The 106618-nt window shown below is 69.2% G+C and carries 90 protein-coding genes and 5 pseudogenes; 63 read left to right on the top strand and 32 right to left on the bottom strand.

Annotated features, from left to right (window positions below):
- Positions 1-92: 92 nt before the first annotated feature.
- The 3 pseudogenes from AC07F3_RS32505 to AC07F3_RS32495 all read right to left on the bottom strand — a co-directional run.
- Positions 93-470 (bottom strand): annotated as a pseudogene (locus AC07F3_RS32505) (transposase); the annotation flags it as partial.
- A gap of 50 nt (positions 471-520) precedes the next feature.
- Positions 521-797 (bottom strand): annotated as a pseudogene (locus tag AC07F3_RS32500) (helix-turn-helix domain-containing protein); the annotation flags it as partial.
- A pseudogene (locus tag AC07F3_RS32495) lies at positions 791-2947 on the bottom strand (ATP-dependent Clp protease ATP-binding subunit); the annotation flags it as partial. The pseudogenes AC07F3_RS32500 and AC07F3_RS32495, both read right to left, overlap by 7 nt.
- A 444-nt stretch (positions 2948-3391) precedes the next feature.
- Between AC07F3_RS32495 and AC07F3_RS32490 the strand changes: the two are divergent.
- The 17 genes from AC07F3_RS32490 (at position 3392) to AC07F3_RS32410 (ending at position 23963) form a co-directional block, all read left to right on the top strand.
- Positions 3392-5005 carry a phage tail sheath family protein gene (locus AC07F3_RS32490; RefSeq protein ID WP_479118074.1) on the top strand — a complete coding sequence of 538 codons (1614 nt, stop codon included), beginning with the start codon at positions 3392-3394 and terminating at the stop codon, positions 5003-5005.
- A gap of 61 nt (positions 5006-5066) precedes the next feature.
- The gene (locus AC07F3_RS32485; protein WP_479118072.1) at positions 5067-5525 is read left to right on the top strand and encodes a phage tail protein; all 459 of its coding nucleotides are present in this window, start codon (positions 5067-5069) and stop codon (positions 5523-5525) included.
- On the top strand, positions 5522-5998 hold the full coding sequence (locus AC07F3_RS32480; RefSeq protein ID WP_479118070.1) for a hypothetical protein: 477 nt from the start codon (positions 5522-5524) through the stop codon (positions 5996-5998). Before AC07F3_RS32485 ends, AC07F3_RS32480 begins: the two co-directional genes overlap by 4 nt.
- Positions 5995-6156: a DUF6760 family protein gene (locus AC07F3_RS32475; RefSeq protein WP_479118068.1), complete on the top strand. Its 162-nt coding sequence runs from the start codon at positions 5995-5997 to the stop codon at positions 6154-6156. Before AC07F3_RS32480 ends, AC07F3_RS32475 begins: the two co-directional genes overlap by 4 nt.
- A gap of 4015 nt (positions 6157-10171) precedes the next feature.
- Positions 10172-11092 (top strand): phage tail protein, encoded by a 921-nt coding sequence (locus AC07F3_RS32470; RefSeq protein ID WP_479118067.1) that lies wholly within the window; start codon positions 10172-10174, stop codon positions 11090-11092.
- Between the two features lie 39 nt (positions 11093-11131).
- The gene (locus tag AC07F3_RS32465; protein ID WP_479118066.1) at positions 11132-11614 is read left to right on the top strand and encodes a CIS tube protein; all 483 of its coding nucleotides are present in this window, start codon (positions 11132-11134) and stop codon (positions 11612-11614) included.
- Complete coding sequence (locus AC07F3_RS32460) at positions 11611-11823, top strand: LysM peptidoglycan-binding domain-containing protein (protein ID WP_479118064.1); 213 nt, start codon at positions 11611-11613, stop codon at positions 11821-11823. Before AC07F3_RS32465 ends, AC07F3_RS32460 begins: the two co-directional genes overlap by 4 nt.
- Positions 11824-11872: 49 nt before the next feature.
- Positions 11873-13651: a VgrG-related protein gene (locus AC07F3_RS32455; RefSeq protein WP_479118063.1), complete on the top strand. Its 1779-nt coding sequence runs from the start codon at positions 11873-11875 to the stop codon at positions 13649-13651.
- A 48-nt stretch (positions 13652-13699) separates the two neighbouring features.
- Positions 13700-13993 carry a PAAR domain-containing protein gene (locus tag AC07F3_RS32450; RefSeq protein WP_479118061.1) on the top strand — a complete coding sequence of 98 codons (294 nt, stop codon included), beginning with the start codon at positions 13700-13702 and terminating at the stop codon, positions 13991-13993.
- 93 nt (positions 13994-14086) lie between these two features.
- On the top strand, positions 14087-14533 hold the full coding sequence (locus AC07F3_RS32445; protein WP_479118059.1) for a GPW/gp25 family protein: 447 nt from the start codon (positions 14087-14089) through the stop codon (positions 14531-14533).
- Entirely contained in the window at positions 14520-16478 is a 1959-nt protein-coding gene (locus AC07F3_RS32440) for a putative baseplate assembly protein (protein ID WP_479118058.1), read from the top strand. The genes AC07F3_RS32445 and AC07F3_RS32440 overlap by 14 nt, the downstream gene beginning before the upstream one ends.
- 25 nt (positions 16479-16503) lie before the next feature.
- Positions 16504-17148, top strand: coding sequence for a hypothetical protein (locus AC07F3_RS32435; RefSeq protein WP_479118057.1), 645 nt, complete (start codon positions 16504-16506; stop codon positions 17146-17148).
- Positions 17149-17183: 35 nt separating this feature from the next.
- Positions 17184-18815 (top strand): NADase-type glycan-binding domain-containing protein, encoded by a 1632-nt coding sequence (locus AC07F3_RS32430; protein ID WP_479118056.1) that lies wholly within the window; start codon positions 17184-17186, stop codon positions 18813-18815.
- The gene (locus tag AC07F3_RS32425) at positions 18812-20161 is read left to right on the top strand and encodes a COG1470 family protein (RefSeq protein WP_479118054.1); all 1350 of its coding nucleotides are present in this window, start codon (positions 18812-18814) and stop codon (positions 20159-20161) included. Before AC07F3_RS32430 ends, AC07F3_RS32425 begins: the two co-directional genes overlap by 4 nt.
- Positions 20162-20165: 4 nt before the next feature.
- Entirely contained in the window at positions 20166-20816 is a 651-nt protein-coding gene (locus AC07F3_RS32420) for a Pvc16 family protein (protein ID WP_479118053.1), read from the top strand.
- A gap of 715 nt (positions 20817-21531) precedes the next feature.
- The gene (locus AC07F3_RS32415; RefSeq protein ID WP_479118052.1) at positions 21532-21864 is read left to right on the top strand and encodes a hypothetical protein; all 333 of its coding nucleotides are present in this window, start codon (positions 21532-21534) and stop codon (positions 21862-21864) included.
- Positions 21865-22229: 365 nt separating this feature from the next.
- Entirely contained in the window at positions 22230-23963 is a 1734-nt protein-coding gene (locus AC07F3_RS32410; RefSeq protein WP_479118051.1) for a hypothetical protein, read from the top strand.
- Positions 23964-23992: 29 nt separating this feature from the next.
- On the opposite strand, the pseudogene AC07F3_RS32405 reads toward AC07F3_RS32410, so the two are convergent.
- A pseudogene (locus AC07F3_RS32405) lies at positions 23993-24798 on the bottom strand (transposase family protein).
- Between the two features lie 284 nt (positions 24799-25082).
- On the opposite strand from AC07F3_RS32405, the gene AC07F3_RS32400 reads away from it, so the two are divergent.
- Both AC07F3_RS32400 and AC07F3_RS32395 read left to right on the top strand, forming a co-directional pair.
- Positions 25083-25205 (top strand): hypothetical protein, encoded by a 123-nt coding sequence (locus AC07F3_RS32400; RefSeq protein ID WP_479118050.1) that lies wholly within the window; start codon positions 25083-25085, stop codon positions 25203-25205.
- A 542-nt stretch (positions 25206-25747) separates the two neighbouring features.
- Positions 25748-25945 carry a hypothetical protein gene (locus tag AC07F3_RS32395; protein WP_479118048.1) on the top strand — a complete coding sequence of 66 codons (198 nt, stop codon included), beginning with the start codon at positions 25748-25750 and terminating at the stop codon, positions 25943-25945.
- Positions 25946-26240: 295 nt separating this feature from the next.
- Here the strand turns inward: AC07F3_RS32395 and AC07F3_RS32390 are convergent, their stop codons facing one another.
- Together AC07F3_RS32390 and AC07F3_RS32385 are read right to left on the bottom strand one after the other, a co-directional pair.
- On the bottom strand, positions 26241-28136 hold the full coding sequence (locus AC07F3_RS32390) for an ATP-binding protein (RefSeq protein ID WP_479118046.1): 1896 nt from the start codon (positions 28134-28136) through the stop codon (positions 26241-26243).
- A 207-nt stretch (positions 28137-28343) separates the two neighbouring features.
- Positions 28344-29627, bottom strand: a complete 1284-nt coding sequence (locus AC07F3_RS32385) for a choice-of-anchor A family protein (protein ID WP_479118045.1) — start codon at positions 29625-29627, stop codon at positions 28344-28346.
- 436 nt (positions 29628-30063) lie between these two features.
- Here AC07F3_RS32385 and AC07F3_RS32380 point away from each other — a divergent pair, with 436 nt between their 5' ends.
- Positions 30064-30798: a response regulator gene (locus AC07F3_RS32380; RefSeq protein ID WP_479118044.1), complete on the top strand. Its 735-nt coding sequence runs from the start codon at positions 30064-30066 to the stop codon at positions 30796-30798.
- Here the strand turns inward: AC07F3_RS32380 and AC07F3_RS32375 are convergent.
- Both AC07F3_RS32375 and AC07F3_RS32370 read right to left on the bottom strand, forming a co-directional pair.
- Positions 30795-31685: a carbohydrate-binding protein gene (locus tag AC07F3_RS32375; RefSeq protein WP_479118042.1), complete on the bottom strand. Its 891-nt coding sequence runs from the start codon at positions 31683-31685 to the stop codon at positions 30795-30797. The genes AC07F3_RS32380 and AC07F3_RS32375 overlap by 4 nt on opposite strands.
- 46 nt (positions 31686-31731) lie before the next feature.
- Positions 31732-32451 (bottom strand): response regulator transcription factor, encoded by a 720-nt coding sequence (locus AC07F3_RS32370; RefSeq protein ID WP_479118040.1) that lies wholly within the window; start codon positions 32449-32451, stop codon positions 31732-31734.
- A 198-nt stretch (positions 32452-32649) separates the two neighbouring features.
- On the opposite strand from AC07F3_RS32370, the gene AC07F3_RS32365 reads away from it, so the two are divergent.
- From AC07F3_RS32365 to AC07F3_RS32355, 3 genes are all read left to right on the top strand, one after another.
- On the top strand, positions 32650-32844 hold the full coding sequence (locus tag AC07F3_RS32365) for a hypothetical protein (RefSeq protein ID WP_479118039.1): 195 nt from the start codon (positions 32650-32652) through the stop codon (positions 32842-32844).
- Between the two features lie 105 nt (positions 32845-32949).
- Positions 32950-34098 carry a sensor histidine kinase gene (locus AC07F3_RS32360; RefSeq protein WP_479118038.1) on the top strand — a complete coding sequence of 383 codons (1149 nt, stop codon included), beginning with the start codon at positions 32950-32952 and terminating at the stop codon, positions 34096-34098.
- 82 nt (positions 34099-34180) lie between these two features.
- Complete coding sequence (locus AC07F3_RS32355; protein ID WP_479118037.1) at positions 34181-34741, top strand: sigma-70 family RNA polymerase sigma factor; 561 nt, start codon at positions 34181-34183, stop codon at positions 34739-34741.
- On the opposite strand, the gene AC07F3_RS32350 is transcribed toward AC07F3_RS32355, so the two are convergent.
- Positions 34699-35346 (bottom strand): response regulator, encoded by a 648-nt coding sequence (locus AC07F3_RS32350; protein WP_479118036.1) that lies wholly within the window; start codon positions 35344-35346, stop codon positions 34699-34701. The two genes, AC07F3_RS32355 and AC07F3_RS32350, sit on opposite strands and share 43 nt — an antisense overlap.
- A 108-nt stretch (positions 35347-35454) precedes the next feature.
- Here AC07F3_RS32350 and AC07F3_RS32345 point away from each other — a divergent pair, with 108 nt between their 5' ends.
- The 9 genes from AC07F3_RS32345 to AC07F3_RS32305 all read left to right on the top strand — a co-directional run bounded on the left by AC07F3_RS32345 (position 35455) and on the right by AC07F3_RS32305 (position 44395).
- Positions 35455-36105 carry a response regulator transcription factor gene (locus AC07F3_RS32345; RefSeq protein ID WP_479118035.1) on the top strand — a complete coding sequence of 217 codons (651 nt, stop codon included), beginning with the start codon at positions 35455-35457 and terminating at the stop codon, positions 36103-36105.
- 213 nt (positions 36106-36318) lie between these two features.
- Positions 36319-38757, top strand: a complete 2439-nt coding sequence (locus AC07F3_RS32340; protein WP_479118034.1) for a sensor histidine kinase — start codon at positions 36319-36321, stop codon at positions 38755-38757.
- Positions 38744-39208 carry a roadblock/LC7 domain-containing protein gene (locus tag AC07F3_RS32335; protein ID WP_479118033.1) on the top strand — a complete coding sequence of 155 codons (465 nt, stop codon included), beginning with the start codon at positions 38744-38746 and terminating at the stop codon, positions 39206-39208. Before AC07F3_RS32340 ends, AC07F3_RS32335 begins: the two co-directional genes overlap by 14 nt.
- Positions 39189-39548, top strand: coding sequence for a DUF742 domain-containing protein (locus AC07F3_RS32330; protein WP_479118031.1), 360 nt, complete (start codon positions 39189-39191; stop codon positions 39546-39548). Before AC07F3_RS32335 ends, AC07F3_RS32330 begins: the two co-directional genes overlap by 20 nt.
- Positions 39529-40149: a GTP-binding protein gene (locus tag AC07F3_RS32325; protein ID WP_479118030.1), complete on the top strand. Its 621-nt coding sequence runs from the start codon at positions 39529-39531 to the stop codon at positions 40147-40149. Before AC07F3_RS32330 ends, AC07F3_RS32325 begins: the two co-directional genes overlap by 20 nt.
- 14 nt (positions 40150-40163) lie before the next feature.
- Positions 40164-40592: a roadblock/LC7 domain-containing protein gene (locus AC07F3_RS32320; protein WP_479118029.1), complete on the top strand. Its 429-nt coding sequence runs from the start codon at positions 40164-40166 to the stop codon at positions 40590-40592.
- Positions 40593-40628: 36 nt separating this feature from the next.
- The gene (locus tag AC07F3_RS32315) at positions 40629-42494 is read left to right on the top strand and encodes a sensor histidine kinase (protein WP_479118028.1); all 1866 of its coding nucleotides are present in this window, start codon (positions 40629-40631) and stop codon (positions 42492-42494) included.
- Between the two features lie 3 nt (positions 42495-42497).
- Complete coding sequence (locus tag AC07F3_RS32310) at positions 42498-43703, top strand: sensor histidine kinase (protein ID WP_479118027.1); 1206 nt, start codon at positions 42498-42500, stop codon at positions 43701-43703.
- Entirely contained in the window at positions 43700-44395 is a 696-nt protein-coding gene (locus AC07F3_RS32305; RefSeq protein WP_479118026.1) for a response regulator, read from the top strand. Before AC07F3_RS32310 ends, AC07F3_RS32305 begins: the two co-directional genes overlap by 4 nt.
- Here AC07F3_RS32305 and AC07F3_RS32300 read toward each other — a convergent pair.
- Both AC07F3_RS32300 and AC07F3_RS32295 read right to left on the bottom strand, forming a co-directional pair.
- Entirely contained in the window at positions 44392-45843 is a 1452-nt protein-coding gene (locus AC07F3_RS32300; RefSeq protein WP_479118025.1) for a sensor histidine kinase, read from the bottom strand. The two genes, AC07F3_RS32305 and AC07F3_RS32300, sit on opposite strands and share 4 nt — an antisense overlap.
- Positions 45840-46571 (bottom strand): response regulator transcription factor, encoded by a 732-nt coding sequence (locus AC07F3_RS32295; RefSeq protein WP_479118023.1) that lies wholly within the window; start codon positions 46569-46571, stop codon positions 45840-45842. The genes AC07F3_RS32300 and AC07F3_RS32295 overlap by 4 nt, the downstream gene beginning before the upstream one ends.
- A gap of 513 nt (positions 46572-47084) precedes the next feature.
- Here AC07F3_RS32295 and AC07F3_RS32290 point away from each other — a divergent pair.
- Positions 47085-47285 carry a hypothetical protein gene (locus tag AC07F3_RS32290; protein WP_479118022.1) on the top strand — a complete coding sequence of 67 codons (201 nt, stop codon included), beginning with the start codon at positions 47085-47087 and terminating at the stop codon, positions 47283-47285.
- 33 nt (positions 47286-47318) lie between these two features.
- Here the strand turns inward: AC07F3_RS32290 and AC07F3_RS32285 are convergent, their stop codons facing one another.
- The 5 genes from AC07F3_RS32285 to AC07F3_RS32265 form a co-directional block, all read right to left on the bottom strand.
- A complete protein-coding gene (locus tag AC07F3_RS32285) occupies positions 47319-47885 on the bottom strand; it encodes a DciA family protein (RefSeq protein WP_479118020.1) in 567 nt (188 codons plus the stop codon).
- Positions 47882-49219 (bottom strand): helix-turn-helix domain-containing protein, encoded by a 1338-nt coding sequence (locus tag AC07F3_RS32280; protein ID WP_479118018.1) that lies wholly within the window; start codon positions 49217-49219, stop codon positions 47882-47884. The genes AC07F3_RS32285 and AC07F3_RS32280 overlap by 4 nt, the downstream gene beginning before the upstream one ends.
- Positions 49220-49595: 376 nt before the next feature.
- Positions 49596-50054, bottom strand: coding sequence for a hypothetical protein (locus AC07F3_RS32275; protein ID WP_479118016.1), 459 nt, complete (start codon positions 50052-50054; stop codon positions 49596-49598).
- 66 nt (positions 50055-50120) lie between these two features.
- Positions 50121-50852: a hypothetical protein gene (locus tag AC07F3_RS32270; RefSeq protein WP_479118014.1), complete on the bottom strand. Its 732-nt coding sequence runs from the start codon at positions 50850-50852 to the stop codon at positions 50121-50123.
- Between the two features lie 220 nt (positions 50853-51072).
- Positions 51073-51963 carry a ParA family protein gene (locus AC07F3_RS32265; protein WP_479118012.1) on the bottom strand — a complete coding sequence of 297 codons (891 nt, stop codon included), beginning with the start codon at positions 51961-51963 and terminating at the stop codon, positions 51073-51075.
- A 484-nt stretch (positions 51964-52447) separates the two neighbouring features.
- Between AC07F3_RS32265 and AC07F3_RS32260 the strand changes: the two genes are divergently transcribed.
- Positions 52448-52912 (top strand): hypothetical protein, encoded by a 465-nt coding sequence (locus AC07F3_RS32260; RefSeq protein WP_479118011.1) that lies wholly within the window; start codon positions 52448-52450, stop codon positions 52910-52912.
- A 456-nt stretch (positions 52913-53368) separates the two neighbouring features.
- Here the strand turns inward: AC07F3_RS32260 and AC07F3_RS32255 are convergent, their stop codons facing one another.
- The gene (locus tag AC07F3_RS32255) at positions 53369-53716 is read right to left on the bottom strand and encodes a hypothetical protein (RefSeq protein ID WP_479118010.1); all 348 of its coding nucleotides are present in this window, start codon (positions 53714-53716) and stop codon (positions 53369-53371) included.
- 423 nt (positions 53717-54139) lie between these two features.
- Between AC07F3_RS32255 and AC07F3_RS32250 the strand changes: the two genes are divergently transcribed.
- The 5 genes from AC07F3_RS32250 to AC07F3_RS32230 all read left to right on the top strand — a co-directional run bounded on the left by AC07F3_RS32250 (position 54140) and on the right by AC07F3_RS32230 (position 59535).
- On the top strand, positions 54140-54841 hold the full coding sequence (locus tag AC07F3_RS32250; protein WP_479118008.1) for a hypothetical protein: 702 nt from the start codon (positions 54140-54142) through the stop codon (positions 54839-54841).
- 586 nt (positions 54842-55427) lie between these two features.
- Positions 55428-55664 (top strand): FeoA family protein, encoded by a 237-nt coding sequence (locus AC07F3_RS32245; protein ID WP_479118007.1) that lies wholly within the window; start codon positions 55428-55430, stop codon positions 55662-55664.
- On the top strand, positions 55657-57630 hold the full coding sequence (feoB, locus tag AC07F3_RS32240) for a ferrous iron transport protein B (RefSeq protein WP_479118005.1): 1974 nt from the start codon (positions 55657-55659) through the stop codon (positions 57628-57630). Before AC07F3_RS32245 ends, feoB begins: the two co-directional genes overlap by 8 nt.
- 104 nt (positions 57631-57734) lie before the next feature.
- Positions 57735-58007 (top strand): FeoC-like transcriptional regulator, encoded by a 273-nt coding sequence (locus tag AC07F3_RS32235; protein WP_479118004.1) that lies wholly within the window; start codon positions 57735-57737, stop codon positions 58005-58007.
- Positions 58008-58245: 238 nt separating this feature from the next.
- The gene (locus AC07F3_RS32230; protein WP_479118002.1) at positions 58246-59535 is read left to right on the top strand and encodes a GNAT family N-acetyltransferase; all 1290 of its coding nucleotides are present in this window, start codon (positions 58246-58248) and stop codon (positions 59533-59535) included.
- Between the two features lie 54 nt (positions 59536-59589).
- Here AC07F3_RS32230 and AC07F3_RS32225 read toward each other — a convergent pair whose 3' ends face one another.
- Both AC07F3_RS32225 and AC07F3_RS32220 read right to left on the bottom strand, forming a co-directional pair.
- A complete protein-coding gene (locus AC07F3_RS32225) occupies positions 59590-61023 on the bottom strand; it encodes a nitronate monooxygenase (RefSeq protein ID WP_479118001.1) in 1434 nt (477 codons plus the stop codon).
- A 237-nt stretch (positions 61024-61260) separates the two neighbouring features.
- Entirely contained in the window at positions 61261-61836 is a 576-nt protein-coding gene (locus AC07F3_RS32220) for a LuxR C-terminal-related transcriptional regulator (RefSeq protein ID WP_479118000.1), read from the bottom strand.
- 490 nt (positions 61837-62326) lie between these two features.
- Here AC07F3_RS32220 and AC07F3_RS32215 point away from each other — a divergent pair, with 490 nt between their 5' ends.
- The 12 genes from AC07F3_RS32215 (at position 62327) to AC07F3_RS32160 (ending at position 75574) form a co-directional block, all read left to right on the top strand.
- On the top strand, positions 62327-62605 hold the full coding sequence (locus AC07F3_RS32215) for an uberolysin/carnocyclin family circular bacteriocin (protein ID WP_479117998.1): 279 nt from the start codon (positions 62327-62329) through the stop codon (positions 62603-62605).
- A gap of 16 nt (positions 62606-62621) precedes the next feature.
- Positions 62622-63209, top strand: coding sequence for a stage II sporulation protein M (locus AC07F3_RS32210; protein WP_479117997.1), 588 nt, complete (start codon positions 62622-62624; stop codon positions 63207-63209).
- Positions 63210-63285: 76 nt separating this feature from the next.
- The gene (locus tag AC07F3_RS32205) at positions 63286-63885 is read left to right on the top strand and encodes a hypothetical protein (RefSeq protein ID WP_479117996.1); all 600 of its coding nucleotides are present in this window, start codon (positions 63286-63288) and stop codon (positions 63883-63885) included.
- A gap of 98 nt (positions 63886-63983) precedes the next feature.
- Entirely contained in the window at positions 63984-64391 is a 408-nt protein-coding gene (locus AC07F3_RS32200) for a hypothetical protein (RefSeq protein ID WP_479117995.1), read from the top strand.
- A gap of 88 nt (positions 64392-64479) precedes the next feature.
- The gene (locus AC07F3_RS32195) at positions 64480-65916 is read left to right on the top strand and encodes a hypothetical protein (RefSeq protein ID WP_479117994.1); all 1437 of its coding nucleotides are present in this window, start codon (positions 64480-64482) and stop codon (positions 65914-65916) included.
- On the top strand, positions 65913-66515 hold the full coding sequence (locus tag AC07F3_RS32190) for an ABC transporter ATP-binding protein (RefSeq protein WP_479117992.1): 603 nt from the start codon (positions 65913-65915) through the stop codon (positions 66513-66515). Before AC07F3_RS32195 ends, AC07F3_RS32190 begins: the two co-directional genes overlap by 4 nt.
- A gap of 124 nt (positions 66516-66639) precedes the next feature.
- Positions 66640-67578 carry an ATP-binding cassette domain-containing protein gene (locus AC07F3_RS32185; RefSeq protein WP_479117990.1) on the top strand — a complete coding sequence of 313 codons (939 nt, stop codon included), beginning with the start codon at positions 66640-66642 and terminating at the stop codon, positions 67576-67578.
- On the top strand, positions 67575-68384 hold the full coding sequence (locus AC07F3_RS32180; protein WP_479117989.1) for an ABC transporter permease: 810 nt from the start codon (positions 67575-67577) through the stop codon (positions 68382-68384). The genes AC07F3_RS32185 and AC07F3_RS32180 overlap by 4 nt, the downstream gene beginning before the upstream one ends.
- 1227 nt (positions 68385-69611) lie before the next feature.
- Positions 69612-71300 (top strand): sensor histidine kinase, encoded by a 1689-nt coding sequence (locus tag AC07F3_RS32175; RefSeq protein ID WP_479117988.1) that lies wholly within the window; start codon positions 69612-69614, stop codon positions 71298-71300.
- Positions 71297-71974, top strand: a complete 678-nt coding sequence (locus tag AC07F3_RS32170) for a response regulator (RefSeq protein WP_479117986.1) — start codon at positions 71297-71299, stop codon at positions 71972-71974. Before AC07F3_RS32175 ends, AC07F3_RS32170 begins: the two co-directional genes overlap by 4 nt.
- 213 nt (positions 71975-72187) lie before the next feature.
- Positions 72188-72979, top strand: coding sequence for an ABC transporter ATP-binding protein (locus AC07F3_RS32165; RefSeq protein ID WP_479117984.1), 792 nt, complete (start codon positions 72188-72190; stop codon positions 72977-72979).
- 33 nt (positions 72980-73012) lie between these two features.
- The gene (locus tag AC07F3_RS32160) at positions 73013-75574 is read left to right on the top strand and encodes an ABC transporter permease (RefSeq protein WP_479117983.1); all 2562 of its coding nucleotides are present in this window, start codon (positions 73013-73015) and stop codon (positions 75572-75574) included.
- 835 nt (positions 75575-76409) lie between these two features.
- On the opposite strand, the gene AC07F3_RS32155 is transcribed toward AC07F3_RS32160, so the two are convergent.
- The 3 genes from AC07F3_RS32155 to AC07F3_RS32145 all read right to left on the bottom strand — a co-directional run bounded on the left by AC07F3_RS32155 (position 76410) and on the right by AC07F3_RS32145 (position 78285).
- Complete coding sequence (locus AC07F3_RS32155; protein ID WP_479117981.1) at positions 76410-76811, bottom strand: nuclear transport factor 2 family protein; 402 nt, start codon at positions 76809-76811, stop codon at positions 76410-76412.
- Between the two features lie 22 nt (positions 76812-76833).
- Positions 76834-77688, bottom strand: a complete 855-nt coding sequence (locus AC07F3_RS32150) for an alpha/beta fold hydrolase (protein WP_479117980.1) — start codon at positions 77686-77688, stop codon at positions 76834-76836.
- A gap of 120 nt (positions 77689-77808) precedes the next feature.
- Positions 77809-78285, bottom strand: coding sequence for a winged helix-turn-helix transcriptional regulator (locus AC07F3_RS32145; RefSeq protein WP_479117979.1), 477 nt, complete (start codon positions 78283-78285; stop codon positions 77809-77811).
- Between the two features lie 143 nt (positions 78286-78428).
- Between AC07F3_RS32145 and AC07F3_RS32140 the strand changes: the two are divergent.
- A pseudogene (locus tag AC07F3_RS32140) lies at positions 78429-78844 on the top strand (transposase); the annotation flags it as partial.
- A 312-nt stretch (positions 78845-79156) separates the two neighbouring features.
- Here the strand turns inward: AC07F3_RS32140 and AC07F3_RS32135 are convergent.
- Entirely contained in the window at positions 79157-79498 is a 342-nt protein-coding gene (locus AC07F3_RS32135) for a MerR family transcriptional regulator (RefSeq protein ID WP_479117978.1), read from the bottom strand.
- 1222 nt (positions 79499-80720) lie between these two features.
- Between AC07F3_RS32135 and AC07F3_RS32130 the strand changes: the two genes are divergently transcribed.
- Together AC07F3_RS32130 and AC07F3_RS32125 are read left to right on the top strand one after the other, a co-directional pair.
- Complete coding sequence (locus AC07F3_RS32130; protein WP_479117976.1) at positions 80721-81302, top strand: hypothetical protein; 582 nt, start codon at positions 80721-80723, stop codon at positions 81300-81302.
- Between the two features lie 362 nt (positions 81303-81664).
- Positions 81665-82318, top strand: a complete 654-nt coding sequence (locus AC07F3_RS32125; protein ID WP_479117975.1) for a DUF7691 family protein — start codon at positions 81665-81667, stop codon at positions 82316-82318.
- A gap of 123 nt (positions 82319-82441) precedes the next feature.
- On the opposite strand, the gene AC07F3_RS32120 is transcribed toward AC07F3_RS32125, so the two are convergent.
- A complete protein-coding gene (locus AC07F3_RS32120) occupies positions 82442-83113 on the bottom strand; it encodes a response regulator (RefSeq protein WP_479117974.1) in 672 nt (223 codons plus the stop codon).
- Positions 83110-84333, bottom strand: a complete 1224-nt coding sequence (locus AC07F3_RS32115; protein ID WP_479117973.1) for a sensor histidine kinase — start codon at positions 84331-84333, stop codon at positions 83110-83112. Before AC07F3_RS32115 ends, AC07F3_RS32120 begins: the two co-directional genes overlap by 4 nt.
- 322 nt (positions 84334-84655) lie before the next feature.
- Here AC07F3_RS32115 and AC07F3_RS32110 point away from each other — a divergent pair, with 322 nt between their 5' ends.
- The 5 genes from AC07F3_RS32110 to AC07F3_RS32090 all read left to right on the top strand — a co-directional run bounded on the left by AC07F3_RS32110 (position 84656) and on the right by AC07F3_RS32090 (position 88661).
- Positions 84656-85453 (top strand): CPBP family glutamic-type intramembrane protease, encoded by a 798-nt coding sequence (locus AC07F3_RS32110; RefSeq protein WP_479117971.1) that lies wholly within the window; start codon positions 84656-84658, stop codon positions 85451-85453.
- Between the two features lie 94 nt (positions 85454-85547).
- Positions 85548-85997, top strand: coding sequence for a hypothetical protein (locus AC07F3_RS32105; RefSeq protein WP_479117970.1), 450 nt, complete (start codon positions 85548-85550; stop codon positions 85995-85997).
- A gap of 248 nt (positions 85998-86245) precedes the next feature.
- Positions 86246-87196, top strand: a complete 951-nt coding sequence (locus AC07F3_RS32100) for an expansin EXLX1 family cellulose-binding protein (protein ID WP_479117968.1) — start codon at positions 86246-86248, stop codon at positions 87194-87196.
- Positions 87197-87324: 128 nt separating this feature from the next.
- Positions 87325-87849: a SigE family RNA polymerase sigma factor gene (locus AC07F3_RS32095; RefSeq protein ID WP_469498833.1), complete on the top strand. Its 525-nt coding sequence runs from the start codon at positions 87325-87327 to the stop codon at positions 87847-87849.
- Positions 87846-88661: a hypothetical protein gene (locus tag AC07F3_RS32090; RefSeq protein WP_479117967.1), complete on the top strand. Its 816-nt coding sequence runs from the start codon at positions 87846-87848 to the stop codon at positions 88659-88661. The genes AC07F3_RS32095 and AC07F3_RS32090 overlap by 4 nt, the downstream gene beginning before the upstream one ends.
- Positions 88662-89008: 347 nt before the next feature.
- Here the strand turns inward: AC07F3_RS32090 and AC07F3_RS32085 are convergent, their stop codons facing one another.
- Positions 89009-91654 (bottom strand): RICIN domain-containing protein, encoded by a 2646-nt coding sequence (locus AC07F3_RS32085; protein ID WP_479117966.1) that lies wholly within the window; start codon positions 91652-91654, stop codon positions 89009-89011.
- Positions 91655-91911: 257 nt separating this feature from the next.
- Between AC07F3_RS32085 and AC07F3_RS32080 the strand changes: the two genes are divergently transcribed.
- The gene (locus AC07F3_RS32080) at positions 91912-94356 is read left to right on the top strand and encodes a non-reducing end alpha-L-arabinofuranosidase family hydrolase (RefSeq protein ID WP_479117965.1); all 2445 of its coding nucleotides are present in this window, start codon (positions 91912-91914) and stop codon (positions 94354-94356) included.
- 370 nt (positions 94357-94726) lie between these two features.
- Here the strand turns inward: AC07F3_RS32080 and AC07F3_RS32075 are convergent, their stop codons facing one another.
- From AC07F3_RS32075 to AC07F3_RS32050, 6 genes are all read right to left on the bottom strand, one after another.
- Positions 94727-95113, bottom strand: coding sequence for a peptidase inhibitor family I36 protein (locus AC07F3_RS32075; RefSeq protein ID WP_479117964.1), 387 nt, complete (start codon positions 95111-95113; stop codon positions 94727-94729).
- 566 nt (positions 95114-95679) lie between these two features.
- Positions 95680-96210 carry a VOC family protein gene (locus AC07F3_RS32070; RefSeq protein ID WP_479117963.1) on the bottom strand — a complete coding sequence of 177 codons (531 nt, stop codon included), beginning with the start codon at positions 96208-96210 and terminating at the stop codon, positions 95680-95682.
- Between the two features lie 611 nt (positions 96211-96821).
- Positions 96822-97598: a MerR family transcriptional regulator gene (locus tag AC07F3_RS32065; RefSeq protein WP_479117962.1), complete on the bottom strand. Its 777-nt coding sequence runs from the start codon at positions 97596-97598 to the stop codon at positions 96822-96824.
- On the bottom strand, positions 97598-98692 hold the full coding sequence (locus tag AC07F3_RS32060) for a serine hydrolase domain-containing protein (protein ID WP_479117960.1): 1095 nt from the start codon (positions 98690-98692) through the stop codon (positions 97598-97600). The genes AC07F3_RS32065 and AC07F3_RS32060 overlap by 1 nt, the downstream gene beginning before the upstream one ends.
- A gap of 557 nt (positions 98693-99249) precedes the next feature.
- Positions 99250-100419 (bottom strand): ParB/RepB/Spo0J family partition protein, encoded by a 1170-nt coding sequence (locus AC07F3_RS32055; RefSeq protein ID WP_479117959.1) that lies wholly within the window; start codon positions 100417-100419, stop codon positions 99250-99252.
- Entirely contained in the window at positions 100419-101078 is a 660-nt protein-coding gene (locus AC07F3_RS32050) for a nucleotide-binding protein (RefSeq protein ID WP_479117958.1), read from the bottom strand. Before AC07F3_RS32050 ends, AC07F3_RS32055 begins: the two co-directional genes overlap by 1 nt.
- Positions 101079-101661: 583 nt before the next feature.
- Here AC07F3_RS32050 and AC07F3_RS32045 point away from each other — a divergent pair.
- The 3 genes from AC07F3_RS32045 to AC07F3_RS32035 all read left to right on the top strand — a co-directional run bounded on the left by AC07F3_RS32045 (position 101662) and on the right by AC07F3_RS32035 (position 106433).
- On the top strand, positions 101662-102585 hold the full coding sequence (locus AC07F3_RS32045; RefSeq protein WP_479117956.1) for an inositol monophosphatase family protein: 924 nt from the start codon (positions 101662-101664) through the stop codon (positions 102583-102585).
- Positions 102586-104449: 1864 nt separating this feature from the next.
- On the top strand, positions 104450-105334 hold the full coding sequence (locus AC07F3_RS32040) for a ParA family protein (protein WP_479117955.1): 885 nt from the start codon (positions 104450-104452) through the stop codon (positions 105332-105334).
- Positions 105327-106433 (top strand): hypothetical protein, encoded by a 1107-nt coding sequence (locus AC07F3_RS32035; RefSeq protein WP_479117954.1) that lies wholly within the window; start codon positions 105327-105329, stop codon positions 106431-106433. The genes AC07F3_RS32040 and AC07F3_RS32035 overlap by 8 nt, the downstream gene beginning before the upstream one ends.
- Positions 106434-106618 lie beyond the last annotated feature (185 nt).

Here is a 106618-nt window from a genome sequence, read left to right as displayed (position 1 = left end):
AAGCCACAACCGAGGCCCGAGCCGACGTATCCGCAGTCACACCTCATTATCGCGCCAACGCCCCAGCAGCGAGCAGTAATTGAAATTCAGGCCCCCGCCGTTCCGGAGTACTGCCGCTGGACACCGGCCGAGCGCACACCCTTCTTCAGGAAGCCGGTGTCGTCCCCGATCAGAACACCGTCCCTGTCCCCGATCGTCTCGACCACGTAGTCGCGCACGTCGTCACGGACCTTGTCTGCGTCCCAGTCCGCCTCGCCCAGCAGACGTTGCATCCCGATCGGCAACCGGTCACCGGCCCGCTCCGCCAGCGTCCAGCCGTTCTTACGCTCCAACGGAGCGATCAGCCCCCGCATATACGCAAGCGCCCGCCCCCGCGGCTCCGACCTCACGAAACGCGACGCGAACCGGGCGTGCAACCCCGCCAGCAACCCGTCCCACTCCTCAACCAGCCCCACCCCGAGCTCAGCCATACACCAACTCAACCACACGCAACTGTGATTGCAGTACTAGGAGGCGAGGACACCCCGATCGTTTCGTTGACGTACCGCCACGCGATCGCCTCCGATACCCCGAACCCGGCGCCGACCTGGGCAAAAATCTCGTTCCTGCGCAGATGGGCCAGGGCGAGGACGGCCTGCCTGAAATAGCTCAACTTTCGCCACGGCGAGCGTAGTTCACGCCTTCGCATGCAGATGAGGCGCGAGACGTGTTCGACCAGCGCGTGCGGGACGTCGAGCGTTGGCAACATACGGAACCAACAGAGGCCCCGGCGTCGATGTGATGAGTGTAATCACCACACCCGCCGGATGAGGAGGCTGTCGCCCTCGGCGTGGAGGTTCACGGTGTCGCCGTCGGTCACTTCGCCCGCCAGGATCTCCTTCGCCAGCCGGTCGCCGATGGCGGTCTGGATCAGGCGGCGCAGCGGGCGCGCTCCGTAGGCGGGGTCGTTGCCCTCGTCGGCCAGCCACTCCAGGGCCTCGGGAGTGACGTCCAACGTGATGCGCCGGTCCGCAAGGCGGCGGGCAAGACCGGCGATCTGGAGCTCGGCGATGTGCGAGAGCTGGTCCCTCGTCAGCGCGGAGAAGACCACGAGGTCGTCGAGGCGGTTGAGGAACTCCGGTTTGAAGGAGGCCCGCACCACTTCCAGCACCTGCTGCTTCTTCTCGTCCGCGCTGGTCAGCGGCTCGACGAGGTACTGGCTGCCCAGGTTGGAGGTGAGGATCAGGATGGTGTTGCGGAAGTCGACCGTGCGACCCTGGCCGTCGGTGAGGCGGCCGTCGTCGAGGACCTGGAGCAGGATGTCGAAGACCTCGGGGTGCGCCTTCTCCACCTCGTCCAGGAGCACGACGCTGTACGGGCGGCGGCGGACGGCCTCGGTGAGCTGGCCGCCCTCCTCGTAGCCGACGTAGCCGGGCGGCGCGCCGACCAGCCGGGCCACGGAGTGCTTCTCGCTGTACTCCGACATGTCGATGCGGACCATGGCCCGCTCGTCGTCGAAGAGGAAGTCGGCGAGCGCCTTGGCGAGCTCGGTCTTGCCGACGCCCGTCGGGCCGAGGAAGAGGAACGAGCCGGTCGGCCGGTCGGGGTCGGCGATGCCGGCCCGCGTGCGGCGCACCGCGTCCGAGACCGCCTGCACCGCCTCCGACTGGCCGATCAGGCGCTTGCCCAGCTCGCCCTCCATGCGGAGCAGCTTCTGCGTCTCGCCTTCGAGGAGCCGCCCGGCGGGGATGCCTGTCCAGGCACCGACCACGTCCGCGATGTCGTCCGGACCCACCTCCTCCTTGACCATCTGCTCGTCGGGGTCGAGGGAGCGGGAGGCTTCTCGTTCGGCCTCGGCTGCCTCCTCCAGTTCCTCCTCAAGGGCGGGGATTTCGCCGTACAGGAGCTTGGAGGCGGTGTCGAAGTCGCCGTCACGCTGGGCGCGTTCGGCCTGGCCACGCAGGTCGTCGAGCCGCTCCTTCAGCTCACCGACCCGGTTGAGGCCCTGCTTCTCCTTCTCCCAGCGCGCGGTGAGACCGCGCAGCTCCTCCTCCTTGTCGGCGAGATCCTTACGAATTCGCCGCAGGCGCTCACGGGTGGACGGATCGGATTCGTTCTTGAGCGCCAGCTCCTCCATGCGCAACCGGTCGACGGCGCGCTGGAGTTCGTCGATCTCGACGGGGGAGGAATCGATCTCCATACGGAGCCTGGATGCCGCCTCGTCGACGAGGTCGATGGCCTTGTCGGGCAGGAAGCGGGAGGTGATGTACCGATCCGAAAGCGTCGCTGCCGCGACCAGCGCGCCGTCCGCGATCTGCACCTTGTGATGCGCCTCGTAACGCCCCTTCAAGCCGCGCAGGATCGCGATCGAGTCCTCCACCGAAGGTTCGGGGACGAGGACCTGCTGAAAGCGGCGCTCAAGAGCGGGGTCCTTCTCGATGCGCTCGCGGTACTCGTCCAGCGTCGTCGCGCCGACCATACGGAGCTCACCGCGCGCCAGCATGGGCTTGAGCATGTTGCCCGCATCCATCGCCGAATCCCCGATGGCGCCGGCCCCGACCACCGTGTGCAATTCGTCGATGAAGGTGACGACTTCGCCGTCGCTCTCCTTGATCTCGGCCAGAACCGCCTTCAACCGCTCCTCGAACTCGCCCCGGAATTTCGCACCCGCCACCATCGCGCCCAGATCCAGCGACACCAGCCGCTTGTTCTTCAGCGACTCCGGGACGTCACCCTTGACTATGCGCTGTGCGAGCCCTTCGACCACCGCCGTCTTGCCGACGCCGGGCTCGCCGATCAGCACCGGATTGTTCTTCGTACGCCGTGAAAGCACCTGCACCACCCGGCGGATCTCCTGGTCCCGGCCGATCACCGGGTCCAGCTTCCCGTCACGCGCGGCCGCCGTGAAGTCCGTACCGAACTTCTCCAACGCCCCGCGCTGGCCGTCCGCTTCGGAAGTGGTCACCCGGTGTCTCCTCGTCTCGTTCCAGCCGCAGGGCGTCGCCCGCGTGCGCACGCGTACACGTCGGATCTCAGTCTGAGGGGCGTGCTCCGCGCGGAACCGTGAAGAAAGTTGACTCCTGTACTCAGAGGTTGATCGTCTACGATTCAACCGAATTCCACGGTGAGTAACAGCCCGTCGTAGGCCAAAGGTTGATCTGTGCAGGACCACGGAAGACAAATGCCAGCCAGGCTTCCAGAATGCCCGATCCCGTTTGACACGGCATCGAATCCACGACGATGCTCATGGACAGAATCCACGGTCCGAAGCTGGCAAATGAGCCAGTCGCGCGGCAAGAGAACCGTCTCCAGCCCCGGCGCGTGGACAGCAGGTTCCTTTCCCCTGTCGGTGGAAAGCGCTGCCCGCGAACTGGATTCACTCTCGTGAAAACTCATCAAGAAGGAGTGCTGGATGGCAACCTACCTGTCCCCCGGTGTTTTTGTGGAAGAGCGTGCAGGCGGTTCTCGCCCGGTCGAGGGCGTCGGTACCGCAGTGGCCGCGTTCGTCGGTTTCGCCGAACAGGGTCCGCTCAACGAGCCGGTACGCCTCACCAATTGGGGTCAGTTCACCAATACGTTCGGCGATTTCGTCGAAGGGTCGTATCTCGCGCACTCCGTCTACGGATACTTCGCCAACGGCGGCGGCACCTGTTACGTCGTCCGCGTCGGCGGGCAGTCGGCCAACGGCGACGCCGTCGAAGGCGCCCAGTCCGTCGGCACCGCCCCGGCGCAGGTGCTCGGCGGCTTCCGGGTGGCGGCCCTTCCGGCCGCGACGGGCCGCGACATCTCGGTCGATGTGCAGAAGAAGCCCGCCGACCCGAAGGCCAAGCGCGCCACCGGCTCCACCGCCGACAAGACGAAGGCCGCCGACGGCGGTTCGGACGACATCTTCACCTTCACCGTCAAGGTTGACGGTTCGGCCACCGAGACGTTCGACGTCTCCGCCGACAAGGCCTCGGCCGCGTACGTGGTGACGCAGGTCAAGGAGCGCTCCAAGTTCGTGATGGTGGAGGAGGCGCCCACCGCCGGCGCCGCGCTCGCGCTGCCCGACTCCTCCTCGCTGGCGCTCCCCGCCGCCCCCAAGGGTGACGCCGCGACCGGCCAGGTCGTGGCCAAGGACGTCGTCGGCAAGTACGTCGGCAAGGTCAACGACCGCTCCGGCCTGTCCGGCCTGGAGGCCATCGACGACATCACCATGGTGATGGCTCCGGACCTGATGGCCGCCTACCAGGCGGGCAACGTCAGCCGCGAGCAGGTCAAGGCCATCCAGATGGCCATGATCAACCACTGCGAGAACATGGCCAACCGCATGGCCATCCTCGACCCGCTGCCCGACATGGGCCCCACCGAGGTCCACGAGTGGCGGCAGAACGAGGCGGGCTTCGACTCCCAGTACGCCACCCTGTATTACCCGTGGATCCAGGTCGCCGACCCGTCCTCGGGCAAGGGTTTCCTGATGCCGCCGTCCGGACACGTCGCCGGCCTGTGGGCCCGCAACGACGAAGCCCGCGGTGTGCACAAGGCCCCGGCCAACGAGGTCCTGCGCGGCGCTCTCGACCTCGGCATCCAGGTCACCAAGGGTGAGCAGGAGCAGCTCAACCCGGCGGGCATCAACTGCATCCGCAGCTTCCCCGGCCGCGGCATCCGCGTCTGGGGTGCCCGCACCCTCTCCAGCGACCCGGCCTGGCGCTACCTGAACGTCCGACGCCTCTTCAACTACCTGGAGGAGTCGATCTACCTGGGCTCGCAGTGGGCAGTCTTCGAGCCCAACAACGAGCGGCTGTGGTCCGCGATCAGCCGCAACATCGCCGCGTTCCTCACCAGGGAATGGCGCAGCGGCGCCCTCTTCGGCAGCACGCCGGATGAGGCCTTCTACGTCCGGTGCGACGCGACCACCAATCCGCCCGAGGTGATCGATGCGGGCCAGGTCGTTTGCGAGATCGGCGTTGCTCCGGTGAAGCCGGCCGAGTTCGTCGTCTTCCGGATCGCCCAGGATTCCATGTCGGGCGACGGAGCGGGCGAGTAAACACTGAGGGCCCTCTCTCCGGCTCCTCAGAGTAAATATCACTCCTAGCAAAGGAACTTTCATGGCAGCTGAACTCAAGGCAGTCACCACCGACAAGTACAGTTTCGACTTGGGCGGTACCGCTGTTGCCGGGCTGACCAAGGTCGGCGAGCCTTCAATCGACAAGAAGGAGACAGTCCGGGCCGACTTCCGCAAGCCTGATGGCATCGATGACCATGTGATCGACTCCCCTGACATCAAGGCGAAGAACAGCGGCACGATCTCCTTGACCATGCTTACCCAGCAGGGTTGCCCGTTCCTCAAGTGGGTGACGGCCTACCACGATGGGAAGGAAAAGCCGAAGGAGATGACCATCTCGCTGCTGGGGAGCGACGACAAGCCGGTCCGCAAGCACACGCTGACCGGATGCATCCCCAAGAGCAAGTTCCCCAGCTCTGGTGGCTACGACGCCAGTAGCCCGAGCGTGGCCACCGAGACCTGGGAAATCCAGTTCGACGATTACAAGTACGAGTCCGCATGAGGCGAGGGCGCGTATCCGAGAAGGCTTTTGCAGCTTCTACTGCAACTCCGTCGGCTAACGTGCCTTCCCCCTCTCGTGAGAGCGCAGGCCCGCTGAGCGGGCCTGCGCCCCTCCGCACCGAGTTCCCCTTCACGCTGCCACGCGGCTACGTGGACCCACAGGGAAACGTGCATCGAGAGGGTGTGATGCGCCTCGCCACCGCGCGCGATGAACTCTCGCCACTGAGCGATGCACGAGTTCGGGAGAACCCTGCATACCTATCCGTCGTACTGCTCGGGCACCTCATCACGAAGCTCGGCAGTCTGACGAAGGTCAGTCCCGACATCGTGGAGGATTTCTTCGCCGTAGACCTCGCTTTCCTTCAGAAGTTCTACGAGAAAATAAACCTGGACGGCACGGCGCTCGCATCGACCGTGTGCCCCGACTGTCACCACGAATTCGATGTGGACATGGGGAGCCGCCTGGGGGAATGAAGGTGTACGCGACCGCGAACCTGCGCTCGGAGATCGCGTACATCGCCTACCACTTCCATTGGTCGCACGATGAACTCCTCGACCTGGACCACATCCAGCGCCGTGCGTACATCAAGCAGATCAACCAGATCAACCAGCGTCTTGGCTACGGGACTTAGGGACTCAGTGCATGGACCGGACCAGCGAGGTCGGCAGCGTCGAGGCGCGTGCCGCAACAGATCCGGTCGACCGTGTCCCCGTGGCTCTGCCGGAGACGGTCCGGGCGATCGCAGCCGGAGTGCGCCCGGTCACGGACGCGCGCCGGGTGACCAGTCGGCTCCCCTCGTTCCAGGACCCGCGACTGTCCAGGGAGCTCACGCCCGTGCTCAACGACAAGCCGCTCAGAGTATTCCGGGTCGGTACGACGGCATGGGCAGGCGGGCGACCGGCCAACCATGTGCCCGTGCACCTGTACTGGCGTCCCGTCGCCCCCCGAAACACCGCACCCCACCTCCATGTGGAGGCCTCGTCTGAGATCCGTCCCGCTGGTGAAGAGCACGGCACCGTCGAGGCACCGGAGGGCACCGCCCACTTGGAGCCGGCGCGAGTGGCAGCGCCGCTCCGACGCTGGGGTCTTGAGCGGGGCACCCGGTCCAAGGGTGCGACGCCCAGCCGGTTCTCCCACCTTTTTCGGCGGCGCAGGCCGAGCACGCCCCCCGCGTCGACCAGTTCACCGGCCGCGTATACGCAGGCCACCCCTGAGAGCTTGGGCTTGCCGCACGAGCAGGGATCCGCTGTCACCACACCGGTTCCGCAGGAACGCAGCTGTGAGACGACTGCGGCAACTCTGGACGACGCAGGGCGGGCATCCGCAGCCTCTTCGGTATCAACGCCAGCAGGACCGCGCGGTGGGACACCTTTGCCGACCGGTGGTAGGACGCAGATCGAGGCTGAATCGGAGTCTGGAAACAAAGCCGACACCAGGGCATGGGTTGACACAGAAGTCGACACAGAAACCGAAGGGAAGTCCACGCCGGAAGCATGCGCCAAGCCTGGGCCGCCCTCGTCGGACGCCGAGGCGCGGACTGGGGCCGATCCAGTCGCGGTGAGGCTCTCGCATCCGCGCGTCGGACCTGGCTCCACGCCGGAGCTCGCCAAGCCCGTTGCCACAGGCCGCTTGGCGCGGTGGACTGCGGCTTTGAGGACCACGGTCCAACGCCGTTCGGCGAGCGCTCCACACGTCGATGAAGACCAGAACGCTTCCAGCTCCAACAACGAACGGAATCCTGCAGCTTCCGCACCGTCCGGTGCACGCATAGCGAGCAACGCTGGCCAGAGCACCAGGCCGGGCGACCCTATTTCTGAGGCAGCAGACCAAGTACCACCGCACCCGGCCCCCGAACCGGATTCGACGGCGGTAGTACGTACGGATCCGATGACGGCGGTACGGACAGGGCTCGCGCCGACGACTGTCACTACCGCGCTGCTCGTGGACGAGGCCACTCACCTCACGACGCACCCTGCGCGCAACTTCCCGAGCCCCATATCCGCATCGCGCGAGGCTGCCTCGGTCGAAGACGCCGACGGTGTCGAGGCCACACCTGCCCTGAGGACGGATGTCCCAGCTGTCTCAGGTCAGACCTCGGCCAGTGCCACGCCGCCTTCCACGGCGCCCCAGCATGAAGGACCTCGTCAGGCGGAACATGCCACCAGCCACAGCGCGGGAACACCTCAGGAGGGGACCCGGCACGACCGTCGCGCCGCTGAGAAGGACTGCAGCGCGGTTACAGGACAAGGACAGGAATCCGTCACACACCAGCCCCCGCCGAACCCCAACGCTGACTCTTCCTCCAGGGCGGCAAACACGTCCGACTCTGGAACCCCGGCCGACAGTACGTCGGCGTTGCCGTTCGCTACCCCGGAGCACGGCATCTCTTCCGCCCGGCCGAGCAACGCCCGGAATGATGGCGTCCTCCCTGGTGGGGTAGCTGATCAAGGCGCCGGAGCCCATAGGCCGAGTGAGACGGCTCCGGTGGACCAGGCGTTCAGCTCGCCTCAGCAACACGCCTCGTGGAAGGCCGCCGCTGCGGAGATCGACAGGCGACTCGCACCGGAACGAGTAACGCCTGATCTCCCACACCGCGGCACGGGACACGCCCCACAGAACCTGACGGGCCACCTCGCCGAGTCCGCCTGCGGCGCAGCGGATTCCCCGGCGGACCATCCCGTCCAGGACCTGGGCTCAGGCGTAACCGGCTCCCCCCAGGCACAGGCGCAGCCTGACGAGACCATGCACAGCAAGGGCGACGCTGTCGGCCCCCGTGTCGAGCAGATGTCGGAGATGGAGGCTCCGGTCGTTCAGAAGACGGCATCGGACAGGTACCCGTCCTCCGACCAACTGGTGCCCTCGGTGACTCCTCCAACTCCGCACGCTCACAACCCTGTTCGCGATGACGTATCGGCAGGCAGCGCCGAGTCCGCGCCGAAGTCCCCGCTTGAGAGCTTCAAGCCCCGTCGACTCCAGCCGGACGCCACTCGTCCGACCGTCTCTCCCGTAGCCCTGCCCCGGCTCGGCAAGCCCACGCCTCCGGCCCCCCGGGCCACGCCTCGTATGAATCAAGGTGACCGCCCCAGCGAGCAGGAGCGGCACCCGAGCCCCCAGCCCCAGAGCATTTCCGCGCCTACGGCCCAAGGCTCAACGCCGGAGTTGGAGAATGCGGTGGCTTCGGTGACGCCCCAGCATGTCCAGAAACGGGGCACGATCACCCAGCCCGCACCGTCAGCGACGCGGACGGCCCCCGAGTTCCAGCATCGGCCCGGCGCCAACACATCCGGTTCTCCCGCTGGGGGCGCTGCCGGATCCGAACACGTCGTGCCCTCGGACGAGTTGGGCGGTAGCGAGTCTCCCGGACAAGAGTCCGCCGGCGACGATGCCCGGGGCGTTACCGGCGCGCCGCATTCCCACCCCGACGCTCCGCAGAACCGGCCCGAGGAACACACCTCCCCGGAAGCCCCGGCCGGCCGTCCCCGCCTCCGTAGCTCCCGCCGCCCCGTGCAAGACGGCGCCCACCAGTCCGTACGCCAGACTCACGACCGTGCGGCGCCCTCAGCTCCCCAGCCCCAAGCGCAGCCCGACGAAGCGACCCAGCCCTCTCGCCACACGGACACAAGCACTCCCACGGGCAACCGGGCCCACGCACCCCGGGCAGAGACAGCCGACACGCAGCAACCTGTCACCGGACCCACGCCCGCGCCCGCATCCGCATCACCCCATCGCGCAGAGCCAGTTCGTGACGTCGCCCTGACGGCAGTCGCCCCGGCACACGAGCAGGCGCCCCGGACGCCTCAGAGCACGCCGAGCCACGAACAGTTCCAGGAGGGGCCCCACGCCGCCGGCCACGCCGCCTCCCTCCAACTCGGTGAGCCGGACCTCGTGTCCATGGCGCCCGCCCGCACAGCGCCGCGCCCCACTCGACGGCAGGAACAGCCGGGGGAGGGTGTCCCGCAAGGAGCGGGATCCCGTGCCACCACTTCCGCACAGCCCGATGGTGACGTCCGTGGGTCCACAGCTCGCGAGCACCACGTCCTGTCCGCAGGCCGAGTCCTCACCTCACGGCAGGCACGGGTCTCCAACTCCGCCAAGGACGACGACACCTCTGCGAAGTCCACCCAGCCGAACGTCGCTCCGTCCTCCGCACGGCATCAGACAAGCCGTACCGTCGATCTGCGTCCCACCTCTCCCGACGTCACCTCCTCTCATCCGGCCCTTCCCTCGACGGTCGCTGCTTCCACCGCACCGTCTCCCGAACGGACCGCATACCGGAGCGACGAACAAGCCGTACAAGGCACACAGGACAACGGCACCCGCCAGGTCGCTTCCCTGCGTCCCATCGGCAGGGCGGCGGACGAAACTCCCGTAGCAGGCCTCCCGCTCCGCCAGCAGAGGCGCCCCCACCTCGCTGCGGTCGAGGCAGCCTCCAACACCTTCCCTCGGCAAGCCCTGGACCAGCCCGTCACGACACGCGCGGGCCGGGCTGCCGCTCCCCCCGCCAAGGCCGCGGTGCATCAAGCTGATGATCTGGGCCACCCAGCCGCAGTACCAGCGACGGTTCTGCATGCGGTCGTTGAGCACCTCGCAGCCGGCGGATCCGGGGCGAGGCCGGGGTCTCCTCCTGGCCTGAGGGAATCCCAAGCGTGGGCAATCGAAGCGCCCCATGGCCGGCCCGGGGACCATTGGGTCCGATACGGAAGTGCCCCCGTCCCTCAGACCGAGTTCACAGCGCAGCACTCGGCCCCAGTCGGCGCCCGGCCCACCTGGGCCTCGGAGGTTGCCAGGAGCTCACAGCGAGTTGCTCCAGGCCCAACGCTCAGCACCTCATCGCCGCATGGGCGTGCCAAGGCGGCATCGGCTGTCGCGAGGCCCGCTGCGCTTCCCTGCTCCTGTTCCCTCACGCCGTTCGCCCCGGATGCCCACAGCATGGGGTACGGAGCGCCGGTTCCGGCCGCGTTCTCCAACGGGCATCCGGTTCTCTACCGGATCGCCATGCGGGAACCACAGGAACGGCTGCCCGACGCGGACGGCACGACACCCCGCGTGGCACGTCGAACCACGGACGAGAGCGGCCCAGCCCCAGAGTGGGGAATTCCCGTAGGAATTATTTCCTCTCAAACGAAGGAACAGCCTTGCCAGTAGATCATGGCCTGTTGGTCACGAATCGGTTCAGGATTTCCATCGACGGAGCGCCACGCGGACGATTCGCCCTGTGCAAGGGGCTCGCCATGTCGATGGGAGTCGAAGAGTTCATCGAGGGAGGGAATAATGATTCCCCCGTCTATCTCAACACCTTCATCAGATATTCCCCCTTGACTCTGACGCGGCTCGTCTCGGAGGGGTCGGTAGACAGATGCAAATGGGTCCAGGAGAGCTTGGCCAATCCCGACCCCAAGACGGGAGAGATCGCCCTGATGGACTCAAACCACAACGACGTCGCCACGTGGAAGCTCCTCGACCTGCGACCGATCGCCTGGCGAGGCCCGATCCTGGACGCGTCGACCGGCGACGCGGCCCTTGAGGAGATCGACTTCGCCCACAGCGGTTTCTACTTCGATAACTAACCCGACGCCAAGAGCCAGGAGAAAGGAGGCGAGGAGACAATGGAAAAAGTAGAGAAGGCGGTTCTTGAGATCTACAAGCCGCCGATCGGCGGCCAGAAGCCGCCCGGTGCGCTGGAGAAAGAGGTGCCGTTTCAGTTCAATCCGGCACAGCTCTCCCTGGTCAAGGAGACCTCATGGGCTCGGCACACCACGCGCCTTGCTCCGTACGCGGCCGTCCCCGAGTTCGTGGGAAGCCAGCCCACGATACTCACCATGACCATCGTTCTGGACGCGACCAAGCCGAATGACGAAACCGTCGACAATCGGGTGCGCACGCTTCTGGAATGCTGCCGGCCGGAGGACAAGAGCGTCACCAACAACCAGGCGTCCCCGCCCTGGGTCATGCTCCGCTGGGGGCACTGCAAGGCGGCCAACTTCCATTCGGTGGTGCGGCGGCTCTCCGTCCAGTTCACCCGCTTCTCCAGCAACGGCTATCCACTGCGCGCCGTGTGCGAGCTGACCCTGGAGGAGGTGGGCACATGAGCGCACAGAGCGCGGGACACGGGTCGGGATCACCTTCGTCGCGCCAGTTCAGCGTGGTGGTGCGAGGGGATTCCCTCCAGTCGATCGCGGTGCGCAGCACGGGCCGCGCGGCCGACTGGCGGCTGATCGCCGAGCTGAACGACATCGACGACCCGTCGAAGGTGCCGCCGGGCACCGTGCTGGTCCTGCCCAACGCCACGGACCGCTGACCCCCACCACCGCCAACCACCCACCCCACGCAAGGACAAGGACACCGACATGACAGGGCGTCATACCGCCGGGCTGATCGTCGTGGCCGGGGGCCATCGGATGCCCTCGGCCTGCAACACCGCCTTGGCATGGGCCACCGTGCAGGAGAACGGCCACACCTCGGCCACCGCAGAGGTCGGCATCCGGGACCCGCACAACGCGTCGCTGCTGGCCAAGTGGGGTGTCACTCTGGGCAGCGCGCTCAAGCTGGTCTCGGTCACCGCCGACGGCGAGTACCCCCTCTTCGAAGGCGAGGTCACCGACTGCGAGGCCAGGGCCAGTTCGGACGGCAGTGGCACGCACGGGTTCGGCGGTGTGCTCACCGTCATCCGCGCCCGGGACCGTTCCCACCGGCTGCGCCGGGGCCACCGGGTCGCGTCCTACCCGAAGATGACGGCCGGGGACATCGTTCGCAAGGTGGCCAATGAGGCCGGCGTGCAGACCGGAACCGTCGACGACGCCGCGTCGACGTACGACTTCCTCACTCAGCCCGCCATGTCGGACTGGGACTTCCTGAGCCACCTGGCCCGCGAGAACGGGCGTGACCTGTTCTTCCGTGACGGCAAACTGCACTTCTGCGAGCCCGCCCGGGCCTCCAGCGCCCCCGCGAAGGGCACGTCCGCCCAGGGCAGCCCGTTCGCCCTGCAGTTCGGCGCCAACCTGCTGAAGGTCGGCTCGGTGGCGTCCCTCGACGACCAGGTGACGGGCGTCGCCGTGCGAGGCTGGGACCCCGAGCGCAAGGAGCCGTTCGTCGCCACGGGCGATCCGGGCACGGCCCGGCACAGCACCGCGTGGACGGCGCCGTCGGGCACAGTGTCCGGGCCGCCGCTGCTGCTCGCCGGGCTGCCGCGCGGCACCCAGGGCGAGGCCGAGACGCTGGCGACGAGCATGGCCCAGGAGGTCGCGGCGGGCCTGCCGCGACTGCGTGCCGTCGTGCGCGGCGAGCCCCGACTGCGCCTGCGTTCGGGAGTGTCGCTGACCGGTCTGGGCAAACAGTTCGAGGGCCAGTACACGGTTACGTCCGTACGCCACGAATACCACCCGGACTCCGGCTATCTGACGGAGCTGACGGTCAACGAGGGGGCGGACCGGACGGCCGTCGGGCGGCCCGGGGACGGCGAGGAAGGGCTGCGGCGCTTCTACGGGCTGATGCCGGCCAAGGTCGTCAACATCAAGGACGACAAGAAGCAGGGCCGGGTCAAGGTCCAACTCCCCTGGCTCGACGCCAAGTACGAGAGCAACTGGGCCCGCACCGTGCAACTGGGCGGCAGCCGCGGGCACGGCGTGGCGGTGCCTGAGGTCGGTGACGAGGTCCTGGTCGGCTTCGAGCACGGCTGCCTCGACCGGCCCTACGTCCTGGGCGGGCTCTACAACGGCGTCGACAAGCTCGCCCCGCACGAGCTCGACCTGGTGGACGGCGGCAAGGGCAAGACCAACCGGCGTTCCTTCGCGTCGAAGGAGGGGCACCGCCTGGAACTGCTCGACGCCGGCAGTCCGGGCATGGGCGCCACGCTGATCACCGGTGACGGCAAGCTCCAGATCCAGCTGGATCAGCACAACACGCTCATCTCCGTGCAGAGCAACGGAACCGTCGAGATCACCGCCAAGCACGGCATCACCGTGGACGCGGGCAACGCGCCACTGGAGCTGAAGGGCCAGAGCATCGACATGAACGCCCAGCAGAGCCTCAAGATCTCCGGCACCCTGGTCGAAATGTCCGGCACCGAGGTCGACGTCAGCGCGGCCACCACGGCGAAGTTCTCCGGCGCCCTCGTGAAGATCAACTAGCCCACGCCCACCGCTCGTTCCGAAGCCCCTCCGGAAAGGAGACCCGACATGCCTCCCGCCGCACGCATCGGCGACCCCACCATCCACGGCGCCGCCGCCGGCGTGGTGACCGGCCCCCCGATGGCCGCCACCGTCCACATCGGCGGGCAGCCGGCCGCCGTCGCCGGGTCGCTCGCGACCTGTGTGGGCCCCCTGCACATCCCGCCGATCCTCCCAGTACCGGTGGTGGCCGTCCGCAAGGTGCTCATCAACGGCATGCCGGCGGCCGCGATGGGCGACACCATCGCCTGCGGCGGCGGCATGATCGCCATGGGCTGCCCGACCGTCATGATCGGGAGCTGAGCGCGATGTCCGGTCCGATCCCCTTCCCCTGCGCCACGAGCGTGAGCCGCGAGCTCCGCCCAACTCCCGTACTCGGGACGGGAGTTGAGCGTCATGTCTGACTTCTTCCTCGGCCGTGGCTGGTCCGCCCCCCTCGGCGTGAGCCCCTCCGGGGGCATCGCGATGACCGAGGGCGCCGCCGACGTCGAGCAGGCCATCCGGCTGGTGCTCGGCACCGAGCCCGGGGAGCGCCCGATGCGACCGGAGTTCGGGTGCGCGATCCGTGACCGGGTCTTCGGCTCGTTCGGCGCGGCGACCTGCGGCGCCATCGCCTACGAGGTGCGCCGGTCGCTCGAGCGGTGGGAGCCGCGGATCGTCGTGGACGACGTGACCGTGATCCAGGCCGCGGACCGCCAGGAAGTCCTCGACATCCAGATCGCCTACCAGCTCGCCGGCACCAACAGCCGCCGCAACCTTGTCTACCCGTTCTATGTGATACCCGCCCGCGACGGCGAGGGACCGCACCCCCAGCAGAGGAGGGACACCGATGTCGCTGCCTAGCCCCCATCTGGACGACCGCCGGTTCCAGGATCTCGTCGACGACGCGAAGCGGTTCATCCAGCGGCGCTGCCCGGAGTGGACCGACCACAATGTCTCCGACCCGGGTGTGGCGCTCATCGAGGCGTTCGCGCAGATGGTCGACCAGCTGTCCTACCGGGTCAACCGCATTCCGGAGAAGGTCCACCTGGAGTTCCTCGACCTCCTTGGCGTACAGCTCACCGCCCCGCAGGCCGCGCGTACGGAGCTGACGTTCCGCCTTTCGGCGCCGCAGGAGGCCGACGTGGCGGTGCCTGCCGGTACGGAGGTCGCCACCCCGCGCTCGGGCAGCGCGCCCGCGCGGATCTTCACGGTGAACCGTGAGCTGGCGATCGTGCCGACCACGCTGAGCCACATCGGCTCCGCCGCGGCCGGGCACGCGCCCGAACTCGTCACCGAGCGTTTCCTGTCCGGCGAGCCGGTGACCTGCTTCGCGAGCCAGCCCTCCCCCGGTGACGCCCTGTTCGTGGGCCTGTCGCAGGCCGCGCCCCGGTGCGCGGTGGCGCTGCGCGTGGAGTGCGCGATGGACGGCGTCGGCGTGGACCCCCGGCGCCCACCGCGGGTGTGGGAGGCCTGGTGCGGGGACGGCTGGGTGGAGTGCGAGGTCGAGAGCGACGCCACGGGCGGTCTGAACCGGCCCGGTGAGATCGTGCTGCACCTGCCCGACGGCCATGCCGCCTCGCTGATCGGGCGCCGCCGGGCGGGCTGGCTGCGCTGCCGCATCACCGGGGCGGGCCCGGGCCAGCCGCCGTACTCCTCATCGCCCAGGATCAGCGCCCTGGAGGCGTACACGGTGGGCGGGACGACGACCGCGCTTGAGGGCGAGACCATCCCGCACGACGAGATGGGCGTCTCGGACGGCACCCCCGGCCAGTCCTTCACCGTGCACCGCACACCCGTGGTCGCCGGGTCGCTGCGCGCGGTGGCGGTGGAGACCAAGGCGGGCCGGCAGGTATGGAAGGCAGTGCCCTCCTTCACCGAGTCCTCCCCCACCGACCGGCACATCACCGTGGACGAGGCCAGTGGCACCGTCCGGTTCGGCCCGTCGGTGCGCCAGCCGGACGGCGAGATGCGGCAGTACGGCGCGGTGCCCGAGATCGGCGCCAGGATCACGGCCGGTGCCTACCGGCGCGGCGGCGGACGCGAGGGCAATGTCGCCGCGAACACCCTGACCGTGCTGCGCAGCCCGCTCGCCCTGGTCTCGCGGGTCGACAACCGTACCCCCGCCACGGGCGGCGTGGACGCCGAGTCGGTGGACAGCATGCGCCGCCGCGCCGGGCACTGGCTGCGCACCCAGGGCCGCGCGGTGACCGCGAAGGACTACGAGTCTGTCGCCGCCGCGGCCTGCCGCGAAGCCGGTCGCATCGAGTGCGTGGCGGAGCCCGAGAACTCCGACCGAGCGGGTTTGGTAAGAGTTCTGATTGTCCCTCAGGTGCGGGATGTGCGCGAGGCTGACAGCTGGCGCGAGCTGGTGCCCTCGGAGGCCATGCTCGCCTCGACCGCCCGTGCGGTGGAGGCGGCCCGGCCCATGGGTGTCGTCGTGTCGGTCAGCGGGCCCGCCTACCAGGGCGTGACCGTGGTCGCCGAGATCGAGGCGGCCAGGGGCGCGGACCGCACCGAGGTCAAGGAGCGGGTGCTGCGGGCGCTGTACGAGTGCCTCAGCCCGCTGCCGTCCGGGGACGGCGAACACAACCGCTCGGGCTGGCCGCTGGGACGGGCGCTGCGCCTGAGCGACCTGTACGCGGTCGCCGCGCGCTGCGAGGACGTCGAGTCGGTGACCAAGCTGGAGATGTACCCCGCCGACATCGGCACCGGCGAGCGGCAGCCCGCGACCGACCGGATCGACGTCGGTCCCGCGACGCTGTTCCTCTCCTTCCGCCACCAGGTCGCCGTCAAGAGCGCGCGCTGAACGGGCCCTCGTGACGGACAGACGGATGGGACGAGAGATGGAATCACCGCCGCAGGCCGCCGCGGCACCCGCGCCGGCGCCCCCGCTGGTGCCAGGCAGCCGGTCGCTGCGCGCCATCCTGCCGGAGAGCTACCGGCAGGGGGACTTCGCGGACCGCTTCATCGCCGGGTTCGACGACGCCCTGGCGCCCCTGATCACCACGCTGGACTGCCTGGACGCGTACTTCAGCCCGCGCACGGCGCCCGAGCACTTCGTGACGTGGATGCTGAGCTGGTCCAACACGGCGCTGCCCGCGTGCGTGGGGGCGACCGGGCGGCGCAACGCACTGCTGCTCGGCCACCAGTTGCACGGCCTTCGCGGCACCGCCGCGGGCCTGGACCTGCTCGTGCGGTACGTGCTCGGCGGCCGCCTGGAGCTGACCGAGTCGGGCGGCACGCACTGCGCGGCCGGGCCCGACGACCCCGCCGTCCGGGGGCCGGGCCCGGCCGGACCGCGCGCCTGGGTGCGCGTAATCCTGCCGTACGGCACGGTCGCGAGCCGCCCGGGTGTCGTGGACGACCTGACGGAACTGGTCGGGGAGTGGATCCCGGCGCACGTCCGCGCCGAGGTGACGATCGAGGACGACGAGGACCCGCTGCTCGTGCGGGGCTCGGCGGGGGGTGCGTACTGATGGGAACGGCTTCGTCCGGTCACCAGGGTTGGCATGTGCCGAACGAGCAGGACATGTGCCACGGCTGCGGAGTGGTGGCCTACCCGGGTGAGATGTTCTGCGTCTCGTGCGGGGCGTATCTGGGGTGGGACCGGACCGGGAGTAATCCGGTCGTACCGTCGCAGCCCGGCCCGGCCGCCACGGCCGGCAGCGCGGACTCCGGCCGTTCCATGGCTCGCCCGGCGTACGGGGCCACGGACTCCAGCCATGCGGCGTCGGCCGGTGGTACCGGTTACGCCGGCGGAGCGTCGGCGACCGGCGGGTTCGGTTACTGTGCCACCGGCGCGGCGGGGGCGGCCGGGCCGGGGTACGGCACCGCTGGTGCCTCGGCGGCGCAGCAGCCCGGATTCGGTGACCCCGCGGGCACCGGCGCCTCGGGCGCGCGGGACTGGGACATCCGCGCCCTGTACCCGGAGACCCAGCAGGGCCCCTCCGCACCAACCGGATACGCGGGTACGGGTGCCGGTGGCGCGGTCCCCGGCCCCTTCTCCTCCAGTGCCCCGGCCCCGGGCACCTGGGGCTCGGCCGGAGTGGTTAGCTCCAACAGCGGCTATTCCAAAGGGGGTTGGGGAGGCAGCACCGGCATGCCGGAGGGGCTGCGCGCCGAGCCCGTGCGGCCGCAGGGCCTCTCCGCGTACCCCGGCCGCCCGGCGCCCGACCTCTACGCGGTGCCCCCGGCCGCCAAAACCCCGCCGCGGCAGCCGCAGTTCGCGACCCCGGGTGAGGCCGGTCTGTACGCCCCCGCCGACAGCCCGTACACCGCGGCCGCCCAGGCCGACCCGGCCGCCGCGCAGACCCAGGTGATCGACGGCGAAGTCGTCCTGTGGGCCACGCTCCCCGAGGAACCCACCGGCCCCGCGCACGCCAACGCACCGACCCCGTCGGAGGGCATGCCTCATCTGCTCCTGTGCCCGGAGTGCCAGGCCCCCAACGCCGAGAGCCGTACCTACTGCCACCCGTGCGGCGCCCTGCTGCGCCCGGAGCCCGAGCCGCCCGAGCTCACCCGCTGGGAGCAGTTCCGCAAGGACTACCTGGAGCGGCCCAGGGTGTGGCACTGGGACCACCGCTGGTCCATGGCGCTGGCCGCGCTGCCCGTTTGTCTGGCGGCCGGGATGTCGATGGGCGGCGTGGCGGCAGCCGCCGAGCGCGCCGTTCCGCTGGTCAAGGACCGCTTCGCGACCCAGTACGTGGAATCCCCCACGTCCGTGTCGGCGACCAGTTCGGCCAAGGGCTTCGACGCCCAGTTCGCGCACGACGGCGTCGACAACAAGGCCTGGGCTCCGCAGGGCACGGGAGACGCTGCGGTGGGCCAGGCCTGGACGGCCACGTTCCAGACCCCGTTCCGGTTGACCGCCCTGTCCCTTATCAACGGCGCAGCCAAGACACCCGCGCAGTTCTTCGAGAGCAGCCGGCCCACGAAGATCACAGTGACGGCGAACACGACCGATAAGGGGCCGGTCCAGAAGCAGATCACCCTGGGCGGCCAGCCCGGCCCGCAGCGCTTCGACCTGGGCATCGACAACGTGGTCTCGGTGCAGGTCAGGATCGACGCGGTGGCCCCCGGCCTGAAGCCGGACACGCCCGTGGCGATGGCCGAGATCCAGTTCTTCAGCCGGCAGACGTCATGACCGTACGCGCTGAACTGACCGTGCCCGACGAGGTGATCACTCCGGGCGACTCGCTCACCGCGCACCTGCGGGTGTGGAACGAGAGCCGGATCGTCGACGCCTACCGGCTCACGCTGATCGGGCCGCCCGCCGAGTGGCCGAACACCGAGGCCGACCTCGGCCAGCTGCCCGTCTACCCGGGCAACCACGAGAAGATCAACATTCCGCTCACGCTGCCCCGCCACAGCGACCTGCCGCCGGGCCCGCTGACGTTCGCGGTCCAGGTCGCGTCCGTCGAGGACCCCCTCGCGGTGGCGGTGCCCGAAGCGAAGCTGAGCGTGGGCGAGTTCCGCGACCTGGACGTGAAGCCGGTGCGCCCCCGGGTGGGCGGCGCCCTGTGGAGCACCAATCTGATCCTCCTGGAGAACACCGGCAACGCGACCACGACCTTTCGGCTGCACCTTGCACCAGAGGCGCCGGACGCCCCGCTGCGCACCAAGCTGCGCCGCACCCGGCTGGCGCTGGACGCCGGCGAGGAAGCGCGCGTCGGGCTCAGCATCCGCGTGACCAGTCCGGTGCCGGTCGGCACCGTGGCCGACTGGAAGCTCGGCGTCCGGGGCGGCTGGGGTGACGAGGAGGAACGGACGGCCGAGTTCGTCCACCGCCAGCGCCCGATCCTGCCCAAGCGGGCGCTGAAGGCCCTGATCGCGCTGACCGCGGTGGCGGTGGCGGCGGTGGCCCTGTGGCTGTCCCCGGTCGGCGGCAAGAAGCCGACGGTCAAGACGGAGTCGGCCAAAGGCCCCTCGCAGGTGGAGGCGGTGCAGCAGGAGGAGAAGAAGGCGGCCGACGCGAAGAAGAAACAGGAGGACGACCAGAAGAAGCAGGAGGAGCAGGCGAAGAAGGAGAAGGAGGACGCGGGTGCGCTGAAGAAGAAGCCGCTCGACGGAGTGTCGCTGGCCGCCGGCTCCAAAGCCAAGAAGCTCAAGGCCGAGTACAAGGTCCCGCCGGGTTACCGGCTCGTGCTGAAGGCACTCGGGATCACCGGGGCGGGCCCGGCGACCGGCAACCTGATCGTGACAGCCGACAACAAACGCCTGGTAACCCAGTCGGTGGCCGCGGCCAAGGACTTCCCGCTGACGACGCCCGTGTCCTTGCAGGAGGGCGAGAAGGTCGTGCTGCAGCTGGACTGCCCGGCACCGTCCGGCGTCGCTCCCACCCCCTCCGGTGCCCCCGCCGGGCCGACCGACTGTCTGGCGACCGTCGTGCTCACCGGCGACCTGATCCCCCTCAAGGGCCCGAACGCCGAACCGGAGACACCTCCTTCCGGCGGAGCCAATCCCAACCCCACCCCCTCGACCAGGAGCTGACCAGGTGAGCATCGTCCAGCGTGTCGACGACACCCTTGAGAAGGAGCTGCGCCAGGGTCCCCTGCGCGGCGTGAACGCCCAGGTCGTCTTCGAGACGCCGAACTCGGACTGGGCCGCCCGGCGTTCGGGGCTGTGCGTCAACCTGTTTCTGCACAGCGTCGAGGAGGACGCCGCGCAGCGGCAGTCCGGCGAGACCAGCATCATCGATGAGAATGGCCTCGTGGTGGGCTACACCCCGCCCGCCCGCCACTTCAAGCTCGGCTACGCCCTCACCGTCTGGGGCCACTCGCCGCGCGACGAACACCTCCTGTTCGGCTCGCTGTTGGAGTGGTGTGTCGCCACCGACCAGCTGACGCCTCAGTCGGGCACGCCGACCGGCCCACTGACCCTGAAACTGCGCGAGACGCCCGAGGGCACGGAGCCGATGGCCATGAAGCTCTGGTCGGGGCTCGGCACCCCGGCCCGGCCGGTGCTCGACCTGCTGGTGACGATCCCGGTCGCCAAACCGAGCACGAAGGTGGAGACGGAGCCCATCCGCAGCGTGACCCTGCGGGCTCGCACCATGGAGCCGCCCGCCCCGGAGGACAAGCCCTTCCGCCCGCCCCGCCCCCGCAGCACCGCCCGGCCCCGCCGCCGGGTGGAGGAGATCGCCTGACCTCCGGGCCGGGTGCGAGAAGTGAGAGTGACTGATGCTGACGTTCGACTACAAGGGCGCTCGTCTTCAATGGATTCATGGGCAGTTCTCGTACCCGGCGGCCGGTCCAAGCTGCGGGGTGGTAGCTGTGCTGGGTCAGGCTTCTGTCTCGATGGGTTGAGATTGACGGTGTAGCCGAGCTGGTTCACTGCCCGGCAGGTGGCCCGTGCGGGGGCTCGTCGGGTGAAGTAGCAACCGCCGAGCTCGTGGTAGGGGAGGCAGTCGGTGAGCAGGTGCCAGACCGCGGTGATGATGAAGTGCTCCACGGCAACCAGTGCCCCGAGCGGGCCGCGGCGTGCGGTCAGCCGTTTGTAACGGGCTAACAGAGAGTTGTTGTTGGTCTTTGCCGCGCTCAATGCGGCAATGCCCGGCGTGCCTTTGAGGTAGGGGTTGCCGGGCCTGACCTTGGTCTGTTTGGCGTGGCCGGCGGACTCGTGGTGTCCGAGGCGGACACCGGCCCCGGACGGAGTCTAGGACGAGGAAGGCGAGTGCTGGATCTCCGACGTTGAAATAGCTGAGACCGGCTACACCGCCATCACTTCCAGGCCGAAGAACAGCATGTCACTGCCCGCCTGATCATGCGACGCGTCAGACGCATGGGCACTGGCCCCCCGGACAGGGCACGCTGTTTGACGCCCGGCGTTACTCCGTCGCTTTCACCGACTCCCCGCTCTCCTTGAACGAGGCCGAGCGTGATTACCGACGGCACGCCGTCGTCGAGCAGGTGATCGCCGATGCCAAGAACAGTGCCCCCGCCCACGCGCCGTCCGGGCATTTAGAGTCCGATGCCGGGTGGCTCGCCCTGACAGTGCTGGCGCACAACCTGACCAGCGGCGTCGGCGCCCTGGCCGGAACGTCCATGCCGGAGCGACCACCGCCACCATCTGATCAACGTGCCCGCCTGGCGCACTCGGCCCGCTGCCTCACCCTGCTCCTAACCGAACACTGGCCCTGGAGCACGGACTTCACCCAGCTCTTCAGCATCGGGCACGCGCCACCGACTCTTTGAAACTCCCCGGAGGGGGCCGAGACCTGTGGAAAGACGGAAAGGCCGGGTGGATCAGCCCCCCGCCGCGCCCGAAACCGCACCTCAGCCCCGACAGGCCCTGTACGACCCGAAACGATCACACAACAATCAGGCCGGCAGATCCGGGCTCAGCCTGCCGGGATTTCCCTGTGACTCGCCATCAACTTTCGACTTTCGCCGTCCACCTTTTGCGGCATGATTCGCCGTGCCACCAACGGCACAATCAGGAGGGGTGGAAGAGGAACGCTGGACTGCCGAATATCTCCTCCTTCACCTCCGAACCAGAATCTTTGAGAAATTTGTAAGGGCCAAGGAGGTGTTTCCCTTGGCGGTGAAAGGAGACACGTATGCCCCCCGCCTTCAAGGCCAAGCATCAGACCCGGAGGGAGAGGATCGCAGAGCGGGACAGGAAGGAGGAGCAGGAAAGGGCAGAGCTCAACACGATCCAGGCGGGCGCGGGGGGCGGGAGCGACGTGTCGCAGCAGCCTTTCGTTCCGCGCGTCAAGTCGTTGAGGGATTGGTTGAACCTGGGGCTGTGGGCCTACGGAAGCCTGAATTCCGGCCAGCCCACGACCTACCGCGGCTCCCCTCTGGTCACGGATGAATCTGGCACAGGCACAGCAGTTTCCGCCGGATCCGCACAGGCCGACACCGGAGTTCGTTCTTTGACAACAGTGGGCAGCTCGCAGAGCTCAGGTGGTCCGAAAATCCTGAAGCGAGATAGAAGGGGTTTCAAGGAGACCTGGGACAGGGATACCCAAATATTCGACCACGACTTCCATTTCCGCGTCCAGGGTGTCCCCAATGACTGGAAGTCAAGAGTTCCGGACGACTACGAACTTGCCCGTGCGACCGCAGAACATCTCGCCGGAATTCTGGGGTCCGTATGGACCCCAGGCGAGGCCCCCCAAATCGTGAACGACCTGGTTTCACACACCGGGGCCGAGGGTGCTCTCCTCTTCGAGCAGAAGATTTCCACCCCTACGGACATGGCCAAGGTGACGCCGGACAAGCTGACATATCATTCGCTCACGGCGATCAAACAACTGGCGGCGCTGCACAAGAAGATCCATGAGCAGGGGCGCGAGTTCGAGGACACGGATTCCTACTCCGACCTGGTGTCCAAGGGCATCGTGGAGGACAGCGATCTGCGCTCCGACCTCAGGTTCCACCCGGCGTTCCGCTTCACTCCCGGCCTCCCCGCCCTGCACCGCAAGATCGTCACTACCTTCGGCGGTACCGCACGGGCACGCCAGGGCTGGATCACCGCAGTCAAGCTGACGTTCTCGGCTGGACCAGTCCACCGAGGTTACCTCGGTGTGGGGCTGGCTGCCCGAGTCGCCCATTGCGACCTCAAGATACTCAGGAAGAACTACCCCGCAGAGGCGACAGCCGTAGAGAAGGGGCTCAGCTATCTGCACTATGTCGAGGGCGACAGCTTCATTCAGGGTTGGCATAAGATCATTAGCGACCGGGATCCCACATATATTGGAAAAATTGGGGTAAATCCTCTGCTCTCCCTCGTGCAGATAGGCTACGACAACGTAAAAAGCGTCGTCCACGGCGACATTCACGCGGCGATCAGCAAGTTCGGTGAGCTCACCAACACCGATATCAACCTTCTGAAGAATGCGGTGCTCCACTGCTACCAAGTGGAAACCAAACTCAATGCGCCCAAGCCCACCCGCAGCCATGTGCAGCCCGACCCCAAGGGCAAGACGAAGGTCGGAATCAGAAATAACTCCGGACACGACATCAGGATTCTCCAGTTCAAGGACAGGCCCCATCTCGGCCAGACCGAGACCGTGCCGGACGGGCAGTTCGAAATAAGGGCAGGAATGTTCCCCGAACACACCTTCTCGGACTCCTTCTCTGTCATTCAGATAGATACCGGAGAGACTCTCGCAGACTTCAGCTACAACACGACGCATATGATCATCGAAATACCGAAGGATCTCACCAGGGGGATCAATGTGGGCGACGGAGTCGGCCTCGGGTCCCGCTCCGAAACATTCAGGAAGGCAGGCGTGCACGCATTTCAAAAGCCTACCGGTGGCCTCTTTGTCGCCATCAGTAATTAGCTTCGGTGAGTTGCCTCACTGAACCTCTTTCATCCTGAGTAGCTGCAGGTGAGGAGGGTGTGGACGGCGGCGACACATCTGCTGATGCGGTTGGTTGAGCAACGTGCCTTGCGGAAGAGGCGCCATGTCTTGAGTCGGGCGAAGGCGCGCTCGCCAGGTGCACGCAGACGGGCGTGGTCACGGTTGTATTGCTGGTAGTGCTCGGGTTGTTCGCGGTGGTGGTAGTACGGGGTGCGGACGGTCGCGCCGGCGCCCTGGTAGGCCCGGTCCGCGAGGATCAGGACCTCCCGGGTGAGGCAGGCCTGGACGATGCCGTGGGCGCGGGCGGCGGTCGGGTCGTGGGTCCGGCCCGGAAGAGCACGGGAGAGCCACAGGGGTGTGCCGTCCGGACGGGCGATGACCTGCACGTTCATACCGTGCTTCTTGTGCTTCTGCGAGTAGTACGGCTCATCTGCACGGATCCGGTCGGTGGGGATCAGGGTGCCGTCAACAATGACGAAGTCGCCTTCACCCAGGCCCGCGAGGGCCTCATGGAGTCCTGGTGTCCAGGAGGACAAGACGTCAAGTGTTTCGTCGACGTAGCGCCAGGCGGTTGCCTCCGAGACGCCGAACCCGGCTCCCACCTGGGCGAACGTCTCATTCTTCCGCAGATGCGCCAGCGTAAGCAGAGCTTGCTTGAAGCAACCCAACTTCCGCCACCGCGAGCCCAGTTCACGCCTCCGCGCGTACAGCAGCCATGAGACATGCTCAACAAGCTCGTACGGCACATCGAGCATGGCAGGATACGGAACCAACAGAGCCCCCCGGCCGCTGGTGTGTTGAGTGATGTCACCACCCCAACGACGAGGGGCTCTGCCATGTCACCCACCCCTCTGACCAGGCACTTTCACTCCTCAGGAGCAGGATGAAAGAGGTTCACTGTGACCGCGTCGGATGCGGTCGATCGTGGTCGGGGAGGGGAGCCCGAGGGGGGAGTTTGGCCGTAGCGCAGGTCGCAGGGGTGATTGGTAGTGGTCGGTAGCGCTGCGATGTCGGTCCAGCCGACCTGGCGGATGAGGTCGAGGCGCGGTTGCGGAAGGTGGCCATCGCGCGGGGAGCTGTGCCGGGCGGATGTGGAAGGTGCCCTCGGCAAAGGTCACCGTGTTCGTCCAGGAGGGCACCCGGCACAAGCACCGCGTCGACAAGGTTCTGCAGGATGCGCAGATCAAGCTGTCCGGAGCTGTCTCCGACCTGTTCGGCTAGTCCGGGCGGGCCATGATGGTCATGGTCGCCGGGGAACGCAATCCCCGTACCCTCGCCGAGCTCGCCCAGGGCAGTCTCGTCAAGAAGAAGGCGGCCCTGGCCGAGGCCTTGACGGGGTAGTTCGAGGACCACCACGCCCGCCTGCTCGGGGGGCTGCTGGCCACCATCGACCACCTGACCGCCCAGATCCACGAACTCGACCGGCTCATCGCCCAGACACTGGAGGAGATCATCGCCCCGCCAGACGACCCGGCCGACGCGGACGTGCCAGCCATCGTGGTGAGCGCGCGGGCCCTGGCTGAGCGTCTCGATGCCGTTACCGGCATCGGACCGACCGTAGCGCAGATCATCCTCGCCGAGATCGGCGCGGATATGAGCCCCCCTCCCGCGCGCCATCCGGTCCGGAGCGAAGAACACCGCGGGCCCAGCCGGGCAGGACAACCCTTGGCTCAAGGGGGCGCTGGGCGAGGCCGCAAACGCCACCGCCCACACCGACACCTTCCTCGGCGCCCATTACCGCTACATAGTCAAGCGCCGCGGTCATGCCAAAGCCCTGGGACGTCGCTCGCTCGATGCTCGTCATCGCCTGGCATCTGATCAACGACCCGGACGCCTCCTGTCAGGAACCCAGCGCCGACAGGCACAGCCGTCACCTCAATGCCGCCCGCAAGATCCGTGATCTCGTCCGCCAGCACCAAGCCCTCGGCCACCAAGTCACCCTCACACCCACGTCAGCCTGACCGCCCGTCTCACCGTCATCCAGTCCGCAAGCGGCCCGGATGCTGCGGCCTGCCCTCCCAAAGGCCGATCTTCCGTTCAGCTTCAGAGTCAGCTGATACTCCGTCAGAGAGTTATTATTCGGCTACCGCCGAGGCCGTGACCTGAGAGAACTCCGGTAAGGCGCCCCCTGGACCAGAGCATCATCACGGGTCACGGCGACGCCTGAGCCGGCGACGCCGAATTGAGAGACAAAGCCGCCCTGCCCGCAGGAAACCCGGCGACATCACGTTCCGCAGCATGTGAGGCTCTCGCGGCTCAATTGACCGGTGCGAAGAACCGTCCCAGCTTTCCGTACTCCGTCTCGATCCCCCGCAACAGGTCCGCGCGGCACACCGGGCGCTCGGCCGCCGCCGCGGCGAACGCGGCGCTCTCCACGCACGCGCGGATGCTGCCGCCCGCGAGGTCGTAGTGCTCGGCCAGGGTGTCCAGGCACGCGTCCTCGGGGGCCGCGGTGCCCAGCAGGGAGCGCCACAGCTGGGCGCGGACCTCCGGGCCGGGGCTCTCGAAGTGGACGACCTCGTCGAAGCGGCGGGTGAAAGCGGCGTCGATGTTGGAGCGGAGGTTGGTGGTCAGGATGGCCAGGCCGTTGAAGGCCTCCAGGCGTTGCAGCAGGTAGCCGCTCTGCATGTTGGCGTGGCGGTCGTTGGAGCTCTTGACCTCGCCGCGCTTGGAGAACATCGAGTCGGCTTCGTCGAACAGGACGACCGCGTCGAGCATCTCGGCGGCGGAGAAGACCCGTTCGAGGTTCTTCTCGGTCTCGCCGATGTACTTCGACACGATGGACGGCAGGCTGATGACGTAGAGGTCGAGGTCCAGTTCGCGGGCCACGGCCTCGGCCGCCATCGTCTTGCCGGTCCCGGACTCGCCGGCGAACAGCGCGGCGGTTCCCCTGCCTCGGCCGCCGCCCCTGCGCAGTCCCCAGCTGCCGAACACCGTCTCGCGGTGGCGGACCCGGGCCACCAGCATGTCCAGGCGGGTGCGGACCTCCGTCGGCAGCACCAGGTCCTGCCAGCCGACCTCGGGCACGATGTGCCGGGCCAGGCCGCCGAGTTCGCCGGCGGCGCGCTGCCGGGCCGCTTTCCGTACGGTCCGCATCTCGGCATTGGTCGCGTGCAGGGCCGAGGCGCGGTGGATGCCTTCCACGGAGACCGATGCGGCGGCGCTCAGCTGGTCGCCGGGGCGCCGGGCGCCGGCGGCGCGCAGGTCCGTCTCGACGGGCTGGGGCGTGTCCCATCCGTACGCTGCCCAGGCCTCGCTGCCGTAGAGGAGGAGGGGTACGGGTTCGTCGGCGAGCTGGGTCACCAGGCGCCGCACCAGGTCGGCCTGGTCGGGTTCGGTGGCGGCCGGGGCCGCGAGGGGCAGCAGGACGGCTGCGCCGAGCAGCCTCGCCTCCAACGTGGCCTCGGCGGCGAGCTGTTGAGGGGAGGCCCCGCCGCTGGTGAGGGCGTCGGGGTCCAGGAGGAGCGGGACGAGGCCGGTCGCCGCGAGCGCGGCGCGGCTCGCCGGGAGTGCCTCGCCGTGGATGCCCTGGCGCAGGTAGCGGGTCCGGTGCGGGTCGGCGCCGAGCGCGGTGTCCAGGCCCTTGGCGTGCTGGGGGTCGGTATCGTCGGGGTGCGGCGGCAGGAGGTGCAGTCGGCGGTTCGCGGCCTCGCACCGCTCGCGGCCGACCAGGAAGTCGAGGACGCGGTCGGTGACGTCAAGGACCCGTTCCGGGAACGATGCCTCCGGGTTCTGACAGGTCATCAGGCCAGTGTCGAAGAGCGCGGAGCCCCGGCGCAGCAGGCCGTCGGCGATGGCGTCCGGTACGGCGATGCCCTGCACGGAAAGGGCCACCGACACGGAGGGGCGGGAGGTGGGAAGGCCGCTCAGGAACTGGAACGCGGCACCACAGACCGGCTTGAGTTCGGGCAGCAGGCAGGTGATGAGCAGGTCGGTCTCCCGCTCCGAGAGACCGAACTCCCTGACCAGGTGCGCGAGCCGGTCGCCCTCGGCCTTGCGCAGCGCCAGCTGTGCGTCGCCGGGCCAGGCGTGGCTCTCGGCGGGCTGGGCCGCTGAGTCCTCCGACGGGCCGCCGTCCTCGCGTTCCATGTAGAGGCGGCGCAGCCGTTCTTCCGCCACTTCGAGTCGTTCCTCGAACAGGCTTCGGCTCATTGGTCTGAGAGATCCTTCGCGAGGCGGGTGGGGGGCACGTGGCGGCCGGTTCTTCCCCGCCGCCCACGGAAGGCCGACCCTAGGAGGCGGACCTGCCCAGGCGCTGCCCGCCAAGGTGGACTGGTACCGGTAAAGGTTGATCATTCGGGCGCCGACGGCGGCCGGAGCGCGCCCGACCGTCGCACGGCGGGCTGTGTCCGCCGTCTGTCAGCGGCGCGAGGAGCGGCGGCGGATCAACGCGTACCCCGTGCACGCGGCTCCGATGAGGAGCGTGGCGACGGCGCCCGTCGCGAACAGCGGGTCGACTCCGCCGCCCGTCATGGCGAGGCGACCGTGTCCGTCGGTGCCGGGGGTGGGCGTGGGGGAGGCGGACGGTGTGGGGGCCGGCGAGGACGACGCCGACGGCTTGTTGCCGCTCGTCCCGGAGGACTTCGGGGCGGCGAGCGGGGGCAGCGCGGTCCCGGTCGGTGCGGGGTGGGCGGCGGGCGGCAGCGGCTTCGACGGCGCTTGGCCGGCGGGAAGGCAGCCGGAGAAGGCCATCTGGTGCGTCTCCGCGCCCGGCACCGAGGTCAGCTTCTTGGCGATGACGGCGCCGTTGACGTGGCCGGGCCCCGTCTTGGTGCTGCCCAGCTGCACGGCCGCGTCGGGGGCCAGGATCGTGCCGGGCCACGAGGCGCTGTTCTTGACCAGCGAGATGGCATGCGGGAAGTTCCACAGCAGCTTGGACCGGAGGGTCTTGAACGCGGCCGATCCCGCGGCGTAGTCGTCGAGGACGAACGCCTTGCTCGCCGGGTCCCATATCTCGACGCCGCTCAGCGAGGCCGCCGCCATGTCGTACGAGGCGCCGAGCACGTTGACCAGGGTGGTGGATCCGGCGGGGACCTTGAGTGCGATGCGGTTGGCCTGCTGGAGGTCGGCGGCGTTGACGGTGAAGACGTTGCCCTCGGGGTCCGTGCCGGTCAGGAGCAGGGCCTCGCTGTTGGTGGGGCGGGCGACCGTGCCGTTGTCCTTGAGGGCGGCCCAGGCCGTGGAGTTGGCGCGCAGCGCGGCGAACTCGCGCTTGAAGTTCACGGGCGAGCTGCCCTGGGCGTGCGGGCCGTCGATGGCGAAGCTGCCGGGGCGGTTCGTCTCACGCAGCTCACCGTAGACACCCGAGCCCTTCCGCAGGACAACCTGGTTGGCGCTCAGAGTGCCGCCGACCACGAGGGAGTTGTGGCTGGGGAGTGCGCCGAGGTCGTCTCCGCTGAGCTTGGCTCCGACGGAGAAGCCCTGGCCCGTCCTGCCGTCGCCGAAGTGTGCGTCTCCTCCGACGGCCACGGCGCCCTCGGAGTCGGAGTACCGCGTGGCGTCGCTCTCGACGAACTCGGCGTACTTCCCGGCGATCCCGAGCGGGTTCGTCCCGCACTGCGGCGCCGCCGTTGCCGAGGGGGCGGGCGCCAGGACGAGGGAAGCCATGACACCGACGGTGGCGAGGGCTGCGGGCGTGCGCATGCGAGATCTCCTGGTGAAACAGGGTGAGTTGGGCGGCAGGGGTGACCGGGACCGACTCTCCACCCGGCATGACACAGCGTCAATTGCCAGCATTCGACATCAATACAGACATGTAGCCATTAACCTCCTTAAGCCCATCTAAAGCGTGAGACAGGTCACGTCGCGAGCCGCCCGCCGGAACAGCCGCCGCGTACGCCGATGTTGAGGACGGACCGGCCCTGACCGGGACCTCCTGGAGCGGAGATGGTTGCAACATGAGAGGGTTTACCCACTCATACGGCTGTTCGCCGGACCCGTCCGGGTACGGCAGGCGGTGCCGCCGACGTGCGTCTTCCCGGAAGGTGATGTCCATGCCCTGCCTCCTCGCCCGCGGTCCTGCGCCGACGAACCCGGCTCCGGTGTGCTGTCCCCGCCGACCAATAGGCCTGTTGAACCCATGAGCCGCGAAGAAGGAGCCACTGCCGCGGACACCGACGCCCGCGTCCTCGTCGTCGACGACCAGGCGATCGCGCGCTCCGGCCTCGTCTGCCTGGTCGACTCCGTGCCGGGGTTCACGGTCGCGGCCGTGGCCGAGAACGGCCCGGAGGCGGTGACGCAGGCACGCGAACACGGCGTGGACCTGGTCCTGATGGACCTCCGCATGCCGCACATCGACGGGGTCGAGACGACCCGGCGGCTGACGCGGCTGAGCCGACCGCCCCGCGTCATCGTGCTGACCGGGTTCACCATCGACGACCAGGCGCTGGCGGCCCTGGAAGCCGGAGCCAGCGGGTTCTTGACGAAGGACGTCAGGCCGGCGGGGCTGCAGAGCGCGATGGAGAGCGTCATGAACGGCGTCAGCCTGGTCGCGGCCGAGGTACTGGGCCTCATCGTGAAGAAGGCGTCGCGCGGCACGGCCCGCGGCCGCGTGCACCGCGCCAAGCTGCTCGGCCGGCTGACGGAAGAGGAGCGGTGCGTGCTCACGCTGATCGGCGCGGGACTGAGCAACGTACAGATCGCCGGGCGGATCTATCTGTCCGTCTCCGGCGTCAAAGCCCACGTCTCCCGCATCCTGCGCAAGCTGGACCTGCAGAACCGCACCCAGGCGGCGGTCCTCGCGTATGAACTCAACCTGACGGACAGGGAGTTCGGGATGCCGAGCCCGGAATTCGACAGGTGGCGGATTCGCTAACGCAGACGCTGCCAGAGGGCCTCGGACTCGATGTAACTCGGGTCGCCGTGTCCCACGTAGCTCTGCCTGCACCGGTAGACGGCGCCGTTGTACTTCACCTGGTCCCCCACCCTGTAGGAATCACTCGCCTCCCAGGCCGGCACCGCCGGCCCGTCCGAATGCGCAGGGGACGGCGAGGTCGGGTGGGAGGACCTGGACGCCGACTGCGAGACGGACGGGTCCGCACCCGTACCGGTGCTCGGGCCGTGCTGTCCGTCGGTCCCAGGATCGGACGGTGTGGAGCGGAACGTGCCGGAGGCACTCGGATGCCCCGGCGTAGTCGGGCCCTTCGCCGACGAGCCGTTGGGGGAAGCCTGCCCCGCGGCCCGGGCCTGCTCCTCGGCGGTGGACGGCGTGGTGGAGGGAACGGTGTCGGGGGCTCCGGCTCCGTGGCCGGACGATCCCATCAGAGCGGCGAGGCTATCGGGCCCGCCTCCCCCGAACACGAGGATGCCCGCGCCCGCGAGCGCCAGGGCCCCCGCGACACCCGCGGATATGCGCCAACGCGCGCCGCGCGGCCGGCGGCGCCTGCTGTGCAAGTGCGCCGGGTCGAAGACCATCGTGTCGTCGGCGCCGGGCGGTTGCTCGGTGTCGTACGCCGTCGCCCCACGGCTGTTGTGCGGCTGCACCGCCGCCAACTCCGCCGTGTCCTCGACGCCGTTCGTTCGCATCGCGCCCGAGTCCGGCGCCCGGTCGGCGCCGTGCGGCTGCTCCGCACCAATGACCGCCGTCTCGTCGGCGCCGTGCGGTCGGCCCGCCTCGTAGACCGTCGTCCCATCGCCGGAAGCCGTCTCACCGGGGGGGCGCTTCCGCTGCCCTCCGGCGGACGGCAACTGCTGCTCGGCCACCCTCGATCACCGCCTCAATGTCATGAAGTACTGGTATTTGCCCAGGTTATGCGGCGACGGCGACCTGCCGTGCGAGACCCGTCTCGTTGGCCACGAGCGCGGCCTGGGTGCGGTTTTCGAGGTGCAGCTTGCCGAGGAGCCGGGACACGTACGTCTTCACGCTCGCGCGGGAGAGGTGGAGTTCCTCGGCGATACGGGCGTTCTCGAAGCCGCAGCCGAGCAGTTGCAGGACGTGGCGCTCGCTGTCGTTGAGCAGGCTGACCCGGGGGTGGGCGCGTGTGAAGCGGGTGCGGGAGCCGGTGGGCCGGTCCATGAGGCCTTCGAAGAGCTCCGGCGCGATGGCGCAGCCGTCCGAGAGCACGTGGCCGAGGACGGAGTCGAGCAGGGTCGCGTCCAAGTCCTTGGTGATGAACCCGCGCGCCCCGGCGTCGAGCGCCTCCTCCAGCCCCTCGTTCCCGGCGTCGCCGGTCAGCAGGACCACCTTGGGGGGCCGGCGAAGCAGACCGCCGAGGCGGTCGGTGCGGAACCCGACGGACCGCGCCAACTGCAGGTCCATGACGAGGAGTTCCGGCTCGGTGCTCCGCAGGAGCTTCGTCACTTCCAGGGCGCTCGACGCCTCGGCCACGACGTCGTATCCCAGACCTTCCAGAAGACGGCACAGCCGGGTACGGAATGCCTGATCACCATCGGCGACGAGCACGGTGCGCCGAACCGGCTGCTGCATTTCGCCCGTCGGAGCGCTGTGAAGTTCCGCTGTCGAGTTCATGGGAACAAGTGTGGCGCACCCAGGCTTAGGCGTGGTCTAACGACTTCTTAAAAACTCTTAATGTGGCTTACCGGCAGGGAATCCCACACCCACCGTGCCCGCACGGTCACAGTTTCCTCGGCGCGGAATTCTGGTACGCGAAAGGCGGTATGGTTTCGCCAACTGTCAGAATCCCCAGACCGACAGAAGGCCGACGCCATGAACAATCTCGAAGGTCGCCCGGGCCGCTGGTGGCCTGCTCTCCATTCCACGCCGAGCGATACCCCGGTCTACGACGCTGTGGTGGCGGATCTCGGCTATCCGGAGATGGATGTCATCGTTCCCGGCCGTCTCGATGTGACGTGGGAACAGCATCTCGGATACCTGCCCGCTCAGGATTCCCTGGATCATTGATCTGCGCGCGGGACTTTGGCACCGAATTCCATAGGACTAATGGAAGTTCATAACCAGGACGTTCGTCCCGCGGCATACAGATCTCCTCGTGTTCTACTTCTGCGAATGTCTCGACACATCGAAACGACCTGGGCAACTCGGCGCCTGTGGACGGCCGCCGCCTGCGGCGCGGCCCTGTGGGCCGTCTGGGACTCGAAGGCGTACGCCTTCAACGGCCTGGTCCTTTCGGGCAGACCCGCGCCGGCCGGTGCCGTGGGCGCGGCCGCGGGCCTGGTCCTGCTGTGGCACGCGCGCCGGCCCGTCCTCGTGGCCTCCCTCGCCGCGGTCGGCCACCTGCTGGCCTATGCGCCGGGCGCCCTGGGCCTGGCCATGTTCGCCACCGGTACGCGGGTGCCGGACCGGCGCGGTCTCGTAGTGCCGGTGGCCGCGGCGACGGCGCTGGCCCTGGTCGGCGTCCGGGGCAGCACTCCCAGTCCGGGGGTACGGGAGAACCTGATCGCCCTCGCCCTCGCCCTCGGCCCGTTGCTCGCCGGGTATGCGATCGGACGGCAGCACGAGCGGTCCGCCGCGGCCCGGCACCGGGTGGGCGAGTTGGAGCGCGAGCGGGCGCTGTGGGCGGAGCGGGCCATCGCCGACGAGCGCTCGCGGATCGCCCGGGACATGCACGACACCCTCGCCCACCGCGTGAGCGGCATCGTGCTGACCGCCAACGCCCTGCTGTCCTCCCCGGCCGCCCTGCCGGGCGCGTCGTCGCGGGCCGTCGAGCGGATCCGCAGCGACGGCCACCGGGCGCTGGAGGAACTCCGCGAGACGCTGGGCCTGTTGGAACCCGGTGACTGCGCGGCCGCTGCTCCCGTGGACCGCATCGCGGCCCTGGTCGAGGAGGTGCGCCACGACGGCACGCGGGCCGTGCTCCACGTCGACGGCCACCCCGAAGTGCTCCCCGAGCCGCTCCAGCTGACGGCCTACCGGGTCGTACAGGAGTCGCTGACGAACGCGGCCCGGTACGCGCCCGGCGCCGAGATTGCGGTGGCATTGCACTGCGGGCCCGAGGGGCTGCGCGTGGAGGTGACGGACACGGGCGCCCGACGCCCTGTCGAGGCCGTGCTGCCGTCGGGCGGAAGCGGGCTCGCCGGGCTCGCTCAGCGGGTCGCCCGGCTGGGCGGCGCCTTCAAGGCCGAGCGGAAGGGCGAGGGCTTCGCCGTACACGCACTGCTTCCTCACGGAGCCGCAACGGCGGTCGACCCGGGTTGATTCCGGGCTGGCCGCTCGTCCACGGCCGCGCGCCTTCCGGGCGACACCCCGGCGCCGGAAGGCAAGCCAGCATGGACGCACCATGGACGACCCCACCGGACACCGGCCCGCCCCCTACCCGGACTTCGAGGGCTATGTACGCGCCCGCCGCGAGGCGCTGCTGGCACGGGCGGAGCGTCTGGTGTCCAACCCGCAGGACGCCCAGGACCTGTTGCAGCTCGCCCTGCTGCGCGCGTTCCACCAATGGGACTACATCCGCAACAAGGCCAATCCGGACGCCTACGTCCAGCAGGTCCTCAACACCGTATGGATCGACTACGGGCGCGGCGGAGGGTTCGGGGACGTGCCGACCGGCGATCCTCTGGACGGCGCGGTACCCGACTTCGCGCCCGGCCACGCGGAGCACGAGTCGCTGCGCACCTTGGTGAGCGGGCTTCCGCAACGTCGCCGCCAGGTTGTGTTCATGCGCTACTGGCTCGGCATGAACGCGGCCCAGATCTCCGCCGTTCTGGGCATCGCGCCCGCAACCGTGCGCAGCACCCTCTTCCAGACGCTGCTGCGGCTGCGTGCCGAGCTGGAGCGTAGGGAGGGCGCCGGGTCTCAGTCGGCGAGCCCCACGCGGTTGACGAACCGGGCCAATTGAACGCGGTTCGCCAACTCCAGCTTGGTGAGGATGTGGGTGACGTGGTTCTTCACGGCGGCCTCGGACAGGCCCAGCTCACGGCCGGTGGCGGCGTTGGTCAAGCCGGTGGCCAGCAGCCGCAGCACGGCGCGCTCCCGGTCGGTCAGGGCGGCGAGGCGTTGGAGTTCCTGCGGCGAGGGCCGGTCGGCCCGGCGCAGCGAGGTGACCAGCCGGCCCGCGACCTCGGGGTGCAGTACCGCGTGTCCCGCGTGGGCCGCCCGCACGGCCTCCAACAGGTCCTCGACTGACAGGTCCTTGAGCAGGAAGCCCGACACTCCGCCGGTGAGGGCCTCGCGCACCAGGGCACCGTCGTGAAAGGCGGTCAGGATCAGCACCCGGGGCGGTTCGGGCAGGGCCAGCAGGCGGGTGGCGAGCGAGAGGCCGCTCTCGTCGGGCAGCCCGAGGTCCACCAGGGCGACGTCGGGTCGGGTGCGGAGCACCGCTTCTATCCCTGATGCCGCGTCAGGGGCGGTGGCGGTCACCTCGGTGTCGGCGCCGGAAGAGACGATCTGCTGGAGCCCGGTCCTGGCGATGACGTTGTCCTCGACAATCACTACCTTGATCATCAGCTGGGGGCTTCCCCTCACCGGTCGACATACCATCAACCTATGTCACCATCTGTTCCCATTCGTGCCGTTCCCTCGTATCCGGCACCCCCCATCGGAGCAAGGGGGATGATCACGGTTCTGCCGGTGAGCGGTGACCGGCACATGCGTCGGGTCCTGCGGCAGCACCTGCTGGGCGGCTGCGGAATCAACACCGTCGAGGAGGCCTGGGACGCCGCCACCGCGCGCGAGCGCGTCCGTGTCCTGCTTCCGGACGCGGTCGTCATCCACGCCGGACCGGGCGGCAACGGGCTGGCCATCGCCCGCGAGATCGGGCACGAAAAAAACTCCCCGCAGCTTCTGTTGGTCGGCTCACCGGAGGACCGCCTGGCGGAGGCAGCCATTTCCTCCGGCGTGTCGGGACTTCTGTCCGTGAATTCCCTGCACAAAGACCTGGTTCGCGCGGTTCGCGCGGTCACGGCGGGCCACGCATTCTTCTCCAGCGAACTGACTCGGGACATCGTCGAGCTCGCGTCGCGCCGGGTGTGGACCCAGCGTGTTCCGGCCCAGAGAACGGCGCTCGACACCTTGACGGACCGCCAGCACGAAGTGCTCGAACTCCTTGCCACCGGCATGTCCAATGCCGAGATCGCCGAATCTCTGGGGCTCCGCACCGCAACCGTCAAAACACATGTGAGCCAGGTGCTCACACGGCTCGGGGCGCAGAACCGCGTCGAGGCGGCCCGCATTGTCTTCGGACCCTGCACCGCCGCACCTTAAGGGGTGGCAGGGGACCATCGAATCAACTTTCGGCCGATGGGGGTAGCCCATTGGTCAAGCGAGTCGCCATCGGACCGTACATAGGCTGGGACGGCCCTATTCCACTTCCTCGGAAACAAGGTCTTCCCCGTGAACAATGGTGCTCCTGCGCCGGGCCCCCGGCACGAGCAGGTATCAGGAGCGGGTCGCACGTCCCTGCCCTGGCGCAGGCGCGTGCTCGCCGACCTCCGGGTGCCGACCCGCATGCTCATCGTCGTCCTCGTGCCGCTGCTCGCGGCCCTCGGCTTCGCCGGCATGCGGGTCAAGGACGCTCTGGACACCGCCGACCAGTACCGCGACACGGCGCGCATCGCCGAGACCAGCCGTACCGGGACGTCCCTCATCCGGGCACTGGCGCAGGAGCGCGACCTGGCTGTCGACCCGAAGGCCCACGACCGGCTCCACCCAAGCGACGGCACCGGCCGCTCCGAATCCGACGCGAAGGCCAAGCAGTTCCTGGACGAACTCAGGCAACTGCCCGCCAGCTCCGGGATGGAGCGCCAGCGCAAGGTCACCAGCACCGGGCTCGACGCCCTCAAGGAGGTCCGCAAGCTGGCGGATTCGCGCACCGCCCCCAGCGACGTCGAGAACCAGTACGGCGGCGTCATCGTGTCGATCGCCAGTCTGTACAACCAGGTCGGCGGGATCGGCGAACAGGCCCGGGGCGCGGGCTGGACCCTGTACACCCTGGCCCTGTACGACGTCATGGTCACGAGCCAGCGTTCGGTGCTGGCCTCCGCGCCCTCCGGCAACCTCACCGCGGGCGCCCAGGGCAACGTCCTCGCCTCCCAACTCGTACGCGGCATCACCGGCACGGAGTTCGGCCTGTACGCCAAGCCCGGCGAGGCCGCCACGTTCCAGCGGATCGTCGATGCCGCACCGTCGGCCGCCGTGACCGACGCGATCCAGAAGCTGGGCGCCTCCACCGGCCAGACCAACCTCACCAAGGTGCTGCCGAAGACCTGGTACGAGGACCTCACCCACATCAGCACCCAGCTGGACAAGCTCCAAGACACCGTGGAGGCCCGCGTTCTGGCTGGCGCCCTCGACCAGAAGGACCAGGCCCACCAGAAGGCCGTCATCTCCATCGCCCTGTCGATCCTGGCCCTGCTGATCGCCACGGCCCTGGTGATCGCGACCTCCCGGCACCTGGTGCGTGGCCTGGCCTGGCTGCGCCGCTCGGCGGTGAAGGTAGCCGACGTCCACCTTCCCGACGTGACCCACCACCTCTCCCAGAGCAGCGAGCTGCCGCGCGCCTTGGAGGGCAAGGTGCTCGCCCCGCGCAGCCGGGATGAGATCGGCGACGTGGCGCGCGCCTTCGACCGGGTCTACCTGGAGGCGGTACGCCTGGCCCGCCAGCAAGCCGGCACGCGCGAGGAGGTCAACCTCCTCTTCCAGAACCTCTCCCGGCGCAACCAGTCCCTCATCCAGCGGCAACTAGCGGTCATCACCGAACTCGAGAGCCGCGAGCTGGAACCCGACGCACTCGCGCACCTCTTCCACCTCGACCACCTCTCCACCCAGATCCGCCGCAACAGCGAGAACCTGCTGGTGCTCGCCGGAGCGGAGATCTCGGCCGAGCGGCGCGAGACCACGGACCTCCTCGCGCTCGTGCGAACGGCGGCCTCAGAGATCGAGGACTACCGGCGGGTCACCTACCACGCTCTGCCCCCGGTCGGTGTGGTCGGCTACGCCGCCGACGATCTCGTCCATCTGATCGCCGAACTCCTCGACAACGCGGCCTCGTTCTCCAGCCCGGACACCTGGGTCGTGGTGAGCGGCCGACGGATGCCCGACGGCCGCGCCCTCCTGGAGATCCGCGACGCAGGCATCGGGATGAGCCCCGAGCAGCTGGCCCAGGCCGAACAGGCCCTGCATCAGACCGCCGGATTCCGCTCCCACCTCAGCGAATCCATGGGCCTCTACGTCGTGGGGGCGCTCGCCCGCAAGCACCAGGTGGCCGTCCGCCTTTACGAGAACACGCCGACCGGCCTGGTGGCATCGGTGATCCTGCCGCAGTCCATGCTGGCCGAGCCGGCCCCGCATCCCGCGCAGTCGGCCGCGCTGTCGGCCCAGGCGGCCGGACAGCCCGTGGGGTACGGGCGGGCCCGCCGGGTGATGGGCGCCCGCGTGCAGGAGAGCGCGCCCGCGACCGCCCAGGACCCGGCGACCGTGTCGATGCAGGCCCTCGGCCCCGCCGGCGGCGAGTCCGTGGCACCGCACTCGGGTCCGGCCCAGGCGTCTACTCCTCAACCGGCCTCCGCGGCGCAGCAGTCCGTACCCCAACAGCAGGGCTCGACGCAGCAGCCCGCACGGCGACCGGGCGCCCCGGCGCAGGCGTCCACACCTCAACCGGGCGAACCGGAACCACGACCCGCGCCCCAGCAGGGCGCCCCCGCTCCGGTGTCCACGCAGGCGGGCCTTCCGGTACGGCAGCGACGCGCGCGCGTGGGCAGCATCGCCACGCCCGACCCGGCGACCGGCGGCTCCGCCGCCCTTCCCGATCCCGCCGAGATCCGGCGGCGCATGAGCGGCCTGACCGACGGGATCGCCCAGGCCCAGCCAGAGCCGCCACAGGAGCCCGCCCAGGAGGAGCCCCGTGTACGCGATTGAACCGTCCCCCGCGCCGCGATCCCTGCCCCAGGGCACCGACAAGGTGCGCGAGTTCCAGTGGGTACTGCAGAAGTTCCAGACCGACCTGCCGGGCGTCTTCGACGTCGCGCTGGTCTCGGCGGACGGCGTGCTGCTCGCCCGGGCCTCAGACATCAAGGCACCGGCGCCCGGACTCGTGTCGCCGATCACCAGCGGCCTCGCCGCGCTGGGGTACGCGGCGGCAGAGCTGAACCAGTCGGGTGCGGTGCACCGCACCGTCCTGGAAATGCAGCACTCCATCCTCGTCGTGGTGACCGTCTCCGACGGCTCACTGCTGGCCGTCGCCGCAGACACCGGCACCGACCGGGCCGTGCTCGGCTACCAGATGACCCGCCTTGTGCGGCGCGTGGGCCACGTCCTCACCCCCGAACTGCGGTCCACGCTGAGGGATCATGCCGCGGCAGCCCACTGAGCCGCCCAGACCCGGCCCCCCGCCACTGGCACCCCGCCCATACACCATCACGGCGGGCCGGACGGTGACCGGCCTGGAACTCCCCCTGGAGGCCTTGGTCGTGACCGAGCGGCGGGGTCCGGCCGGCGCCCAGCCCGAACACGAGCTGATCCTGGCCCTGTGCACCGAGGCCGCCTCGGTTGCCGAGGTGTCCGCGCACCTGGGAGTGCCCGTGGGCGTCGCCCGGATCCTCGTCGCGGACCTGTCCGCCGTGGGGTTCGTCTCGGTCATGGAGCCCGTCGGCGACCAGCCGACCACCGCACTGTTGGAAAGGGTCCTCAGTGGACTTCACAGCCTCTAAGCAGCCGCCCTCCGCCGCGGCAATGTCCTCAGCCAAGATCGTCGTGGCCGGGGGTTTCGGCGTCGGCAAGACCACGCTGATCGGCAGCATCTCCGAGATCCTGCCACTGCGGACCGAGGCGGTCATGACCGTCGCGTCCGAGGGCATCGACAACCTCAGCCACGTGCCGTCCAAGCGCACCACCACGGTGGCGATGGACTTCGGCCGCGTGACCCTGGAGGAATCCCTCGTCCTGTACCTGTTCGGCACGCCCGGCCAGGACCGGTTCTGGTTCATGTGGGACGACGTGGTGTGCGGGTCGATCGGCGCCATCGTCCTCGCGGACAGCAGACGCCTGGCCGACTCCTTTCCCGCGGTCGACTACTTCGAGGAGTGCGGCCTGCCGTTCGTCGTCGCGCTCAACGGCTTCGACGGCCGCCAGCCGTTCGCGCCTGACGAGGTCCGCAAAGCCCTCCAACTCGCCGACGACGTACCCGTGGTGCAGACCGACGCACGACAGCGCTCCGCCGTCCAGGACGTCCTGATCCGGGTGGTCGAGCACGCGCTGGAGCGGCGCCTGGCGCCGGCAGCCGGCCCGCGCGCCGCCGCAGCGGTCCTTTGAGAACGGAGAGAGAAATGCAGTCTGCCGGGAACCAGGCCCTGGACATCCAGAACGTCATCCACGACTCGTGGGAGACGACGCCCGGCATCAGGCGCGCCGTCCTGTTGTCGGCCGGCGGCCTCGTCCTGTGCGCGGACCCGTCCACCGACACCGCCGATGCCGAACGGCTCGCCGCCCTGTCCTCCAGCCTGGTCTCCCTCACCAGAGCGGCGGCCCAGGCGTACTGCAGCGGCTGGGTCGGGGCCGTCATGATCAACATGCAGCGGCACCACCTGTGTATGGCGCCCGTCGACGCGCAGACGAGCCTGGTCATGGTGTCCGACGCCGACACCGACACCAGTCAGGTCATGTACGCCGCCTCGCTCCTGGCTGCGGAGGTCGCGATGCTCCTCGACACCGCCACCCGGGAGCACCTCGGCCGGTTCTTTCTCCAGCCCGGTTAGACAGACGCCGGCCCACCGAGCACGACGGGGGATCAGATGAGTAGACACTGGCTGCGCCATCGACGGCTGGGCATGCAGGTGGCGGCGGTGCTCGCCCTGCCCGTCTCTCTGGCCATCGTGCTGGCCGCCCTCCAGATCCGGGACGCGGCCGACGCCCTGGACCGACGGGTCACCGCCGAGCGGCAGGGGCTGCTGTCGGTGGCAGCCGCCTCTCTCGCCCGCGACCTACAGAATGAACGGGACGCCCTGTCGGTAGCGTCGGGCCGGCCCGACGGCGACGTCACCGAGCGCCGCCGGCTCACCGACACCACGCTGGCCAACTTCCGCAGGGCGGCCGGGCACAGCCAGGGCGAACCGAGGATCAAGGGTCGCCTCGCCCAGGCCCAGGACGCGCTGGAGCACCTGCCCGAGGCCCGCGCCGGCGACATGGCCCGGCGGACCGCACTACTGCCCGCGATCACGGCGTACACCAGCATCGTGACCGCCCTCGACGCCCTGGTGCCGCCCGGCGGCCCCGGCGCACACGCCACAGACGCCTCCGAGGCCCCGTACTCCCTCGCCACCAGCACCGCCGCCCTCTCCGGACAGCGCGCGCTCATCAACTCCCCCGTCGCCAAGGGCAGGTTCACGAGAGACGAAGTGTCCTTCCTCGCCCAGCAGGAGGGTCTGCGCCAGTTCACGTCGCGCGAGTACGAGGCCATCCGGCGATCCGCCGGCTCCGTGACCAAGGACAACATCGACACCTCCTGCCTGGCCGAGCCACTCGACAAGGCCCTCGCCGGCGATCGCCCCCTTCCCGCGCCGTGGGTGGCGTGCAGCTCGCGCGTCCTGGACCAGATGCACGCCGCCGAGGACGCACTCCTCAAAAAGGCCCTGCAATCAGCCGCGACGGCACGCGCCGGGGCCCGTCAGGCGCTGATCTGGCATACCGTCGCGATCGCCGCCGTGCTCCTCGCATCCGCCGCCGTCGCCGCCCTGACCGCCCGCCGCCTCATCCGCCGACTGCACAGGCTGCGCCGGGCGGCACTCAAGGCCCAGAACGAACTGCCGTCCTTCGTCCACCGAATGGCCCGCGCCCAGCACCCGCAGCACCTCTCCTTCGACGTGACACCCGTCGACCTCGGCCACCGCGACGAAATCGGCGACCTGACCCGTGCGTTCGACGCGGTCGTCAAGGAGGCCGTCGACCAGACAGCGCAACAGGCGGTGCTGCGCGCCGCCATGCGCGCCAAGCTCGCCGCCATGTCCCGGCGCAGCCACCTGCTCGTGCACCAACAGCTCGACCTGCTCTCCCAGCTCCAGATGACTGAGCAGGACCCGCACACCCTCGGCACCCTGTTCCAGCTGGACCACCTCGCCACCCGAATGCGCCGCCACGGCGAGACCACCCTCGTCCTCGCCGGTGAGGACCCCGGACGCCGCCACCGCGAGGACGCGCCGCTCATCGACGTCCTGCGGGCCGCGGCGGCGGAGGTCGAGCACTACACCCGCGCCGTCGTACGCCCCGACGTGCCCGCCGTACACCTCAGGGCCGGGGCCGTCCACGGCATCACGCACATGATGGCCGAACTCATCGAGAACGCCACGAAGTTCTCCCCCGCCGACCGACCCGTGCGCCTGACGGCCAAGGCGACCGACGCCGAAGGCGTGGTCGTGCGCGTCAGCGACGACGGCAGCGGAATCGCCCCCGAGCAGCTCGACGCGCTCAATGTGCGCCTGCAGAGCGAACTGCCCATGGACTGGGTGCAGTCCGAGAGCACCGGCCTGTACGCGGTCAACTGCCTGGCCTCGCTGCACGGCGCGAGCGTGTACATCGACTCGACCGAGCAAGGCACCACCGTCGCCGTCGCCCTCCCCGCCGACCTCCTGGTGCCCGCGCCGACCCACCCCCGCGCGGAGTGAACTGTGCTGGCCCACGTCTGCACCCTCATCCGACGGCGACTGCGCCCCCTGCTGCGCTGCCACAACCCCTCGCCCCGGCGGCTGCGCCTTCTGGACTCCGCTCTCGCGCTGCTCGTCGGCGCCGCCAGCTGCCTCGCCCTGGCGACGGTGCACCGCACGGGACTCGTCCACAGCTATCCGGTCAGCTGCCTGTGCGCGCTGGTCGCGGCCGCGAGCCTGATGTGGCGGCGCACCCGCCCGGGGCTGTGCGTCCTCGCCGCATTCGCCGCGACCCTGTGCTCGGACGAGGGAACGGCGCTGACCGCCGCGACGTACGCGGTGGGCCGCTACGGCAGGCGCCGCCGAGCCACCATCGTGGTCGGCGCCGCGCTGGCCTGGCTGAGCACCCGGTGGCTGACCGGCGAACTGATCGACAGCGCCCCGTGGCGGATCTACTTCACTGGTCTCGCCTACGTCCTGCCCGCCGCCTGCGGCCACCTCGTGCGACGCCGTCACGCGTACGAGGACCGGCTGAGCGCACGGCTCGCCCGCGCGGAGGCCGCCACCGAGCACGCGGTGCGCCTCGCCCTGACCGAGAAGGGAAACCTGCTCGCCCACGAGATCCACGACAACGTCGGCCACCACACCACGTACCTGGTGCTGCGCGCCGGGGCCGCGGGGCGGCGTGCCGGCCTGCCCACCGAAGTGGCCAAGGATTTCGAGGAACTCCAAGAAGGTGCGCTCACCGTCATGCGCGGGCTGCGCGACGTCATCGACGTCCTGCGGGCCCCCGGCGACGCGGACCACCGCCTGCGCCACCCCGACTGCCAGGACTTCCTGGCCGATCTGACCCAGAACATGCGAGCGATCGGCATGGACGCCACGTACTCCGTCACCGGCACCCCCCGGACCTGCGGGACGCCCGGAGACGACCTGCTGTACCGGACGTGCCGCGAGGCCCTCACCAACGCAGCGAAGTACGCGCCCGGCGCGCCCGTCCATATCGGCCTGGCCTTCACGCCCGACACCGTAACCCTCACCGTCCGCAACGGCCCCGCCTCGCACCAGCCCGTAGCCCTCGACTCCGGAGGGCTCGGCCTGGTCGGGCTGCGCGGGGCCGTCACCGCCGCCGGCGGCCGCTTCTGCGCCGGGCGGCTGCCGGGCGGCGGCTTCAGCGTCCGGGCCGACCTGCCGCTCCCCCACTCCGAGGAAAAGGAACCCGCACCGTGACCATTCGAGTGATCATCGTCGACGACCAGGCCATCATCCGTTCGGGCCTGCGGATGATGCTGGAGGCCTCCGAGGAGTTCACGGTGGTGGGCGAGGCCGCCGACGGCGCGGACGCCATCATCCAGGCGAAGCTGCATCAGCCCGATATCGCGCTGATGGACCTGCGCATGCCGAACATGGACGGCGTGTGCGCGACCCGCAAGCTGGTCCAACTCCCCCACCCGCCCCACGTCCTGGTCCTCAGCACCTACAGCAGCGACAACCACGTCCTGGAAGCCCTTGACGCCGGAGCCAGCGGTTTCCTCCTCAAGGACCTGCGCTGCGAGGAACTGCTGTCCGCGATGCGCGTCATCGCCTCCGGCGGCCGCGTCTTCGCCCCGGAGCTCCTGCGTAACCTGGTCCGCCAGGCGACCCTGCGCACCCCCGTCCATGTCAATGGCATTGACGCCCGGGTGGCCGCGCTCAGCGACAGCGAGCGCAAGGTACTGCGCCTGATCGGCATGGGCATGTCCAACGGCCAGATAGCCAAGGAACTGCACCTGGCCAGCGCGAGCGTGAAGACATACGTGTCACGGACACTGGCGAAGCTGGGCCTCAACAACCGCACCCAGGCCGCGGTGGTCGCCTACACGATCGGGCTGGTGAACAGCCCGACCGAGGTATCGGGCGGCGGAACGGAAAGCGGGCGCTAACGCGCCGCGCGGCGCTTGTGACGACGGTCGGCACGGGTCCGGCCGCCGCGGGCGAAGCGGCCCGGACCGCGCGGAACCCCCCGCCCCGCGCGCGGCCGGCCCTCCCCATGAGGGATCGCGCGCCCGATCCTGAGGCCGATCTCAGCGCCTCCGAGCACCGACCGACCGACCGTCACATCCCCTCCAGTCGACCGGGCCAGGCGGCGCACGATGTCGAGCCCGAGCCCGGTGGAGCCCTGGCGCGTACCGTCGTTGCCCCGGCGCAGCGCCGCCTCCGGGTCGGCGATGCCCTCGCCCGCGTCCGAGACCAGGATGATGACCGCGTCATCGCTCTGGTGCACGTCCACCGCGAAGGCCGTGCCCAGGGCTGTGTGCCGGAAGATGTTGCCTAGCATCACATCGAGAGCTGCGGTCAACTCGGCGCGCGGCACCGGGATGCGTACCGGCTTCTCAACTCCCGCCAGCCGCGTCTCGCGGCCCTCGTCCTCGGCCAGAGCCGACCAGAACACCATGCGTTCGCGCAAGACTTCTGCCGCGTCGCAGCCGCCGCTCCCGCCAGCCGCATCGGGAGTACTGGGGCGCTGTTCGCGGGCGGTACGGATGATGGTGTCCACTTCACGTTCCAGCTGCTCCACCGCGCCGCGGGTCTGCTCCACCGCCGTACGCGCCTCGGCACTGCGCCCCGCCTCCAGGGACGCGGCGTTGAGGCGCAGTACCGTCAGCGGGGTCCGGAGCCGGTGCGAAAGGTCGGCCGCCAACTCCCGCTCGGCGGCCAGCAGATGGGCCACTTGGTCGGCCATTGCGTTGAACGCCCCTGCCACCGCCCGGAGTTCGGCCGGTCCGGCCTTTGCGACCCTGGTGTCCAAACGGCCCTCGCCCAGCTCGTGGGCGGCGCGTGCGAGGTGCTCGGCGGGCCGCACCATGCGCACGCCCAGCCGGTCGGCGACCGCCACCGAACCGATCACCAGAGCGGTGGCGACACCGGCCAGGACCAGCCAGGCCGTTCCCACGCCCCGTTTGGCCTCGGCCGTCGGCACGAACACCTCCACCACCGCCATCTGGCCGGTGCTGAGCGCCGTGGGCTGAAGCACGACCCACCCGCCGGGCACCGTGACCCGGGCGAGCTTGCCGCCGGCTGCGGCGGCCGTGATCTCCTCGGTGCGGGCCCGGCCGGTCCCCGAGTCCCAGCCCCCTTCCCCCGGACCGCGGGGCACGTGCACGGCCAGCCGTTGTCGGGCCCCCGGCTCGGTGGAGTAAAGGGCCTTCTCCAACTGCCGGCGGTCCGCGGTGATGGACAGCGCCGGGCCGATGGTGGCGGCCTGGCGCTCGGCGTTGGTGAAGGCGCGGTCACGGGCCATCTGCTGGACGACGGAGCCCAGCGGCACGGCGAACGCCGCGACCACCATCACCGTGACCGCCAGGCAGACGCGTACCAAAGCCCATCTCATGTGCTGCGGGCGGCCATGGCAGCGGGCCCGGCCGGGGCCGGTGGCTCCAGCTTGATGCCCACGCCCCGGACGGTGTGCAGATAGCGGGGCCGGGCCGCCGTCTCACCGAGTTTGCGGCGCAGCCACGACAGATGGACGTCGATCGTCTGGTCGTCGCCGTAGGACTGCTGCCACACCTCGGCGAGCAGGTCACGGCGGGAGACGACGAGACCGGGCCGTTGGGCGAGGAAGGTCAGCAGATCGAATTCGCGACGGCTGAGCTCCAGCGGCCGGCTGCCCAAGGCCGCCTTGCGGCGCAACGGGTCGATGCACAGCTCGTGTACGCGGATCAGTCCGGTGTGCTCGTGTTCGCCGCCGATGGCGCCCCGGCCCGTTCTGCGGAGCACCGCGGCCAGCCGGGCGGAGAGCTGCTCCACCGAGAACGGCTTGGTGAGGTAGTCGTCGGCGCCGCTGTTGAGGAGTCGGATGATCTCGGCCTCGTCGTCGCGGGCGGTCGCGATGATCACGGGTATGTCGGTGATGCCGCGCATCATCTTCAGGACCTCTGATCCGTCGAGATCGGGCAGCCCCAGATCGAGGATGACGACATCCAGATATTGCGCGGAGACTTCTCTCAGGGCTTCCAGTGCGGTTCCGACACTGCGTACAGTGTATTGCGCGTCGGTCAGATGTCGAATGAGCGCCGAGCGTACCGAGGGGTCGTCTTCGACCACGAGCACATTCGCCATGCCAAGGAGTGTAGGCCATGGCTTTCGGCTGCCCTTGTCCAGAAGATGAAGGGGGAACGGGGCCACACTTTCGCCCCTTTCCCAATCACCTTTCGGCCCCTGATTTTTGCTGCCTTCAAGTGCCCTGGATATCCTGGGGAAATGCAACGAGGGTTGGTCCATGGATCGGTCTGGCTGGCAGCCATGGGGGCCGTGGTGGCCACGTCGTGGTGGGGCGTACGCAGTGTGATGTCTTTGGCGGTTGACCCTCCCAAGGCTCTTCTCCTGACTGCGGAACAGCCCACAGCGGCGGCCCCTCTCCCGCCGACCGCGGCTCCTTCCACCGCAGCGGGCTCGCCCTCGTCCGCGCCCCGTGCGAGCCGGCCGTCCGCATCGGTCGGCCGTCCCTCCGCGCACTCCGGGCAGAGCGGGCCGTCGAGCGCTGTGTCCCAGCCCTCCACCGGAGGTACGCGCTCCACCGGCACCCGCCCGGCCGCCCCGGATCCGCGGCACGGAAACGTCCAGACGTACGAGGTGTCTGGAGGACGCGTTGCCTTCGACATGGGCGACACGTCGGCCGCACTGGCCTCCGCCGAGCCCGCGCGTGGCTGGGGGAAGCAGGTGTGGACCCAGGACTTCTGGATTCGGGTGACCTTCACCAACCACACCACCAATGAATCGAGTTCGGTTATCTGCAGCTGGCACGACCACCCGCCGATCGTGGAGAAGTCGTAGGCCGCAGGCGGACCGGTCCGGCCCTCCGGACTGCTACCTGGCGCGTACGCAGGCTCGGAGCGCGGCCAGCGCCCGGCGGTAGCCCGCCGACGGCTCTGCCCGGCCGGGACCGCCGCTCGTATCGTCCGCCCCACCGGACACGGCCGGGGCGTCGGAGCCCGGGGCCAGGATCCGTATCGACTCGACGACCGACCTGCCCAGCTCCTCGTTGATCCTGCGGATCAACGGGTTGAGGGTGAGCCGGAGCTGCACCGCGTAGGCCGGCGAGTCCGGCAGCAGTTCGAGCCGGCCCTCGGCCGTGGCGAACCGTACGGCCCTGACGTGCCTGGCCAGTTCGCCGGCCGCGCGCGGCCACTGGTCCAGCACTCCCTGCTCGGACGCCGTGCCGCCAGGGGCCTGCTCGGCGATCACGGCGCGCACGACCGCGCCCAGGGTGCGCGGTTCACGCCCGTCCTCGTCCGGCGCCCGGGGCTTGCGCAGGGCCCGGCCGCCCTCCTCCCAGCCACGGGCCGCCTCGCAGGCGGCCTCCAGGGCGATCCGCGCCAGGTCTCGGCCGCTCCGGCGGGACGGTTCGTCCCTCTGCTCGCCCGCGCCGTTCACCGCGCCGCAGCCCCTCGGCGGCCCAGCAGTGTCATGTGGGCGGTGCCGGCCGAGAGCCGCAGCGCCCGGCGCACCAGTGCGGTGCCGTACACCTCTTCCGCCGCCTCGTGTCCCAGGGTTTCGACGGCAGAGCGGATCAGCGTGGTCTCTCCCCGCATGAACTCGCCACGGGCGGCCTGGCGCAGCGTCTCGACGTCGGCGGCCGACAGCTCTGTCCCCGCCGGCTCCTCCAGCGGCCGTGACGGCAGGCTGGGCTGCGACCGGGTCAGGGCCTCCGCGACCTGCCGCCGAACGGTCGGGCTGCGCGGGCCGTTCGGGGCGGCGCTCCACTGCCGGTGGCGGTGGTGGGCGGCGCGCTGCGAGTCACGCCACTGCTCAACCGCGGCACGGCGCTTGGCTTCGGTGTCCAGGACCCCTTCCGCTCCGGCGAGCAGGACCCCCAGGAGTCCCGATGGCCGCCGTACATCGTTCACGCCGCCGCGCAGGTGCAGCCAGGCTCGTACCTCCACGGCGCTCCAGCCCGCGTCGGCCACATGCCGCACCATCCAGGCGATCCGGGGCACATGGCACCGGCCTAGCCAGTCCACTTCGCGGATCAGTTCCCCCGCCAGTTGATGGCGGCGGCCCACGCTGTTGAGCCGCCGGGGGGCGCCACGGCTCGGCCGGGCGGACGAGGAGGTTTTCGGCCCGCCGTCGAGCTTGCTCTCAGAGGGCGGGAAAGAACTATCCGCACCAGGAAGACTGCAGGTACTAACCCCCATTGGGGTGCAACGAGGGGGGCGCGGCCGGCTCGTTGCATGCCGGGAAGTGCGGGCCCCGACGACCCGGCGGCGGCCCCCTGCGGCGGCCAGGCGGGCGAGGGCGGCGATCCGCGCACGGCCGTGCGCGGTGATGCCCACGGGTCGGCGCGTGGCACCCTCGCCCCGCGTCCGGATACCGAGCGCCAGATCGAAGCCGTGCGGGATCACTGGGGCGAACTCACTGGCCACCGCGCCTTCACTACGAACCCTGGTACCCCGCCGCACGTAGACCAGGAGCCCCGCCTGCCGGAGCATCTGCAGGTGGTACTGGACGGTCCGTTCGCTCACGCCCAGGCGCCGTTGCAGATGGGAGACGCCGGGGCGGCAGGGCGAGAGCGTGACGAGTTCGCGCGCGACCCGGAGGGTGGTGGCACCGAACGACGGGCCATGCGAGCGACGGGGCCGGTATTCCCCTTCCTCGGCGACCCAGTGGACGGCCTGCATCCATGAGTAGCCGTCCGGGGCGATGCGGCCCGTGGTCGTGGAGAGCCATTGCCCTTCTTCGGGCACCCACAGGGTCCTCGGTGTGCTCACCAGCCTGCTCCGGCCCGGAAGAGCGCGGCATCTGCTAGATCGAACTGGAAAAAGGCATGACTGTGGTGCAAGATAACGAAAGCCTTCTGCGATATCGAGGGCACGGCAAAGCCCTCATGGATGCTCCACGAGTTCTTCGCCAGAAATCGGATACCGAACCGTCCGACACCGGCACGACCGGTCGGACGAATCCTTCAGAGGGGCTGCGAAACCCTCCGGAGTCAACGGGACCGCCCGGAGTGACTGCGAATCACCCTGGGCGGACCCCCTGGCGGTCCAGCCGCCCTGTGGCCTATGTCATTTCACGCCTCTTTCCGAAGGGGCAGTTGATCGGCATAGGCCATTTGTCTGCCCTCTCGTTCCCACGCGCCACCGTTCACCTCTTGGTCCTGCTGGGAGTGCCGCTGCGCCGTCGGGCGGCCATAGCCTCGGGCAGTTCCGAGATCCAAAGGCCGACCGGAATACGGAAGGCGGACCGCCCACCGAGGAACTTGAGGTCGAAGGCCGCCCGTTCGTCGGGCGTCGTGATGAGGCGTACTGAGTCCTCCAGAACCCACAGCGCGGTCTCCAAAGTCGTGGACGGATCGGACACCGCGAGCCGCGCGGCTTCGACCGCCGACTGCTGCCACAATTCGAGGTCCTGGCGCGCGCTGCGCGGTCGACGCACCCCGGGCCAGACGATCTGTGACACGAAGGCATAGACGCGCAGGGCCACGACGTCCTCGGCGAAGTGGGGTTCGTTCAGCACCCCTTGCCCCCTGGCCTTCCAGACCCACGACTCGCTGAGTCCGGCCGCGAGGGCGACAGCACTGGCGCTGAGCGTCTCACTGGACATGGACAACGGGGATCTCCCACACCCTTCTAGACCTTAGCGGGCAAAGTACATTTCCCCGACAAGTAATCAAATTCTGGCGTCACTAGGGCCTAACTCACGCATCCGCCGATCCCCGCCAGGCAACTCCTTGAATTTACGAAAGAAAACCTGACCCAAGGCAACCGGCTCCCTAGTGTCACAGTCATGAATAGGCGACCATGCCCAGTGCATGATGGCCGACAGTTCCTTGGTGCGCTGCAGCGGAATACGGTTGCGATATCCACCGTTGCAGCCCCTCGAAACTTGAGATAGAAGCTGACGGGACGTCACCGAGGGGGATACGGCCGACCGGGCGAGGGGGCCACGTGTCTCCAGCGCGTCGAGGAGATCCTGGACCCCGGCGGAAACCATCTGGGTGCCATGCCGCCCGTAGTCAGCCTCGTGAAGCATCACCTTCAGCCCGGAGCCCGGCGCGTAGGCCAACTCCCCCACCCGGTAGGTCGAGGACTGGGTACTCTCGTCCTCCCACAGCTCTCGTGCGCTGAAGTCCTCGGCCAAGGCTCCGAGTTCGGGCACCCGCCGCGGCGTGTGGAAGGGGGCCGCGCCCACGTAACGAGCGATCGCCAGGTTCGCGTTGCTGGTATGGCGCCGATCCGCGTTCACCCGGTACTTGAGGCGGGCCTGCACTTCGGGGGCTGTCCGGAACCCGTGCGCCTTCCACCGCGTGGACGACACCTTGACGTCGGCGAACCTCTCGTGCACCGCCTCGTGCGACCACGCCACTGCCGGGCGGGTGCCAACCAGGCCAAGCGCGCTCACTGCCTCGCCTACGCCAGGCTGTTCAGGGTTCGAGGCGGCATCCCGGGGACCCGCCCCGTACGCGGCCGGGCCTCTTTCCCGATTGCACGGCCCGAGAAGTGAGCGGCCGACCGCCTCGTCGCCACCGGCCAGCGGTTCCGGGACCGGTGTGGCACGGGTCAATTGGAAAGGGGACGGCCTGCGGCGCTTGGCACGCTGGGAGTTCGGCGCGCGCTGTTCCTCAAACACCCAGCATCTCCGTCTCGATCCGCCCAGGCATCTGCCAGTCTTCGTGGGGTTGTCGCATACGGGTCAGGACCTGCTCGCTCAACGCGCCATACATTCGGCCGGGGGCGTGGCCGGCGAAGCGGACAACGGCCGGGATGCCGAAGGCGAACGAGTCGCCGATGCGGGGGTCCCTACGTATGTCGGCCGGGAAGGGGGCGAGGCCAGCGTCGAGCACCCTGTTGCGGATGTCCACCTCGTACGCCTCCCACTGGGAGGGAGGAGACGTCCGGTTGAGGATGGCGCCGAGGTAGCGGGGATCGCACTCCCCACCCGTGCGGGCCCTGACGTGCCGCACCGCGTCGCGGGTGGCGACCGCCTCCCTCAGGGAGTGGCAATCGGGCGTGCACACGGTCACTACGTGATCGGCGGCCGCCAGCGCGGTCGCAGACAAGGAGGACACCGCGGGCGGCGTATCGACGAGCACGAAGTCGAACTCCGACGCACTCTCCAGCAACGTTCGCCGCAGCACCGTGGTGGCCTGATAGCCCATCCTGTGGATCAGGTCCTGGGCCGCGGTCATCGTGGATTCCTCGCACGCCAGCAGATGGAGGCCCCCCGCGCCTTCGAACTCGGCAATCAGTTCGCCGCGGTCGAACCAGACGGACGCCACATCCACATCCGTCCCCTGAAGCCGGTCTTGGACGACCCGGCCCACGGAGCGCGCCAGTCGGTCCCGCCCGGAGAGGTTGAGCCCGAGGGCGGCGCCCGCCTGGGCCTGCGGATCGAGATCCACGACGAGCACGCGCTGTCCGGCCAGAGCCAGCGCCGTACCGAGGTTGGTGGTGGAGCTGGTCTTGCCGACGCCCCCCTTCTGCGTCGCAACAGCAATGATCTTCACATGCACCCTCAAGTGTGTGATGCCCCCCACGCGCTCCTGTCACGAGGGCGCATCCGGAGCAACGCTTGCCGGGCCGCACCAGGAACCACGGGGGTTCGGCGGCAGCGGTGGCACCGAGCCCCCGCTGTTCCCGAGTGATGCGGGAACGTCAGGCAGGACAGTAACAACAGGCCACCGGGCACATCACGGCCGTCCACATCGCACCGATCACACAAAGCAGCAGGTCAGGTGGGTAAATGGGAGATGAGTTGGGCCGAACGACGACAGCCGGCACACCGATCGCACACGAATATCGGCCATAGGTCGGACAAGGCGGCCGCGGAGCGGGGACCTTCGGTCCTTGCGGCCGCGCCCCTGGGACTTGCGGCACCCCGTTCAGCGGTCCCAAGACCTGCCACCCCAGGCCCAATGGCGAGTGCGTACTCCCGCTCCCCCAACAACACTGGTCCGCATCCGATTCACGCTCTCGCACGCGCCCGGAGGACGGACCGTGTCTACACGCCGCACCGCGCCACCGGCCGCACCACACCGGAAGGCCGGCGACGACGTCCCTCGGTATCGGAGCATCGCCGCAGCCATCCAGCGGCTGCGCGGCCCGGTGCCACCCGCCGTCGAAGTCGCCCGCAAGTACGGCGTCCCCCTTCCCACCGCCCAGTTCGCCCTGCGCGCCCTGCACACCCGCCGGTGCGCCGCGTCACGCCGGGCAGCGGGGAGGGACACGCTCACGGGCGCCGCCCGCACGACGGACCCGACCCCCCCGACCTGGCGACGGATCGCCGACGATTTGGGCCATCGCATCGGCTACGACCTGCCGCACGATCACCTGCCCACCGGCACACAGCTCGCCGCCGAGTACGACGTGAGCCCCAGCACCATCCACAAGGCCGTCCACTTCCTGGTGAGGCAGGGGGTGCTCTCACCGACCCCGTCCGCACAGACGCCACCAGAACATTGACGCCTCGTCAGATGGCGTCAGAGTCGTACAGGCCCGCTCTCTCGGCTTGTCTGCGCGGCAGAAGGTCACACCCGAACGGGACCAACGCCCTGTTTTCCCTACGGGCGCGGTGATCGACTTGTGTCCCGCTCCAGGCCAGTTAATGATCATTTTGCGGCCGCCGTTGCATCAGGTCCCCCGCCTTCTCCAGCGGCGGCCGCTCCGCCCTCACCCATTGTTCTGGCTGGCGGCCCACACCGTGAGGGTGAGCAGCACCAGGAGCACTGTCATCTGCCGGGCATAGCTGGGCCGTCGATGGCAACGCCGGGTGCGCTGCCGAGGCGGTGCGCGATGGCGGGTACGACGGCGTGCGTGATGGGCCATGACTCCTTCTGCGCGGATTTCCGCGCGGGTTCGCTGCGTCGGCCGACGGTCAGCACGGCCGGGGGTCGCCCCTGGGCTTCGCCGTAGCAGCGGTCACCGAAGCGGAATGCGGTGACTCTCGTCGCCCACCAGCCACGAGATCACGCGGCGTTCCGGCACGGCCATCGCCCGGGCGGTGTCAGGAATCGAGGCACCCGACAGGAGCAGGCCCCTGGCCTGCTGGGCCCTTCGCACCTCGACGGCGCTGAGGGCCGGATGCCTGGCTTCAGCATCGAAGGAGTCCGGAGCGGCGTCCTCGTCTCCGCGGTACAGCCACCGCCGCACGACATGCTCGTCGCACCCCACGATCAGCGCGGCCACCTTGATGCCACACCCCGCCGCGATGAGTTGAAGGACGCGCGCCCTGGCCTTGGGCGAGATGTTGACGAGGACGAGTTCCACGCGACGTTCTCCTCCGGCTGCGCCGTCTTTCCCCATCGCGCCCACGCTTTCCGCCACCCCTTCAGGACCGTGGAACGCGAGCGGGACTCAATGAAGTTCTGCATCACGGATACCCTATTGCCGCCATCGGCGGAACCAAATCAACCACAGACGACAACGGCCGTCCGAACGGTGACTCCAGCCGCGGGACATGGCCATTGAGCCGATCCGCACGAGGCGGGCAAAGGACACGGAATCCCGTCGCCCTCTCCGCGAGGAGGACACGGGAAAACTCCGCGGCCCCCAATTCAGGCCACCGACCAAACTGAGCCACGATATCGCCTACGGGACTTTGGGCCCTGCCCTGACGTTCTCCCGTCCTCCTAGGCTCAGTCGAGCACGGTCTTACACATTGCTTACAGGCCCGGATCGAGGAGCACTTTCATGCACATAACCAACAACCCGCGCGTCCCCGCCGCACGTGGAATCGCACTGGGAATGGCCACTGCTTTCGCCGTGGCGTCGCCTGCGGTGGCCGACAGCGGTTCGGTCTCGTTAGCCGGTGGCACCACCATCTCCCCCGCCGGACACCGCTTCTCCGCCGCCGCCCAGGATGACGTCATCTTCGACGCCGGCCCGGTGACGGTGACCTGTGCCCGTTCCACGACGCTGCCGTCAGCCGGGAAAATGAACCAGATCCCCAGCAAACCCGGCAACTCGAACCCCGACGGGCCCGTGCTCCTGGACATCAGCGCCCCGGTATTCGAGTCGTGCACGACCAACGCACCGGGCCTCACGGCCGAGATCAAGACGAACTCGGCCCACGGCACCTGGCAGCTCGCCCTGCAGAACGGGGCGCCGGCCCGGCTGATCATCCCGGCCAAGGGCTTCGTCCTCACCACGAGCGGGCTGCTCACCTGCACCGTCACCGCGGCGCCCGGGGCGGCGGCGCGTGCGGGGGCGACCTGGACCAACGGCTCGTCCCCGTCGCTGAGTTTCACCGGCGCGGCCATCCCCGTGAAGATCGAGGGCGGCCTCTTCTGCCCCACCTCGATCACCTCCGCAACGATCACCGCCACGTACAAGGTTGCCAACGTGACGGAACCGGCACGCCCCATCACGGTCTCCGGCCCCCAACAGCACTGACGGGCCGCGTCCCTCCCACGGGGGCACTTTGGTGCCCCCATGCTCGGCCGCCGGATGGGTCGGCGGTCCATCACCCCCGTTTCACCGCATCCTTTTCCGGATCACGGCGGGCTCAGCGGCCGTGCACTCGGCCCTTTATCCGCACTTTTTCGCACGTCGCGCAGAAGGAGCCGGTCCGGCGATCGGTACGGTAAAGCAAAAAGGCCCCCGCACCGTGACCAGGTGCGGGGGCCTCACGACGCGAGGGCGTGTCGTCTCAAGGACGCCCCCGCGTTGTGAAGGGTGCGGCTCCGGTGAGGGCCTTTTCCGCTGAGGGATTCGTCAGAACAACCTCATGAGCTGAGCATACCCATCTGCGCGCACCCAGAAGACTGGCCATTGGCCCTACTTGTAGTGACCGATGGCCTTCGGCCGGACCTCTGTCTTGTCCATTCGGCGCCACGGGTATTTCGTCCGGGACGGAGGTCACTGATATCGGCACGGAACGCGGTGTTTGCCTTCCCTTTCCCCGGGTGGCCGATCCAGGTATAGCAAGTCAGCTTAGCCTTGCCTCAATTCAATGACGATGGGGTTGAGGAGACTGCTGATGACCTTGCGTGCGTACGGGCCGGGAGCCCGCCTGATGGTGGAACGCGTGGGAGCCGCGCCCCGGGACCGGCTGCGGCTGGCCGAACTCGGCTTCATCCACGGCACGGAGATACGGATCATCGGCCGCGGGGCGACCGGCGGACTGCTGGTCGCGCTGGGGGACGCGCGTGTCGCCCTCGACAGCGCCACTGCGGGCGCCGTGTCCGTGACCCCCTTGGCGGCCGCCGGTGCCTGAGCTCCTGGCCAAGTCCTCCTGCCACGTCGCCTATTCGCGCGGGCCTTCCACCGACGGGCCGGTGATCGCTCTCGTGGGCAACCCGAACGTCGGAAAGTCAACTCTCTTCAACGCCCTCACCGGAGCGCGTCAGCGGGTCGGCAACTGGCCTGGCAAGACGGTCGAGGTCACCCGAGGGAGCTGGCAGTCCCGGCGTGGCGGCGCGGACTGGGAACTGGTGGATCTGCCGGGCACCTACAGCCTGGTGCCCTGCTCCCCGGATGAGGAACTCACCCGCGATCTGCTGGCGGGCGGCGAACACCGCCTGGACCTCGTGGTCATCACGGCCGACGCCGCCAACCTCGCGCGCAATCTGTACCTGATCGCCGAACTGCTCGAAACCCGAACCCGCTGCGTCGTCGCCCTCACGATGACCGACATCGCGGCTGCACGCGGCATCACCATCGACACGGAGGCACTCGCCGAGCGCCTCGGCGCACCCGTCGTGCCGGTGGCGCCGCGCAAGGGGCGCGGCCTCGACCAGTTGGCCGCCGCGGTCGAGCGGCAGCTCGGCGCGCCGACATCAGTGCCTCCGCAGATCCTCCCGGCGCCTGAAACCGACGCCGACGAGGACGCGGAGCTGCTCGCGGTCGAGGCGCGCTATGCGTGGGCGCACGACGTCCTGGCCGAGGTCCGGACTTCCACCGGCCCAGGCGGCGGTAGCCATCCGACCCTCTCCGACCGCATCGACCGCGTCCTGACCTCCCGATGGCTGGGCGTCCCGGTTTTCCTCGGGGCGATGTGGCTCGTGTTCACCGCGACCACCACGCTGGCCAAACCGCTGCAGGACGGGCTCGGCGACTTCTTCGCCGGTCCGGTCACCAACGCCGCGAACGATCTGCTGAGCGGTGCGCCGCATTGGCTTCAGGGCCTGCTGGTGGGCGGGCTCATAGGCGGCGTGGGCCAGTTGCTGACGTTCGTGCCGCTGATGGTCATCATGTTCGTCCTTCTGGCGCTGCTCGAAGACTCCGGATACATGGCCCGCGCGGCCTTTGTCGTGGACCGGCTGATGCGGCTGCTCGGGCTGCCTGGACGGGCCTTCCTGCCCATCATCGTCGGCTTCGGCTGCAACGTCCCGGCGCTGGCGGGGCTGCGCATTCTGGCCAACCGGCGGCAGCGGCTACTGCTCGGGATGCTGATCCCCTATGTGTCGTGCAGCGCGCGCCTGACGGTCTACGTCCTGCTGTCCTCGGTCTTCTTCGGGACGTCGGCGGGCACCGTGGTTTTCGCGCTGTACGTCATGTCCGTCCTGCTGGTCGTCGGCGTCGGCCTACTGCTGCGCAAGACCCTCTTTCGCAACCTGAGCGCGGAGGCGCTCGTACTCGAACTCCCCCCGTACCGCATGCCGACGCTCCGGGTGGTGTCCGCCCAGGCCTGGCAGAAGCTCTCGGCGTTCCTGAAGGGCGCCGCCGGCGTCATCGTCGCGACGGTCACCGCCGTCTGGCTGCTGTCCGCGATCCCGCTGGCAGCCGGGCCCGGCAGTGCGTTCGGCGAGGTGCCAATCGAGCACAGCGTGTTCGGCACCGTGTCCCGCGCGGCCGCGCCCGCCTTCGCTCCGGCCGGCTTCGACGACTGGCACGCCGCGGCGGCCTTGGCCACCGGATTCGTCGCCAAGGAAGCCGTGGTCGCCACCATCGCCCAGACCTACAGCACCGACGAACCCGATGACCCCGACGACCCCCGGCAGACGGGTGCGCTGGCCACCCAGCTACGGGACACCTTCGAACGGTCCTCCGGCGGCCATCCGCTGGCCGCGGCCCTGGCCTTCATGGTCTTCCTGCTCGCCTACACCCCCTGCATGGCGACCGTTGCCGTCCAATGGCAAGAAATCGGCCGCCGGTTGACCCTGGTGTCCACCGGCCTTCAGCTGGCGGTCGCCTGGCTGCTGGCCGTCGCCGTCTTCCAGGCCGGGAGCCTGCTGTGGTGAGCGGTGGGCGCCGCGATCCCGCACCCGTCCACGGGAAGGCCGATCCTGCCCCCCACCAAGCGGGGACGGCCCGTACGCCGCCCGCCCGCGAACCGGTTCAAGCAGTGAGCCCGCTGCGCCGCCTCCTGGTCGAGATCCGTGCCAACCGCGACGGCATACGTCTCGGCGACCTCGCCGAACGGATCGGCGTCGCGCCGGACGAGGCAGCCGCCATGACGGAGTACTGGATACGGCGCGGTCTGCTCACTCGCGAGGAGGTCAACGGCGGCTGCCCGCAGGCTGGCTGCGGCGGGTGCACGGTCCGGGGTTCGTGCGCCGCCCCGCGCCCCGGCAGACCACTCCTCCTCACCATCCGGCTCACCCCTCCGGACGGCTGAGCCGACCCGGCGCACACCTCCTCGCCCACGGCCTTCCAGCCAAAGAATTCCCTCAGCAACCGAGGATCACCAAGAAGACGGCCGGCAATGGGAGCCGAGCCGAAGCCGTCTCCGCTGTCTGCCCCATGGATCAACGGAGCCAGGCACGTGGCGTGAAGTGTCCTCGGCGCCTGGGCATCCGTCGTCTTCATTGCTACAGATGGGCGACCACATCGCAGAACCTGGAAGGACTTCTCCTATGACCTCGACCGAGCTCACCGCACGCGGCCTCCCGCCTCCCGCCTGGGACATCGAGGAGCTGCCGGGCACACGCTGGCAGGACTTCTACACGGCTGTACTCGCCGCGTTCCACGAGAACGAACCGGAACAGGCCACGGCGCTGTGGCGGAGTGTGGCCGAGCCCCACCGGTGCCTGGTCGTGCATGACCGGGGAGCCATCGTGGGTACGGCGGGTTCCTTCTCCTTCCGGATGACCGTGCCCGGGGGCCGGCTGGTGGACACCGCCGGGGTGAGCATGGTCAGCGTGCAGCCCACACACCGGCGTCGCGGCGTGCTCTCCGCCCTGATGCGCCATCAGCTCGACGAGCTCCAGCGCCTGGGCGAGCCACTGGCCATCCTGACCGCCTCCGAGGCGCCCATCTACGGCCGCTTCGGATATGGGGTCGCTGCCCGGCAATTGTCCCTGGACATCCAGGCGCGCCGCATCACGCTGACCGCGCCTGCTCCCGATGGGGTGAGCCTCACCGTCGAGGCCCCCCACAAGGCGCTGGCCGCGTGCGAGGAGTTCTACGCCCGCCACGTGCTGCGTCGGCCGGGGATGCTGGCACGTGGGCCGGGCTGGGAGCTGTTCCCCGTGCTCGACCCACCGGCGGCGGGGTCGACCGCGTACCCCCTCGAATGCGTCGTGGCACGCGTGGACGGCGAGATCGCCGGGTACGCCCGCTACTCCGTCACCGTCGACTGGTCACGGCAGAACACCGCTCAGGGCAGTGTGCGGGTGCGGGACATCGAGGCTGCCGAGCCGCACGTTTACGCAGCGCTGTGGCGCTTCCTCCTGGAAACTGACCTGACGTCCCGCGTCATCGCCCCCAACCGCCCCGTGGACGACGCCCTCCTCCACATGGTCTCGGACGTACGCCACTGCGCGCCCATGGTGCTGGACAGCCTGTACGTGCGCGTCGTTGATGTGCCCGTCGCCCTGGGTGCGCGCTGCTATGCCGCACCGATCGACCTGGTGTTGGAGGTCGAGGACCATCAGGCGTCGTGGAATCGTGGCCGCTGGCAGCTGAGAGGCGGCCAGGACGGGGCCGTGTGCACCCGGACGGATGCCGCGCCAGACCTGTCCCTGGACGTCGCGGCCCTCGGCTCGGCCTACCTCGGCGGCACCACGCTGGCGGAACTGGCCGCGGCCGGACGAGTCGTCGCGCATCGACCGGAGGCGCTCGCCACCGCCACGGCCGCGTTCACCTCGCCGGTGGCTCCATGGCTCCCCCACAGTTTCTGCCGGTCCCTGCTGCCACGTTTGTAAGCGGCCAGCCGAGGGCCCGGTGCACATGGGCTGCTAAGTGCCCGACGTCCTGCGTTAGCGGGCGGACACGGCCTCTGGTTCGGCGCCGGCGCCATGGGGGCTGCTCAGCATCCAGTCGACGACCCGGGCGGCCGCGTACGGCTCGCCGTCCGGGCTGATGTCTTTCAGGAAGTCGAGGTCTTGCCCGAGCGTGACGATGGGCGGCTCGACGGTCCCGCTGGGTGTGCGCTGGCCGAGACCCACGGTCGCGAGCAGCCCGTTGCACAGGCACTGGCGTCCGGCGGTGTCCACGGCGTTGCCGCCCTTGCGCACGTATGCGGTGATCGGCTCGGCCGCGCAGCGGTAGACGAGTGCGCCGCTCGCGGCGCGGGCCGGGGTGCGCAGGTAGCCGAGGTCGCACACGGGCCGCCGGGCCGCCCGCACCGCGCCGTCGGAGAGGGTGCCGGGCAGTTCGGCGACCTTGAACGGGAAGCCGGTGGGCGAGGCCTGCGGATCGTTGCGGATCCGCAGCGTCCCGGCCCGGGCCCGTGTCCTCAGCTCCGTGCGCAGATCGGCCCGCAGCCCGGACTCCTCGCACAGCGCGAACGCGCTGCCGATCTGGACCCCGGCCGCGCCGAGCCGCCGCGCCTCGGCGAGCCGCTCGGGGTGTGCGGCGCCGCCGGCCAGCCAGAACGGGATGCCGAGCGCGGCCACCTTGGCAAGGTCGGGCCGGTCCCGCGTCCCATACACGGGCTGTCCCATGTCGTCGAGGACCAGTTTGCCGCGCGGCGGGGCGCTGTGGCCGCCGGCCCGGTGTGTCTCGATGACGAACCCGTCGGGCCGGGTGGATACATCGCGTACGAGGTAGGCCGCGAGGACGGGCAGTGAGACGATGGCGAGGACGTCGGGCCTCTTCAAGGAGCCCATGCTGGTGGGTAGGTGGGCGAGGTGTCCGGCTCGGGGGTCGAAGGTATGGGCGAGGGGTTCTTCGTCGCCTTCGATGGTGATGCGGGTGGTGGCGGGTTCCACGCGGGCGAGTGTCGATGCGAGGGTGGGGATCTGCCCGGGGATGCCAGCACCGACCAGGACGTAGTCGACTCCCGCGAGGATGGCTCCGAACATGGCGGGCGCGGTGGCCAGTTGGATCTTTTCGAGGTAGTTGATGCCGACGGGCCCGTCGTGCCCCTCCTTGGCGAGCCACACCTCGGTGAAGTTGGCGAGCACGGTGAGGAGTTCGGCGTCCTTGCCGGTGTCGGCCCGCAGGCGTGCGGTGGCGCGCAGGCGCTGCGTGCGGGTAACGCCGCCTTCGACGAAGTACCGGTCGAGCGCGTGGGCGGCTGCCTGCGGTACGGGGAAGGCGGCGAGGGCGCGACGTAGGTGCCCACCGGGGTCGCCGAGCTGGAGGCGGCGGGCAAGGACGGCGTCCAGCGCGGTCCCGGACACCACACCCATCTGCCCCCGGCTCGCCACCGCCCGGGCGAGGCGCCAGCCGGACACGGCGACGCCCATGCCGCCTTGGATGATCTGAGGGCGTGGTCGGGGCGCGGGCATGACGGGTCCGTTCTGGGGGTGGCATCGCTCGAGACGGCCCGTAACCTACGGAGCCGTAACCTCACTCGTCTTGAGTGTCGGGCACCCTCCTCCTACGGGGAGGGGTCGAAGGTCCCCACTCGCCGTGCCGTCGGCCCCGCTTGCCCATGCCGCCGCGATGGCGCTCGCGGACCGGAAGTCCTTCGGCGGCTACGGTCACTCGGCCAGGCGCCGGCCGTACCAGGCGGCTGCCTGTACGCGGTTGTTCACGCCGAGCTTGCGCAGGATCGTGCTGACGTGGCTCTTCACGGTGGTGGGGCTCAGGTAGAGCGCTGCCGCGATCTCCTGGTTGGTGCGGCCCTCCGCTAGCAGCGGCATCACGTCGCGCTCGCGCGGCGACAGGGGCGGTGGGCAAGCGTGGGCCTCGATCGCTGCAACGATGGCTGGTGCCTGGACGTCGCCGCCGGCCGCCACTAGCCGTACGGCGCAGACGAGTTGGACGGCGGGCATGTTCTTGGCGAGGATGCCCCGGACCCCGGCTTCGCGGGCGGCGACAAGGGCATTGCGGTCGGCGGCGTCGACGAGGACGGCGAGCGGGACGGCCTTCGCCAGCGGCTCCAGCGTGTCCCACCGTTCGTCGGCCGCGTCCAGCATGATCATGTCCGGCTGATGGTCCCGCGGCAGTTCATGCGCGGAGTTGAGATCGGCGACGATCGTGGTGGTGATGCCCCCGGCCTGGGTCAGCTGGTTCTGGACGGTTCTGCGCAGGACTTCGTCACGGATCAGGATCATGGCGGTAATCACGGTTCCCCCGCTGCTGAGTTGCTCGGTCGCTCAAGCGGCACAGCGCTCGAGTCGGTCGAGAGACTTCTGGCGCAGCGCCCCCCGTTAACTACTGAGAGTTAACCAATGGCAAAGACCGTATCAAGCCCATGACGGGGCGTCATGGGACTTCAGTCCCTAGTTCCTAACGGCCGACACCCTTCAAGCCATGGATCCTGCCGTTCGGCTGAAAGCGTTCCCTTCGGATGCCAGGCAGTGCCCGCCCTCCGTCCGGAGGGGGTCAGTTGGCGGATGCCGACCACATAAGGGTCACGTCAAGATCATGACCAGTCCCCGGGCATCGCCGCTCCCGTGCTGCGAAACCGCAGTGCGAAGCAGCCCAACGACCTCGTCCCGACGCTACCGGGACGAAGCTCCGCGCGCCCGATGGACCTCCGGGGAGCGGGCCCTCGTGCGGGGCCGGTCCCACCACACCGATCACGAGAGTGAGATCAACACCATGAGTTCCTTCACCACCAAGAAGGCCGCCGGGACGGCTCTGGCCGCCGGCCTCATCAGCGCGGTCGGCCTGGCCTTCGCCGGTATCAGCGTCATGTACATCGCGGGCATGTTCGGCCTGTCCAGTGCGGTGGCCTCGCAGATCGTCAACGCTGTCGAGGTCGGCGGCTGGGTCCTGGCCGCCGCCATGGCGCTGGTCTCCGGCGGCATCGGCGGCACCGTGGTGGCCACCGCCAAGTGGGCCATCAGCCAGTGGGGCAAGAAGGTCGCCATCTCCTAACGGCCCGTACCCGAGCATGGGGGACAGCGCCATTTCATCGGCAACCCGCACTGCCGCCGGGGACGTCAGTTCGCGCGTGCTCGCGATCGCGTTCTCGGTGTCCCTGGCGGCACTGTGCGCAGGAATCGTTCTGGGTTACGCGAGCATGGCATCCACCGGACCGGCCACTGCGCCGGATGACGCGTCGGCCGCATCCGACACGTCGTTCACCGCCATCCTGGTCCGCAACGCCGGAGCGGCGATGCTGCTGTTCTCCGGAGTGGCCACGGCGGGGTTCTCCACGGTGATCGCCCTGGGGCTCATGGCCGCCTACATCGGGGCCACGTTCGGCGCCGCGTCCTCGGTCGTGGGCGTCCAGGACGCGCTGGCGTCCATCGCGCTGTACGCGCCGCTGGAGTTCCTGGGCCTGCTCCTCGCGGCCACCGCGGGCACGCTTCCCGTGGTGGCCGGGGTGGCGAGCGCGCTGCGCGGCAGCTGGGGCGCGCCTTCGCCGCTGCGGTCGTACGCCAGCGCGGTCGGGCTCTCGCTCAAGACGTTCGGGCTGGCCGTGGCAGTGGTCGTGGTCGCGGCCGCGGTGGAAACCGCCGTCATCACCTCGCGCTAGACGGGGGATGTCCCCGGCCATACGAGAGGCAGTCGTCACAACCTCGCGCCAGTCGAGGGGAATTGGGGAAGATCGTATGTCGGTCAACGCACCGGCTCCGGAGCCCATCGACACATTGCGCCGCGACCGGGCGCAGGCAGGAGGGAACAAGAAGCGGAAGCCGGGCCCGACCGACCGGCTGTTGTGGCTGGCCGCGTACGCACTGACGGTGGCAGCGGTGGTGCTGCGCACGCCGGTCCTGCACGACACCGTGCGGCAGCGGCTCCAGGCCAGCGACATGGCCGGCCTGGTCGAGGACGAGAACATGGAGACGCTGGCCGTGAACGTCGGCCTGCTGCTCGCCGTGCTGCTCTCCATGCTGCTGCTCGGGATTTTCTACTCCCTCGCGGCGACGGTGGAGAAGCACATCTTCACGGCGCGCCGCACCGTCGGCAGGCGTGGGTTCGGGTTGTTCTTCGTGGTCGCGCTGGCGTGCACACTGCCGGTGCACGCCCTCAGCGCCGCCCTGGGCCTCTCCTCCCCCAAGGGCTCGGGCCTCTACTACCTGTATGTCCTGGTGGCGGGGCTGGCCGCGCCGTTCTGGTTCCGCGCAGGCTGGACGGGGCGCGGGCGGCGGAAGGTCATCACTGTCTTCGCCTTCTCCCTGGGAGTCGGGGGGCTCTCGCTCCTCGTCTGACCGGCCTTGCTCCCGGTGTGATCGCTCTCACGCCTGATCCGGGCGGTCTTGCTCTGCTGCAACAGGCGGCTCCCCGTACATCACTAGCGAAGGAAGTCATGCGCATCAGCGTCAAACGCCCGGTCGTTCTGCGGGGCTCCGCCGTCGTCGTCGCCCTGGCCGGGCTGGCAGCGACAGCGGTCCTGGTGGTGCAGGACCCCCCCGTCAAGAGCGCGTCGCCGGTACCCGTCTGGCTGTTGGGCGTGTTTGCGGGGGTCGGGGCCGTCGTGCCGCTCCTGGGCGTGCTCGTGTTCGGCAGGCTCTCGCACCGGGCGGCGCTCTGGCTGTTCCCCGCTGCGGCCGCCTGCCACGCCGCGGCGCTGGGCGGGCTGGCCCGTGAGGTGACGAGCCGGCTTCTGCTCGTCTGCCTGCTGGTGCTGTCCGTCGTGGTGTCCGTACTGGTGAGCAGTTACGTGACGCTGCTGCGCGCTGAGGAGTCACAGAGCCGCCCCAGGAACCGGTTCTGAGGTGCGTGCGAAACCAGTAGGGCCGCCTGGGCTGCGCAGCGTCGTCGACTTCTGGCTCTTCGAGCGGCTGAACACGCTGGGCTGGAGCATGAGCTTGGTGGTGTTCCGGGCGCTGTGCATTGCCTTGGCGGCCCTGCTGCTCCCGATGGTCGCGGCGTGCGCGCTGTTCGGGTTCGCGCTGCTGCGTGCGGTGACTCAACCGCCGTCCGCGTTCCTCGCTTTGGGGTTCTTGCTCACGCATCTCTATGCGGGTGGCGCCTACTTGGTGCGCGAGGCCTTCTCCCGACGCCGCCACAGCGTCAGCGGCAGCCCGAACGAAGGCTTCTACCGTGCGCTGGATCTCCGGGCGCGCGATGTGTTCCTCGTGTACTGCGCGCTCCGTATTGGGGGTTTCTATCTGACACTGTTGCTCGTCGACGCGGCGTTCGTGCACGTATTCCGCGGCGCACTGGGAGCCCTGGGGGCGGTGGGTCTGGTTGTACCGGTGGGGCTGTGTGTACTCACGCTGGGCGTGTCCGCCCGGCTTGCCGCGGATGCGGGAGCCAAGGCGCCGTCCGGGGTGAAGGCATTGGTCCCGATCGGCCTGACCGTCGCCGTGACAGGGCTGGCCACCGGGTACACCCTGGGCCGGGCCGACGCCACCGCGGCAGCGTCCCACGCTGCCCGTGCTCAAGACGGCCTCGGCCTTAACGGCGGCGCCTTGTTCCTCTCGGCGGTGCTGGCCGGGATCACGGCACTGGCGGTGGGCACGGTGCTGCTGTGGCACGCATGGCGCCAACTAGGGCAGAGCTCGTTCGCCATTCGCCCCGCGCCGGCGTCCAGTGCCACGCCCCGCCCTGTCGCAGGGCTGCGCCGCTGGCCCCTTCTCGCGGTGACGCACCGGCAGTTCGTGTCCGGCCGCACCTATCCCCTGGTGCGGCGCACGTACGTGGGGGTGTCGATGGCGCTGCTCCTGCTGCTGGGCGTACGCACACCGGTTTCCAGCCCGCTACCGCTTTCCGCCCTCTCCTGGCCCCTCGAACGCTCCACTACCGCGATCGTCTTCCTCGTCTCGCTGGGCTGCGTCGAACTGATCCTGGCCACCTGCGGCCCCACCGCGCTCGGCCCCCAGTTCCGTTTCGCCTGGGAGAACCTGCTTCCGCGCCCCCACATCGCCGTGTGTGCCGCGCTGTACTACGCGGCCCACACCCTCGCCCTGGCAGGCGGCATAGCAGCGGCCGGATGGATCACGACCGGCCGGCTGCCCTGGCACCTGCCGTTCCTGGGGCTCGCCGTGCTCTCCGCCTCGTTGATCGCCGAGTCTCTCACCACCGCACCCAAACGCCTGGTGGACGGCACGAGCGCTCCCGGGGTCTTCGTCGCCTGCGTGTCCGTCGCCCTGTCCCTGCCCGCGCTCGTCGGCTGCCTCCAGCAGCCGGCCCTCTGGCGGCTACTTGCCGTCGTCTACAGCCTCACCCTCTTTACAGGAGCCATCACGTGTATTGGCCGACGAGTCCAGACCCTGCCCTCGAATTCACCGGCGTGACGGCGGGCTACACCGAGGGCCGTCCCGTGTTCGCTCAGCTCTCGGCCTCCTTCGAGGCACCGGGCCTGATACACGTCCAGGGCGGCAACGGCACCGGCAAGTCGACTCTGGTGGAACTCTGCTCGGGATACCTGCCGCCCTGGCAGGGCACCGTCCGCCTCGACGGCCTGGACGCCAACAGCCCCAGGGCCCGCGCCACTCGCCGTATCTGCCGCACCCAGCCCGCCCTCTACCCGGACATGACCGCAGGCGACCACCTGGCCTTCACCGCCCGGTGCAACGGAACCGACCTGGACACCGAGCTCAAGCGCTCCGTACACCTCGGCCTCGAACCCTGGCTCGACCAGGCCGCCGGAACCCTGTCCACGGGCAACACCCGCAAACTCTGGTACGTCATGTGCACCACCGGCGTCTTCGGCTGCGCCGTCCTGGACGAGCCCTTCAACGGCCTGGACCGCGAGTCCACACACAAGATCGCCGCGGAGATCTCCCGCTGGAGCAGTGACCGGCTAGTCCTCCTCATCAGCCACACCCTGCCGCCGGGGCTCGCGGTGAGCGACACGTTCGTACTGGACAAAACGTCGGCGGCAGGGCGATGAGCGAAACGGATGTCCCCCACGCCAATCGAACGGCCAGGGAATTGAACGTCGGGTCCATGTCCGTTGCCGACCGGAACTGCACGGCGATGAGGGACACATACGTCGAGGAAGGGACCGGAATGACATGGCGGTGATCAAGGCGATCGGCCTCACCAAACGGTTCGACGACAAGACGGTGGTCGACGACCTCTCCTTCACCGTGCGGCCGGGCCTGGTGACAGGATTCCTGGGCCCGAATGGGGCGGGCAAGTCCACCACCATGCGTTTGATGCTGGGCCTTGACCACGGGCAGGGGCAGACCCTCTTCGACGACGTCCCCTACCGCGAACTTCCCTCCCCCGCCCAGCGCGTGGGGGCCATGCTGGACGCCAAACCGTTCCACCCCGGCCGCTCGGCCCGCAACCACCTCAGGATGGTCGCGAAGGGGGCGGGCCTGCCTTCCGACCGGGCCGACCACGTCCTGGAGCTGGTCGGCCTCGCGTCGGTCGCCGGCGTACGCCCGCGCGGCTTCTCTCTGGGCATGAACCAGCGCCTCGGCCTCGCAGCGGCTTTGCTCGGCGAGCCAGACACCCTCGTTCTGGACGAGCCCGCCAACGGCCTGGACCCGCAGGGCATCCACTGGCTGCGCGCCTTCCTTACGCAATACGCCGCCGAGGGACGCTCGGTACTCATCTCCTCCCATCTGCTGGCCGAAGTCGAAGCCGTCGCCGACCACCTCGTCGTGATCGGCCGCGGGCGCCTCCTCGCCGACACCCCGCTCGACGACTTCGTCCGCGCCTTCGACCTCGCCTCGGTCCACGTCAGAACCACCGGAGCGGAATCCCTTGCCCGCGCCGTGACCGCCGAGGGCGCCACCGTCGTCGAACATCACCGAGAATGCCTGATCGTCAGGGGCATGACCCAGCGGCGCATCGCGGAACTCGCCAGCAACCACGGTCTGTTCATCTACGAACTACACACCCAGACCGCGACGCTGGAGTCCGCCTTCCTGCGGGCCTCCGAATCCCAGACCGACTACGACGCCCTGACCCCCCGTATCACAAAAGAGGCGACGGCCCCATGAAGACCGCCCCTCTGAAGACCGCCCTCGCCTACGAATGGTGGCGGCTGCGCACCCTACGCAGCACCTGGTGGCTGGCCGCCGCCAGCCTGCTCGCCTCCGCACTGCTCGCCTGGGCCTTCGGTGCGCTGCTGACCCATATGTCGGCCACGTCGGGGCCCGAGGTGCCCAGGTACGAGGCACTCGTCGCCATGCTCACGAAGTCGCCCCTCACCCCCGCCGTCGCCGGGATACTCGGAGTATTCGCCATGGGGCACGAGTACCGGTACGGAACCATCCGCACCACCCTGGTGGTCACCCCCCGACGTCTGACCGCCCTGGGCGCCAAAAGCATCTCGATCGGCGTGTTCAGTGTGCTGCTCGCTGTGGGGAACCTGGCTGTGGCCTGGCTGGTCGTGTTCGCCATCGGAACGGGTGAGTTGGCAGGTCCTGTGCCGTCCTGGCCCCTGCTGCGGGTCCATCTCGGGCAGGTGCTCCTCGTCCTCGGCTGGGGACTGACCGGGGTCTTCCTGGGCGCCCTCGTGCGCTCCCAGACTGCCGCGCTGTTCACCTTGCTGGCCGTGCCATTCGTGGCGGAGCCCATGCTCCGCGCCGTTCTGAAGTCCTCCGGGCAACCGCTCCTGGAACACGCCTCCGCGGTGCTGCCGTTCACGGCGGCTAGCGCCATGACGGGCGCGGCCGAGGAAGGGGCGTCCGTACTGGACAGCACTGCCCAACTCGGCCCGCTGGCAGGCGGCCTGGTCTTCTTCACGCTGATCGCGCTCCAGGGCGTGGGCGCCGGCGCGCTCGTAGCGAGGAGGGATGCCTGAGCCCTGTGCTCCTTGAAGGCGCCGAGTTCCATGGAGCAACGTGGTCTCGTCCCGACGCTACCGGGACGAGACCAACGGCCCAACTGTAGTTCGATACGGGAAGGCGGATGGTTCGCCCGGCCGCCGTCGCGCTGACGCACCGGCTCGCCACCGGTCTGTCGACGGCCTCGACGACCAAGGACCCACCGATCTTCGAACGCTGTCCAGTCCGTGCGTGACGTGCTCGTCTTTCGTGGTGTCCTGCTGTCCGGCGGCAAATCTCGCACGGAATCTACGAGGTTGAGCTTCCTTACGCTTTTCGGCGCCGGGAGGGGGATGGTGCCAGGGTGGTGGGAGATGGCGTCGGCGGCGGTGTCGTGGTCGTCGATACCGCCCCAGGCCTGGGAGACGAGGCCGAGGCACGGGCGGGACCAGGCGGTGAAGCCAGAGTCGTGCTGGGCCTTGATGAACGCGCCTCCGTCCTCCGGTGTGCCGGCTGGTGTGCCGTCTTCAAGCGCCGACGCATCGTCCTCATTGTCGGACGGGATGTCGGTGGCCGGAGTCCGCCACGGCGGTGGGGAGCGTGGAGTGGTGTGGGCGCCGTGCGGGGGCCAGGTCCACCGTTGCGCTGGCGGCGGCCCATGCGGCCGCTGTCCGGAGGCGCTGCGTGCGGTAGCGGAGGCACAGCGGTGCCGGGTGGCCGAAGGAGGGTGGTAATGCGCACGAACGACCTTCAAGTGGGATGTGCGGCTCGGAGTTCCGCAGGGTCAGCGATCGAGGTGGCACCGCCCCGGTTGACGGGGATGGCGCCTGTTCAGTGGCATGCGCTCACGCAATGTCCGCGTGCGGGCTGCTGGGAAGCGGCCCGGTGGGTCGGCGTGCGGGGCGCGGAACGGTGTCGGGCCTGGGGGGCGTGCCCGGCCGTGAGGGTTGACTCTTCCCGCATCGCTGGAGCCCGTGCGGGCAGATCGGTCCGTTAGCGCCGCAGGACGGGATGGGATGGCCGGAAGGCTCCGCCTCGCATTCGCCGACCTGGCCCGTCGAGGTATGGGCCCTGGGGAGGCCGATATCCACGCCGGTACCTGGACCTGGTGACCGTGGGTGGTGCCGGGCTCTCCCGGCGGTTTCCGTGCCTCTCCCAAAAGGCAGAGCCTCATCTCGCCCATCAGGTCCACGCCTCGCAGCCCGCCGGGGCCGATACTGAAGGGCGTGCCCCTCATCAGCCGCTTTCGTTTTTTCGTCCGCCTCGTGGCGGACGCTTCGGCGCGTCGGAGGTGGGTCGGGCGGGGTCTCGCGGAGACGGCCGGGGTGGCGGTCGCCGCCCTGTGTCTGGCCGGGGTCGCCCAGGGGCTGTGGCACTACTTGCCGCATGCCGGTTTCCAGCTGTGCGTGCTCCCGGTCGCCCTCGCGTTGTTCGCACTGAGGCGGCGCTGGCCCGCGGCCACACTCTTCGTCCTTGCCGTCCTCGCCGGGGCCGCGCCGATCGTTGGACCGGTGCTGGCGGCTGCCACGTATACGGTGGCGCTCCACACCGCTCGGCCTCGCCACCGCGTCCGGCTTCTCGGCGGCGCGAGCCTGCTGATCATGGTCTCTGCGGCTGCGGGCGGTCCATGGCTCGGCACCGGATCGACTGCCTACGGCCTGGCGCTCGGTGTGGTTCTGGGGGCGACTGCGGTGGCCATTCCCGGGCTGGTCGGGACGGTGTACGGGCAGCAGCTGCGCCTGGTGCGGGCGTTGCGGGAGCGGGGTGACGCGGCGGAGCGGGCCCGCCGGGCCGCTGACAGTGAGTCCCGTGCCCAGGAGCGGGCCCGGATCGCCGCCGAGATGCACGATCTGGTGGGTCACCGGCTCAGTCTCATCTCGCTGCACGCCGGCGGCCTTGAACTGGCCCTCGGCCGGTCCGCGCCGGAGCTGCGCGAGGAGGCCGCTCTCGTCCGGCGCACGACGCGGGACGCGATGCGCGAACTGCGCCGGGCGCTCGGGGTCCTTGGCCCCCTCGGCCGGGACACCGGCCCGGACGCGCTCACCGACGCCACTGGTACCCGCAGTGACGTGGAGGGGCTGGTTGCGGAGTCCCGCGACGGCGGAATCAGCGTACGGCTGGAGTGGAGCGGCTCGGACCTCGACGCCCGCCCGGCACGGGTACGGCGTGCGGTGCACCGGGTGGTGCGCGAGGCCCTGACGAACGTCCACCGATACGCGACGGCTGCCCATGTCACCGTACGGGTCGAGCACGACGACCGCAGCGTCCGGGTCGCGGTGCGCAACAGCCCGCCACCGGCTCCGGCCGCCAGTCCGGTCGAGTCCGGGACCGGGACCGGGACCGGCCTGCCAAGCCTGCGCGAGCGGGTCGAGTTGCTCGGCGGCACCTTCGAAGCGGGCCCGCTGCCGCACGGTGGTTTCCTGGTCAGTGCGACCGTACCGGCCGAGCCGGACGACACCGTCAGGCGGAAACCCTCGAAGAACCTGTCCGAAGCACTCGTGAGCAACGGCTCAACATCATCCCCGGACGGGCCTCAGGCCACCGTCCCGGCGACCCCATCGCGTGCCCACCGCGCCGCTGGTGCACTGACGGCCGTGCTGGGCGTCGCGGCACTGTGGATGCTGATGGCACTCGCGATCGGCCTGGTGTACGGCAGCCAGCCGCACCACGAGCGCGGCCTTCGTCTCTCGGAACCCCGGATCGGCATGAGCTACCAGGAGTTGGGGGGAGTCTTCGACAGCCCTGCCGCGCGCGCCGCGGCCACCGGCCACGACCCGCCGCGGCCCTTGGGCACGGCCGGCTGTGTCTACCCGTCGGCCGGCATCGAGCCCCGCCCGGGCGCCGGCGCTCTCGCTCTCACCCGCTACTGCTTCGACGCTTCAGAACGCCTCATCTCCATCGACCGATTCACCGTCCCGTCGGTACGGGACACCGCGCCCTGGGAGCACCAATGACCGAGCCCACCCGCCCGATCCGTGTCCTGCTCGCCGACGACGAGGAGATGATCCGGCACGGGGTGCGGCTGATCCTTCGGTACGCCGACGGCATCGACGTGGTGGCTGAGGCCGCCGACGGGCGCCGAGCAGTCGAGGAGGCCGCCGCGCACCACCCTGACGTGGCGCTGGTGGATATCCGGATGCCGGTGTGTGACGGGCTGGCCGCGATCGCCCCGCTGCTCGCCCTGGACCCCGCGCCACGCGTGGTGATGCTGACGACGTTCGGCGACGACGACAACGTCTTCCGGGCGTTGCGGCAGGGCGCCGCCGGATTTCTGCTGAAGGACGACGGCCCGCAGGAACTCATTCACGCCGTGCGGGCGGCAGCGGCAGGTGACGCTGTGCTCTCTCCCGGCGTCACCAGCACCGTGATCGCCGGCATGTTGCGTCATACCCCGTCGGACTGCGGCGGCTTGGCCTCACGGGACGAGCGGATCGCCCGGCTCACCGGGCGCGAGCGCGAGGTCTTGGCGATGCTGGGGGAGGGCCTGTCGAACCATGACGTCGCGGAGCGCCTGGGTATCGGCATCGGGACGGTGAAGACACATGTGGGTGCGATCCTGGAGAAGACCGGCTCGACGAGCCGAGTGCAGGCGGCCCTCCTGGCACACCGCGCCGGCCTGTGTCCCTGACGCTCTCATCCCTGGCCATCGGGTACCCCTGGGCTCCGCAGGGAGTCCGCGAGGCTCTGTCGAAAGACGGAGACCAACCGCCCGTCTCTACCTTTCGGCACACCTCACCTCCGCCCTCCAGGGCGATGTATACGCAGCTGAGCGCCCCGAGGATGGGAACGTCCCCCCAGCCCGCGCACCACCGCGGGCCGTCGTCCCCCAGGCGGAGTTCCCATGCCCCAGACGCCCCTGTCCACGCCCCCTTCCTTCAGTGCATCCCTCACCGGGCCTGCCGCCCGTGCCACGGACCTGACCAAGGTGTACGGGAGGGGCGAGACGCGGGTCACGGCGCTGGACTCTGTGTCCGTGGAGTTCGCGCGGGGCCGGTTCACCGCAGTCATGGGCCCTTCCGGCTCCGGCAAGTCGACGCTGATGCACTGCATGGCGGGACTTGACCCGGTGACCTCGGGTTCGGCCCGGATCGGCGATGTTGAGCTGGCCCGTCTGAAGGACCGTCAACTCACCCAGCTGCGCCGGGAAAAGATCGGCTTCATCTTCCAGGGCTTCAACTTGCTGCCCACCTTGACCGCGCTGGAGAACATCACACTGCCGCTGCGGCTCGCCGGCCGGCAGCCCGGGACCGGGTGGCTGGACACCGTCGTCGACACCATGGGGCTCGCCGGGCGCCTCGCTCACCGTCCTGCCCAGCTCTCCGGCGGCCAGCAGCAGCGCGTCGCCGTGGCCCGCGCCCTGGCATCCCGGCCGGAGATCGTCTTCGCCGACGAGCCCACCGGCAACCTCGACTCCCGCTCCGGCGCGGAGCTCCTGGGCTTCCTGCGCAACTCCGTACGGGAGTTGGGGCAGACCGTGGTGATGGTGACGCACGACCCCGTGGCGGCCGCCCATGCCGATCGCGTGGTGTTCCTCGCCGACGGCCGCCTCGTGGACGAACTGCACGACCCGACCGCCGACGCCGTGCTGGAGCGGATGCTTGCGTTCGAGGCCCAGGGCCGCCAGCCCCGCTGACCCGCCGCCCCCTGACTCTTCCGAAAGTTCACCATGCTGCGAACCACCCTGCGCAACGTCCTTGCGCACAAGGCCCGTCTGAGCATGACCATGCTCGCGGTCTGTCTCGGTGTCGCCTTCGTCTCCGGCTCCCTGATCTTCGCCGACACCACCACGGCCGCCCACCGCGCCTCACTGTCCGAGCGCTACGCCGACGTCTCGATCAGCGCGAAGTCCCCTCCCGGCTCCACCGCCAAGGAGCAGTACGGCGCCCTGGACGACGCCCTGGTGCGCAAGCTGTCCGGCATCCCCGGAGTCGCCTCCGTCCGCCCGACGGCAAACGGTTCGGTCACCCTAGCCGCCAAGGACGGCACGCCGATGCGAGCTGGCAGCATGGGAGGCAAGCTCGGTGCTGCCTACCTTCCGGGCCCCGACGGCAAGGACAACCGCTACCCGCTCACGGCGGGCCGCGCCCCTCGCGACAGCGGTGAGGTCGCCCTGGACCACCGAACCGCGGCGGCCGGCGGCTACAGCCTCGGCGACACCGTCACCCTCGCCCAGGCCGGCCCCGTCCTCAAAATGCGCCTGGTGGGCCTTGTGTCCACCACCGACAGCCGGGTGAACGCGGGCGGCACGCTCGCCGTGTTCGACAAGGCCACCGCCCAGAAGCTCTTCGCCACTCCGGGGCACTACGGAGGCATCGACCTGACCGCAGCCCCGGGCACCAGCCAGTCCGAACTCGCCCAACGGGTCACCGCCGTGCTGCCGGCCGATCGCACCAAGACCACCACTGCGGCCGCCCGCGCACAACAGCAGTCGGTGTACATCAGTGCCCGCGTCCACAGCTACGAGCGGATGCCCCTGCTCTTCGCCGTGGTGTCGCTGTTCATCGGCACGTTCCTCATCATCAACACCTTCACCATGCTCATCTCCCGCCGCAGCCGCGAGATCGCCCTGCTGCGCGCAATCGGTGCCACCCGTCACCAGGTCGTCCGGTCGGTCCTCGCAGAGGCGGCCGTGATCGGCCTGGCCGCATCCGTCCTCGGCTTCGTACTGGGTCTGGGCGTGGCCACCGTGCTGCCAAACGTCCTGGACACCTCCGGCGACCTGATGCCAAGCGGACCACTGGTGATCGGCCCCACCGCGGTCATCGCATCACTCGCGGTGGGCGTCGGCGTCACCATGCTCGCCGCGTGGATTCCCTCGCGCCGCGCCGCGCGGATCGCTCCCGTCGAAGCCCTGCGCACAGCCGAGCTGCCGCCGTCTGCCGTGGTGTCCCGAGTCCGCGGTGCGGTCGGCCTGATCCTGGCCGCCCTGGGCGCGGGCCTGCTGTTCTCGCTGAGCGGCGCAACGAGCGCCACCGACGAGAACCTCAACACCGCGATGTACGGCTACGGCATCCTGGTGATCGGTCTGATCGTGCTGGCCCCGCTGCTCGCAGGACCCGTGATCCGGCTCTTCGGCCGGCTCACCACCCACTTCGGCGTCACCGGTGACCTCGCCCGCGAGAACACCCTGCGCGACCCGCGCCGTACCGCCGCCACCGCCGTCGCCCTGATGATCAGCACCATGCTGGTCTCCGGGCTCGCCGCCTTCGACCACTCCTCCAGCAAAGCACTGGATGCCCAGTTCGCCGCCGGGCTGAGCGCCGACTACGTCATCAGCACCCACGACACCATGACCGCCGTCGACGCGACCGCCATCCCCCGACTCGCCGACGTCCCCGGTGTACGAATGGCCTCCGCCGTGGCGGACTCCACCATCTCCGCCGGCCGCCTCGCCAAGGACGTCTCCGGCGTCGACCCGAAGAGCGTGAACGACGTGATGAAGCTCCGCTTCCTCAGCGGCTCCGCCACCGACATCGGCCCCGGAAAGATCGCCGTCTCCAGCAGCTTCGCCCGCGACCACCACGTCCGCACCGGCGAACAGATCAAGGCGAGCATCGGACCCGGGACCGGCGACCGCGACGAGCCCTACACCGTCGTCGGCATCTACCAGGACAACCCCACCGCAAGGGACGTCCTCGCCTATCGCGCCGACGTCCAAAAGCACAGCTACCTGCGCGACTCCATCCAGCGCATCCTCGTCCGCACCGACAACCATGCGGTCTCCCAGGACCTGGACAAGCACCTGCGCGCCGCCCTGAGCGACAGCCCCCTGCTCAAGGTCCAAAGCCGCACCCAGCTCGTCCGAGCGGGGGCCGGCACGGCCGGCGAGATGATGACCATGATCTTCGAGCTGCTCGCGATCGGCGTGCTCATCTCCGCGGTCGGCATGGTCAACACTCTCGCGATGTCGGTCTCCGAGCGCACCCGCGAGATCGGTGTCCTGCGCGCCATCGGCATGGACCGCACCGGCATCCGCGCCATGATCCGCCTGGAGGCCGTCTGCATCGCTGCCTTCGGCACCCTGCTCGGCCTCGCCTGCGGGCTCTTCGGCGCGTGGAAAGTCAGCGGACTCGCCAACGGAGCCATCCCCCAGTACTCCTTCACCCTCCCCTGGAGCACCCTCGCTCTTGTCGTCGCCCTCTCCCTCGCCGTCGGCACGGCCGCGGCTGCGCTGCCCGCCCGCCGTGCCGCCGCCCTCAGCCCGCTGCGCGCCGTGGCCGACGCCTAAAGGCCCGTATCGATCGTGACCATCTGCGGAATCGGCCTGCGGGCAGCGGCCGTCCCGCCGCCCGGAGCCGACCGCGCAGGTCGGAGATCACCTGAACCGTGTTGCCAGGTGCGGTGATGCTTGGCGGAGAACAACTGCTCAGCAGCTTTCCAGTCCCAGCACAAAACGAGGAACCCGCCCTGTCTCGCGCCACCGCACGCAGCACGGCCGCGTACCGGGAGACCGTCGACTGCGATGCACCGAACAGCTCACCAGCCATCTCCTGCACCACGTCATGCCGCGGAGGAGACACAGCAGGATGACCGATCTCCACACGGGCAGCGCCCCTGGCCGTCCCAGATACGAGTCCCAGTCTGGGGGCTGGCGCTCCACTCGCCCGATGAGCAGGTCCCGCTGATGCGGACTCAGACCGGTAGTACTCGTGTCAGGGCCAGATGAGCCAGTACGCCGACGAGCGAGCGTGGGAGAACGCGGTGATGCCTCTATCGCGAGGCTTCCCAGCGGCATCCCTTTCGACGTTCCTGCGATCGGAGGTTCACGTCGTCCTGCGGATCGACTGGCCACTGATAGGGCCGTATGTCCCGGGTGGCCGTGCAAACCCGAGCGGCGCGCCTCGGGCCCCGTCAGCCGGGGGGATGGGCTTACGGGGCCGAGGTGTCCCGGGCGGGGGGAGGCCGACCCGGAAGGGGGTGTTGGCCTGCTGCCCAGGTATGCGGGAGTGACGCATGTGATCTGGGGCACGTCCTGGCCGGTGAGTTGGACGCGGGGACACCGGGGCTCACCACCCTGGGCCGTGCGACTCCAGCGCGACGTACGGGAGACCGTTTGTCCCGGGTCACATGACAGCGTGGGTTTCCAACGGGCCTGCAGTGATGCGCAGTTCGCGGATGCGGGGCGGGTTTTCGTCGGCCAGGTAAAAGATATGGGTGAACGGGGCGTGGACGACGCGTCCGGGTTCGCTCTTCTTGGACATGGTGGCCTCGCCGCGTAGGAGTCGGACGCCGTTGGGTGCGGTCCAGAACTCCAGTACCTCGTGGGTGATGTGCAGCGGTTCGTCGATCTTGACGAAGAACGCTTTGATGGCCTCGACGCCGTGGAGGTGTGTAGTGCCGAAGTACATCTCAGTATCGTCGGTGAGGGGCGCGAACCCCTCGTCGAACGACAGGGTGTCGATGGCGTCCATGAACTTCAGGATCCATGGCGGGATGTTCGCCGGATGCGCCGTGTTCGTCGTCATGGGAGAGCCCCCTTGGTCGTGGTCAGCCGGCGATGGGTAGGGCCTTGAGGAAGGCGTCGATCTCCGCGTTGACCTCGGCGGGGTTCTCGCGTGCTGCCAGATGGGCGGTGTGTTGGAGGATGCGAAACGTGCTGCCGGGGATGGCGTCGGCCATCTTTCGCACCACGTGCACCGGGAACTGGCTGTCCTCTTCGCCGGCGATGACGAGGACGGGTACGTCCCTGATGGTGTTCAGACGACGATGCTCGTCCTTGCGGCCGATCAGGATGCTGCGCAGTGCCCATGCCACGGATTTCGGGTCGTTACAAAGTACGGTCTTCGTGTACTCGACGAACTCGGGGTTCGAGGCTTCCGCGCTCGGTCCGGCGAAGGCGCGGCGCGCGGCCTTGGCGGCCAGCGCGGGCATCGTCGAGTTCAGTGACAGGTACGTGGCCAGCGCCGTGGCCCAGATACTCTCGAACGTCGTGGGCAGTGAGGCGGTGCAGTTGATGCCGATCGCGGCCGCGGTCCGATCCGGATGGTAGGCCGGAAAGACGCCGGCGAGCATTCCGCCCCAACTGTTCCCGACCAGTACGCACTTGTCGATGTCGAGGGCGTCGAGGATCTCGACGAGGGCGGTGGAGCAGTCCTCCAGGTCGATGGTCTTGCGCAGGGCGTCGGACCTGCCGTGTCCGGGGCTGTCGATGAGTACGACGCGGTGCGTGGGTGCGAAGTGCTCGTACTGGAATGCCCACATGGTGCCGTCCATCATCAAGCTCGGCCAGAACACCATGGGCCGGCCGTCGTGGCGGCCACCGATGTGCACGTTGATCAGGCCCAACGATGTGGGAATCAGTTTTTCGGTGGTGTCTTCGAGCCCGTTCGTGGTGGTCGACATGATCGTCCTCCCGGGAGTCGGAGCGCGGTGGAATCCCACTGCTCACCAGTAGCGTACTCGTACTAGTTCCTGTTTGCTACTAGTGCTCCCGTGGCTCGGATCACCCTTGTTCCGTTCCAGTCAGCCGGCGGCCTCCGTGCCGGTGCCGTCCTGCTCGGCGGGCAGGGGGCGCAGGGTCGATGCCTCGACCGGCTGGTGGCAGTTGCTGCACGCGAGGTAGGGGACGGTCGGGCTGTCGCACTCCGTGTGCAGGAACCGGTGGCGCGCACCGTCGCTCGCATGCTCCTCGGCCCAGCGGGTGATGGCCGCGATGGCAGGGACGACGAGTTCCTGGGCACTGTGCGTGAGCCGGTACTCGTACCACGGCTTGTCCTGGCGGTACGCGTGCTTGGTGAGCAGCCCCAGGTCGACCAGGCCGTTGAGCCGGGCCGTCAGGATGTTCGCGGAGATGCCCAGCGCCCGCTTGAGCTCACCGAATCGACCGACACCGAAGAAGACTTCGCGCAGGATCTGGTAGTTCCAGCGCTCCGCGATGGCGGCCATGAACTCCTGCCCGCCATCGAAGGTCACGTGCTTCTCGCCGCCGGTGCCGGTCACGACGCTCCCCGAGATAGGTGTAAATCGATACTAGTTTCCCTCTCATACTAGTTCGACGAGAGCGGGACCTGGCTAGCAGTGCTCCGTCAGGCCTTTCTCCCGGTCCTGTTCGGGAGCCTGTCGGAGGTGTGGACGCATAGGAAGTGAACCCGGCTCGGGCGAAGTTGGTGTTGTTGGTGGCTGACGTGTTCGCGTCGGTGCCGCGCAAGGATCAGCGGGCCAAGGGTGACTGTTATCTGCGGGGGCTGACGCTGTACGGGCGGCGAAAGTCGATCCAGCCGATGGCGGAGCGGCTGCCGGACGGCGATGAGCAGAACCTGCAGCAGTTCGTGAACCGGTCGACCTCGGTTCCGGTGCCGGTGCGGCGGCGCATTGCTGAGCGGGTGATGTCGCAGGTCGCCCCCGGATGCCTGCAGTCGACGACGTCTCGTTCCCCAAGGACGGCCGGATGTCGATGGAAGTCGCGCCCCAGCACTGCGGGGCTTTGGGCAAGCAGGCCAACTGCCAGGTCGCGGTGAGCATCCACGCGGTCTCCGACACCGCGTCCTGCCCGTTGCAGTGACGGTTGATGGCGCCTCAGGAGTGGGCAGCCAATGCCGTCCATCGCCCGCACCTCGACCAGTCGGTCCGGGTGCCCAAACCTGGCTGGCCCGACTCCGGACGCCCATCCTGCGAAGGCCTGACGCGTTCCCGAACCCCCCGGTGCACGGTTCCTGGTGCGCTTTGGTGCGCTCCTCAGCCCGCCGTTCCCCCATCCCGCCGGGGACCTCGCGCATCGTTCCCAACCGGGGGGATGGGCTCCACTGTCCTGCCAGTCCTGCTGACCGTACGCGTCGGCACCGCCGCGGGACTTCAGCGTTCTTCTGCGCGATCAGGAGAGCGCGTCGAGCGATGATCCAGCCCCGGCCCTGCTCCGGTATTCGGCGTTCATGCGCTGGGCTTCCTCGAGCTGGTCCTCAAGGATGATGATGCGGCAGGCGGCCTCTATGGGGGTGCCCTGGTCGACGAGTTCGCGGGCGCGCGCGGCGATCCGCAGCTGGTAGCGGGAGTAGCGGCGGTGGCCGCCCGCAGAACGCAGCGGTGTGATGAGGCGGTGTTCGCCGAGGGCGCGCAGGAAGCCGGGGGTGGCGCCGAGTATGTCGGCGGCGCGGCCCATGGTGTAGGCGGGGTAGTCGTCGTCGTCGAGACGGCTGAAGGAATCGTCTGCTGTCATTGCACCTCTCTGTGGAACGCGTTGAGGGGCCCGGGTGCCGTACTACTGGCACCCGGGCCCCGAAGGAACTGCTACACCATCTGTCGGCCCTTGTCCTGCGCCGACCTTCTGTTTCCGCCCGCCCGACCTGAACCGCGTCGGGGGCGCGTGGATCGCGGATGCGTGACCGGAGACCACCTCACTATCGATGTCCTGCGGTACCCGGACTCGCGTGGCGTCCGGGCGATCCTGATGGCGTCGGCTCCTCCGTTCTTTCCCTCTGGGATTACTTACCTGAGAACTGAACTGCGTACTGCTGATACTGCGAACTGCGTGTACTGCTGGTGTTGCGTACTGCTGGTGGCCTCTTCCAGCGCCACCGCCGACAGCTGCCCCGTCGCCGTCCTACGTCTGCTCTGGCTTGGAACCCCGCTGCCGAACCTCCCGGTGCGCGCGCCCGCAGCCGACGCCTTCACCGAGGTACTACTCCGCTTCACTGCTGGGTACTGCGAACTGCATTCACTACGGGTACTGCACTTGCGTGTACTGCCACTGCGTACTGCTCATGGCAGCCCCTGATCACTGCGGGCCGCCCGGCCCGGTCGTCAGTCCCGTCACCGTCCTGCAACCGCCTTGGCTTCGGAACTCCACCACCGGACCGTCCTGCAACTGCACTTGCGGGTACTGCTGCCCGGCAGTTCGTCTCTGCCGGGCCTTTCGACCTCTCTGAGCTACGAGAGAAACCATAACCAGATCACCACCCGGATGTCTACTCTGACAAAGATAGATTTCCCTGCGCGTGACCGCGTGATAATCACCTTCGGGCAGAGACTCGGGCCCACGCGGCGCGGGCCTTCGGGAGAGGGCGGGGCACGGACGCTCTCCCGGAAGGCCGGACTCGTCTGGGCGCAGACCACAGGAACGGGACGGGACGGACACGATGCGAGGCGACTTCGCGCCCGCGCCTCCACCCGGTTTCCATCGCGGAAGTCCGCGAGCGTCGCCGGGCCCCGGCGCTTGCCTCAGCTCAGGCAGTGACCCAGGGGTCGGCGAGCGGGGTCCTACGGCCTCGCCGGGCGTCTCGCGAACGTGACGCCGGCTCTGCTCGGCCAGGAGCCCGTGCCCATCGGGGTCAAGGAACCGCAGCGGAAGGATAAGCATCGGCTAAAGCGATCTTGTGTGGCCGACCTGGGGCTGGAACTCTGCCGGGGACTGATCACCCGATGGCTCTTGGGGGGCTCCCTTGAAGGTTCGCCACGCCCGTACCCGCACGTTCCTGGCCGCGGCCGCGGTTCTCGTTTCGTCCCTGGCTTTCGTCACCGTTGGCCCGGCCGGCAGTGCGAGCGCCCAGGCGCGTCCCTGCCCGCAGGACGACGGTCAGCGCATGGTCCTCGGCACCCCCGTCAACATCTGGGACAGGCAGGTGAACGGAGCCCCCTGGAACAACACCGACACGTCGATCGGCGTCCTGTACGTGGCCTACATCCCCAAGTGCCGCCAGGTGTACGCGGAAGCGCACCTGAACGCGACGGGCTCGGCCATCATCGACCGGGCCGACGTGTATGTCGCGGACGAGCGCAACAACTCCGAGGGCCATGTCACGTTCACCAACATGGGCAACGGCTTCCTCACGTCCGGGTTCGTGTCGATCGACGTGCCCGAGTACGACGCGGGCTCCGTGTACGCCGCACCGAAGTGGTTCAGGGCCGCGCTGAACTACCACGAGCGTCTGGGCTGCTCCGCCACCGTCACCTCCGGGCGGCACCAGTTCTCCGACGGCGGGAACTCCAACGACGGCAACGGCGCCACCTGCTCGCACGGCTGACCCGACCCACCGCGTGAGACGGGAGCCGTCCATCCGGTCGCGGGAATTCCTCACCCGGTTTCGGCACGGTGAGCTGTCCCTTGTGCGTAACAGCTTCGCTGAGAGGCACGGTTCATCGCGTCGGCCGCACGTGCTCACTCACTTTCGCGGTTCTGAGGAGGCGAACGGCGGTCGTTGGGACGTGGGCACGACGTACTTGCTCGGTTTGTGCTGCCCCGAGCACCTCGACGCGATACGACCGCGTTGCCTACGGCCTCACCCTGCTGGGCCGTGCCTGACCGCTTGAGTCCGAGCGACCCGTTGCCCACGACCGGCTGCACGGCCCGGTCACCGCTGTCAGTGGGTCGGGATAGCGTCGTGGCATGAGTCGGATCATCTCGTACAACACAGCAGACAAGTCTCACATCATCGGGTTCCTGGGAGCGGCGGAGCGCTTCACGCAAGAGCAGCAGCGTCTTGCGGGCATCATGCGCAAGAGCGCGCAGACCGCCCAGGCTGAGGTGGACCGCCAGGACCTGGGCTGGGGCCTGACGGTGCCCGAGGCACTGGAGCACCTCCTGGCAGGCCATGCCTCCTCCTCCGCGCCTGCCGCCGGCAACGCCTACGCGGCCGCGATGCAGATCATCATCGACTGCAACGCGAGCGACGTCATGGACTGGGCCGTGTACTCCAGGCCGGCCACCTTCTTCAGTGCGCTGGACAGCGAACTGCTCCGCGTGGGAGTCAGTGCCGACCTGCTGCCCGGATCCTTCATCATGGGCGGGCTGCCCGCCGAGTTCCCTTTCCACCTGCCGCTGCCCGAGCACGCCATGGAGAACTTCGGTTTCTGGCCGCTGGAGAAGACGCGGCCTGCCGCCGATGCCTACCAGACGGTCCTGGACCGCGTCGACACGGACTTCACCGACGAGGTCAAGCAGCTCATCGAGAAGCTCGAGGAAGAGCACGAGAACTGGGTGGAGAGCCAGGACATCGACTGGTACACCCAGGACACGATCTTCTTCTCCATCACTGGATGAGCGAAATGCCGCGTGAGTTGGGCGGTCTGGTCGGAGGTGTTGTACGTGTGAACTGCGAGCCCTTCTCAAAGCGATGCGCGTCGCGGTATGCGCCCCTCGTCCACCACCTCGCGCACCCCTCCTCTACGCCGCTTCCGGGTCCGCGACGCCCGCCTGGAACGCAATGATGACGGCCTGGGTGCGGTTGTCCGCGCCGAGTTTGGCGAGGATGTTGCCGACGTGGGTCTTCACGGTCTCCTGGCTGACGACGAGTTCCGCCGAGATCGCCTGGTTGGACAGGCCGCGCGCCATCAGCCGGAGGATCTCGGTCTCCCGCTGGGTGAGGGCTGCGGTGCGTGCGGCGGCCTCCGGGCGTACGGGCCGGGCCGTGGCCAGGCGGCGTACGGCATCGGGGAAGAGGATCGAGTTGCCCTCCGCGACCAGGCGGACGGCTTGGGCGATCTGCCGGGCGGGAGCCCGTTTGCGGAGGAAGCCGCCCGCGCCGGCGCGCAACGCGTCGTAGACGTGCTCGTCGTTCTCGAATGTGGTGAGGACCAGGACCTTCGGCGGGTCGGCCAGTTCCGCCCTCAGCCGCCGCGTCGCCTCGATGCCGTCGACCGTGGGCATACGGACATCCATCAGCACGACGTCCGGCCGCAACCGCTTCACGAGCGGCAGCACCTGGGAGCCGTCGTCGGCCTCGCCCACCACCTGGATGTCGGGCTGGGCGGCGAGCAGCGTGTGCAGTCCGGTCCGGGTCAACTCCTCGTCGTCGACGACGAGTACGGTCACGGGTCGCTCGGCAGGGGCTCTCATGCCGGGGAGCGTAGCGGGAGCCGGGCGGTGAGCCGCCAGCGTTCGCGGCCGTCCTCGGCGTCGTACGACGGGCCCGCGGAGGTCTCGCCGCGCAGGGTGCGCACGCGCTCGCGGATGCCGTCGAGGCCCTGACCGGACGGTCGGCGGCGCAACGCGCGTGCTCCTGCTGGCAGGTTGAGCAGTTCCACGTCCAGCCAGTCCTCCCCCGCCGTCACCCGCAGGGTGATCGACGACGGGTCGCCGTGGCGCAGCGCGTTGGTCAGCCCCTCCTGGACGATCCGGTACGCCTCGCGGGACACAGTGGCCGGGACTCGGGTGAGGTCGCCGCGGGTCTCGACGCGCAGCTGGGCACCGGCCTGCCGGACCCCGTCGGTGAGCGGGCCGAGGTCGGCGAGGGTGCGCGGGGGCGCGGTGGGGGTGACCCCGGCACGCAGGAGGCCGAGGACGTGGTCGAGGTCGTCCATCGCGGTGCGCGTGGTCTCCTCGATGCTGCTGAGGGCGCGTCGCGCCGCCTGCGGGTCCCGGTCCAGCAGTTCGCTCGCGACGGCGGCCTGGATGGTGGAGGCGGTCAGGGTGTGTCCGATCGAGTCGTGCAACTCGCGTGCCAGGCGCTGCTGTCCGGCGAGCCGGTTCAGCTCCTCCTCGGCGGCGGCGAGCCGTTCGGCGGGCCGGTGGTCGAGGAGGATCTCGGCGAGCGGGCGCAGCACGGCGGCGCCGCTTAGAGCGACGTACGCCGCGGCGGTGAGGGTCGCCACGGACACCAGCGGGGTCCACGCGCCCCGCCATCCGGCCCCCACCGGCACGGTCGTGCCGAACGTCGACACATGGCCGCCGCCGGTCAGCCACACCGCGGGGAAGACCGCTGCGGGCAGCAGCAGGAGGAAGGTCACCGTGGTCACCGCGACGCCCACGACTATGTGCGGCACCAGCCACGCCGTTGTCCGCAGCCGGTGCTCGCGGCTCATCCCGGCGGCGGGCGCGGGCAGTTCGGTACAGAGCAGTGCGTTCGCCAGGCGTACGCAGCCGGTGCGGGCGGCGCGCGGGAAGCCCATGACCGCGAGGACGGCGAGCAGAGCCACCGCGCTCGCGGCGACCCGCAGCGGCAGCGGCCGACCGGGTGGGCCCGCCAACACGGCGGCCAGCGCGGGCGGAAGGCTCAGCAGGGCGCCGACGGCGGCGTGGAGCCACGACCGCGGGCTCCGGATCAACACGGTGCGCATAACTGGACCGTACTGCCCGGACAGCGCCCGCCACTTCCCCCGAAAGAGCCAGGTGGGGGCCTCTTCCGGGGGATCCGGAGTTGGCTCCGGGAGGCGATGGGGAGGCGGGGTCGTGGGTGGGAGCTTTCTCCGTGTCGTTGTCCGGAGAAAGGGAGAAAGCACACATGGCACAGGAAGCGGACCTCGAAGAGGTCGGGGCAGCGAGCGTGGGGGCGCCCGGCACACGCGCCATCGAGGAGGGGGGGCACAGGGCGTGGGGGTGTCCGGGGCACGAGGCATGGAGGAGCCCGGGCCAACGCTCGCGGGGAACAAGGGAGTTGTCGTGTTCCTGGCCCTGTCCTTCGGCCTGCCGTGGCTGTGGCTGCTGTTCGCCCGGCAGGGGCTCGGGCTGACGGCGCTGAATCCGCTGCTGCAACTCCCCTACGCCCTGGGCCCCGGGATCGTGGCGGTCGTCGTGCGCCGCTGGGTCACGCGGGAGGGGTTCGCGGACGCGGGGCTGAGGCTGCGACTGCGAAAGGCCTGGCCGTACTGGATCATCGCCTGGCTCGGCCCGCTGGGCATCGCCGCCGCATCGGTCGCCCTGGCGGCGGCGCTAGGCCTGTGGGAGCCGGACCTCGCGCCGCTCAGCGAGGTGATGTCGGGGCTGCCCGGCTGGGCAGTAGTAGCAGCGCTGATGCTGGTCGTGCCGGTCCTCACCCCGCTGTACTGCGGCGAGGAGTTCGGCTGGACCAGCTATCTGCGGCCCCGGCTCTTCGGGGGCCGGACCGTTCCTTCGGTGCTGGCGACCGGACTGATCTGGGCGCTCTGGCACTTCCCGCTGGCGTTCATCGGCTACATCGAGTTCCGTGACCGGGTCGTCGGACTCGCCGCGTGGACGGTGTCGTTCCTGGTCCAGGAGGTCCTGCTGTGGTGGCTCTACCGGCGCAGCGGAAGCGTGTGGGTGGCGAGCCTGGCGCACAGCGGCAACAACATGGTGCTGTCCCTGCTGGTCGGCCAGCTGCTCGCCAGCCCCCGGGCGGGCCTGGGCGCCCTGGCCACAACGGTGCTCCCGACGCTGGCGATGGCCCCGCTCGCCGTCCTGTGCCTACTGGACCGGTCCCTGCGCACCCCCGCCTCGTGAGGCTCCCGCCGCCGACGGTCGGCGCTCTGCGCGGTGGCCGCAGGCGGGCCCCGCGCAGGTGGTGAAGCCACTCACTGAATCTCCGGAGGTACGTGTGTTCTCTCGCAGTGGGTCAAGGAACGTCCTGGCCACCGTTGCGCTGATCTCGTTGGTGGTGGTCACGGGGTGCGCCGACGCTGGTGATGCGACGCCCGAGACGAAGTCCTTCCCGTTCGGCGGGAAGACGCTCGATGTGCGGTCCCACGGCGTCCCCACGGACTTGGTCCCGAGCGACCGCGAGGACGTCGAAGTCACCCGGTGGTTCGATGTGCGGGCCGGGGCGAAGCCGCACTCCAGTTGGACGCTCACGGACGGCACGCTGGACCTGGAGGCGGGTTGCGAGCGGCTTGCCAACTGCGACGTGCGCTTCCGCGTCAAGGTGCCGAAGTCGGTGAGAGTCCTGCGCGACGGGCACGCTACGAAGCTGACGGGAAGCCACACGGGCGCCTCGGCGGAATGCTGGTCAGGGCGCACCCTGCTGGACCCACCGCCTTCGTGGTCGTGATGTCCTCCAGGCGAGTCCGGTTGGGGAGACTCGGGGCCCGGAAGCCAGTACTGACCTGCGCGGAGGGTCGGCGGAGGGCAGCCGTCCCTCGGATCACGCCGAGTGGATCCCCCCCGCCCCGCCCCGTACACAACAGCATTTCTCGGGCCCGGACCGGACCAAATCAGCTTCCCGAAGGACGGCAACCTTTTCGGCGTCGGCGGCAACTGGGTGGTGCAAGGACGACTTGGTCTATCGAACGGACAAGCATGAGCACAACGAAGCACGGCGGTTCGCGGCCGCGGCGCGGCCGGGGGCACAGACGGGCCGTCCGCATTTCGCTGATGCTGACCGCACTGGGGGTGCTGGCCTGCTTGGCCGTCGCACTGCTGCCCAGCGGCGGTGCCGACACCGGCCGGGTCACCGGCGCGGCCGTGGCGGCGGCCCCCACGGGCTCCGGCTCCGTGGACCCCGAGATCGGTGCTCCGACCGCCGCGGCGCAGTCACCCGTCACCAGCCCGCCGCCCTCCCACCCCGCCGCCGCGACACCCTCGGCGGCGGGCAGCCCGCGCTCAGCATCCGCAGCTCCCCTGGCGGCGTCCGCGGCAGGACGCATCCGACCCGGCGTCGGCCGCCAGGGGGTGGCGACCGCCTACGAGGCGGGTGACGGCAACGGCGCCTGCCTGTACGGTCCGTCCGCCGACATGATGATCGCCGCGATGAACCACACCGACTACGAATCGTCCCGGGCGTGCGGTGCGCATGTGCAGGTGCGGGCGGCCAACGGAGCCTCGATCACCGTGCGGATCGTCAACGAGTGCCCGCTGCCCTGCGCGCCCGGTCAACTCGACCTCAGTCAGCAGGCGTTCGCCAAGCTGGCCGACCTGCGGGTGGGCCGGCTCCCGATCACTTGGACGCTGCTGAGCCCCGTCGCGCCCAATCCGCTCTCCCTCAGGTACAAGACCGGCTCCAGCCGCTACTGGTGCGCCCTCCAGGTCATCGGGCACCGCAATCCGGTCGCCGCCCTGGAGGTACGGACCGATGGAGGCTGGCGGCAGCTGCCGCGTACCGACTACAACTACTTCCTCGCCGCCGACGGCAACGGCTGCGGCGAGACCGTCAGGATCACCGACATCTACGGAGAACGGCTCACCGTGGCCGGGATCGCCGTGAAACCGGACGTCATACAGCCCACCCGGGTCCAGTTCGCCAGGCACTGACCGTGGATTCCGTCCACCGTCACGGCAGCGCTCCCGGCGGCGGCCAACGTCCGGGCGCCGCGACGGGCGCTGTTACGCTCGGGCCGATCATTGACGTGCACATAGCAGAAAGGGAGCGGCCGAGGGAGATGCTGCTCGAGGACGCGTCCGTGGAGTTCCACGATTTCTTCGAACGCCACTACGCCGAGCTGGCCCGCCTTGCCCACCTCCTGACCGGCGAAACGGACGCCGCCGACGACCTCGCCGCGGACGCCTTGGTGGCGCTGTGGCAGAACTGGGACCGCTTCCGCGCGGCCCGCCACCCGCTCGCGTACGCCCGCGGTGTGGTCGCCAACCTGGCTCGGGAACGGATTCGCAGCACGGTGCGCGAGCGGCGCCGGATCGCACTGTTCTGGTCCCGTGCCCCCGAGGTGGTGGCCGCGCCGGACGTGGCGGGCATGCTGGACATCCGCGCGGCGCTCGCCCGGCTGCCCTTCCGCAAGCGGGCGTGCGTCGTGCTGCGCCACGCCTTCGACCTGTCGGAGAAGGACACCGCTCTGGCCCTTGGCATTTCGGTCGGTACGGTGAAGAGCCAGACCTCGAAGGCCATGGCGGAGCTGACACGGCTGCTCGGCGTACCGGCGATCGGCGAGACGGAAAGGAGGATGCGGTGAACGAGGAGATCAGCCGACAGCTGCGCGAGGCGGCCGAGGACCACCGTCCCGACCGCGCCAGGATCGTGGCACGGCTGGAGCAGCGGACGGTCGCTCCCGCCGTCGGGCACCGCAGGCCGTTCATCGCCCTGCCCGGGCGCCGGGCCGCACTCGCCGCTTTCGCCACCGCGGGCATCCTGGCGACCGGCGGCCTCGCCGTCGCCAACATCGTCGCGGGCCCGGCACCGCCGCCCCGCCCCACCGCGCCGGTCGTCCCGCCGCCGGCCGCCAGCCCGACCACTTCGCCCGGAAGCCACCCGAGCGGCACGGCACCGAGCACCGCCAGTCCGGCCCCCTCGCTCGGGAGCAGCGCCACCAGCACGGCGCCGAGCGCCTCCGCGAGCAGCAGCCGCCCGACACCGCAGGCCGGCGGCAGGGTCCGCAACGGCCCGCTGTGGTCCGAGGGTGCGCTGGACGGGCACAGCTCCATCTACTGGGCCCAGAGCAATCTCGTTCTCGGGGTCGCCCAACCGCTCACCTCCCTCACCGTGGAGATGCGCGTGGCCCAGACCGGCGCTGTGCGCAACACCGGCAACTGGCGGACGCTGCCTGCCGACGACTTCGACGTCACGGTCCAGGAGTCGGGAGGCTTCCTGGTCTACCGCTGGGTCCTCAAGCCCGGGCGCACGGTGCCCCCGGGGCAGCACGAGTTCGCCAGCCAGTACAACCACGCCACCGGCGTACGCGTGACGACCGGCGACACCTACCGCGTCGACGCGCAGGCCTCCGGCGGCGCCTTCGCCCTCAAGGGAACCTTCGCCCCGGCCCGGTAGAGGTGGAGCCGGGCCCGGCGGGTCGCCCCCGGTCGACCCGGCTGATCCGGGCGCGTCGGTCGCGTCGGTCGCGTCGGCGATACGCGAGTGATCGCGGCACGCCTCGACGAGGTCGACCGCTGCGATCACCGAACGGGTCGTACGGGGCCGCGCGTTGACGGCCCGGCCGGGGCGCCTTGTGCGCCGCCCCCGGGGCCGCCTGGTGCCCGCAACGGGTGACCCGGAGCGGTTGCGGCCACCGGTGAGAGGAGCCGGCCCGGCCGGAACTGGACGAGCGGCCCGTCAACTGCCGTGGGGCCGCAGGCCGTTGTGCGCCTGCGGCCCCACGGGGGTTCCGGGATCAGGGATCAGGACGGGTCGCCGTACTGGAGGCCGCGCCCGTTCGTACCGACGTAGACGCGGCCGAAGGTGTCGGGGTCACCGGTGATGACGCCGACGCTGCCGATGGCTCCCCACTGGTGGGCGTCGTCGTTGACGCGGAGCCAGGTGGCGCCCCGGTCGGTGGAGCGGAAGACTCCGGTGACGTTCTGCACGGTGCCGATCAGGTAGAGGGCCTGGTAGGAGGCGCCGGGCGCGGCCTTCCCGAAGCCGAGGGCGGAGGCGGACTGCACCGCCGTGAGCGTGCTGAAGGTGCGGCCGCCGTCGGTGGAGTGCAGCAGTCCCCTGGCACCGCCCGCGATCCACAGGTCTCCGGCGATGCCGGGCACGGCCGTGAGTCGGCCGGCGGGCAGGCTCGTGGCGCGGGCGGTGAAGGTCGCTCCGCCGTCGGTGCTGGCGTAGAGGGTGCCGCCGGACAGCGAGTAGAAAGTGCCGGGTGTGGAGCGGTCGGCGACAACCTGGGCGTCGGTGCCCAGGCCGCTGACCTTCGACCAGCTCGCGCCCCGGTCGGTCGAGCGGTACGGGACCTGCCCGGCCTCGGTCCAGACAAGGGTGGAACCGTCGGCGGCGAGCGCGACATGGCCGCCGTCGGCGCTGCCCACCGGCTCTGCCTTGAAGCCGTTCCAGGTGATGCCACCGTCGGTGGAGTAGGCGCCGTCCTGCGCGCCGCCCCGGCCGACCCGGACCATCATCGAGGGCTTGGACTGGGCGAAATCGAGGTCGGTGCTGCTGCTCATCAGCGGGTTCGTCAGGCGACCTGCGGGCACCGTGGTCAGGGAGTCGTAGCGGAAACCGCCCTGGTCGCCCATGGACGTGAGGAGGGTGGCACCGCCGGGCGGGGCGATCGCGTCCGCCAGCGCGGTCTCCTCCAGCCCCCTGGCCCCCACCGCCCAGTGGCTGATGCCACCTCGGTCGGCGGCGGTGGCGTCCTTGCTGTTCCAGATTCCGTTGCCGGTGCCGTAGAGCACGTGCCCGGAGTCGAAGGGATCGATGGCAAGGGCGGTCATCCAGTGCCCGATGCCGGTGCCGACGTAGGGAGCGGCGGAGGCGTCCCGCACCGACTTCTCGGCCAGCGCCTTCCACGTCGTACCGCCGTCGGTGGTGCGGTAGAGCTCGTCCTGGGGCCACCAGCGGTCAAGGGTGGTGACCATCACCGTGGACGGCTTCTGCGGGTCGACGGCCAGACCGGAGAACCCGTAGCCGCCCTTGGACGGGGAGACGTCCTTCCACGCCCCGCCGGTCGGCGTGTACTTCCACACCGAACCCGCGGTCACGCCGTTGGGCCCGAGGGAGTTGGTGTACGTCAGGTACAGCGAGCCGTCGCCGGAGACCACACCGTGCTGCGGAAGCTGGCCGGTGGGCTGACGGGAGACGGCCTGCCAGGTGCTGCCGCCGTCGGTGGAGCGGTACAGGGAGGTGGACCTGTCGGCGATGCCGACGTAGACCGTCTTGCTGCCGGCCGGGCCGTACGTCACGAAGGAGATGCCTGCGCCGCTGCTCGCTCCGTCCTTGACGGGGAACGAGGAGACCTGTCGCCATGTCACGCCATGATCGGTGCTGCGCCACAGGCCGTTCTTGCGGGTGCCCAGGAGCAGGGTCTCGTGGTTCGCCGGATCGATCACCAGGCGCTCGCCCGCCCCGCGGCCGTCCTCGTTGCCGCCCAGTTTGAACGGCAGCTCGGTGCGCTGGAAGGTGCGCCCCCGGTCGGTGGAGCGCAGGATCGCGCCGTTGCCGGCCCACTCGTTGGTGTAGGTGCCCGCCGCGAGGTAGAGCCGGTCGGGGTCGACGGGATCGGTGGCCAGCGAGTCGATGCCCAGCAGGTTCCAGTCCTTCTCGCCCAACCCGTCGGTCAGCGGGATCCACTGTTCGGCGCCGGTGTCCCAGCGGTAGGCGCCGCCCATGTCGGTACGCGCGTACAGCAGACCCTTCTCCCGCTGGTTGAAGACCAGCCCGGTGACGTAACCACCGCCCACCACCTGGGCGTTGCGCCACACATACGGTCCGGCGGCCGCCTGCCCGCCACCGGTCCCGGACGCCTGGGTCTCGGCCGTCTTCACCAGCTTCCACTGCTGGTTGGTGGTGCCCCGGTCGGGATACTGGATGACTGCCGCGCCCTGGGCCGTGGAGCCTCCGGAGACGTCCAGGACCTGGCCGCTTTTGCGGGAAGTGAAGGTGACGGCGCCGGAACCGCTCACCTCGCTGATGCGCCACTCCTGGGCGGGGGATGAGGTGGCGGTCTGCTGCTCGGCAGCGGCCGACTGGGCGGTCGAGCCGCCCGTTATGCCCAGCACCTTGCCGCTGTTTCGGTTCACGAGCGCGTAGTAGCCGTTCCCGGTGGGCTTCAGCTTCCACTGCTGGTTTGCGGTGTTCTGATCGGTCCACTGCTGGATGCGGGTGCCGTCGGCGGTGGAGAAGGCGTTGACGTCCATCGCCTTGCCGCTGCGCACGGAGACCAGCCTGTAGTAGGCGCTGTCGTCGACCGTCGCGGCCTGGGAGTCCTCCTGCGAGAACAGGAGATACGGCACGCCGGCCAGGGGCACACCGAGCAGCAAGGCGGTGGCGCTCAAGCGACGTCGGTGACGCCCGCGGCGTCCGCCGATCGGGGAGTTGCTCATGGGTAGACGTTCTCCTTGCGAACCGTGCCTGGGGAAAGGCGGATCCGGATACCGGAACCGGCCGGATCTACTTCCTTGTGGTCACCGGCTGCGCAAAGGGTTGCCGTCCACGGGCGACTTTCTCGGGCCACCTTCGCGGCGGGCCAACCACCTCACGGCAAAAAAGCTCCTGTCCGATCACGGCAACTCTCGTGGGCGCGGCGGCAACTGACGGGTGACCGGGGCCGAGATCAGGGGCCCGCCGCACCTAGAAAGGCATGCCGTTGCCAGATCCCAACCGCTCTCATCGCCGCCGTCCGGCGACCCGCCGCCTGATCGCCGCAGCCGTGGTGCTCGCCGCCTCGGGTGCTGCCGTACCGCTGGTCGCCCAGGCCGCGCTCACTCCGCATGCCGGCACGCCGACCAACCTCGGCGACGCAGCGGCCGGCAGCGGCCGCTACTTCGGCACGGCCGTGGCCTCGGGCAGGCTCGGGGACTCCACGTACTCCACCCTTCTCGACCGGGAATTCAAGGTGATCACCCCGGAGAACGAGATGAAGTGGGACACCGTCGAACCCTCCCGGGGGTCGTTCCGCTTCGGTCCCGCCGACTCGATCGTCGCCCACGCGCTCGCGCACAACCAGAAGATGCGCGGCCACACCCTGGTCTGGCACTCCCAACTGCCCACCTGGGTCTCCTCCATCACCGACGCCAACACGCTGCGCGGCGTGATGGACAACCACATCACGCAGGAGATGACCCACTACAAGGGCAAGATCTATGCCTGGGACGTGGTCAACGAGGCGTTCGCCGACGGCGGCAGCGGCCGGCACCGCGACTCGGTGTTCCAGAAGGTGCTGGGCAACGGCTTCATTGAGGAGGCCTTCCGCACGGCACGCAACGCCGACCCCTCGGCCAAGCTCTGCTACAACGACTACAACATCGAGAACTGGTCCGACGCCAAGACCCAGGGCGTCTACGCCATGGTGCGCGACTTCAAGTCCCGCGGCGTGCCCATCGACTGCGTCGGCCTCCAGTCCCACTTCGGCGCCGGGGGGCCGCCCGTCAACTTCCAGACCACGTTGTCGAACTTCGCCGCGCTCGGCGTCGACGTGCAGATCACCGAGCTGGACGTCGCGCAGGCCTCACCGACGGTCTACGCGAACACCGTCAGGGCGTGCCTGAACGTGGCACGCTGCACCGGCATCACGGTGTGGGGCATCCGCGACAGCGACTCCTGGCGCGCCGGGGAGAACCCGCTGCTGTTCGACGGCAACGGCAGCAAGAAGGCCGCCTACAACGCGGTACTCACCACCCTGGGCGGCACCAGCGGCAGCACGCCGGACGGCGGCCTCACTTCCGGCGCCGTCTACACGCTCTCCGACGCGGCCGCCGGTCGCGCTCTCGACGAGCCCGCCGGACAGAACGCCAACGGCACCCCGCTCCAGGTCTGGGACGCCAGCGGTGCCACCAACCAGCAGTGGCAGGCCACCAAGAACAGCGACGGCTCCTACACCCTGACCAACATCGCCAGCGGCCGGGTCCTGGACGAGCCGGGCGGCCGGACCGGCAACGGCACCAGAATGCAGGTCTGGGACTCCAACGGCGGCGCCAACCAGCGCTGGAAGGCGGCCCGGAACAGCGACGGCTCCTACACGCTCACCAACGTCGCCAGCGGTCGGGCCCTGGAGACTCCCGGAAACCAGACAGCCAACGGCACCGCCGTGCAGATCTGGGACTCCTGGGGCGCGGTCCACCAGCACTGGAACCTCACCGCCTCCGGATCGTCCACCCCGACGCCGCCTCCGACGGGCACCAGCACGTGCGCCCTCCCCTCGACCTACCGGTGGTCCTCGACGGGGGCGCTGGCACAACCGGCGAACGGCTGGGCGTCAGTGAAGGACTTCACCAGCGTGGTGTACAACGGCAAGCACCTGGTCTACGCATCGGACGTGTCCGGTTCGTCGTACGGCTCGATGGCGTTCAGTCCGTTCACCAACTGGTCGGACATGGCCTCGGCCCGCCAGACCGGCATGAACCAGGCCGCGGTCGCGCCCACGCTGTTCTATTTCGCGCCCAAGAACATCTGGGTGCTCGCCTACCAGTGGGGTGCGTGGCCCTTCGTCTACCGCACCTCCAGCGACCCCACCAACCCCAACGGCTGGTCCGCGCCGCATCCGTTGTTCACCGGCAGCATCCCGGGTGCCGCCCCCATCGACCAGACCCTGATCGCCGACGGCCAGAACATGTACCTGTTCTTCGCCGGTGACAACGGCAGCATCTACCGGGCGAGCATGCCGATCGGGAACTTCCCCGGCAGCTTCGGCTCCTCGTACGCGACGGTCATGAGCGACTCGGTGAAGAATCTGTTCGAAGCGCCGCAGGTCTACAAGGTCAAGGACCAGAACCAGTACCTCATGATCGTCGAGGCTCGGGGCGCGAACGAGCAGCGCTACTTCCGCTCGTTCACGGCCACCAGCCTCAGCGGCTCATGGACCCCGCAAGCCGCCAGCGAGAACAACCCCTTCGCGGGCAAGGCCAACAGCGGCGCCACCTGGACCAACGACATCAGCCACGGCGACCTGGTCCGCAACAACCCCGACCAGACCATGACCATCGACCCCTGCAACCTGCAGTTCCTCTACCAGGGCAAGTCCCCCACCGCCGGCGGACCCTACGACCGCCTGCCCTGGCGCCCAGGTGTCCTCACCCTTGAGCACTGACCCGCCAGTTCCCGGGTGACCGAGGTCGCGGCGGCCCGTCGGGCTCGGAGACAACCCGTCAACGGCACCGCGCACTGAACCTTTTCCCACGCTCACCGCATTGACGAGCCCCAGCCGCATGTCGGCTGGGGCTCCTCGCTGTACCTGCACCCGGCGCTCGTGCTTGTGGGGTGGTAAGGGGAGGACGCAGGCGAGTCGCCGCGGCTCGGACAACTCCCCGCAAGTTCACGGCGATGCCCTGCGGACGAGTCGATGAGGTCGACCTTCAGCCGGGTCGGCCCCATCGACATACTCCGCCCCTTCCACTGACCGGTTGCGCCCAGGGTCAGACCTCCCCTGGACACGGTTCATGCGCTCAACCAGCCCTGAATCAGCTGCAGTTGGTCCATCCGTTGGACTTTATGTAGTGGGACGCGCCGTCGGATGCCACCTTCCAGCCCCTCGGGATGATCCCGCTGGAGCCGCCGTGGTTCTTCTCCGAGTACCAGACGAAGTCACACGAGCTTCCGTGGTTGTACCACGACCTGAAGTTCTGGAAGACCGAGTACTGGGTCAGGTCATTGTTGGTCCCCGCGACCTGCTGTCGGTGGCCGGTGTAGTTCGCCCCCGCCCAGACGCAGAAGTAGCCCGCCGGGCAGTCCGCCGCGGCCTGCGGACCGGCCTGTGCCGCACTCGCGGCACCCGCACCTCCGGCCAACAGCCCACCGGTCAGGGCGATTCCGCCTGCCATGGCTGCGACCTTCTGGGTCATACGCATGTGCTGTCTCCCTTGGTACATGGGTGGGCCAGGCTGGGCCGACCCCTGGGGGCAGCCGAGCGCACTCGCGCCCTGCCGCACATGAGCCCTGTCGGCCTTGGCCTGCTGACCTCAATGACGGTAGGAGAATCGATCGGACCAGCGCATCCAACGAGAGGGTGGCGAGGGCTACCGCGACCGGCGTAGGGCCGCACCGGCATGCAGCCAAAGGTCTACGGCGCTGGTTTACCGCTGGACGCCCTCCGAGTCAGCACCGCCTTGTTCCGCTCGGCGACGCGGAGAGACCCCGCATCCCGGCCCCGCATCCCGTCAAAAGGCGCCTTCAGTGAGGTCGAAAGGCTTGTACGGCTCCCTGACGGCCCCTCACCCGCCCAAAGGTCCGATCACACCGGGCACCTCGCGCTAGGCGCTCCACGCCCCCGTTCTGGAGGTCGATTTTTGGGCGCCTTGTCGGAATTCCTCGGATGTGGGGCCCGACGGCCCTCCTGAAGACCGTCTTCAGGTAGAGCGACCGGGACCGCAACCTTCCTCGGCGGCGGCGGGGTGGGTCTGTCCGGCGGGAGGGGTCAGCGCCAGCGGTTGTTGCTGGTGTGGTCGCCGGCGAGCCAGCGGGCGAGGTCGGCGTGTGCCGTGGCGCGTCGCTCGGCGTCGATCTTCTCCACGTCGGGGTGGTCGACGGCGAATTCCAGGATGAGCCCGTTGGGGTCTGTGACGTACAGCGAGACGCAGAAGCCGTGGTCTAGTACGTGGGCGTTCGCATCGGCGTACCCGGCCGCGTTGACGCGCTTGAGTATGGCTTCCTGGGTCTCCACCTCGACCTTGAAGGCGATGTGGCGCAGGGGGGTGGTGTTGAGGTCCGTCTTGAACTCCTCCTGGTCCTTGGGGTCGGCGAACTGGAAGAAGGCGAGCGCGCTGCCGTCGGCCATTCCGTAGAGGGCGTGGCTGTAGGCGCGTTCGGCCCCGGAGAGCACCTCGCGTTCGGTCCATGTGGCCACCAGGGGCAGGCCGATGACGTCCTCGTAGAAGTGCCGGTTGGCCTCCTGGTCGTCGGTGATCCATGCGTGGTGGTGAAGGCGGAGCGGCAGGGCCTGGCTCATGTGGGGTCATCTCCGTTGCTCGACTGGGTTGTTGAACCGGAGACCGGGGTGGTGGTCTCTGTTGTTCCAATCAGCATGCCCTCTACACAGGTTGAATGTTAAATCAAAATGAGCCATGGTTCACGCGCCGGAGCGCCAGCCTCCGCTCAGCCAATCCGGATGCGGGATTGCCGTAGCGGCTGGCCAGGCGGCATCCCGGGGTCCGGCGGCACCAAAGTGCCCTCCGTGCGGCCCGATCGGGCGATGTGGAGGGTGGAGGCTTCAACCTGGGGTGATGGCGGCTCCGCCCTACTTAGATCCTGCGGCTCCGCTGCGAGCGTGGCTGGTGCCGGATCGCCGTGCGGATGGCGGCTGAAAATGGTTGAAGATTAATCAATGAGTGTCGTCCGGGCCTCGGTTGCATGCATGGAATGTCCTGGGTTGCGTCCACGGGAGTGGTGTACGAGATAGAACCGTGGCCGGGGCGGCCCGTTGGCTCGGAGGCATCCCGTCAACAGCACCACCATCTGGACCTGTTGCCCGGCGGTCAGCGCATTGACGAGCCCCAGCCGGCATCGGCTGGGGCTCCTCGCCGTACTCGGTACCCGGCTCGATCACCGCACCAGATGCCGTCACCGCTGCGGCATGGGGACGCCCGCCGCACGGAGCTTGGCCTCGGTGAGTGCGGTCAGCCGGGCCGCTACCGGGGCCTGGTCCTCGCGATGGTTGTTGATCAACTTGTACTGGGCTGACGCCTGGGCCCAGGCCCGCAGGCTGGCGGCGTCGCCGCGCAGGGCGGGGTTGGCGAGGTAGCGGTCGGCCATGGCACTCGCGAGTTCTTCGATCCTCGGGTCGTCCAGTTCCCAACTCTCCGCCTCCCGGCCACGCTTGGCCAGCTCCACGTACTCCGGGTCGTCGAGACCATGCTCAAGCTGGGCCAGGAAGCCGTCGAACCCCTGAGGTACGAGCGCTCGGGCCAGCACCAGCGCCTCGCGTTGCGCCGCCACGTGATCAGGGCTGAATCCGAGTCGGGTCATGCGGAGCAGGATCACGCAGGCACGGTCGGGCAGCAGGGCCCGGTCGCCGTCGGCGAGCCGGTGCAGCGTGTCGCGGCGGGTGACGAGTTCCTCGATGCGTTCGGTGAGCTGCCGCTCGACGTCCGACAGCGCGGCGCCGAACTGTGCGGCGTCGGCGTTGAGCATGGGGCCGATCTCGGACAGCGGCACGCCCGCCACGGCCAGCGTCCGTACCTGCACCAGTTGCAGCAGCTCGTCCGACCCGTATCGCCGATAACCGGAGCTGTCGCGTTCCGGCTCCACGACCAGGCCGAGCTTGTGGTAGTGCCGCACCGTCTTCACGGTGACGCCGACGAACGCCGCGGCCTGCCCGATCGTGACTCCGTTCCCCATCAGGTCAGCCTGCCGCAGAACACCGCGTCGACCAAGCGCTGTTGGGCGGCCTGGAATGCGGAGGCGATCGACAGGTCGGCGTCGTCCACCCAGGTCAGTCCCGCGGTCAGGGTCCGGGTGCCGTCGGCTGTGCCGTACATCAGCGCCGCTGAGCCCATGGTGGCGCCGTTGTGGTGAAAGACGGTGCCGTTGTCCGTTTCCTGCGCGAACACGCCCAGGCCGTAGCCAACCGTCGCCTCCGGGGTACGCATCTCCTTCAGCAGCTCGGCGGGCAAGAGCTTGCCGCCCATCAGCGCGGAGAAGTACGTGTGCAGGTCCTGGGTGGTCGAGATCATGTCGCCGCCGGCTCCGACCCAGGACGGGTTCTGCCGAGTGATGTCGATCGTCCGCTCCTGCCTTGCATCTTCGTAGCGGTAATAGCCGTGATGGTGCGGTTCGGGGATTTCAGGCGAAGGGCCCGGCGCCACGGTTCCGGTCAGCCCCAGGGGCCCGACGATCAGCCGCTGCAGCTCCTCGGCGAACGTCCGGCCGGTCACCTTCCCGATGATCATCCGGACCAACACGTAATTGGTGTTGGCGTAGCTCCATCCCTTGCCCGGTGCGAACCGCACGGGCCTGGACAACGACAGCTGGACCAGCTCTTCGGGCAGGTAGGTCTTGAACCGGTTCTCCACCCACTCCTTGCCTTGCCAGGGGACCCCTCGCACGATCGTCCCGTCCTCATAGAGCTCACCAGTGTGGTTGAAGATGCCGCTGGTGTGCTGGAGCAGCATGCGCACCGTGATCTGGCGGTCCAGACCGAACCCTGGAAGGTAGTCGTCGGCTGACGCGTCGAGGCGGAGCCTGCCCTCGGCCACCAGCATGAGCGCGGAGGTCGCGACGAAGTTCTTCGTGGTGCTGCCGATACGGAAGTGTCCGTTGGTCAGCGGTTGGGCACTGTGGCCCAGCTCGCGCACACCGGCGCTGCCGACCCACTCGCCCTGCTCGTCGTTCACCCGGAGCTGGGCGCTGAGGAAGCCGGATGCGAGGAGCTCCTCGATTTGCTCCTGCAGCTGGGGACGATTCTGCGCCTGGCTGGACAATGCGCTGGACATGATGGTGGCTCCTTCTCATCGCGGTGCCTCACTCGGCGTGCTGCCGATGCGATGAGCCTCCACCCTGACCCAAGGTCAACCTCAAGCGTGACCTGAACCACAGCGGTCGTCCGGGCTGCACAATTGGCGGGGACCGGGAGGCCCCTTGGTGCTCGGCCCCGCCCTGCCGTGGCGTCAGCAGTCCAGGGGCTTGATACGTCTCTCCGTTAAATGCCCTCACCTGCCCGTTTGCGATCGGAAGGCCATATCCCGCTAAGCCTGAAGCGCTGTACGCCTCCCTGACGGCCTCAACCCCTCGAATGTCCGCTCACACTGATGTCATCGAGTTCGACGGTCTACGCCCCCATTCTGGAGGCCACTTTTCTGCCGTCTTCCGAGAAATCTTCGGATGTGGGCTGCTGACGGCTCGCGGGAGGGCCGCGCGAGGGAGGCAGTGAGCGGCGCGCGTGGGCCGTGCCCCGGAGCATGGTCCACGTGCGTCGCAGGCACACACGACAGCGGCCCCGCCTTCCTGCCGCCAGTGTGGCGGCAGGAAGGCGGGGCCTTGGGGCAGCACCTCAGGATGTGGGGCGCTTCATGTTCCCCTGCTGCTCCCGCTCTTCGTGAGCGGCCAGCAGCTCGCACAGTCGACTGCGGTCGGCGGAGGTCATCTTGGCGATGACGATCTGGGCCACCGCTACCGGATCCGCCCACGGCATCTTCACCGGCGGCTTCTTCGTCAGCGCGGCAGGTCCGGAAGTCTCACCCTCGCCTCGAGGCTCAGGTAGCACACCCGGGGAACCTTCCGGTCCCGGCCGTACGGCGACTGGCTCCGGGTATACCGCGGTATACCCGACGGCCGTCGGTCCGCCGTCGCCTGGCGCGCCCTCCAGCTTTCCTTCGGTAGAGCCGCGTTCCTGCTTCCTCGTCGTAGGCGCTGCGGGAGACGCGGGCTCCGGAATCGCAGGCGGGTATACCGCGGTATACCCGTTGGCCGCTCCCCCGGCGGCTGTCCCGGACTCGTGACCCTGCTGTTCAGTCGTCGACACCTCAACTGCAGGGTTCGACTTCGGCTCGTTCTTCTTGCGCTGGTCGGCCTCCCAGGCTGCAAGCTGCTGGTCAGCGGGTAGGGCCGAGTAGCGCCGCATGTCGCGGAACGCCGTGAGCTTGCCCGACGTGACGAGCTCCCTCATCGGCTCGGTGAGGCGCAGCAGGCCGATGCGCTGGTTGAACCACTGCTTGGACTTGCCGAGCGCGGCAGCCGCTTCCACTTGCTGGTTGAACGTCAGCTCCAGCATGCGCTGAAGGCCGACGGCTTCTTCGATGTAGTTGAAGTTGGAGCGCTCGACGTTCTCCGCCAATACCGCGGCGAGGAATCGGACCCGAGATTCGGCGATGTCCTCGCGGAGGTGAACGTCGAGGGTGGGCAGCCCTGCCTGCTGGGCCGCGCGCCAGCGGCGTTCGCCGGCGGCCATGACGACGCGACACTGCGGAAGCTGCTCGGCATGTTCGGGGAACAGCTTCACGTAGGCAGCGCGGGTGACGCCGACACAGGGCTGGAGCTGGCCCTGGCGCATGCTCTCGCCGAGCTCGCGCAGGCTCTCCTCGCTGAAGTCCTGGCGCGGATTGAGCGGAGTGGCGACGACTTGGTCCGGCGGGAGGTGGACCAGCGTTGGCCGACTGCGGCCGGGGACGGATTCGACGGTCTCGGTGGCCAGTCCTGCGAGGCTGACTCGCTGGCCGGCCATCAGCGACGGCCCCCGTATCCGAGCTCCAGGGCGAGGCGGAAGTAGTCCTCGCGGGCGCGCAGGGTGGTGCCGTTGTCGGCGTACTGCGTGACGACCTTGCCTTCGGCAGCCGCTCGGGTGTGGATCTTGTAGCGGCGGATCACGGTGTTCGCGCGCGGCCAGCCCTTGGCCTCGATGTACCCGATGGTGTCGTCCCGGTCGGCCTTGCCGTCGCGGGGATCCCACGCGTTGATGACGACCTTGTACGGCAGACCGCGCGGCTCGATCACCTTGCTGATGGTGCGGGCCGTCGGGTCGAAGGCGAGCGGCTCGGGCGGAAGCGGGACCAGGACGTCGTCGGCGATGTCCAGGGCCGCCGCCAGGATGTGCTCGTTCTCCAGGCTGCCCGGGGTGTCGATGAAGACGTGCATCCGCTGCTCGGTGTCGCCCAGGACGTCATGGGCTACGGCCGCCAGGTTGACGGTGGTGGTGGTCTTGCCCACCCCGCCCTTCTGGTTCGCGATGACGTGGATCTGGGCGCCCAGGTCCTTCAGCGCGGCGAGGCTGGCGGGGTCCTCGTGAGCCGTCGCGAAGTCGAAGGGGAGATTGTCGATCCGGTCGGCCCACCAGACGGTTGACCCTTGCGGGTCGGTGGATACGACGAGGATGGAGGAAGCCATGATGCTCCGTTTCCGTGTGCTTCCCGAGAGATTCTCGGTACTCGGACCGGGACAGCATGCCAGATCAGTAAACGGACATTTGCATCGGGTTGGTCGGGTACTGGGCAGCCGAGCGGGGCGAGCGCCCTGGCGAGGCTGATGCCGAGTGGGTGTCAGCTGGTGGATCGCGGGGGCCAGTTATTGGCGAGCTGGAGGGCCGACGGGTATACCGCGGTATACCGCTGGGCCCCCGTCAGACGCACAAGGGAGCGGTATGCGTCAGCGGCTGATGGGGCGGCGGTTGACCTGTCGTCCGATCCTGCCTTCTCCCTCCCCCCGTCACAGCCGCCGCGAGAGGTCCCCGCCGGGGTGGGTAGACCTCCCAACCTTCGGGATGGATGGGGCCGACCGGCCGTCGGGCGGAGAGCGCCGGGTATACCGCGGTATACCGATCGGCCCCCGTCAAGTCCCGCAGGGGAACGGTGTGCGGCAGCGGTCGAGAGAGTGGACCTGAGCTGTCGTCCGATCCCGCCTCCCCCTCCCCGTCACGATCACTGCGGAACGCTCCCATCGAGCTGGGTGCCCGTCACGACTTCCGAGGTGAATGGCCGTCCGGCGGCCGGGCGGAGGGCGCCGGGTATACCGCGGTATACCGATCGGCTCCCGTCAGCTCGCGAGGGAACGATCTGTGGCAGCACGGCGGAGAGGCGATGGATCACCGATGCGTGGCCCCACCCCGCCGACCGCGAGCTGGTCGAGTTCGCGGTCGCCTTGGCGGCCCGGGCCGGGCAAGCCTCGCCGTCGAGGAACTGGTCCGGGTCGAGCTGACCCATCGCATGCCGGGAGAGTGCCGGGAGACGGCGTTTACGGCACAGAGATGCGTTCGACTGCCGGGGGCGGGGAGACGCGGGGTCATCGACCCCACCAACCCATCAACGGCACCACGTCATTCACCCGTCGATGGCCATCGTTCTCAAAGGACATCGCGTATGAGGACGAGCACGGCCCCGCCGTCGGGGTGATCAATGTGCCCATGAGTCGGCAGATGGTCGTAGCCGGGCGGGGCCTGGACCGCTGGATGCTGACGGGGGAAACCCCGGATCTGAGGTCCGGTCACCGCGCCCGGGTCACCAAGCGGGCCAGCACCCGCGGAGCAAGGCCCCAGGCACTCAACCCGGCCGGCTGGCCAGAGGAACTCCTCACTGCTCTCCCCCGTGGAGGTCTTCGTGATGGCATCGATGGGCTGCGTCGTGTGGATCTCGTCACGGGTCGCGCGGATGCCGTGATGATCGCCGGTCCTTCGATGGGCTATGAGGACGTGGCTCCCCTGCCGGTCATCGTGTCGGAGGCCGGTCGCCGGGTGAGCGACCTGAACCACGCACCCGTACTGACGGGTGACATGCCCGTGCTGGCCACCAACGGCCTGCTGCACGAAGCGATCTTGAAACTGGTTGAAGGCCTGCCGCGCAGCCGCGACTTGTACGCCCTCGACGACGACCTGTTAGCACGGCAGGAGGCCCGCCCTTAATCTTCGTTCCGACCCGACCAGCGGGGCTCGTATGGGGACCCCTTGCCTGCCAAAGCCTCTCGTATGACGACGGAGAAACGGCTGCCTTCTGCTGTGCCAGACCCGACTCGGAGGTCGTTCAGGTGCTCCGCAGTGTCCTCAAGGAGGGGCCTGTGAGCGGATGATGGGCGCCCAATGACGGCTGCACTCGGGCACCCGTATGGTGCCCCAGCCCCTCCCCCCACCGTCTGATTCGGCCTCCGTTCCTTGCCGGATGCGTGCGCAGAACAGGCCCCGACACCCCCGCCGGATGCGACACCGAAGCCTGCGCGCCGGTGTTCTGTCGGCGCAGCGGGCGCTGTAGCGGAGGCGTTCGGCCGTCGCCTGAGGGACAGAACTCCGCTGTGCGAGAGGCGTTGGCAGGGCTGGCAGAGGTCGCTGAGTTGCTGGCGGTGGTGGACTGCTCCTGTTCTTCTCTCGCGAACGGATGGTTGTCGGCGAGAGATTCCGGCCTCGCTTCCCGATTGGGCGGGCGCTCCTGCGCCCTGTTCTAAGTTGTTCGCGTGATGGCGAGCTGTCGAATCGGCCGCTGCGCGACGTCGTTGGTTACTGCCGCAGGCCCTCTAGAGGTGAGAAGCATGCGAATCCGGGCGCATGGCGACGAGCCCCGCACGCCGTCGGTAGGGCTCAGGCTCGTGTGTTCTTCTGTCGTCATCGACAGATCCGAGCTAGAGATCGGGCCCCAGCCAGCCGTCATGAGGGCCACCAGTGGTCTTCGAAATGCCTCGCTGACCTGCAAATATAACGATAGATGTATCCATACCAACAACGTTCGAAGATGCTATGCATGCGACGAACCATGCAACGGCGAGTAGCACGTGCAGTGTCATGTTGGATATAACGATGCATGTTGCGAGATAAACACCGTTCTCTGTCACCATCACTGTTGGTTAGCTTGTTCTTAGTGTTGTTGCTCTATAACTAACCGCGCAACGTTCCCTATTGCTTGCCATCTAACTGACGTACTAGCTTGCTTGCTAACGTGCTGCCTTGCTTGCCTACTGACGAACGGACACGCCCTCGTTCTGTCCTGCGAACGAACTAGCCAGCTGACGAGCTGACCGCCTTGCTGCCCAGCTTGCTGCTTAGGTTGCGTACGTTCTGACGGACCAGCGTGCGATCGCGCTAACGCGCTTACGTACTGTCGGGCGTACTTACTGACGGTCGGACGCACAGACACGCTGACTGCCGTACCAGCTTGCTTACTTGCCTACTCGCTCGCTCACTTGCTTACCTGCTTGCTGTCTGACAGCCTGTCTTGCTCACTGATTCACCTGCGAGCCGACGAGGGGTCTCGCGTTCCGTCTGGCTGACTCGCGGGCAAGGAGACGTGCTTACGGTCATGAGCGCTGACGTACCGGCGGACTGCCGTCCGTGCGATCCGCCCGACGCACGCATCGTCGAACAAACTGTCGTACGGCGGTGGAACTGCCCCATGCCCAACCGGACGAGCGCGCATCGGCCCTGCAGGGGCGTGCGGGGGGGCACGGGGGAGAGCGCCGCAGCATTGGAGCCCGGCCCGCATGCCCTGGCGCGGCCGTTGACAGGCCCGCGCCCTGCCCTGACGTGGCGTCAGTGGCCCTGCGTGGCAGGCGGTTCAGCGCGTCGCCTTACGGACGGCAGAGAGATCCTGTTATCGTCAGCCCCAATGATCCCGTGACACTAGATCACTGACCAGATTCTGATAGCGGGCAGAGGGGAACCAAAGGGGCATACGCAGCCCCTCTTCCCTCTGCCGCTTATCAACCCTGGTTCTCTGACCTGGTGTCACAGGCGCAAATAGACCTGTCATGAGCAGCCGTGAGGCAGAGAGGCGGTAGTCGCGATGAAGGTCATCGCCGTCGCAACCCAGAAGGGAGGGGTCGGCAAGACCAGCACTACCGTGAACTTGGGCGCCAGCCTGGCCCTGGCCGGCGCGCGCGTCCTGGTCGTGGACCTGGACCCGCAGGCTCAGGCCGGTACCGCTCTGGGTGTCAACCTTTCCGACGGGGAGCAGCTGGCCCGTTCCCTCGGCTGGGTGCTGCAAGGCCGCCTGCAGGGCATGCCGCTCGATCTGGCGGCTGCCTGGTACGACCGCAGTGAACTCCTGTCCGAGTGGGAGGACGCGGGTACTCTGCATCTCCTGGCGAGCGAGGAATCGACCATGACGTCGGTTCAGGACATCATTCATCGCAAGGGCTACCACGCCACGCCGATCGTCCGGCGCATGCTGCTAGAGGTCGCCGACCAGTTCGACTTCGTCGTCATCGACACCCCGCCCGCGGTCTCGTCGCTGTCGGCCACCGCGCTGGCCGCCGCCGACTACGTGGTGACCGTGTGCGTTCCCGAGTACCCCGCCCTCAAGGGCGCGGCCGCCACACGCGGCACGGTGGCGTACGTGAAGGACCGTACGGGTGGGGAGTGCGACCCGCAGTATCTGGGCGCGGTGCTCAACCGTTCGAACCCGCCGTCGAAGTGGAAGGCCCAAGAGGTCAACATCCGCAACGGCATGCTGGAGGCCGAGCTCCAGCCGTTCATGACGGACATCCGCAGCGACAACCGGATCTCTGATTCCTTCGCCTACGGCGTCCCCGCGGCGATCCGCTTTGCCAGTCACGCGCCCGGCAAGCTCTACGGGCAGCTGATGACCCAGATCCTCGAACGCATGCAGCAGCCGGCTCAGAAGTGGGAGACCCCGGGCCTCATCGAGCTGGAGGCCCCCGTTGACTAGCGTCAACGACGGAGCGTCGTCGGCGCCGCGCAAATCGGCGCCCAAGCCCAAGAAGAAGGCGCCCAACCACTTCAAGGCCGGTGGCAACTCGTTGGTGGCGGGCCTGCTCGCCGGGGCCGATCAGGTCGCCGAGCGGTCCTTCCTCGGGGGAGCGAACCGGGATTCGGAAGCTCCGGCCCGGCCCCGGCCGACGCCCGCTCCGTCGTTTCCGGCCACGCCTCCCTCGCCGACCAAGTCGTCCGAGGCGTTCGAGAGGACCGGAACGGCCGGGGCAGTGCCCTCGCAGGGCAGCGAGGCGCCCGCCCCTGCTCCCACGCCCCCAGCGGTCGCCGACCGCGGCACTGAGACCCGTACCGAGACAGGTCCGGCTGCCTCCGCCATCGCCGCTGCGGGGGACCCCCCTGCCGCTCGCAAGCCCGCGGTACCGGCCCCCATCGCGGCAGCCACACTCGCCGAGCCCGTGGCCGCCCCCAAGGCTCCTCGGCGTACGCCTGCTCCCGAACCCCAGCCGCAGACCGAACCGGAGCCCCAGCCCGAACCTGTATCGGCGGCCGAGCCCGTCCGGCAGGAAGCACCCGCTGCGGGGGACGAGTCGTCCACACAGCGCCGCCGTCCGCGCACAGGCAAGTCCTGGGCTCATGCAGCGGTCCACGAGAGTTTCGCCAACGCCAAGATCCGATCCGAGACATGGACGAGCTACGGGTTCCGGCTCGACCCGGAGGTACTGGCGGACCTCAAGGAACGGCTCAAGGCGGACCGGCGTACATCGGGGAACACGATGCTGGGGCAAGGGCACTACGTGGACGCCGCGCTGCGGCACATCCCGGAGGACGTCGAAGCCCAGATCGAGATGGCGCAGGCCTTCCTCGACGACCGCATGGGCGTAGTGGGTGCAGGCAGGCAGTCGACGTTCCGCGTGGGGCCTGCTGCCTATGCCTTGATCTCGACGCTCAACCAAGGACTACAAGAACGGGACTACGGCCGACGCGGGCTTTACGTGGTCTCGGCGGCGCTCGAAAACTTCCTCCAAGCACTGCATGCCGAGGGGGAGTTGCAGCGTCCTGAGCGGCGGGCCCGGGCGCAGCGTCCGATGCCGTAGAGCTGACAGCCGCCCTGGTGCGGCATCGCAGATGTGGGTGTGGCCAGCGCTTTTGCGCTGGCCACACCCACATCTGCATCTATGGATATACCGATCACTGTTGCGATGAGTATCCCGCTATCTGTTGCCCTGTAACTGACTTGCTGACGTGCTGTCTGACGGACGATCCCTGCCGCTGTCGGTCT

Source organism: Streptomyces sp. NPDC045846 (assembly GCF_056431605.1).
The sequence above is the reverse complement of the archived record's forward strand: the minus strand, read 5'-3'. Positions and strand labels throughout refer to the sequence as shown.

What these genes read in the sequence shown, in the direction of transcription:
- AC07F3_RS32385 (WP_479118045.1), bottom strand. Translation starts at nt 29,627, where the DNA reads ATGCGCACGCCCGCAGCCCTCGCCACCGTCGGTGTCATGGCTTCCCTC.
- AC07F3_RS32135 (WP_479117978.1), bottom strand. Translation starts at nt 79,498, where the DNA reads ATGACAGCAGACGATTCCTTCAGCCGTCTCGACGACGACGACTACCCC.
- AC07F3_RS32440 (WP_479118058.1), top strand. Translation starts at nt 14,520, where the DNA reads ATGTCGCTGCCTAGCCCCCATCTGGACGACCGCCGGTTCCAGGATCTC.
- AC07F3_RS32480 (WP_479118070.1), top strand. Translation starts at nt 5,522, where the DNA reads ATGAGGCGAGGGCGCGTATCCGAGAAGGCTTTTGCAGCTTCTACTGCA.
- AC07F3_RS32120 (WP_479117974.1), bottom strand. Translation starts at nt 83,113, where the DNA reads ATGAGAGCCCCTGCCGAGCGACCCGTGACCGTACTCGTCGTCGACGAC.
- AC07F3_RS32355 (WP_479118037.1), top strand. Translation starts at nt 34,181, where the DNA reads ATGGACGACCCCACCGGACACCGGCCCGCCCCCTACCCGGACTTCGAG.
- AC07F3_RS32125 (WP_479117975.1), top strand. Translation starts at nt 81,665, where the DNA reads ATGAGTCGGATCATCTCGTACAACACAGCAGACAAGTCTCACATCATC.
- AC07F3_RS32070 (WP_479117963.1), bottom strand. Translation starts at nt 96,210, where the DNA reads ATGAGCCAGGCCCTGCCGCTCCGCCTTCACCACCACGCATGGATCACC.
- AC07F3_RS32095 (WP_469498833.1), top strand. Translation starts at nt 87,325, where the DNA reads ATGCTGCTCGAGGACGCGTCCGTGGAGTTCCACGATTTCTTCGAACGC.
- AC07F3_RS32330 (WP_479118031.1), top strand. Translation starts at nt 39,189, where the DNA reads ATGCCGCGGCAGCCCACTGAGCCGCCCAGACCCGGCCCCCCGCCACTG.
- AC07F3_RS32425 (WP_479118054.1), top strand. Translation starts at nt 18,812, where the DNA reads ATGACCGTACGCGCTGAACTGACCGTGCCCGACGAGGTGATCACTCCG.
- AC07F3_RS32065 (WP_479117962.1), bottom strand. Translation starts at nt 97,598, where the DNA reads ATGGGGAACGGAGTCACGATCGGGCAGGCCGCGGCGTTCGTCGGCGTC.
- AC07F3_RS32170 (WP_479117986.1), top strand. Translation starts at nt 71,297, where the DNA reads ATGACCGAGCCCACCCGCCCGATCCGTGTCCTGCTCGCCGACGACGAG.
- AC07F3_RS32040 (WP_479117955.1), top strand. Translation starts at nt 104,450, where the DNA reads ATGAAGGTCATCGCCGTCGCAACCCAGAAGGGAGGGGTCGGCAAGACC.
- AC07F3_RS32200 (WP_479117995.1), top strand. Translation starts at nt 63,984, where the DNA reads ATGCGCATCAGCGTCAAACGCCCGGTCGTTCTGCGGGGCTCCGCCGTC.
- AC07F3_RS32160 (WP_479117983.1), top strand. Translation starts at nt 73,013, where the DNA reads ATGCTGCGAACCACCCTGCGCAACGTCCTTGCGCACAAGGCCCGTCTG.
- AC07F3_RS32060 (WP_479117960.1), bottom strand. Translation starts at nt 98,692, where the DNA reads ATGTCCAGCGCATTGTCCAGCCAGGCGCAGAATCGTCCCCAGCTGCAG.
- AC07F3_RS32100 (WP_479117968.1), top strand. Translation starts at nt 86,246, where the DNA reads ATGAGCACAACGAAGCACGGCGGTTCGCGGCCGCGGCGCGGCCGGGGG.
- AC07F3_RS32250 (WP_479118008.1), top strand. Translation starts at nt 54,140, where the DNA reads ATGCACATAACCAACAACCCGCGCGTCCCCGCCGCACGTGGAATCGCA.
- AC07F3_RS32155 (WP_479117981.1), bottom strand. Translation starts at nt 76,811, where the DNA reads ATGACGACGAACACGGCGCATCCGGCGAACATCCCGCCATGGATCCTG.
- AC07F3_RS32300 (WP_479118025.1), bottom strand. Translation starts at nt 45,843, where the DNA reads ATGAGATGGGCTTTGGTACGCGTCTGCCTGGCGGTCACGGTGATGGTG.
- AC07F3_RS32370 (WP_479118040.1), bottom strand. Translation starts at nt 32,451, where the DNA reads ATGAACTCGACAGCGGAACTTCACAGCGCTCCGACGGGCGAAATGCAG.
- AC07F3_RS32050 (WP_479117958.1), bottom strand. Translation starts at nt 101,078, where the DNA reads ATGGCTTCCTCCATCCTCGTCGTATCCACCGACCCGCAAGGGTCAACC.
- AC07F3_RS32275 (WP_479118016.1), bottom strand. Translation starts at nt 50,054, where the DNA reads ATGTCCAGTGAGACGCTCAGCGCCAGTGCTGTCGCCCTCGCGGCCGGA.
- AC07F3_RS32435 (WP_479118057.1), top strand. Translation starts at nt 16,504, where the DNA reads ATGGGACGAGAGATGGAATCACCGCCGCAGGCCGCCGCGGCACCCGCG.
- AC07F3_RS32475 (WP_479118068.1), top strand. Translation starts at nt 5,995, where the DNA reads ATGAAGGTGTACGCGACCGCGAACCTGCGCTCGGAGATCGCGTACATC.
- AC07F3_RS32455 (WP_479118063.1), top strand. Translation starts at nt 11,873, where the DNA reads ATGACAGGGCGTCATACCGCCGGGCTGATCGTCGTGGCCGGGGGCCAT.
- AC07F3_RS32080 (WP_479117965.1), top strand. Translation starts at nt 91,912, where the DNA reads ATGCCGTTGCCAGATCCCAACCGCTCTCATCGCCGCCGTCCGGCGACC.
- AC07F3_RS32195 (WP_479117994.1), top strand. Translation starts at nt 64,480, where the DNA reads ATGAGCTTGGTGGTGTTCCGGGCGCTGTGCATTGCCTTGGCGGCCCTG.
- AC07F3_RS32150 (WP_479117980.1), bottom strand. Translation starts at nt 77,688, where the DNA reads ATGTCGACCACCACGAACGGGCTCGAAGACACCACCGAAAAACTGATT.
- AC07F3_RS32215 (WP_479117998.1), top strand. Translation starts at nt 62,327, where the DNA reads ATGAGTTCCTTCACCACCAAGAAGGCCGCCGGGACGGCTCTGGCCGCC.
- AC07F3_RS32085 (WP_479117966.1), bottom strand. Translation starts at nt 91,654, where the DNA reads ATGAGCAACTCCCCGATCGGCGGACGCCGCGGGCGTCACCGACGTCGC.
- AC07F3_RS32395 (WP_479118048.1), top strand. Translation starts at nt 25,748, where the DNA reads ATGCCAAAGCCCTGGGACGTCGCTCGCTCGATGCTCGTCATCGCCTGG.
- AC07F3_RS32230 (WP_479118002.1), top strand. Translation starts at nt 58,246, where the DNA reads ATGACCTCGACCGAGCTCACCGCACGCGGCCTCCCGCCTCCCGCCTGG.
- AC07F3_RS32390 (WP_479118046.1), bottom strand. Translation starts at nt 28,136, where the DNA reads ATGAGCCGAAGCCTGTTCGAGGAACGACTCGAAGTGGCGGAAGAACGG.
- AC07F3_RS32210 (WP_479117997.1), top strand. Translation starts at nt 62,622, where the DNA reads ATGGGGGACAGCGCCATTTCATCGGCAACCCGCACTGCCGCCGGGGAC.
- AC07F3_RS32360 (WP_479118038.1), top strand. Translation starts at nt 32,950, where the DNA reads ATGTCTCGACACATCGAAACGACCTGGGCAACTCGGCGCCTGTGGACG.
- AC07F3_RS32075 (WP_479117964.1), bottom strand. Translation starts at nt 95,113, where the DNA reads ATGCGTATGACCCAGAAGGTCGCAGCCATGGCAGGCGGAATCGCCCTG.
- AC07F3_RS32465 (WP_479118066.1), top strand. Translation starts at nt 11,132, where the DNA reads ATGGAAAAAGTAGAGAAGGCGGTTCTTGAGATCTACAAGCCGCCGATC.
- AC07F3_RS32410 (WP_479118051.1), top strand. Translation starts at nt 22,230, where the DNA reads ATGCCCCCCGCCTTCAAGGCCAAGCATCAGACCCGGAGGGAGAGGATC.
- AC07F3_RS32320 (WP_479118029.1), top strand. Translation starts at nt 40,164, where the DNA reads ATGCAGTCTGCCGGGAACCAGGCCCTGGACATCCAGAACGTCATCCAC.
- AC07F3_RS32245 (WP_479118007.1), top strand. Translation starts at nt 55,428, where the DNA reads ATGACCTTGCGTGCGTACGGGCCGGGAGCCCGCCTGATGGTGGAACGC.
- AC07F3_RS32460 (WP_479118064.1), top strand. Translation starts at nt 11,611, where the DNA reads ATGAGCGCACAGAGCGCGGGACACGGGTCGGGATCACCTTCGTCGCGC.
- AC07F3_RS32055 (WP_479117959.1), bottom strand. Translation starts at nt 100,419, where the DNA reads ATGGCCGGCCAGCGAGTCAGCCTCGCAGGACTGGCCACCGAGACCGTC.
- AC07F3_RS32295 (WP_479118023.1), bottom strand. Translation starts at nt 46,571, where the DNA reads ATGGCGAATGTGCTCGTGGTCGAAGACGACCCCTCGGTACGCTCGGCG.
- AC07F3_RS32045 (WP_479117956.1), top strand. Translation starts at nt 101,662, where the DNA reads ATGGCCGTCCGGCGGCCGGGCGGAGGGCGCCGGGTATACCGCGGTATA.
- AC07F3_RS32365 (WP_479118039.1), top strand. Translation starts at nt 32,650, where the DNA reads ATGAACAATCTCGAAGGTCGCCCGGGCCGCTGGTGGCCTGCTCTCCAT.
- AC07F3_RS32445 (WP_479118059.1), top strand. Translation starts at nt 14,087, where the DNA reads ATGTCTGACTTCTTCCTCGGCCGTGGCTGGTCCGCCCCCCTCGGCGTG.
- AC07F3_RS32185 (WP_479117990.1), top strand. Translation starts at nt 66,640, where the DNA reads ATGGCGGTGATCAAGGCGATCGGCCTCACCAAACGGTTCGACGACAAG.
- AC07F3_RS32165 (WP_479117984.1), top strand. Translation starts at nt 72,188, where the DNA reads ATGCCCCAGACGCCCCTGTCCACGCCCCCTTCCTTCAGTGCATCCCTC.
- AC07F3_RS32350 (WP_479118036.1), bottom strand. Translation starts at nt 35,346, where the DNA reads ATGATCAAGGTAGTGATTGTCGAGGACAACGTCATCGCCAGGACCGGG.
- AC07F3_RS32205 (WP_479117996.1), top strand. Translation starts at nt 63,286, where the DNA reads ATGTCGGTCAACGCACCGGCTCCGGAGCCCATCGACACATTGCGCCGC.
- AC07F3_RS32315 (WP_479118028.1), top strand. Translation starts at nt 40,629, where the DNA reads ATGAGTAGACACTGGCTGCGCCATCGACGGCTGGGCATGCAGGTGGCG.
- AC07F3_RS32450 (WP_479118061.1), top strand. Translation starts at nt 13,700, where the DNA reads ATGCCTCCCGCCGCACGCATCGGCGACCCCACCATCCACGGCGCCGCC.
- AC07F3_RS32345 (WP_479118035.1), top strand. Translation starts at nt 35,455, where the DNA reads ATGATCACGGTTCTGCCGGTGAGCGGTGACCGGCACATGCGTCGGGTC.
- AC07F3_RS32225 (WP_479118001.1), bottom strand. Translation starts at nt 61,023, where the DNA reads ATGGGCGTCGCCGTGTCCGGCTGGCGCCTCGCCCGGGCGGTGGCGAGC.
- AC07F3_RS32180 (WP_479117989.1), top strand. Translation starts at nt 67,575, where the DNA reads ATGAAGACCGCCCCTCTGAAGACCGCCCTCGCCTACGAATGGTGGCGG.
- AC07F3_RS32380 (WP_479118044.1), top strand. Translation starts at nt 30,064, where the DNA reads ATGAGCCGCGAAGAAGGAGCCACTGCCGCGGACACCGACGCCCGCGTC.
- AC07F3_RS32220 (WP_479118000.1), bottom strand. Translation starts at nt 61,836, where the DNA reads ATGATCCTGATCCGTGACGAAGTCCTGCGCAGAACCGTCCAGAACCAG.
- AC07F3_RS32115 (WP_479117973.1), bottom strand. Translation starts at nt 84,333, where the DNA reads ATGCGCACCGTGTTGATCCGGAGCCCGCGGTCGTGGCTCCACGCCGCC.
- AC07F3_RS32490 (WP_479118074.1), top strand. Translation starts at nt 3,392, where the DNA reads ATGGCAACCTACCTGTCCCCCGGTGTTTTTGTGGAAGAGCGTGCAGGC.
- AC07F3_RS32485 (WP_479118072.1), top strand. Translation starts at nt 5,067, where the DNA reads ATGGCAGCTGAACTCAAGGCAGTCACCACCGACAAGTACAGTTTCGAC.